The sequence below is a fragment of the Nocardia sp. CA-145437 genome (assembly GCF_050956485.1).
In the GTDB taxonomy this organism is placed as follows: Bacteria; Actinomycetota; Actinomycetes; order Mycobacteriales; family Mycobacteriaceae; genus Nocardia.
In genome coordinates, this window is sequence record NZ_CP191204.1 from 1,035,100 (window position 1) to 1,150,442 (window position 115,343).

97 protein-coding genes and 1 riboswitch (2 of these 98 only partly in view) are annotated in these 115,343 nt (G+C 69.7%); of the genes, 59 read left to right on the plus strand and 38 right to left on the minus strand.

Annotation, left to right across the window (positions count from 1 at the left end):
- Positions 1–2,019: the 3' portion of a type VII secretion protein EccCa gene (gene eccCa, locus ACQPYY_RS04520; RefSeq protein WP_433592851.1), read on the plus strand. The gene continues 2,004 nt to the left of window position 1, outside the view; only the last 2,019 of its 4,023 coding nucleotides appear in the window; its start codon lies beyond the left edge, outside the window; the stop codon is at positions 2,017–2,019.
- A 1-nt stretch (position 2,020) separates the two neighbouring features.
- Here eccCa (ACQPYY_RS04520) and ACQPYY_RS04525 read toward each other — a convergent pair whose 3' ends face one another.
- Together ACQPYY_RS04525 and ACQPYY_RS04530 are read right to left on the minus strand one after the other, a co-directional pair.
- On the minus strand, positions 2,021–2,704 hold the full coding sequence (locus ACQPYY_RS04525; RefSeq protein ID WP_379105212.1) for a GNAT family N-acetyltransferase: 684 nt from the start codon (positions 2,702–2,704) through the stop codon (positions 2,021–2,023).
- Positions 2,701–3,564, minus strand: a complete 864-nt coding sequence (locus ACQPYY_RS04530; protein WP_433592853.1) for a GntR family transcriptional regulator — start codon at positions 3,562–3,564, stop codon at positions 2,701–2,703. Before ACQPYY_RS04530 ends, ACQPYY_RS04525 begins: the two co-directional genes overlap by 4 nt.
- Before the next feature lie 151 nt (positions 3,565–3,715).
- Here ACQPYY_RS04530 and ACQPYY_RS04535 point away from each other — a divergent pair, with 151 nt between their 5' ends.
- From ACQPYY_RS04535 to ACQPYY_RS04545, 3 genes are all read left to right on the plus strand, one after another.
- Positions 3,716–4,222: a DUF4254 domain-containing protein gene (locus ACQPYY_RS04535; RefSeq protein WP_357282322.1), complete on the plus strand. Its 507-nt coding sequence runs from the start codon at positions 3,716–3,718 to the stop codon at positions 4,220–4,222.
- 145 nt (positions 4,223–4,367) lie between these two features.
- The gene (locus ACQPYY_RS04540; protein ID WP_433592854.1) at positions 4,368–5,534 is read left to right on the plus strand and encodes a DUF7373 family lipoprotein; all 1,167 of its coding nucleotides are present in this window, start codon (positions 4,368–4,370) and stop codon (positions 5,532–5,534) included.
- An 8-nt stretch (positions 5,535–5,542) separates the two neighbouring features.
- Positions 5,543–6,808, plus strand: a complete 1,266-nt coding sequence (locus ACQPYY_RS04545; RefSeq protein WP_433592855.1) for a DUF7373 family lipoprotein — start codon at positions 5,543–5,545, stop codon at positions 6,806–6,808.
- A gap of 7 nt (positions 6,809–6,815) precedes the next feature.
- Here the strand turns inward: ACQPYY_RS04545 and ACQPYY_RS04550 are convergent, their stop codons facing one another.
- Both ACQPYY_RS04550 and ACQPYY_RS04555 read right to left on the minus strand, forming a co-directional pair.
- Complete coding sequence (locus ACQPYY_RS04550) at positions 6,816–8,633, minus strand: serine/threonine-protein kinase (protein WP_433592856.1); 1,818 nt, start codon at positions 8,631–8,633, stop codon at positions 6,816–6,818.
- A gap of 245 nt (positions 8,634–8,878) precedes the next feature.
- Positions 8,879–10,336: an AAA family ATPase gene (locus tag ACQPYY_RS04555; RefSeq protein ID WP_433594566.1), complete on the minus strand. Its 1,458-nt coding sequence runs from the start codon at positions 10,334–10,336 to the stop codon at positions 8,879–8,881.
- A gap of 2,722 nt (positions 10,337–13,058) precedes the next feature.
- Here ACQPYY_RS04555 and infA point away from each other — a divergent pair.
- From infA to ACQPYY_RS04620, 13 genes are all read left to right on the plus strand, one after another.
- Entirely contained in the window at positions 13,059–13,280 is a 222-nt protein-coding gene (gene infA / locus ACQPYY_RS04560; RefSeq protein ID WP_040804562.1) for a translation initiation factor IF-1, read from the plus strand.
- Positions 13,281–13,402: 122 nt separating this feature from the next.
- Positions 13,403–13,516 carry a 50S ribosomal protein L36 gene (gene rpmJ, locus ACQPYY_RS04565; RefSeq protein ID WP_033085975.1) on the plus strand — a complete coding sequence of 38 codons (114 nt, stop codon included), beginning with the start codon at positions 13,403–13,405 and terminating at the stop codon, positions 13,514–13,516.
- 180 nt (positions 13,517–13,696) lie between these two features.
- Entirely contained in the window at positions 13,697–14,068 is a 372-nt protein-coding gene (gene rpsM / locus ACQPYY_RS04570; protein WP_326309472.1) for a 30S ribosomal protein S13, read from the plus strand.
- A gap of 9 nt (positions 14,069–14,077) precedes the next feature.
- Positions 14,078–14,491, plus strand: a complete 414-nt coding sequence (gene rpsK, locus ACQPYY_RS04575; protein ID WP_213557959.1) for a 30S ribosomal protein S11 — start codon at positions 14,078–14,080, stop codon at positions 14,489–14,491.
- Between the two features lie 21 nt (positions 14,492–14,512).
- Positions 14,513–15,118, plus strand: coding sequence for a 30S ribosomal protein S4 (gene rpsD / locus ACQPYY_RS04580; RefSeq protein WP_357088930.1), 606 nt, complete (start codon positions 14,513–14,515; stop codon positions 15,116–15,118).
- 104 nt (positions 15,119–15,222) lie between these two features.
- Positions 15,223–16,281: a DNA-directed RNA polymerase subunit alpha gene (locus ACQPYY_RS04585; protein ID WP_033085978.1), complete on the plus strand. Its 1,059-nt coding sequence runs from the start codon at positions 15,223–15,225 to the stop codon at positions 16,279–16,281.
- Between the two features lie 52 nt (positions 16,282–16,333).
- The gene (gene rplQ, locus ACQPYY_RS04590) at positions 16,334–16,834 is read left to right on the plus strand and encodes a 50S ribosomal protein L17 (protein ID WP_379105226.1); all 501 of its coding nucleotides are present in this window, start codon (positions 16,334–16,336) and stop codon (positions 16,832–16,834) included.
- A gap of 68 nt (positions 16,835–16,902) precedes the next feature.
- Positions 16,903–17,838: a tRNA pseudouridine(38-40) synthase TruA gene (gene truA, locus ACQPYY_RS04595; RefSeq protein ID WP_379105228.1), complete on the plus strand. Its 936-nt coding sequence runs from the start codon at positions 16,903–16,905 to the stop codon at positions 17,836–17,838.
- A gap of 275 nt (positions 17,839–18,113) precedes the next feature.
- A complete protein-coding gene (locus ACQPYY_RS04600; RefSeq protein ID WP_379105230.1) occupies positions 18,114–19,079 on the plus strand; it encodes a helix-turn-helix domain-containing protein in 966 nt (321 codons plus the stop codon).
- Positions 19,080–19,308: 229 nt separating this feature from the next.
- A complete protein-coding gene (locus ACQPYY_RS04605; protein ID WP_433592857.1) occupies positions 19,309–20,289 on the plus strand; it encodes an AraC family transcriptional regulator in 981 nt (326 codons plus the stop codon).
- A gap of 81 nt (positions 20,290–20,370) precedes the next feature.
- Positions 20,371–21,225, plus strand: coding sequence for a nitrilase-related carbon-nitrogen hydrolase (locus tag ACQPYY_RS04610; protein WP_433592858.1), 855 nt, complete (start codon positions 20,371–20,373; stop codon positions 21,223–21,225).
- Positions 21,226–21,326: 101 nt separating this feature from the next.
- Positions 21,327–22,319: an AraC family transcriptional regulator gene (locus ACQPYY_RS04615; RefSeq protein WP_379105236.1), complete on the plus strand. Its 993-nt coding sequence runs from the start codon at positions 21,327–21,329 to the stop codon at positions 22,317–22,319.
- A 79-nt stretch (positions 22,320–22,398) separates the two neighbouring features.
- Positions 22,399–23,406, plus strand: a complete 1,008-nt coding sequence (locus ACQPYY_RS04620) for a nitrilase-related carbon-nitrogen hydrolase (RefSeq protein WP_379105238.1) — start codon at positions 22,399–22,401, stop codon at positions 23,404–23,406.
- Positions 23,407–23,514: 108 nt separating this feature from the next.
- Here the strand turns inward: ACQPYY_RS04620 and ACQPYY_RS04625 are convergent, their stop codons facing one another.
- Positions 23,515–23,868, minus strand: a complete 354-nt coding sequence (locus ACQPYY_RS04625) for a metal-sensitive transcriptional regulator (RefSeq protein ID WP_379105240.1) — start codon at positions 23,866–23,868, stop codon at positions 23,515–23,517.
- Positions 23,869–23,962: 94 nt separating this feature from the next.
- Between ACQPYY_RS04625 and ACQPYY_RS04630 the strand changes: the two genes are divergently transcribed.
- The 3 genes from ACQPYY_RS04630 to ACQPYY_RS04640 all read left to right on the plus strand — a co-directional run bounded on the left by ACQPYY_RS04630 (position 23,963) and on the right by ACQPYY_RS04640 (position 26,812).
- Entirely contained in the window at positions 23,963–24,778 is an 816-nt protein-coding gene (locus tag ACQPYY_RS04630; protein WP_433592859.1) for an S-methyl-5'-thioadenosine phosphorylase, read from the plus strand.
- 188 nt (positions 24,779–24,966) lie between these two features.
- On the plus strand, positions 24,967–26,226 hold the full coding sequence (locus ACQPYY_RS04635; RefSeq protein ID WP_433592860.1) for an NAD-dependent epimerase/dehydratase family protein: 1,260 nt from the start codon (positions 24,967–24,969) through the stop codon (positions 26,224–26,226).
- Positions 26,227–26,248: 22 nt separating this feature from the next.
- Entirely contained in the window at positions 26,249–26,812 is a 564-nt protein-coding gene (locus ACQPYY_RS04640) for an NADPH-dependent FMN reductase (protein WP_379105246.1), read from the plus strand.
- On the opposite strand, the gene eccE is transcribed toward ACQPYY_RS04640, so the two are convergent.
- Positions 26,797–28,470, minus strand: coding sequence for a type VII secretion protein EccE (gene eccE / locus ACQPYY_RS04645; protein WP_433592861.1), 1,674 nt, complete (start codon positions 28,468–28,470; stop codon positions 26,797–26,799). The two genes, ACQPYY_RS04640 and eccE, sit on opposite strands and share 16 nt — an antisense overlap.
- Before the next feature lie 110 nt (positions 28,471–28,580).
- On the opposite strand from eccE, the gene eccB reads away from it, so the two are divergent.
- The gene (eccB, locus tag ACQPYY_RS04650; protein WP_433592862.1) at positions 28,581–30,068 is read left to right on the plus strand and encodes a type VII secretion protein EccB; all 1,488 of its coding nucleotides are present in this window, start codon (positions 28,581–28,583) and stop codon (positions 30,066–30,068) included.
- Positions 30,069–30,070: 2 nt separating this feature from the next.
- Here eccB and mycP read toward each other — a convergent pair whose 3' ends face one another.
- Complete coding sequence (gene mycP / locus ACQPYY_RS04655) at positions 30,071–31,417, minus strand: type VII secretion-associated serine protease mycosin (RefSeq protein ID WP_433592863.1); 1,347 nt, start codon at positions 31,415–31,417, stop codon at positions 30,071–30,073.
- 93 nt (positions 31,418–31,510) lie between these two features.
- On the minus strand, positions 31,511–32,971 hold the full coding sequence (eccD, locus tag ACQPYY_RS04660) for a type VII secretion integral membrane protein EccD (protein ID WP_433592864.1): 1,461 nt from the start codon (positions 32,969–32,971) through the stop codon (positions 31,511–31,513).
- A 69-nt stretch (positions 32,972–33,040) separates the two neighbouring features.
- Between eccD and eccCa (ACQPYY_RS04665) the strand changes: the two genes are divergently transcribed.
- Positions 33,041–37,072 carry a type VII secretion protein EccCa gene (eccCa, locus tag ACQPYY_RS04665; RefSeq protein WP_433592865.1) on the plus strand — a complete coding sequence of 1,344 codons (4,032 nt, stop codon included), beginning with the start codon at positions 33,041–33,043 and terminating at the stop codon, positions 37,070–37,072.
- Positions 37,073–37,140: 68 nt separating this feature from the next.
- Here eccCa (ACQPYY_RS04665) and ACQPYY_RS04670 read toward each other — a convergent pair whose 3' ends face one another.
- The 5 genes from ACQPYY_RS04670 to ACQPYY_RS04690 form a co-directional block, all read right to left on the minus strand.
- Positions 37,141–37,443, minus strand: coding sequence for a WXG100 family type VII secretion target (locus ACQPYY_RS04670; protein WP_379105258.1), 303 nt, complete (start codon positions 37,441–37,443; stop codon positions 37,141–37,143).
- Positions 37,444–37,493: 50 nt separating this feature from the next.
- The gene (locus tag ACQPYY_RS04675; protein ID WP_433592866.1) at positions 37,494–37,823 is read right to left on the minus strand and encodes a WXG100 family type VII secretion target; all 330 of its coding nucleotides are present in this window, start codon (positions 37,821–37,823) and stop codon (positions 37,494–37,496) included.
- Positions 37,824–37,924: 101 nt separating this feature from the next.
- Positions 37,925–39,133, minus strand: coding sequence for a DUF7373 family lipoprotein (locus tag ACQPYY_RS04680; protein WP_433592867.1), 1,209 nt, complete (start codon positions 39,131–39,133; stop codon positions 37,925–37,927).
- A 37-nt stretch (positions 39,134–39,170) separates the two neighbouring features.
- Positions 39,171–40,391, minus strand: a complete 1,221-nt coding sequence (locus ACQPYY_RS04685; RefSeq protein WP_433592868.1) for a DUF7373 family lipoprotein — start codon at positions 40,389–40,391, stop codon at positions 39,171–39,173.
- 37 nt (positions 40,392–40,428) lie between these two features.
- The gene (locus tag ACQPYY_RS04690) at positions 40,429–42,000 is read right to left on the minus strand and encodes a serine/threonine-protein kinase (RefSeq protein WP_433592869.1); all 1,572 of its coding nucleotides are present in this window, start codon (positions 41,998–42,000) and stop codon (positions 40,429–40,431) included.
- Between the two features lie 142 nt (positions 42,001–42,142).
- On the opposite strand from ACQPYY_RS04690, the gene ACQPYY_RS04695 reads away from it, so the two are divergent.
- Positions 42,143–43,492 carry an FHA domain-containing protein gene (locus ACQPYY_RS04695; protein ID WP_433592870.1) on the plus strand — a complete coding sequence of 450 codons (1,350 nt, stop codon included), beginning with the start codon at positions 42,143–42,145 and terminating at the stop codon, positions 43,490–43,492.
- A gap of 21 nt (positions 43,493–43,513) precedes the next feature.
- On the opposite strand, the gene ACQPYY_RS04700 is transcribed toward ACQPYY_RS04695, so the two are convergent.
- Entirely contained in the window at positions 43,514–44,932 is a 1,419-nt protein-coding gene (locus ACQPYY_RS04700; RefSeq protein WP_433594567.1) for a metallopeptidase, read from the minus strand.
- A gap of 169 nt (positions 44,933–45,101) precedes the next feature.
- On the opposite strand from ACQPYY_RS04700, the gene ACQPYY_RS04705 reads away from it, so the two are divergent.
- The 5 genes from ACQPYY_RS04705 (at position 45,102) to glmM (ending at position 53,290) form a co-directional block, all read left to right on the plus strand.
- A complete protein-coding gene (locus tag ACQPYY_RS04705) occupies positions 45,102–47,786 on the plus strand; it encodes an ATP-binding cassette domain-containing protein (RefSeq protein WP_433592871.1) in 2,685 nt (894 codons plus the stop codon).
- A 78-nt stretch (positions 47,787–47,864) separates the two neighbouring features.
- Positions 47,865–50,507 carry a hypothetical protein gene (locus ACQPYY_RS04710; RefSeq protein ID WP_433592872.1) on the plus strand — a complete coding sequence of 881 codons (2,643 nt, stop codon included), beginning with the start codon at positions 47,865–47,867 and terminating at the stop codon, positions 50,505–50,507.
- Positions 50,508–50,731: 224 nt separating this feature from the next.
- Positions 50,732–51,175, plus strand: coding sequence for a 50S ribosomal protein L13 (gene rplM / locus ACQPYY_RS04715; protein ID WP_357088878.1), 444 nt, complete (start codon positions 50,732–50,734; stop codon positions 51,173–51,175).
- A complete protein-coding gene (rpsI, locus tag ACQPYY_RS04720; protein WP_357282280.1) occupies positions 51,172–51,687 on the plus strand; it encodes a 30S ribosomal protein S9 in 516 nt (171 codons plus the stop codon). The genes rplM and rpsI overlap by 4 nt, the downstream gene beginning before the upstream one ends.
- A gap of 226 nt (positions 51,688–51,913) precedes the next feature.
- Positions 51,914–53,290 (plus strand): phosphoglucosamine mutase, encoded by a 1,377-nt coding sequence (gene glmM / locus ACQPYY_RS04725; RefSeq protein ID WP_433592873.1) that lies wholly within the window; start codon positions 51,914–51,916, stop codon positions 53,288–53,290.
- Between the two features lie 69 nt (positions 53,291–53,359).
- Here glmM and ACQPYY_RS04730 read toward each other — a convergent pair whose 3' ends face one another.
- Positions 53,360–55,003 (minus strand): ABC-F family ATP-binding cassette domain-containing protein, encoded by a 1,644-nt coding sequence (locus ACQPYY_RS04730; RefSeq protein WP_433592874.1) that lies wholly within the window; start codon positions 55,001–55,003, stop codon positions 53,360–53,362.
- 116 nt (positions 55,004–55,119) lie between these two features.
- Here ACQPYY_RS04730 and ACQPYY_RS04735 point away from each other — a divergent pair, with 116 nt between their 5' ends.
- The 4 genes from ACQPYY_RS04735 (at position 55,120) to ACQPYY_RS04750 (ending at position 58,206) form a co-directional block, all read left to right on the plus strand.
- The gene (locus ACQPYY_RS04735) at positions 55,120–55,326 is read left to right on the plus strand and encodes a PspC domain-containing protein (protein WP_357088867.1); all 207 of its coding nucleotides are present in this window, start codon (positions 55,120–55,122) and stop codon (positions 55,324–55,326) included.
- Between the two features lie 105 nt (positions 55,327–55,431).
- On the plus strand, positions 55,432–55,743 hold the full coding sequence (locus ACQPYY_RS04740) for a DUF6802 family protein (protein WP_379105280.1): 312 nt from the start codon (positions 55,432–55,434) through the stop codon (positions 55,741–55,743).
- 61 nt (positions 55,744–55,804) lie between these two features.
- Entirely contained in the window at positions 55,805–56,125 is a 321-nt protein-coding gene (locus tag ACQPYY_RS04745; RefSeq protein ID WP_379105282.1) for a hypothetical protein, read from the plus strand.
- The gene (locus ACQPYY_RS04750) at positions 56,122–58,206 is read left to right on the plus strand and encodes a hypothetical protein (protein WP_433592875.1); all 2,085 of its coding nucleotides are present in this window, start codon (positions 56,122–56,124) and stop codon (positions 58,204–58,206) included. The genes ACQPYY_RS04745 and ACQPYY_RS04750 overlap by 4 nt, the downstream gene beginning before the upstream one ends.
- 19 nt (positions 58,207–58,225) lie before the next feature.
- Here the strand turns inward: ACQPYY_RS04750 and ACQPYY_RS04755 are convergent, their stop codons facing one another.
- Entirely contained in the window at positions 58,226–59,089 is an 864-nt protein-coding gene (locus tag ACQPYY_RS04755; protein WP_433592876.1) for a dienelactone hydrolase family protein, read from the minus strand.
- 96 nt (positions 59,090–59,185) lie between these two features.
- On the opposite strand from ACQPYY_RS04755, the gene glmS reads away from it, so the two are divergent.
- Positions 59,186–61,054, plus strand: coding sequence for a glutamine--fructose-6-phosphate transaminase (isomerizing) (gene glmS, locus ACQPYY_RS04760; RefSeq protein WP_379105288.1), 1,869 nt, complete (start codon positions 59,186–59,188; stop codon positions 61,052–61,054).
- 61 nt (positions 61,055–61,115) lie between these two features.
- Here the strand turns inward: glmS and ACQPYY_RS04765 are convergent, their stop codons facing one another.
- On the minus strand, positions 61,116–61,532 hold the full coding sequence (locus ACQPYY_RS04765) for a cupredoxin domain-containing protein (RefSeq protein ID WP_379105290.1): 417 nt from the start codon (positions 61,530–61,532) through the stop codon (positions 61,116–61,118).
- Between the two features lie 124 nt (positions 61,533–61,656).
- Here ACQPYY_RS04765 and ACQPYY_RS04770 point away from each other — a divergent pair, with 124 nt between their 5' ends.
- Positions 61,657–63,273, plus strand: coding sequence for an NAD(P)H-hydrate dehydratase (locus tag ACQPYY_RS04770; RefSeq protein WP_433592877.1), 1,617 nt, complete (start codon positions 61,657–61,659; stop codon positions 63,271–63,273).
- 21 nt (positions 63,274–63,294) lie between these two features.
- On the opposite strand, the gene ACQPYY_RS04775 is transcribed toward ACQPYY_RS04770, so the two are convergent.
- On the minus strand, positions 63,295–64,164 hold the full coding sequence (locus ACQPYY_RS04775) for a LysR substrate-binding domain-containing protein (protein WP_433592878.1): 870 nt from the start codon (positions 64,162–64,164) through the stop codon (positions 63,295–63,297).
- 70 nt (positions 64,165–64,234) lie between these two features.
- Here ACQPYY_RS04775 and dapA point away from each other — a divergent pair, with 70 nt between their 5' ends.
- The 6 genes from dapA (at position 64,235) to tsaD (ending at position 69,094) form a co-directional block, all read left to right on the plus strand.
- Entirely contained in the window at positions 64,235–65,125 is an 891-nt protein-coding gene (dapA, locus tag ACQPYY_RS04780; RefSeq protein WP_433592879.1) for a 4-hydroxy-tetrahydrodipicolinate synthase, read from the plus strand.
- Positions 65,126–65,198: 73 nt separating this feature from the next.
- Positions 65,199–66,335: an alanine racemase gene (gene alr, locus ACQPYY_RS04785; RefSeq protein WP_433592880.1), complete on the plus strand. Its 1,137-nt coding sequence runs from the start codon at positions 65,199–65,201 to the stop codon at positions 66,333–66,335.
- A gap of 11 nt (positions 66,336–66,346) precedes the next feature.
- Positions 66,347–66,778: a tRNA (adenosine(37)-N6)-threonylcarbamoyltransferase complex ATPase subunit type 1 TsaE gene (tsaE, locus tag ACQPYY_RS04790; protein ID WP_379105692.1), complete on the plus strand. Its 432-nt coding sequence runs from the start codon at positions 66,347–66,349 to the stop codon at positions 66,776–66,778.
- Between the two features lie 71 nt (positions 66,779–66,849).
- On the plus strand, positions 66,850–67,560 hold the full coding sequence (gene tsaB, locus ACQPYY_RS04795; RefSeq protein WP_433592881.1) for a tRNA (adenosine(37)-N6)-threonylcarbamoyltransferase complex dimerization subunit type 1 TsaB: 711 nt from the start codon (positions 66,850–66,852) through the stop codon (positions 67,558–67,560).
- On the plus strand, positions 67,557–68,066 hold the full coding sequence (rimI, locus tag ACQPYY_RS04800; protein ID WP_357282260.1) for a ribosomal protein S18-alanine N-acetyltransferase: 510 nt from the start codon (positions 67,557–67,559) through the stop codon (positions 68,064–68,066). Before tsaB ends, rimI begins: the two co-directional genes overlap by 4 nt.
- Entirely contained in the window at positions 68,063–69,094 is a 1,032-nt protein-coding gene (tsaD, locus tag ACQPYY_RS04805; RefSeq protein WP_357282259.1) for a tRNA (adenosine(37)-N6)-threonylcarbamoyltransferase complex transferase subunit TsaD, read from the plus strand. The genes rimI and tsaD overlap by 4 nt, the downstream gene beginning before the upstream one ends.
- Positions 69,095–69,230: 136 nt before the next feature.
- Here tsaD and ACQPYY_RS04810 read toward each other — a convergent pair whose 3' ends face one another.
- On the minus strand, positions 69,231–70,667 hold the full coding sequence (locus ACQPYY_RS04810; RefSeq protein ID WP_433592882.1) for an Hsp70 family protein: 1,437 nt from the start codon (positions 70,665–70,667) through the stop codon (positions 69,231–69,233).
- A gap of 596 nt (positions 70,668–71,263) precedes the next feature.
- On the opposite strand from ACQPYY_RS04810, the gene groES reads away from it, so the two are divergent.
- The gene (gene groES / locus ACQPYY_RS04815; RefSeq protein ID WP_033086015.1) at positions 71,264–71,566 is read left to right on the plus strand and encodes a co-chaperone GroES; all 303 of its coding nucleotides are present in this window, start codon (positions 71,264–71,266) and stop codon (positions 71,564–71,566) included.
- A gap of 140 nt (positions 71,567–71,706) precedes the next feature.
- On the plus strand, positions 71,707–73,314 hold the full coding sequence (groL, locus tag ACQPYY_RS04820) for a chaperonin GroEL (RefSeq protein ID WP_379105306.1): 1,608 nt from the start codon (positions 71,707–71,709) through the stop codon (positions 73,312–73,314).
- Between the two features lie 230 nt (positions 73,315–73,544).
- Here the strand turns inward: groL and ACQPYY_RS04825 are convergent, their stop codons facing one another.
- From ACQPYY_RS04825 to ACQPYY_RS04835, 3 genes are all read right to left on the minus strand, one after another.
- Positions 73,545–73,859: an RskA family anti-sigma factor gene (locus ACQPYY_RS04825; protein WP_433592883.1), complete on the minus strand. Its 315-nt coding sequence runs from the start codon at positions 73,857–73,859 to the stop codon at positions 73,545–73,547.
- Between the two features lies 1 nt (position 73,860).
- A complete protein-coding gene (locus tag ACQPYY_RS04830; RefSeq protein ID WP_357089901.1) occupies positions 73,861–74,436 on the minus strand; it encodes a sigma-70 family RNA polymerase sigma factor in 576 nt (191 codons plus the stop codon).
- A gap of 396 nt (positions 74,437–74,832) precedes the next feature.
- A complete protein-coding gene (locus ACQPYY_RS04835; protein WP_357088823.1) occupies positions 74,833–75,126 on the minus strand; it encodes a WhiB family transcriptional regulator in 294 nt (97 codons plus the stop codon).
- Positions 75,127–75,736: 610 nt separating this feature from the next.
- On the opposite strand from ACQPYY_RS04835, the gene ACQPYY_RS04840 reads away from it, so the two are divergent.
- From ACQPYY_RS04840 to ACQPYY_RS04850, 3 genes are all read left to right on the plus strand, one after another.
- Positions 75,737–76,672 carry a hypothetical protein gene (locus ACQPYY_RS04840; RefSeq protein ID WP_433592884.1) on the plus strand — a complete coding sequence of 312 codons (936 nt, stop codon included), beginning with the start codon at positions 75,737–75,739 and terminating at the stop codon, positions 76,670–76,672.
- 185 nt (positions 76,673–76,857) lie between these two features.
- Positions 76,858–77,439 carry a sigma-70 family RNA polymerase sigma factor gene (locus tag ACQPYY_RS04845; protein ID WP_154786124.1) on the plus strand — a complete coding sequence of 194 codons (582 nt, stop codon included), beginning with the start codon at positions 76,858–76,860 and terminating at the stop codon, positions 77,437–77,439.
- Positions 77,432–78,565 carry an anti-sigma-D factor RsdA gene (locus ACQPYY_RS04850; protein WP_433592885.1) on the plus strand — a complete coding sequence of 378 codons (1,134 nt, stop codon included), beginning with the start codon at positions 77,432–77,434 and terminating at the stop codon, positions 78,563–78,565. The genes ACQPYY_RS04845 and ACQPYY_RS04850 overlap by 8 nt, the downstream gene beginning before the upstream one ends.
- Positions 78,566–78,657: 92 nt before the next feature.
- Here the strand turns inward: ACQPYY_RS04850 and ACQPYY_RS04855 are convergent, their stop codons facing one another.
- A complete protein-coding gene (locus ACQPYY_RS04855; RefSeq protein ID WP_029923780.1) occupies positions 78,658–79,071 on the minus strand; it encodes a DUF5319 domain-containing protein in 414 nt (137 codons plus the stop codon).
- 347 nt (positions 79,072–79,418) lie between these two features.
- Here ACQPYY_RS04855 and guaB point away from each other — a divergent pair, with 347 nt between their 5' ends.
- Both guaB and ACQPYY_RS04865 read left to right on the plus strand, forming a co-directional pair.
- Entirely contained in the window at positions 79,419–80,963 is a 1,545-nt protein-coding gene (guaB, locus tag ACQPYY_RS04860; RefSeq protein WP_379105316.1) for an IMP dehydrogenase, read from the plus strand.
- 166 nt (positions 80,964–81,129) lie between these two features.
- Positions 81,130–82,263, plus strand: coding sequence for a GuaB3 family IMP dehydrogenase-related protein (locus tag ACQPYY_RS04865; protein WP_357098360.1), 1,134 nt, complete (start codon positions 81,130–81,132; stop codon positions 82,261–82,263).
- A gap of 73 nt (positions 82,264–82,336) precedes the next feature.
- Here the strand turns inward: ACQPYY_RS04865 and ACQPYY_RS04870 are convergent, their stop codons facing one another.
- Complete coding sequence (locus ACQPYY_RS04870; protein ID WP_433592886.1) at positions 82,337–83,161, minus strand: alpha/beta fold hydrolase; 825 nt, start codon at positions 83,159–83,161, stop codon at positions 82,337–82,339.
- Positions 83,162–83,588: 427 nt separating this feature from the next.
- Between ACQPYY_RS04870 and guaA the strand changes: the two genes are divergently transcribed.
- On the plus strand, positions 83,589–85,154 hold the full coding sequence (guaA, locus tag ACQPYY_RS04875) for a glutamine-hydrolyzing GMP synthase (protein ID WP_379105320.1): 1,566 nt from the start codon (positions 83,589–83,591) through the stop codon (positions 85,152–85,154).
- 127 nt (positions 85,155–85,281) lie between these two features.
- On the opposite strand, the gene ACQPYY_RS04880 is transcribed toward guaA, so the two are convergent.
- The 4 genes from ACQPYY_RS04880 to ACQPYY_RS04895 all read right to left on the minus strand — a co-directional run bounded on the left by ACQPYY_RS04880 (position 85,282) and on the right by ACQPYY_RS04895 (position 89,335).
- The gene (locus tag ACQPYY_RS04880) at positions 85,282–85,482 is read right to left on the minus strand and encodes a hypothetical protein (RefSeq protein WP_357098351.1); all 201 of its coding nucleotides are present in this window, start codon (positions 85,480–85,482) and stop codon (positions 85,282–85,284) included.
- Positions 85,475–87,136: a PspC domain-containing protein gene (locus ACQPYY_RS04885; RefSeq protein WP_433592887.1), complete on the minus strand. Its 1,662-nt coding sequence runs from the start codon at positions 87,134–87,136 to the stop codon at positions 85,475–85,477. Before ACQPYY_RS04885 ends, ACQPYY_RS04880 begins: the two co-directional genes overlap by 8 nt.
- 116 nt (positions 87,137–87,252) lie before the next feature.
- Positions 87,253–88,470 carry an FAD-dependent monooxygenase gene (locus tag ACQPYY_RS04890; RefSeq protein ID WP_433592888.1) on the minus strand — a complete coding sequence of 406 codons (1,218 nt, stop codon included), beginning with the start codon at positions 88,468–88,470 and terminating at the stop codon, positions 87,253–87,255.
- Between the two features lie 394 nt (positions 88,471–88,864).
- Positions 88,865–89,335 carry a cupin domain-containing protein gene (locus ACQPYY_RS04895; protein ID WP_433592889.1) on the minus strand — a complete coding sequence of 157 codons (471 nt, stop codon included), beginning with the start codon at positions 89,333–89,335 and terminating at the stop codon, positions 88,865–88,867.
- On the opposite strand from ACQPYY_RS04895, the gene ACQPYY_RS04900 reads away from it, so the two are divergent.
- Positions 89,334–89,999, plus strand: coding sequence for a TetR/AcrR family transcriptional regulator (locus ACQPYY_RS04900; protein ID WP_433592890.1), 666 nt, complete (start codon positions 89,334–89,336; stop codon positions 89,997–89,999). The two genes, ACQPYY_RS04895 and ACQPYY_RS04900, sit on opposite strands and share 2 nt — an antisense overlap.
- Positions 90,000–90,013: 14 nt before the next feature.
- Here ACQPYY_RS04900 and ACQPYY_RS04905 read toward each other — a convergent pair whose 3' ends face one another.
- From ACQPYY_RS04905 to ACQPYY_RS04915, 3 genes are all read right to left on the minus strand, one after another.
- Positions 90,014–90,427: a nitroreductase family deazaflavin-dependent oxidoreductase gene (locus tag ACQPYY_RS04905; RefSeq protein WP_433592891.1), complete on the minus strand. Its 414-nt coding sequence runs from the start codon at positions 90,425–90,427 to the stop codon at positions 90,014–90,016.
- Positions 90,428–90,507: 80 nt separating this feature from the next.
- The gene (locus ACQPYY_RS04910; protein ID WP_433592892.1) at positions 90,508–94,623 is read right to left on the minus strand and encodes an AAA family ATPase; all 4,116 of its coding nucleotides are present in this window, start codon (positions 94,621–94,623) and stop codon (positions 90,508–90,510) included.
- A 110-nt stretch (positions 94,624–94,733) separates the two neighbouring features.
- The gene (locus ACQPYY_RS04915; RefSeq protein ID WP_433592893.1) at positions 94,734–95,384 is read right to left on the minus strand and encodes an MspA family porin; all 651 of its coding nucleotides are present in this window, start codon (positions 95,382–95,384) and stop codon (positions 94,734–94,736) included.
- Between the two features lie 310 nt (positions 95,385–95,694).
- On the opposite strand from ACQPYY_RS04915, the gene ACQPYY_RS04920 reads away from it, so the two are divergent.
- Positions 95,695–96,993: an ATP-binding protein gene (locus tag ACQPYY_RS04920; RefSeq protein WP_357282242.1), complete on the plus strand. Its 1,299-nt coding sequence runs from the start codon at positions 95,695–95,697 to the stop codon at positions 96,991–96,993.
- Between the two features lie 95 nt (positions 96,994–97,088).
- Entirely contained in the window at positions 97,089–97,730 is a 642-nt protein-coding gene (locus tag ACQPYY_RS04925) for a response regulator (RefSeq protein WP_213557894.1), read from the plus strand.
- Positions 97,731–97,817: 87 nt separating this feature from the next.
- Here ACQPYY_RS04925 and ACQPYY_RS04930 read toward each other — a convergent pair whose 3' ends face one another.
- Positions 97,818–98,954, minus strand: coding sequence for a serine/threonine-protein kinase (locus ACQPYY_RS04930; RefSeq protein ID WP_379105340.1), 1,137 nt, complete (start codon positions 98,952–98,954; stop codon positions 97,818–97,820).
- Positions 98,955–99,359: 405 nt separating this feature from the next.
- Between ACQPYY_RS04930 and ACQPYY_RS04935 the strand changes: the two genes are divergently transcribed.
- Both ACQPYY_RS04935 and ACQPYY_RS04940 read left to right on the plus strand, forming a co-directional pair.
- Entirely contained in the window at positions 99,360–100,106 is a 747-nt protein-coding gene (locus tag ACQPYY_RS04935) for a hypothetical protein (protein ID WP_433592894.1), read from the plus strand.
- 277 nt (positions 100,107–100,383) lie between these two features.
- Entirely contained in the window at positions 100,384–102,216 is a 1,833-nt protein-coding gene (locus ACQPYY_RS04940) for a DNA polymerase Y family protein (RefSeq protein WP_433592895.1), read from the plus strand.
- 5 nt (positions 102,217–102,221) lie between these two features.
- Here ACQPYY_RS04940 and ACQPYY_RS04945 read toward each other — a convergent pair whose 3' ends face one another.
- Positions 102,222–103,790, minus strand: coding sequence for an ArnT family glycosyltransferase (locus tag ACQPYY_RS04945; RefSeq protein WP_379105346.1), 1,569 nt, complete (start codon positions 103,788–103,790; stop codon positions 102,222–102,224).
- A gap of 240 nt (positions 103,791–104,030) precedes the next feature.
- Here ACQPYY_RS04945 and ACQPYY_RS04950 point away from each other — a divergent pair, with 240 nt between their 5' ends.
- From ACQPYY_RS04950 to ACQPYY_RS04960, 3 genes are read left to right on the plus strand one after another with little or no spacing between them, the layout of a single operon-like run.
- Positions 104,031–104,795 (plus strand): alpha/beta fold hydrolase, encoded by a 765-nt coding sequence (locus ACQPYY_RS04950; protein WP_433592896.1) that lies wholly within the window; start codon positions 104,031–104,033, stop codon positions 104,793–104,795.
- Positions 104,796–104,818: 23 nt separating this feature from the next.
- A complete protein-coding gene (locus ACQPYY_RS04955; RefSeq protein WP_433592897.1) occupies positions 104,819–105,379 on the plus strand; it encodes a YdeI/OmpD-associated family protein in 561 nt (186 codons plus the stop codon).
- 13 nt (positions 105,380–105,392) lie between these two features.
- Positions 105,393–106,388: a sucrase ferredoxin gene (locus ACQPYY_RS04960; protein ID WP_433592898.1), complete on the plus strand. Its 996-nt coding sequence runs from the start codon at positions 105,393–105,395 to the stop codon at positions 106,386–106,388.
- 148 nt (positions 106,389–106,536) lie between these two features.
- Here ACQPYY_RS04960 and ACQPYY_RS04965 read toward each other — a convergent pair whose 3' ends face one another.
- Complete coding sequence (locus ACQPYY_RS04965) at positions 106,537–107,511, minus strand: SDR family NAD(P)-dependent oxidoreductase (RefSeq protein ID WP_433592899.1); 975 nt, start codon at positions 107,509–107,511, stop codon at positions 106,537–106,539.
- Between the two features lie 149 nt (positions 107,512–107,660).
- Here ACQPYY_RS04965 and ACQPYY_RS04970 point away from each other — a divergent pair, with 149 nt between their 5' ends.
- Together ACQPYY_RS04970 and ACQPYY_RS04975 are read left to right on the plus strand one after the other, a co-directional pair.
- Complete coding sequence (locus ACQPYY_RS04970; protein WP_379105356.1) at positions 107,661–111,032, plus strand: error-prone DNA polymerase; 3,372 nt, start codon at positions 107,661–107,663, stop codon at positions 111,030–111,032.
- A gap of 69 nt (positions 111,033–111,101) precedes the next feature.
- Complete coding sequence (locus ACQPYY_RS04975; RefSeq protein WP_379105358.1) at positions 111,102–111,329, plus strand: DUF167 domain-containing protein; 228 nt, start codon at positions 111,102–111,104, stop codon at positions 111,327–111,329.
- Here ACQPYY_RS04975 and ACQPYY_RS04980 read toward each other — a convergent pair whose 3' ends face one another.
- Positions 111,330–111,794 carry a tRNA (cytidine(34)-2'-O)-methyltransferase gene (locus ACQPYY_RS04980; RefSeq protein ID WP_433592900.1) on the minus strand — a complete coding sequence of 155 codons (465 nt, stop codon included), beginning with the start codon at positions 111,792–111,794 and terminating at the stop codon, positions 111,330–111,332.
- A 110-nt stretch (positions 111,795–111,904) separates the two neighbouring features.
- Between ACQPYY_RS04980 and ACQPYY_RS04985 the strand changes: the two genes are divergently transcribed.
- Positions 111,905–112,150 carry a DUF3017 domain-containing protein gene (locus ACQPYY_RS04985; protein WP_357282389.1) on the plus strand — a complete coding sequence of 82 codons (246 nt, stop codon included), beginning with the start codon at positions 111,905–111,907 and terminating at the stop codon, positions 112,148–112,150.
- 115 nt (positions 112,151–112,265) lie between these two features.
- Here the strand turns inward: ACQPYY_RS04985 and ACQPYY_RS04990 are convergent, their stop codons facing one another.
- The 3 genes from ACQPYY_RS04990 to ACQPYY_RS05000 form a co-directional block, all read right to left on the minus strand.
- Complete coding sequence (locus ACQPYY_RS04990; protein ID WP_167659831.1) at positions 112,266–112,427, minus strand: hypothetical protein; 162 nt, start codon at positions 112,425–112,427, stop codon at positions 112,266–112,268.
- Between the two features lie 236 nt (positions 112,428–112,663).
- Positions 112,664–113,827: a homoserine O-acetyltransferase MetX gene (metX, locus tag ACQPYY_RS04995; RefSeq protein WP_433592901.1), complete on the minus strand. Its 1,164-nt coding sequence runs from the start codon at positions 113,825–113,827 to the stop codon at positions 112,664–112,666.
- A complete protein-coding gene (locus tag ACQPYY_RS05000; RefSeq protein WP_379105365.1) occupies positions 113,824–115,173 on the minus strand; it encodes a bifunctional o-acetylhomoserine/o-acetylserine sulfhydrylase in 1,350 nt (449 codons plus the stop codon). Before ACQPYY_RS05000 ends, metX begins: the two co-directional genes overlap by 4 nt.
- A gap of 96 nt (positions 115,174–115,269) precedes the next feature.
- A riboswitch (SAM riboswitch) is annotated at positions 115,270–115,343 on the minus strand (it continues 38 nt past the right edge of the window).

A 115,343-nucleotide genomic window follows, 5' to 3' on the forward strand; every position in this document is an offset into this window, starting at 1 on the left:
TACCATCTGCCCGGTATCCCGGGTTCTGGTTACCTCAAGAGCGACGCCTCGGATCCGTTGCGGTTCAACGCGACCTACGTGTCCGGGCCTTACGTCGCGCCCCGCTCGGCCCGCCAGGCCGCCGACGGCACCACCGTCGTCGAGGCGCCGCCGCGCGAATTCACCGCCGCCATGGTCGAGATCCTCGAGCAGCCCGAACCGGAGAACCCGTTCGATCCGCTCGACCTGCTGCCGCCCCCGCCGCCCTCCGGCGACGAGGGCCTGCCCGACAGCCTGCTGCAGACCGTGGTGAAACGCCTGACCGGGCACGGCCGTCCCGCCCACGAGGTGTGGCTGCCGCCGCTCGAGGAGTCGCCGACCGTGGACATGCTGCTGCCGGATCCGGACTGGCGTTCGCCGGTCAACCGGCACGGGCAGCTGTGGATGCCGATCGGCATCATCGACAAGCCCTACGAGCAGCGCCGCGACGTGCTCACCATCAATCTCGCGGGCGCGCAGGGCAATGTGGCCGTCGTCGGCGGTCCGCAGTCCGGCAAGTCGACCACGCTGCGCACCATCATCATGTCCGCGGCGGCCACCCACACCCCCGAACAGGTGCAGTTCTACTGCCTCGACTTCGGTGGTGGCTCCATGGCCGGCCTGGTCGGGCTGCCGCACGTCGGTTCGGTCGCGGGCAAGCTCGACTCCGACCGGGTCCGGCGCACCATCGCCGAGCTCACCACCCTGCTGCGCGAACGCGAGGAGCGCTTCGCCGGGCTGGGCATCGAATCCATGGCCGAGTTCCGGCGGCGCAAGCACGCCGCGCAGAACGCGCCGCAGTCCGACGACCCGGTGCTGACCGACCGCTTCGGCGACGTGTTCCTGGTCATCGACAACTGGCAGGTCGTCCGCGAGGAATTCGACAGCCTGGAGCCGCTGGTCGGACAGCTTGCGGCACAAGGCCTTTCGTACGGCATCCACGTGATCCTGGGCGCCAACCGGTGGGGCGAGATCCGGGCCTCGGTCAAGGACATGATCGGTACCCGCATCGAACTGCGCCTGGGTGACCCCTCGGACTCCGAGATGGGCCGCCGGGTCGCGGTCAACGTGCCGCTCAACCGGCCCGGCCGCGGTCTCACCGCCGACCAGCTGCACATGCTCATCGCCATGCCGCGCCTGGACTCCGACACCAATGCCCAGAACCTGGCCGAGGGCGTGGCCGCCGCGCGCACCGAGATGCAGGCCATCTGGGGCGAGCGCCGCGCGCCCGAGGTGCGCACCCTGCCCGGCAGCGTGCCCCGCGAGCAGATCCTGGAACTGGCTCGCCGCCACGGGATTCAGCAGGGCCCGACCAAGGTGGTCATCGGCATCGGCGAATCCGAGCTGCAGCCGATCGTGCTGGACTTCGCCGCCGACCCGCACTTCATGGTGTTCTCCGAGGTCGAGTCCGGCAAGACCACGGTGCTGCGCAACATCATTCGCGGCATCGCCGAGAGCTCCGACGCCGATACCGCGCGCGTCATTCTCATCGACTACCGCCGCACCCTGCTCGGAGTCCTGGAGGGCGACCAGCTCGCCGGGTACTCCACGTCCTCGCAGACCTGCGGCGGCATGATCAAGGAAGTCGTCAATTACCTGTCCAAGCGCATCCCGGGCTCCGACATCACCCCGCAGCAGCTGCGTGACCGGGACTGGTGGACCGGACCCGAGATCTACGTGGTGGTCGACGACTACGACATGGTGGTGGCGGGCGGAAATCCGCTGGGCGCGTTGATCGAACTGCTCCCGCAGGCCCGCGACATCGGCCTGCACGTGGTCATCTCCCGCAATATGGGCGGCATCTCCCGCGCCCTCTACGACCAGGTGCTCGGCTCGATGAAGAACCTGTCCGTCCCCGCGCTGCTCATGAGCGGCTCCCGGGACGAGGGCAAGCTCATCGGCGACATCCGCCCCATGCGCCTGCCGCCCGGGCGCGGCATCCTCTGGTCCCGCTCCCGCGGCGACGAGATGATCCAGATCGCCGACCTGCCCGCGCTGTAGCTCAGGTGGTGGCCGCCGAGCCCGGCTCGGCGGTCACGCCCGGGTGCGGGCGGACGAAGGGGTGCTGGGTGAGGGTCCAGGTGGGGGCCGAGACGGGATCGATGGTGAAACGGGTGGTTTCGCCGGCGGCCAGGGTGAGGGTCGGGCGAACCAGGTCGTGAGACCAGGCCGAGGTCGGGCGTTCGAACAGGGCCCGGGACGGGCCGGTCGCCTCGGGGCCCGCGATGCGCGCGAGGCGGAAGCCCGCGCGCCGGTAGTAGGCGTGCAGACCCTGATTGGTGGTCCAGGCGTCCAGGCGGACCCAGCCGCGGTGCTGGCGGCGGGCCAGGAGCGCGGCGTGCGCCAGCAGCGCCTCGCCGACGCGGATTCCGGCGAAGCGGAGATCGACGATCATGTAGTGGATGATCACGGCGTCGGCCAATTCGCCAGGGGACCAGAGGTTCTCGTCGGCGCGGTCGTTGACGGTGATGGTCCCGGCGGGTTCGCCGTCCACCTCCGCTATCCAGGTTTCACCGCGCCGGACCGCGTGGGCCACGGACCGGACGAAGGTCTCGATGGGGAGACCGCGTCCGGCCCGCGTCCACTGGTCACTGCCGCGCGCTGCCAGCCAACTGGTGCGCTGCAACCGGAACCTGGTGATGGTCCCCAGATCCGCGACGCGGGCCCGACGCAGGTGCGGTTTCATGGCGAACCGGGTAGCAGGGAATTACCGAAGGAATGGGAATTACCGGTCGGAAAGGGCGCACCCAGAGTTTTACGAATAATGTCCGTTCCTTCGTCATCGCCCAATTCGTATGCCAATCGGTTGCGGGCCGCAGTGGAACGATGACGGGTCACTCGAGTGACGCGATCATGATTGGCCCCGATGCGTAAATGATCGAGAAGAATGGTGCCTGGACCGATGCCCAATAAAGCCGCTTCCTCGGCCGTGGCGGGGCGGGAAACGACCGTGTCGCGGTGCGCCGTCTCGGCGTAACCGCGGTCGGCGAGGCGCCGCGTCGTCCCCTCGGGGATATCGTGCGGCGCGTCGATTCCGGTGGCCTCGGCCAGATCTCGCGGATAGAAGCTGACCTCCCATGACCACGGTTCGTTGTCCAGATACTGCATGATAGTTCGCGAAACCACCCATTCGTCGCGCGCCACGCCCAGCCAGTGCGCGACCTCCTGACTGGCCGGTTCCATTCTCGCGCTGAACTGTTTGGACGGCTCACGACCGGCGGCGCGCGCGATCTCCGAGAAGATGTCGTGCGCCGCACGCGGCCGATCAGGCCGAATATGGTTGGTCACAACGGATTCCAGGACCTCCTGGCTGCGCACGATGGTGCCCCGGGAAGTCGCGGTATAGACCAAATTCTCGGCAACCAGGAGTTGAATCGCATTGCGAGCCGTCGTAATCGAGACCTGCATCTGATCGGCCAACTCATTGTGACTCGGTAGTCGATCGCCCGGTTCCCACTTGCCGGCGCGGATCTCCTCGCGGAGGAGGTCTGCGATCCGTTGGTATCTCGGACCGTCTGCCATCTCGCTCCTCGGTTGTTGCTTCAAGGGTTGGAAGTCTACTCCGGTAGTTCTACTGCCGTGTAAGGCTTGACAGGAGCATTCTGAGGTTTATTGTAATGAACGTCCTGAATGCGGTGTTGTTATACGTCGAACGCGAGGCAACGTGGCAGGTTCGGAGACATCAAACACGGTCGTTGTGGCATTGCCCGACGTGTCCTGTTCCTATGTGGACTTGGAGGCGCAGCCACTGGCTTCCGGCCTATTGCCGACCTCCGACCTACTCTTGCGCGCTTGTCGCGGTCACCGGGTCATCGGCGGACCCCTGCTGTGGTTCGCCCACGATCTCGCGGTACTGCACGAGCGGCGAGTGGTCGGGCGCGGTGGAGTCGGTCCGGAAACCGATCCGACCTCGATCATCGAAAACAAGCGTCGCCGAATCGAATTGGTCATGGCCATAGACGATTGGATCGTGCGCTCGGTGCCCCAGCATCGCCTGGGTGCGACCCTGCACACCGAAACAGTCGGATCGGTCATCGACCGGCTCGCGGACGCATCAGTGAGAGCGCATCACGCGTTGATGACCCTTGACGCCAATGATGAAATGCTGCACGGCGCTTGGCACCATTTAGCCGAATTGTCGGACGCCTACGACGATCTCGTGCGAGATGTTCTCGCCGGGCGTCGCCGGCTGCCGGCCTGGTAACAGCTGGACCGATGCGCGGTCCGGGCCCGAGGGTGGCCCGGACCGCCATCTTTGCGTTTCCGTTATACGGTTGGCACGATCATTGAGTTCGACCACAAGGGGAGTTGTGGACAAGCTACAAGTTCGTGCGATAGCCGCTGCGCTGGTGGCGATTACGGCACTGGCCACGGGGGGATGCGGGTCCGACCCGGCGCCCGCCTCCGCGACCGTCGACCTGGCCAAGCTCGACACCGGCAGTTATGCCACCAAACCCCAGCAACTGGTCCCCAAGGACCCGGCCCGCATGAGCCGCAATATGGAAGCCATGCGCCTCGCGGACGCTGTGCCGTTGCCGCAGCAGATCGATCCGGCGCTGACCCACAATCTGGGTGGGGTGCACGCCTTCATCGACGTGAAGGCCTTCGGCAGCAGTTCGCCTTTCGCGTCCTTCGACAACGACGCCTTCACCGCGAGCACCCCGGGACTGATCGCCGGATTCGGAACCGCGGCGGCCTCCAACGCCGACACCAAGAACCTCGGGTACACACTGCGGCACTCGGTGATGATCTTCGAGAGCGACGCCGCCGCGACCGCCGCGGCCACCGCGCTGTCGGGCATGCGCTTCGACACCATCACCAATCCGGATCCGTTGCAGTCGACGGTGTATCCGAGCGCGCGCGTGGTGTGGATCCCGCAGTTCCAGGCGCTCTCGTCGTGGTACGCGACCGGCCGGTACGTGATCGGGGATGTGGTCAACCACCACGAGAACGTCGAGCTGAAGATCTCCGATCCGAACGTGATGCTCGCTCTGGCGGACAAGGCGATCGGCGTGACCGTGGAACGGCTGAAGGATTTCCGGCCGACTCCGGTGGACCAGCTCGCCAACCTGCCGCTCGATCCGCAGGGCATCCTCGAGCTGACCCTGATCCGTCCCGACGGTGATCAGACGGCCTTCGCGCTCCAAGGCACCCTGAGCCGGGACGCGGCGTTGCACCGGGAGGACGACCCGAACGAGGGACGCGCGCTGTTCGACAAGTTCGGCGTGGACTACATGGGATTCGGCGCCGGGCGGCTGGTCCGCACCCGTGACGCCGCCGCGGCCGAGGGGTTCGTCGGCGTGGAATCCGTTGGCCGCGTCTGGCATCGGATCGACTCCCCGCAGGGGCTGCCCGACGCTCGCTGCGTCAAGTACCAGGGACCGGTCGCGTTCCAGTTCCCGTACCGCTGCATGGTCGCCTACGGGCGGTACGCGGCCGAGGCGTGGTCGCAGCAGCCGCAGGACGTGTATCAGCGGATCTCGGCGCAGTACGCCATTCTCGCCAACGACAAATAGGGGTAGTCGTGAACAAGATCAATCGGCGTAGGGCCGTATTCGCCGCTACCGCTGTCAGTTTCAGCCTCGTACTCGCCGGGTGCGGGGGCACAGTCTCCGGGTCTCCCGCTGCGGGCGAGATCGACATCCGAAACCTGGCCATCGGCAACTACCCGACCACGCCCCTGGACTTCCGCGCTTCCTACGATCACTCGTCCCGTGACGGCAGCGCCATCGCAGTCGCACGGCTCGGCGATGCCGTGGTGAGCGGCGCGGACGTCGACCCGAGCTTCAGCTACACGGCGCTGTCCCGGCCCGAGACCGGGTTCGTGATCGCGAAGGCCGCCAGGCCGGTGCTCGACGACAATCACCTGATGCTGGCCTATTCGACCACGGTCAGCGACCGCTCCCGCCTCGAAATCCTCTACATCGACCACAGTTCGGGCAATTCGAGTCCCTTCGAAGGTTGGGAGAACGACCCCGCCGCGACGACTTTCAACGTGACGGTGATGCAGTTCCCCGACGAACAGCAGGCGCGGGCGGCCGCCGAGGGCATCGATTCCGCCGACTTCGCCGTCGCGGCCGCCGATAACGTCCCGGTCAGCCTGGACAGGTATCCGGCCGCGAAAGGCCACTGGAGACCCGGGATTCCGACCATGTCGACTACGTTGTCCCGCGGCCGGTACGCGATCAATGTCTCCGTCCGGACCCCCACAGCGGAGATCGACGGGCTGAAAGCACTGGCCACGAAGATCATCGACGCCCAGCTGCCGCTGCTCGACAAGACGCCCCCGCTGACCGCGCGCGAGATCCTCTACCTCGACTACGACCCCGAGGGCATGCTGCGGCGGACCCTGCACCCCGCCGACTATCCGCGCCCCGGACAGGACGAAGCCGTGCGCACGGCGCGTGGCTACCTGCACACCGTCGACAACCAGGGGCCGTGGAAGCCCCTGCTGGACGACAACGGCGTCGACCTGACCGCCACGACCGTCAAGGGCGCGTTGCTGTTCCGCGCCCGCGACGCGAAAGCCGCAGCGAGCCTGTGGACGGGCATCAACGGGCTCATCCAGGGCGCGACCGACGCGCCGCCCGGCGTGCCCGGGGCGACCTGCGCCGAGAACCCCAGCCCCAACCGCACCAGCTTCTCCCAGGCCTGGAACGCCACCGACCGCTACGTCTGCACCCTGCACTACGACCGCTACGTCGCGCGCGTCGCCGGGGCCCAGCTCATGGACGCCCAGCAACGCGCGGCCGCGCAGTACGCGCTGCTCGCCAAGGCGCAATACCTGTAGCGCGCGGCTACTTCGGCAGCTTCGAGACCGCGTCGGCGAGGAGTTTCGCGGCCTTGCCGCACGCGTCCGGAGTGGCCGACTGATCCGACACCTGCAACTTCAGCTGCTCGGCATTGCCCTTGTCCGTCGGGCGCACCAGGTAGGCGATATTGCAGTCGTTCGGGGTGCGGGCGCCGATCACATAGGTGGTGTAGTCGCCGGTCTGCACGGCCTCGTAGGCCCAGTCGCCCTGATCGGGGCGGGACTGGTCGACCAGGTCGACGCGCACCCAGCCATTGGGGCCGACCACCGCGCACCCGTGCGGCGAATGCTGACGGTCGGTGACCTCACCGGTGATGTCGTGAATCGTGCTGTCCTGCAGCAGGGAACACGGGTCCACGCGCAGGACCGACGTCGCGGCGGCCTTACGCTGGGGGACCACCTCGGTCAGCTGCTCGGCCACGGCCGCCAGCGCCTGCTCGGCGGCGGTGCAGGCGGAACCCGGCTGGGCCGCGGGATCCAGCTGCTCGGCCGACATGCGCAACGGGACATCACCGGCCGACTTGGCGACCAGGACCGTGTCGCACGTGTTGTCGGCCGCGCCCGCGCTGAGGACCGTGCCCCAGCTCGCGGTGTGCGTGGTCGGCTTCAACTGGTCCACGCCGATCGCGGCATCGGGAATGTCGAGGGTGTAGTGGACCTTTCGCTGCGACGCGTCGAGCACCGTGGTTGCGCAGCCGCCGGGCTGGGCCTCCGGATCGCCGGTGCGGGTGCCCAACTTGCCGGGCAGCGCCTTGTCCAGGACCGCGCAGGTGTCCAGCAGTCGCAGTTCGGCGGCCGTCAGATCCAGCGACGAATCCGTGCGCGCCTGCGCGTGCCCCTCGGTATCGGAGGCGCGGACCAAGCCGATCACCGTACCGCCCACCACCACGACGCCGGTCACGGCCGCCGCCGCCCAGCCGACGGTGCGGCGGCGGCGATCCGCCAAGCGCGCCAGCTGATCCCGGTAACGGGTCTCCTGCTCACCACTCGACGCCCACCACTCGGCGTCGGTGCGGTGCGCCTCCAGGAAATCCAGCACCGGCTGCGGCCAGGCCGACTCCCCGGGAATGCGCTCCGCCTGCTCCAGCAGCTGCCGCGCCGACGGGCGATGCGCCGGATCGGCCGACAGGCAGGACTCGACCAGCTTGCGCAGGGCATGCGGGACCGCCTGCAGATCCGGTGTCGCCGACATGGATCCGGTCGCGGCCAGCACCAGCAGCATGCCCACGGCGTAGATGTCGACCGCGGAGGTCACCGGCTGGCCCTCGGCCTGCTCGGGCGCCAGATACGCGGGAGCGTCGGCGGTGGCCGAACCGTCCTCGCGGGCGCGCGTGATGCCGAAATCCACCAGGCGCGGGCCCTCGATGGTCAGCAGCACATTGCCGGGCTTCAGATTCCGGTGCACCAGAACCGCGCGGTGCACCTCCAGCAGCGCGGACGCCAGCCCCGTCGCCAGCATGCGCAGTCCCGGCACCGGCAGCGGGCCACAGCCCGCGATCACCGTCGCCAGGTCCGGCGCGGGCAGATACTCGGTGGCCAGCCACGGGCGTTCGGCATCGGCGTCACTGTCCACCACCGGCGTGAACCAGGAACCGGTGAGCTGCTTGCCGGTCTCCAGCTCCCGCTGCAGGCGGGCCCGGAACTCCATGTCCACCGTCTGCGCGCGGTGAATCCGCTTGACCGCCACAAGCTTTCCGGTCGGCGTCCGACCCAGGAGCACCCGGCCCAGCTCACCCGTGCCGACCACCGCGATCATGTGGTGCGGGCCGATCCAGCGCGGATCGTCGGGCAGCAGCGCCTTCATCGGAGATCCGCCGGGTTCGGCGCGAGCGGGCAGGGTGCGGCGGACAGGCCGCGGACATTACGCATCCAGGTGTACTCCGAGTTCTCGGGGTCGGCCGCGAGGAATTCGCCGGACAGGGCGGCAGCGCGATCGAGCCACAAACTAGCACCCGTTCGAAGCCGTGTCATGCGCAGCCACCCGCCCGCGGCCCCGTCACCGCGGGGTCGAACGCCCTGCCGCCGAAGCGCTTCGGAAGCGGTCCCTGGTCAGCCCCGATAGTGCCGGTGGTCGGCGCCGAAATCATCGGCGACCGTGGCCGCCAGCTCCACATAAGCGCGCTTGACGGGCTTGCTCAGGCGATGCAGATCGATCTCGGCGCCCTCACCCAGGTGAGCGTCGTACGGGATGATGTGGACCGCGCGGCAACGCGACAGGAAGTAGTCGCGCAACTGATTGATCCCGACATTCGGGGCGCCCGGGCGGGGCAGGTTGATCACCACCACCGCATTGCGGACCAGATGGTCGTGACCGTGCAGCGACAGCCAATCCAGCGTCGCCGCCGCACTGCGCGCGCCGTCGATCGCCGACGACGAGATCAGCACCAGCGAATGCGCCAGATCCAGGACGCCCGCCATCGCCGAGTGCATCAGGCCGGTACCGCAGTCGGTCAGAATGATGTTGTAGAAGCGCTGCAGGATCCGCGCCACCGCGCGGTACTCCTCCTCGCTGAACGCCTCCGACGCCGCCGGATCCCGCTCACTGGCCAGCACCTCCAAGCGGCTGCTGCCCTGCGAGGTATGCCGGCGCACATCCGAATACCGCTGAATGTGCTCGTCCAGCAACAGATCCCGCACCGTCGACCGGGTCTGCAACGGCACCCGCTGCGACAGCGTCCCGAAGTCCGGATTCGCGTCCACCGCGATCACCCGGTCCCCGCGAATCGACGAGAAGATCGAACCCAGACCCATCGTGGTCGTCGTCTTCCCGACGCCGCCCTTCAACGACAGCACCGCGATCCGATAGTCCCCACGCACCGGCTGCCGGATCCGCGCCACCAACTCCTGCAGGCGGCGCTCCTCCGCCGACATGCCGGGATTGATCGCGCCACCGGACATATGGTGCACAGCCCGCCGCCACCCCGAACCCGGAGCCTTCTTCGCCCGGCGCAACGGAACATCATCGAGCGACGGGGCGGGACCACCGGCAAACCCGGCCGGGCCCCGAGTGCCCTGCGGGGGACCGGCTTGGGCCGGAGCGCCGTACTGACCGGGCGCGCCGAATCCGGGCTGCACAGAACTCATCCCGTACTGCCCGGGCAGGTGGCCACCCGGCTGCGCGTTCATGTCACCCCAGACGGGCGCGTCCGGACCGGGCTGCCCCGGGAAACCGGGACCGGGCTGCCCCGGAACGCCAGGCGCTGCGGACGGGCCGGGCCCACCCGGGTAGCCCTGCTCCGGCCCGGGTGCGGTCCAAGGCATCTGCCCACCCTGCGGGCCATCGGCTCCCGGACCCCACTGCGGCTGCGCGGGAGCGCCGTCGCCCGGCATACCCGTGCCGGGCGGAACCATTCCGTCAGTCCGCGGGCCGTCGAAGCCGGCGGCCGCAGCCTCGGAGATCGCGGCATTCGACCACGGGTTCGCATCAACCCCAACGCCATCGGGACCCTGCGGAGCCGACTGGGACGCGAGCGGCCCCGCCGGGAAACCCCGCGGCGGAGTCGGCATCCCGGAATCGGGCTGCGCCGCGGTGACCGGATGCCGACCACTCAGCCCAGCCGCCGCGGCCTCGGACAGCGGTGCGTTCGCCCAAGGATTCACGTCCGGGTCCTCGGCCTCCGCCGTTTCCGGACCGTCCGCCGAGGGGCGTTGCCCGGGCATCGAGGGGTGGCCGTCCGGTGCCCAGGCTGCCGGTGGCACGACGTTGTGCCCGGCAGGGAACCCCGGAGAGATGCCCGGGATATCGGAATCGTGCGCGGTGGGGTCGGTCGAATGCGGCCCGGCCTCGGTCTGGGGGCCGTTGGCCCATGGATTCAACTGCGGCGGAACGGGTCCGGGTGGGAAGCCGTGGTTCGGCGGCATCGGAGGAACGCCGGAAGTCGAGGCGGGCGGCAGGCTCTGAGCGCCGGGAGTGCCCGGAGCGAGTGGCAGGCCCTGAGCACCGGGGAAGGGACCCGGCGCGGGCGGCATGTGCTGCGCGCCAGGGAACGGTCCCGGCGGCGGTGGCAGCCGTTGACCGGCGTCGCCGGACTGCTGCGGGCCACCCGGGACCTGCGGCAGCGGGCCCGACGCCGGTACGGAAAGACCGGGCGGCGCGGGCGGAATGTCGACGCGCGCATCGGCAGGCGGCGTGCCCTCCACCGCGCGGTGGCGGCCCGGCGTCATCGCCTGATCGAAGTCCGCGTCCGGGTCCGAGGTCTCGCCGGCGCCCAGCTCGGCCAATTCCGCGTCGAGCAGGTCGTGCGCAGCGGCCGTCGTATTCGGTACGGGAGGAACGCCATTGCCGGTGCCCGGGCGATCGGCCGAGGTCGGCTTCGGCGTGCCCGGAGCCGGGACGGGCTCCGGTTCGCTTGCGGCGGTATTCGATTCAGGGGCAGGCGGGAGCGGCCGGCGAGTCGTCGGATCGGCGGGCGCGATGACGCCGGAACCGGTCGCGTCCAGATCGCCCGGAGCCGGCGGCAGCGGCGGCTGCGACATCTTCGTGGTGACCTCGGCCGGATCGGCCGCGAGCGGATCTGCCTCCGGGCCGCCGTCGGACAGCTCACCGGGAGCCGGGGGCAGCGGCGGTCGCGCGGCACGAACCGCGGGATCACTTGCTGCTGAGGCCATTTCGCTCGGAGACGGCGGCAGTGGCATCCGCGTGGTCGGATCCGCCGGGGGACGGGCGGGGGAGGCCGCGTCCGGGTTTCCCGCAGTCGGCGTGCCCGCGAGGGACGCGCCTGCGGGCTGCGCACCGATCGGCGTTGCCGGGGCGGCCGCCGCGGGAGGCGTCGGAGGCGCGGAGAACCGCGGGCCCTGCGGGGGCGTCAGCGGACCCGAAGACGGACCGGGCTGAGCGGGTTCGGGCGCGACGGGCGGTTGAGTGGGGTCGCCGGTGAGTCTCGGCGGCTGGCCGGGAGCCGGGGAACCGTCGAAGCCCTGACCGTCCGGGCTGCCGGGTGTGATGGGCTGGCTGTTCGGTGAAACCGATTCCGCGCCTTGGCTATTCGCGGGTCGCCCGGCGCCCTGACCTGCCCCCTGGGCTGCGCCCTGCCCGTTGGGCGGCTCGGCGAGCGGGGTCTGGCCGACCGGCGGCTGCGTAAATGGCGACTGGCCGGCGGAGTTCGCGGCCTGCGTTCGTTCGGCGGGCGGCTGTGTGAATGGTGCCTGGCCAGTGGTCTGGGGAGACTGCGGTGCCTGGCCGACGGGTGTCGGGCCGTTGGGCTGCGACTGAGGCGTCTGGCCGGCGGGCGGCTGTGTGAAGGGCGATTGGCCAGTGGGCTGGGGAGCGTGCGGTGCTTGGCCGATGGGCGGTCGGCCGTTGGGTTGAGACGACTGCGGCGACTGAGCGGCGGGAGGCTGTGTGAATGGTGCCTGGCTGTTGGGCTGGGGCGGGGTCTGAGCGGCGGGTGGGGGCGTGAAAGGCGCCTGGCCGTTCGGTCCGGATGAGTGGCCGTTGGGAGGCTGATTAGAAGGAGCCTGGCCGTTGGGGTGCTGGGCGGCCGGGTGCTGGCCGATGGGGTGGCGGCCGGAGGGGGAGGTCGGCGGGGTCGGCTGGGCGCCGTTGGGCTGCCCGCCGTTCTGGGGGAGGCTGAAGTGGGTGCCGGGGTCGCGGGTCGGCATCGGGGTGGGCGGAGTCGGCTGCTGGGTGCGCGGCTCGGCGGGACCGGCCGGGGGAGCGGCCGCGGGTCCGGGGGTTCGGGGGAGTGGCGCTGCGGGTTCGGGGGCCGAATCCTTGCGGGGCTTGCGGCGGCCGAAGAGGCGGCGGCCGCCCTTCTCCTCGGGGATGAGGTCGTCCTGGGGGAGGTTCTCGACGGGGGCTTCGTATCCGGTGTCGGTGACGTCGCTCTCGGAGAGCCAGGGCGGGAGCATCGGGAGTCCGTCGTTCTCGCGACTCACATCTACCCCCGGGTGCCTCGATCTATCGTGCAGGACACGGCGTAGTTTAGCGATTCCCGGCGACTGCGTGCCCGGCGTGTACCGGCCGCCCGCGGCCGGGGCATAGCCCGCGTGACCGGGGAGGGGCACGTCACGGCACCCGTATTTGGCCGGATCTGGGGCGACGGGTAAAGTAGGTCGCTGGTGACTTACATAGTGGCTGTGGCATGTCTTCGTGCCGCCTCCAGTGAGTATGTCACCGGGTTGGCCACAGTGCACCAGCAATCCATCGGTGCGCCTGCGAAACTCATGGTCGACCTGCCGTAATGAGCTTGAACCAACCAGGTTCAGCCTAACCGGGATCGCGGAGGATATGGCGAAGAAGGAAGGGGCCATCGAGGTCGAGGGCCGGGTTATCGAGCCGTTGCCCAATGCGATGTTCCGGATCGAGCTGGAGAACGGGCACAAGGTTCTGGCCCACATCAGCGGCAAGATGCGGCAGCACTACATCCGCATCCTGCCCGAGGACCGCGTCGTCGTGGAGCTCTCGCCCTACGACTTGACCCGCGGCCGCATCGTCTACCGCTACAAGTGAGTCGCTCCTCGCGGGAGCGCATCAAGACTTCCGGGACGATATGTCCCGGGTTTCCCCGGTCGAACTGACCGGGGAAAAACTGTGTTCACGGCCAGTGAACACCAACCCAGATTGGATCTGACGTGAAGGTTCAGCCGTCCGTCAAGCCGATCTGCGAGAAGTGCAAGGTGATCCGCCGTCACGGTCGGGTCATGGTGATCTGCGAGAACCTGCGCCACAAGCAGCGTCAGGGCTGATCTCCGCCAAGCACCGAACGCAGTTCGGATTGGCAATAAGAAGCACTCCCAGCGCCAGTCGCCGTCGCCGAGTCCCGTCAGGGGACGGATGGCGGCCTACCCCCGGTACGGAGGCCGGGGCCCCACTTACGAGGGGACGGCCAGGGAGCAGACCTCCGCAAAAGTAAGGAAACGCCAACCATGGCACGTCTGATGGGCGTCGACCTCCCGCGCGAAAAGCGCATGGAGATCGCGCTGACCTACATCTTCGGCATCGGCCGTACCCGCGCCAAGGAGATCCTCGCGGAGACGGGCGTCAGCCCGGACCTGCGGTCGAAGGACCTCAGCGACGACGACCTGACCAAGCTCCGCGACTTCATCGAAGCGCAGGACTTCAAGGTCGAGGGTGACCTGCGCCGCGAGGTGCAGGCCGACATCCGTCGCAAGATCGAGATCGGCTGCTACCAGGGCATCCGCCACCGCCGTGGCCTGCCCGTGCGTGGCCAGCGGACCAAGACCAACGCCCGCACGCGCAAGGGTCCGAAGAAGACCGTCGCCGGCAAGAAGAAGTAGGGATAGCGCATGCCTCCGAAGAGCCGGGCCTCGGGCCCGAAGAAGACTCAGAAAGCGCGTCGCCGGGATAAGAAGAACATCCCGCACGGCCACGCTCACATCAAGAGCACGTTCAACAACACGATCGTGTCCATCACCGACCCCGAGGGCAACGTCATCTCCTGGGCGTCCTCCGGCCACGTCGGTTTCAAGGGCTCGCGTAAGTCGACCCCGTTCGCCGCTCAGCTCGCCGCCGAGAACGCTGCCCGCAAGGCGCAGGAGAACGGTGTCAAGAAGGTCGACGTCTTCGTGAAGGGCCCGGGTTCGGGCCGCGAGACCGCGATCCGTTCCCTCCAGGCCGCCGGCCTGGAGGTCGGCACGATCTCCGATGTCACTCCGCAGCCGCACAACGGCTGCCGTCCGCCCAAGCGGCGTCGCGTCTAGCGGGAAAGGAAGAGTAGAAAAATGGCTCGTTATACCGGCCCTATCACCCGCAAGTCGCGTCGTCTGCGTGTCGACCTCGTCGGAGGCGACCAGGCGTTCGAGCGTCGTCCTTACCCGCCCGGCCAGCACGGCCGCGCGCGGATCAAGGAGTCCGAGTACCTCATGCAGCTGCAGGAGAAGCAGAAGGCTCGCTTCTCGTACGGCGTCATGGAGAAGCAGTTCCGCAAGTACTACGAAGAGGCGAACCGCCAGAAGGGCAAGACCGGCGACAACCTGCTGCGTCTGCTTGAGTCCCGTCTGGACAACGTCGTGTACCGCGCCGGTCTGGCCCGTACCCGTCGTGGCGCCCGCCAGCTGGTCTCGCACGGCCACTTCACCGTCAACGGTGTGAAGGTCGACGTGCCGAGCTTCCAGGTCTCGCAGTACGACATCATCGATGTCAAGGCGAAGTCGCTGGCCATGTACCCCTTCCAGGTGGCGCGTGAGACCGTCGGCGACCGTCCGATCCCGGGCTGGCTGCAGGTCGTTCCCGGCCGTCTGCGGATTCTGGTGCACCAGCTCCCCGAGCGTGCGCAGATCGATGTTCCGCTGCAGGAACAGCTGATCGTCGAGTTCTACTCGAAGTAATAGGTGCGCGTAAGCGTGCCGCTGGTTGTGGCCCTGGGTCCCTCAGGGCCGCAACAGCTCCCACAGAGTGGGCGTCAAATAGTGGGCGTCCGAAGGAGGAAGAAATGCTGATTTCACAGCGACCGACGCTGACCGAAGAGGTCGTGTCCGAGAACCGGTCGCGGTTCACCATCGAACCGCTGGAGCCGGGTTTCGGTTACACCCTCGGCAACTCGCTGCGCCGCACCCTGCTCTCGAGCATCCCGGGTGCCGCGGTCACCAGCATCCGCATCGACGGCGTGCTGCACGAGTTCACCACCGTCCCCGGTGTGAAGGAAGATGTCACCGACATCATCCTGAACCTCAAGGGCCTGGTCGTGTCGTCCGAAGAGGACGAGCCGGTCACCATGTACGTGCGCAAGCAGGGCCCGGGCACCGTCACCGCCGGTGACATCGTCCCCCCGGCGGGCGTGACCGTGCACAACCCGGACATGCACATCGCCACCCTGAACGACAAGGGCAAGCTGGAGATCGAGCTCGTGGTCGAGCGCGGTCGCGGCTACGTCCCGGCCGTGCAGAACAAGGCGTCGGGTGCGGAAATCGGCCGGATTCCGGTGGACTCGATCTACTCGCCGGTTCTCAAGGTGACGTACAAGGTCGAGGCTACCCGTGTCGAGCAGCGCACCGACTTCGACCGGCTCATCCTGGATGTCGAGACCAAGAACTCGATCTCCGCGCGGGATGCGCTGGCGTCGGCGGGCAAGACCCTGGTCGAGCTGTTCGGTCTCGCGCGCGAGCTGAACATCGAGGCCGAGGGCATCGAGATCGGCCCGAGCCCGGCCGAGGCGGACCACATCGCCTCGTTCGGCCTGCCGATCGAGGACCTGGATCTCACCGTTCGGTCGTACAACTGCCTCAAGCGTGAGGGCGTGCACACCGTCGGCGAGCTGGTCGCCCGCACCGAGTCGGACCTGCTGGACATCCGCAACTTCGGTCAGAAGTCCATCGACGAGGTCAAGGTCAAGCTGCACTCGCTCGGCCTGTCCCTCAAGGACTCCCCGGCTTCCTTCGATCCGTCCTCCGTCGTCGGCTACGACGCGGCGAGCGGCACCTGGAGCGACAGCGGCTCGTTCAGCGACACCGACAGCGGCGAGCAGGACTACGCCGAGACCGAACAGCTTTAGGCGGCTCGGGGCCAGCGCCCCGGATCTGCCTTAGACACAGGAGATTCCAACCATGCCCAAGCCCAAGAAGGGTGCCCGCTTCGGCGGGTCGGCGTCGCACCAGAAGGCGATCTTCGCCAACCTGGCGACGGCGCTCTTCGAACACGGTCGTATCACGACCACCGAGGCCAAGGCCAAGGCGCTGCGCCCCTACGCCGAGAAGCTCGTGACCAAGGCGAAGGGCGGCACCCTGGCCGACCGTCGCGAGGTCATGAAGGTGATCCGTAGCAAGGACATCGTCCACGCCCTCTTCGCCGAGATCGGTCCCTCGTTCGAGGGCCGCGACGGTGGCTACACCCGCATCATCAAGACCATCCCCCGCAAGGGTGACAACGCTCCGATGGCGATCATCGAGCTGGTCCGCGAGAAGACCGTGACCAACGAGGCCGATCGTGCCCGTCGTGTCGCCGCTTCGCAGAAGGCCACCGAGGCTCCGGCCGAGGCCAAGGCCGACGAGGCTGCCGAGGCTGAGGCTCCGGCCGCCGAGGCTGCCGAGGACAAGGCTGCGGAGTAATACTCCGGGTCCTTCGGACCAACCGGGGGTTTCCGGGGCTGCCCTGAAACCCCGAAGGTGGACATCCCATGAGTGAGCCCGCCGTCCCCTCCGGGTCGGCGGGCTTTCTCCATGTTAACCAGGAGATCGCTGTGACCGTGGAGGATCCGACGCCCGAACCCATTTCGATTCGGGTACGGCTGGACATCAGTTACGACGGCACCGATTTCACCGGCTGGGCCCGTCAGCCCGGCCTGCGCACCGTGCAGGGCGTGCTGGAGGACGCGCTGTCCAAGGTGCAGCGTGAACCCATCCAGCTCACCGTGGCCGGGCGCACCGACGCCGGGGTGCACGCGGAAGGCCAAGTCGCGCACTTCGATACCCACACCGAGGTGGACGGCCCCAAGCTGGTGCACCGGCTGGCCCGTTTCCTGCCCAAGGACGTACGGGTCAAGCAGGCTCGGATCGCCCCGCCGGACTTCGACGCCCGCTTCTCGGCGATCCGCAGGCACTACGCCTACCGCCTGACCACCGCGCCCTACGGCGCCGAGCCGCTGCAGGCCCGCGGCGTGGTGCCCTGCCGTCCCGGCCCGGATCTCGAGGCCATGCGCGAGGCCTCCCGAAACCTGTTGGGCCTGCACGATTTCGCGGCCTTCTGCCGCCGCCGCGAGGGCGCGACCACGATTCGCGAACTGCAGCGCTTCGACTGGGTCGCGGAGGGCGACCTGCTGACCGCGTATGTCAGTGCGGACGCGTTCTGCTGGTCCATGGTCCGCAGTCTGGTCGGCGGCGTGCTGGCCGTCGGTGAGGGCCGCCGTACGCCCGACTGGATCGCCGGACTGCTGAACGAGCGCGAACGCGCCAGCGCGGTGACCGTGGCCCCGGCCCACGGGCTGTCACTGATCGCCGTCGACTATCCGGCCGACGCGGATCTGGCGGCCCGCAATATCCAGACCCGCGAGGTTCGCACCGTTCCCGGTCCTGCGGGCGGTGCCGGCGACCCTGAGGGCTGCTGCGGGGACTGACCCCCCTTTCCGGCGTGCCGCCCGCCCGGCGCGTCGTTCGAATCCTCCGTCCCCACCCCGCTCTTCCGCACCCGCGACCACGCCTCCGCCGAGGTCGCGGGTGTGATGCCGCGCGCGCGATTGCGGATCGGGCGCGCCGATGAAAGTGCAAGTCCGGGATGAAGATTCGCTGTGCGAGTTGCGGGCAATGCGCCAATTCGGACGGTTGGGTGAAAGTTGGATGTTGTTAAGGGAATTCGGGGATCGGGGTGGGCGCGGGATGCGAGAATCGGGCAATGAGGGGCGGCGTCGAGCCCTCGGTGATGGAGGTTCGCTCCACGCCGGAGGTTTCGCAGCAGGAGACTTTCGAGGAATGGGAGGCCGTGGTCGCGGCCGCCTACGTTCCGCTGGTGGTGACACCGGTGCGGTCGGGGGAATTCCGGGCGCGCATCGTGCAATCGCGATTCGACGGCATCGACGTGTCGATGGTGACCGCCAGCGGGCAGCATCTGAGCCGAATACCGCAACTCATCCACGATCCCGAGGAACCGGTGCTGTTCGCCAGCATCACCACGCACGGCCACGGCTGGCTCGAGCAGGATGGGCGAGTGGGGGAGCTGGCCGACGGCGGACTGACCCTGCACGTCAGTTCCCGGCCCTTCAGTGCGCATTTCGAGCAGTCCTGGGGTGTGGTGGCGGTACAGGTGCCGCTGGCCGAGGTGGTCTGCGCGTCGGGGGTGCCGGCGGACCGGATGCCGACCGCGGTGCGGTTCCCGCCCGAGGGCGCGGCCGGGATCGTGGGCCGCTTCTTCTGCGGCATCGCGCAATTGCAGTACACCGCACCGGAACAGGCCGCGGTGCTGGCCAAACACGGTACGGGCCTACTGGCCTCGGTGGTGCAGCTGGCCGCGGGCGACCTGCCGCGCGACGAGCCCGCGCACGCGCTGGCCAAACAGCGTGCGCTGGCGTTCATTCAGCGGAATTACGCCGATCCGGAGCTGACCATCGATCAGGTGGCGGGCGCGTGTTCGGTGTCGCGGCGCACCCTGTACCGCCTGTTCGAGCAGGGGGGAGACGGGGTGGCGGCCATGTTGCGCCGGATGCGGGTGGAGCGGGCGCTGTCGTTGATCCGCACCGATCCGACGCGGCCGCTGCTGTCGGTGGCGCGGTCGGCGGGCTTCGTGTCCGAGCGGCAGTTCTATCGGGCCTTCAGACGCGAAACCGGTATGACCCCTGGCGAATTCCGGACAAATCATGCCTGATCAGGGGGCGTTTCACAGCTGACCTGAATGGGCAGTGAACTGGCACGGCTGGGCAGTCACAGGGCCGCGTCGGCGCGGCATACTGGGGACGCGCCGCCCGGTCGCCGCCTCGAGCCGCCGGTGACCGGGTCGGCGAGTTCACGGAGCAATCGGGCTGATTGGTCTGTTTTGTCGGATCAGTCAGCTTCATTCCCATTCTCCCGGCGGCCGCTAGTGGAATGATGCACGTGTGGGTATCGCTTCCACGGCCAGCGCCGAAGTCCGTACGACCTCAGAGGTTTCCGCGCGGCAGGCCTTCGAGCAGTGGGAGGCCCTCGTCGCCGATGCCGTGCTGCCCTCGATCGTCGAACCGATCGGCGCCGGGCCCTGGCACGGCAAACTCCGCTACACCCAGTTCGATCGGTCCAGCCTCACACTGATGACCTCGAGCGCCCAGCGGGTGGTGCGCACCAAGCGTCAGCTCGAACAGGCCGCCGGGGACTTCCTGCTGGTGAACATCGTGGTCGATGGCTCGAACTGGACCGATCAGAGCGGCCGGATCACCGAGGGCGGGGCCGGGACCATCGCCTTCTACGACAGTGCCCGCCCGATCGAGAGCCGGACCACCGAGAACGCGGTGTCCACCATCGTGCGCGCGCCCATGGACGCGGTGCTCGACCACGCCGGCCTGGTGCGCGAGGAGTTGCCCATCGCGAAGGCGCTGCCCGCCACCGGGGCCATGGGTGTGGTGGCCGACTTCTTCCGGGGTATGGCCCGGCTCGGCGCGGCGGAGACCGGCCGTGCGGCGGACGTGCTCGAGTCGCAGGTCACCTCGATGCTCTCGTCGGCGTTGCTGCTGGCCAACGGGCACTCCTCGCCCGGGCCCGCCGATTCGGTCTTCACCCGCCAGCAGGTGCTCGCGGTGCTGCGGAAGCGGTACACCGATCCGGACCTGACCGTCGACGAGGTGGCGCACGCCTGCCTGGTCTCGCGGCGCACCCTCTACCGGGTCTGCGAGGAGATCGGCGGCCCGGCCGCGCTGGTGCGGCAGATGCGGGTCGAGCACGCCCGCCGGCTGTTACGAGCCGACCCGACCCGGCCGCTCTCGGCGATTGCCGCGGCGTCCGGTTTCGCCACGGATCGGCACTTTTACCGGGCATTCAGGCAGGAAACCGGCGTGACGCCGGGACAATTCCGGTCGCAATTGGACGCAGGCACGCGCTGTCGGTAGCTCGGCACGGTATGTCGCTGTGACCGGCTGGCGTTCGGCGAAGGGTGATTGCACATCATCCGATCCGTCGAAGGAGCCGAGGTGCCCACGAAGGTGCGAGTCGCGGCTGTCCAAGCTGAGCCGCGATGGCTGGATCTGCCCGCCGGAGTCGGGCAGGCCATCGGGCTGATCGAGGACGCGGCCGCGGGTGGTGCACAGCTGGTGGCCTTCCCGGAGACCTTCCTTCCCGGCTACCCGTGGTGGCTGTGGCTGGAATCGGTGAGCTGGGGCGAGGGCTTCTTCGCGCGCTATCGCACCAATTCGATGACGGTGGGGCGCAACGAGTTCCGGCGCCTCGCCGACGCCGCGCGCCGGCATCGCATCCACGTGCTGCTCGGCTTCAGCGAACGCTGTGGCAGCGCGCTGTACATGTCCCAGTGTCTGATCGACGACCGAGGGGTACTGCTCGGAGTCCGCCGCAAGCCCGAGCTGACGCCTTTGGAGCACCAGATCTTCCGCTCCGGCGAGCCCGGCGAGTCGCAGGTCTTCCGCACCGGCATCGGCCGCATCGCGGTGCAGGGCGGCTCCGAGCAGTTGCATCTGCCCGCGCGGCGGGAGTTGGAGCGCACCGGGGCGCAGATCCACGTGGTGTCCTGGCCGGGCTTCATCGTGGCGCGGGACGTGGACTGGGGCGTGCGGGTGAACAACGCGGCCACGCTCTGGTACGCGGTAGTCGGTCAGCTGAACGTGATCGCGGCGTGCTCGGTGATGGACGTGGCCGGCAGTGAGAGCCGCCGCGGCGCGGAGCCGGCCAAGCAGCTGGTGCCGGGGCCGGGCGGGCACGCGCGGATCTTCGCACCGGGCGGTGAGGAACTGGCGTCGCCTCTGGGCGGGCACGAACAGGGTTTGCTGTATGCCGATCTGGAACTCGATCTGAGCTTCGAGTCCGCCGCCTGATTCGATAACCGGTCCGCACCGGTTACTGGTTCGTACCAGTTCGGCCCATTGGCCGGAATTCGTCCGATCTGACACACTCTCCCCAGTATTCGGCCGTACACGTGGCCGCCATTGTCATCGAGGGATGGGGAGTGGAAGGGTTACCACCGGTCAACCGGATCGAGGTTCGGTCCGGCCAGGAACAGACGTCGACGGAGGCATTCGAGCGCTGGGAGGCGCAGGTGAGTGCCGCCTACGTACCGCTGGCGGTTGAACCTATACCGAGTGGTCGCTTTGTAGGTTATATCGAATCCGCGAGCTACGGCGAGATGGATGTGTCGGTAATCGGATCGACACCGCAAGTCATTCGCCGCACCGGCGGACTCATCGGCCGCAGTGCCGACGAATATCTCCTCGCCAGTATTCCGACCGTCGGCACCGCGCGCTTGTGCCAGGACGATCGCGTCGCCGATGTCGGTCCGGGCGGAATCGTGTTCTACGACAGCACCCGTCCCTACCGCTGGGACGCGCCGGAGCGGTTCGAACAAGTCGTGGTGCAGGTCCCGCTCAGTCGACTACGCGAGCGCTACGGCATCGACAATCTCGAATTGCCCACTGCCACAGTATTTTCGGCAAACACCGCGCCTGGAATCGTGGGCAGTTTCTTTCGCGGGCTGGCCGAATTGCAGCACACCGATCCCGATAGCGCCGCGCTATTGTCCGCGCCCGGAATGGATCTGCTGGCCGCCGCCGCGATCGCCGCGTCCGGCCGCGCGCCGCGTGACCAGTCGGCGGACGCGCTCAATCGGCAACGGGTCCTGAACTACATGCGCGACCACTGCGCCGATCCCGATCTCGGAGTGGATCGAATCGCGGAGGGCTGCAGAATGTCTCGGCGTACGTTGTATCGAGTGTTCGGTGAGTTCGAGGGCGGACCGGGAACGGTGTTGCGCCGCATGCGCATCGAACGCGCTTGCGACCTGTTGAGAAATGCACCACAGTTGCCGCTTTCGGCGGTGGCGAAAGCGGCGGGATTCCTCACGGAGCGTAGCTTCTATCGAAGCTTCCGTTTGGAAATGGGCACAACTCCGGGGGCATTCCGCACCCTGGCATGATCAGTCGGTCATTCGGCACTCGTCGCCATTGTTCGATCGCTATAACTTGGCAAGGCTCCTCTTGCATGAGGGAAAAGCGATGAGGACTACGGTGCGAGTTGCCGCCGTCCAGGCCGAACCCAGCTGGCTGCGGCTCTCCGACGGCGTCGATCAGGTCGTCGAACTGATCCGGGCGGCAGCGGTACAGGGGGCGCGGCTGGTCGCATTCCCGGAGGCGTTTCTCCCGGGTTATCCGTGGTGGCGCTGGATCGATACCAATCAGTGGAATGTCGAATACTCGACCAGATGCCGCGAGAATTCGATGACGCGGGACGGTGCGGAAATGCGCGCGATCACCGCTGCCGCCGCCGCGCACGACATTCATGTCGTACTCGGATTCGGTGAACGCCAGGAGCGGCGAATCTATATGTCGCAGGCCGTGATCGATGATTCCGGGCAGTTGCTGTCGGTCCGCCGCAAAGCCGGTCTGAACAGCGTGGAACGCAAGATATTCGCCTCCGGAACTCCGAATCTGCCCGCGGTGCACCACACGCCGATCGGCAAGTACGGCGCGTTGTCCGGTCAGGAGAACCAGCGGCCACTGCTCACCCGCGCGCTGCGCGCCGACGAGGAGCAGATCCACGTGGCCGCCTGGCCCGGCAGCCCCGACGGCGACGCGGTCGGACCGGAGTCGAGCACCACGCTCAGCCGCATGTACGCGCTCGAGGTCGGCGCGTACGTGATCGCCCCTACCGCCGTGATCGGGGACGCCGCGTTCGGCGGCGTGGGCACCGCGCAGCGCCACAATGGCGGCCCCACCGGATGTGCCCGCATCTACGGCGCCGACGGCGGCGAAGTGGTGGCCCCCCTGGCGGAGGGCGAGGAGGGCATCCTCTACGCCGATCTCGAGATCGCCGTGACGCTCGCCGACAACCAGCCCTGCGACTCCATCCGCACCACCCGGGATCGCAAGGACAACACCCGCAAGGACAGCGCCCCCACGCGCCGCGGCTCCCGCCGCGTCGCCGCGGGCTGGCAGTCGGGCCCCGACCGCTGGGCCCTTCCGACGTCCCTGGGCGCCTACCCCGGCGGCACCGCGGCCTGCTGACACGAGCGGCTGCCGCGGTCTCCGTCAGGCGGACCCGCGGTGTAGCGCGGCGGGTTGCCCACGGAGTCGGCGGCGTGAAGGGGTTTCAGGCGAAGCCCCTGAGAGGTGCTAGCTCCGCACGAGGCGCGCGATGGCGTCGGTGGCTTCCTTGATCTTGGCCTCGGCCTCGGGACCGCCCGCGACGGCCGCGTCGACCACGCAGTGGCTGATGTGATCCTCGAGCAGCCCCATGGCGACCGCCTGGAGCGCCTTGGTCATGGCCGACACCTGGGTGAGGATGTCGATGCAGTACTTTTCCTCCTCGACCATGCGCTGCAAGCCGCGGGCCTGGCCTTCGATGCGGCGCAGGCGCTTGAGGTAGTCGTCCTTGGCGGTGATGTAGCCGTGCGAGGCGGTGTCGTGGCAGGACTCGGCGGTGTCGTGCCCGGCGGCGTCCTGGGTCGCGATCTTGTCGTTGGTCACCTGCGCTGTCCTCACTCCCGGGGGAAATACCCCCCTAGGGTACATGCTTCGCCCTGCTACCACCACTCACGGCCGCGTACGCAAGAATCGGGGCATGAGTTCGGACGCACGGGCAACGCTCGCCATCATCGGAGGCAGCGGCTTCTACGACTTCTTCGGCGATGACGCGACGACGGTCGAGATCGAGACCCCCTACGGCGCGCCCAGCGCGCCCATCACCATCGGTCAGGTGGAGGGACGCTCGGTGGCGTTCCTGCCCCGGCACGGCCGCAAGCACGAGTTCTCGCCGCACACCGTGCCCTACCGCGCCAATATGTGGGCGCTACGCACCCTGGGCGTGCGCCGCATCTTCGGCCCCTGTGCGGTCGGCAGCCTGCGCGCCGACTGGGGTCCGGGCACCATCGCCGTGCCGGATCAGCTGGTGGACCGCACCTCCGGCCGCGCCCAGACCTTCTACGACGCCGGCGGCGTGCACGTGTCCTTCGCCGACCCGTACTGCGACGAACTGCGCGACGCCGCCATCGCCTCGATCGGCGACGACCTGCCCGCGCACGACCACGGCACCATGGTCGTGGTGGAGGGCCCGCGTTTCTCCACCCGCGCCGAGAGCCGCTGGTTCGCCGGGCAGGGCTGGGAGCTGGTCAATATGACCGGGCACCCGGAGGCCGTGCTCGCCCGTGAACTCGAAATGTGCTACTCCGCAATCGCTCTGGTCACCGATCTGGATGCCGGGCTGGAGTCCGGCGAGGGCGTCAGCGCCGCCGACGTGTTCGCCGAGTTCGAGCGCAACCTGGTGCCGTTCAAGGCCATGGTGCGCCGCGCCGTCGCCGCCGTCGAGGGCGACGACACCTGCGACAAGTGCCGCGTGCTGACCGGCACCGGCGTGCAGCTCCCGTTCGAGCTGCCCTGATGCGGTCCCGGCCGTAGCGGCCGGTCACGCGTGATCGCCGCCCGAGCGGCCGGGGTACTTCGTTGTACCCCGTGGTGCGTCATTGCACCTGCTCGGGGCGGCATCCGCGGGTGGCGTTCAGCTGCCCCGCACCGTCTATCCATCGATAGGCCTTCGGGTTACGTTCGGCCATGCCCTACGCTGGATTCATGAAGGCGGGCGGTCGTGACCCCCTGCGTGTCCTGGTGACCGGGGCGGCCGGTTACCTGGGCTCCCATGTCCATCGCGCCCTGCTGGCCGCGGGGCACGAGGTCATCGCCATCGACGCCCTGCTCGAGACCGTGCACGGTCCGAATCCCGTTGTTCCGGAGAATGTCTCGCGCATCGACATCCGTGATCAGGGTGCGCTCGAAACCCTGTTGGCCGAGGTGGACGCGGTCTGTCATCTCGCGACGGCGGTACCGCTGCCGCATGTGCGCGGCGCGATCGAGCCGGTACGCGGGGATCCCTCCAATCCTGCTGCTCCGCAGGATATTCGGCATTCCCGGCGGGTGGCCGGGGACGGGCAGCGTGGGCGCGACGATTCCGGGCATGGGGCCGGGCCGTGTGTGCGTGCCCCGGTCGGCTCGGGGCGGGGCGGCACCGAGCGGCCGGGGACGGAAGGGATGCGTTGGGCCGCGCTCTACGCCGCGCACAATGACGTCGGCACCGCCGTGCTGCTGGCTGCCATGGAACGGGAGGGCGTGCCGCGGCTGGTGCTCGGGTCCTCGGTCGCGGTGTACGGCGAGGGCCGGTATCGAGGATTGCGCAGCGGGCCGTTCTATCCGGGCCTGCGGCGGCGGGGGGATGTGGACCGGGGGCTGTTCGATCATCGTGCACCGCGTTCGGGGGAGGTGCTGACCTGGGAGCCGATGGGGGAGGACGCCCCGCTGCGGCCCCGGAGCGCTTACGCGGCAAGCAAAGTCGCGCAGGAGCATTACGCCTTGGCGTGGGTGGCCAATACCGGGGGCAATGCCGCGGTGCTGCGCTACCACAATCTCTACGGCGACGCGGTGGCCGACGGGCGGCGGGTGCGGTCCGCGGAAACCGGTGTGGTGGCACGGTTCCGGGCCGAACTGGCGGCGGGCCGCCCGCCGCGAGTGTTCGAGGACGGCGGGCAGGTCCGGGATTTCATGCACGTGCGCGACGCGGCGCTGGCGACCGTGGCCGCGGTGGAGCGCCCGATGCCCGGGTTCGTGCCCTTGAATATCGCCTCGGGGCAGCCGCTGACCCTGTGGGAGGTGGCCTCGACCATGGCCAAGGCGGTCGACGGGCCGCCGCCGGTGGTGACCGGGCAGTGCCGGACCACCGATGTCCGGCATGTGGTCGCGCATCCGGAAAGAGCCCGGCACGCCCTGAATTTCACGGCCCCCACCGCGCCCGCCACCGGGCTCGCGGAGTACGCCAAGCGCGGCGCGGGGCGGCGCTGAGCGAGCCCGATAGGCTCTCGGCATGGACACCCCGCTCCGGCTCGAGGTCATCGTCGCCAGCGTGCGGCCCAAGCGGTTCGCGCCGGTCGTCGCGGACTGGTTCCTGCGCCGGGCGCGGGCGGACGCCGCGTTCGACGTGGGGGTCATCGATCTGATGGACACCCCGCTGCCGGTGGATCTCACCGAGACCGACGGGGTGCGAGCGTTCCAGCGGCGGGTCGAGGCCGCGGACGCGTTCGTGGCGGTCACCTCCGAGTACAACCACGGCTATCCGGCGTCGTTGAAGACCGCCTTCGACAGTGTGAAACGCGAATGGCGGGGCAAGCCCATCGGTTTCGTGAGCTACGGCGGGCTGTCCGGCGGTCTGCGCGCGGTGGAGCAGCTGCGGCAGGTGGTCGCCGAGATCCACATGGTCTCGGTGCGCGAGACCGTCAGTTTCCATGAGGCCAAACGCAAATTCGACGCCGAGGGCGAGACCCGGGACGGGGCCGCGCTCGACGCCGCGGATCGTATGCTGCGTCAACTCGCCTGGTGGGCGGCGACTCTGCGCACCGCCCGCGCCACCAATCCCTACCCGGGGAGCTGAGGCGTGACGGCGGCGGCCGCGCGGGGCCGGCCGATGTAGGTGGACTCGCGGGGGATGGAGACCAGGGTCAGCGGAACCTCGGTGACGCCGGTGCGCAGGATGATTCGGTTCCCGGACGCACCCGGCTGATGGACGGACAGGCCGGGAGCGGTGCCGGGCCAGCCGAGCGGGTCACTCGTCAGATAGACGGTGGTCAGGCCCGCGTGCGGGGCGGGCGCGAGGACACCGTCGACCAGGGTGGCCGTGAAATCGGCGTCGGACTGGTGGGTTTCGACGGCGAGGGCGAGGCGTTCCGGATTGCCGATGGCGCTGACCAGCTGCTGCCAGGCCCCGGGGCGGTCGGTGCGGATCAGGACGCGTTCGCCGACGGCGAGGGCGCGGAAGATCAACTGTTGCGCGAGATACAGCTCGCCCGCCACATACACGCTCGAAATGCCCTGGCCCACCAGGCGAATGGCGACGCCGTTGCCGTCGTCGTCGGAGCCGAGCAACTGCCCGCAACCCGCCGAGGGCAGGTGCAGCGTGCCGAGCTCGTCGATCTCGCGGAGCTCGGCGGGCACCGTGTCGTCCAGGCCGGGCACCGCGAACGGCAGGTGGGCGAGCAGGCCCTCGCGGTGGCGGCCGTGCATGGAGATCATGTGCCGCACCGGTAACTCGGGCAGTTCCCGGGCGGTGAGCCGCCAGGCCGCGCCGATGCGCACGGTGTCGGCACTGCGGCCCGGGCGCAGTTTGACGGCCACCGTGGTGCCGCGCGAGGCGGGGACCCAGAGCTGGGCGAGTAGATCGGAGGCCAGCTGCCGGGGATCCACGGCGGCACCGATGTTCACGCTGTTGCCGAGTTCGGCGTAGCGCCAGCGCTGGGTCAGCTGCCCGGGGTCCACGCCGGCGGTGACCTGCAGTGCGGCCTGCCGGATCTCGGGGGCGGTGAGCAGGCGGGCCGCGCAGCCGCCGTCCTCGAGCACCCGCACCACGCGTTCGGTGGCGATGGTGACCGTGCGGCACGCGCCGGGCAGGCCGCCGCCGCGCCGGGCCGCGGCGGCGGGGCAGGTGACGGGGTCGAAGGCGATGGCGAGCCAGACCGTGCGGTGCGCGGTGGCGGGCAGCGGCCCGAGCAGGGATTCGTAGATGGCGCCCGCGGGCGTGCCGGAGCGGCTGCGGAAGCCGTGCGAGACGATGTCGATGCCGGACAGCGGAATGTCGTGCTGGGTCAGGCTTTTCGCGAGTTCGGGCAGCGGCAGCAGGTGGGTGGCGTGCACGGTGGCGCGGCCCAGCCGGGTGAGGCCGCCCTTCGGGGGCAGTACCTCCACGACGGCGACCACGCGGCTGCCGTCGCGGTAGAGGCCGAGTGGGCGGCCGTCGGAGGCGCGGAAGTCGATGGTGTCGGCGGGCGGGTGGCCACGGCGGGCGCGGAAGCGGCAGCGGGTGGCGATCCAGTCCGTGAGGGTGCGGTTGCCGAGTGGTAGCACCAGAACCAGACCGACCACTATGCCGAGGGTGAGCGCACCCCACCAGGCCAGTCCGCACGCCATGGCGACAAGCAGAACGACCAGTCCGGCGAGCTGCGCCCAGACCGGATTCGTGACCGAGATCCGGCCCGGCCGCCCGCCGCGACCGGTCCGCGACGGCCGCCCCGCCGACTCTCCGGATGCGATCGTCATCGTCGATCCCCGGCTCCCCGATGTCGGCCCCGCGCGCTGGCCGAGTGCGAATGAAGGTCCAGGTCACTGTACTGTGTTCGGCGAAAACCCACGACTCACTGGGGATTTGGATGCCTTCGAAACCCACGACCCGATGGCAGGTGAGCGGCTACCGCTTCCTGGTCCGCCGCATGGAGCACGCCCTGGTCCGCCGAGACGTGCGAATGCTCCACGATCCCATGCGATCCCAGTCCCGCGCTTTCCTCGCCGGACTGATTCTCGCGTGCGTCGCACTGGCTGGTTGCGGAGTATTGGCTCTGCTGCGGCCGCAGGACAAGATCGGGTCCAACAAGATCGTCATCGGTAAGGACACCGGCGCGGTCTACGTCGTACTCGACAATGCGGTGCACCCGGCGCTGAACCTGGCCTCGGCCCGGCTGGCCGCGGGCGATGCGGTCAAACCGGCCACCGTCAACGAATCCGAACTGGCGAAGAAGCCGCGCGGCCAGCTGATCGGCATTCCGGGCGCGCCGACCTCGCTCGGGTTCACCGGCGGGGACGGCCGCACCTGGACCGTGTGCGACGCGCTGTCCAACGACGGCAGCCGTACCCTCACCAGTTCGGTGCTGGTCGGCGCATTGACATTGGCGGACAAGGCTTCCGCGCTGGCGTCCGGTCGGGCGTTGCTGGTGCAGGGGCGCGACCACACGTATCTGATCTACGACGGTCAGCGGGCCCGGATCGATCTCGACGATCGTGCCGTGGTCGACGCGCTGGAACTGAGCGGGCAGTCGGCGCGGCCGATCAGTGAGGGGCTGCTCGACGCCATCCCCGAGGTGTTGCCGCTGGTTGCACCGCCGATCGAGAATGCCGGGGCGGCACCGGGTTACGCGCTCGGCGACCACCGGATCGGCGACGTGGTGCAGGTGCGGACCGACAGCAGGTACTACGTGGTGCTGGCCGACGGGTTGCAGCCGGTGTCGGCGCTGACCGCCGACATCATTCGCAATACCTACCGGTCCAGCGCCGCCGACAGCCTTATCGCCCAGGCCGATCGCACCGGAGCGCCGGTGTCCTCGGCGCTGCGGGTGTCGAAGTATCCGGCGCAGGTCCCGACCCTGGTGGACGGCAAGGACCAGCCGGTCGACTGCCTGTCCTGGCGGCCGGTCGGTTCCGCCGATACCTCCGACGGCAGCAAGCACGCCGAATTGTCCGTGCTCACCGGGCATGCCGTCCCGATCCCCGACGACGCGCGACTGGTGCCGCTGGCGCAGGCCGACGGCACCGGGCCGAATGTGGACAGCGTCTATATGAAGCCGGGCGCGGGCGTGTACGTGCGGTCCACCGGGATCGAGCCGGACAGTCAGCGTCACGACAGCCTGTTCTTCGTGTCCGACTACGGGGTTCGCTTCGGCATCCGGGATCTGGATGCCGCCAAGGCCCTCGGGATGGATCCGGCGACGGTGCGGCCCGAGCCCGCGCCGTGGCCGATCCTCGGACTGCTCGCGCCCGGGCCGACCCTGAGCCGGGAGGGTGCGATGGTCGCCCACGACGGCGTCGCCCCCGATCCGAATCCGGCCGAGGAACCGGTGAGAACCCGAGGGCCCGGGGCGAACTGACGTCAGCGGTCGCGGCTGCCGAACCTGCGGCGCAGCGGGAACGACGCGAGGAAGCCCAGAACCAGCAGCAGCGCCACCACTCCGCTGCCGATCAAGGCCACATCGCGTGCCGTGTTGTCCGGCGCCGGAGCGGGTTCGGGTAATGGGAGCTGTTGATCCCGTGCGTCGGCAGGGTGCTTGGGGCGCAGTTCCTTGTGCACCTCGGCGGTCAGCGCTGCGACGGGATCGACCGTGCCGTAACCGATGTACGGATTCCAGCCCTCACCCGGAGCGTGCGCCGTGGCCTCGATGCGCTCGATGACCTTGTCGGCCCGCATCTCCGGGTACCGCGCCCGCACCAGCGCGGCGACACCCGCGACCTGCGGTGCGGCGAAACTCGTTCCGCTATAGGGCAGCACCTGCCCCTGATTGGTGACCTTCGCGGTGGTGAGCCCGGTAGTGCGGGGATCGAGCGAGACGATGTTCTCGCCCGGCGCGGCCACACCCACCCACGGACCCGGGACGGTGAACCGCGACGGCCGGCCGAACGCGTCCACCGAACCCACGGACAGCACATAGGAGTCCCACCAGGCCGGGACCACGTAGGACGTGACGCGATCCCACGGATCCCGGTCCGGGTGCACCGGATCGGGGCCGGGATTGCTCGCCTTGCAGGTGTCGGTATTGCCGGCCGAGGCCACGATGACCACGTCCTTCTGGACCGCCGCGTACTGCACGGCCGCGCCCAGCGCACCCATCTCGGCGCTCGCCGGTTCGGTGGTGGGGCAGGCGACCAGGGAGATATTGATGACGCGTGCGCCCGCGTCGGCCGCCCGTCGCACGGCCGAGGCCAGCGCGGAGATCTTGCCGTAGCCGTCGGGCATGTCGTCGGGTCCCTTGTCCCGGCCCGCGCTCTTGGCCTGGTAGAGCGCGCTGGTCTGCCGGATGGTCATGACGCGGGCTTCCGGGGCGACCCCGGAGAAGCCTCGCCCACCCACCTGGGTGGCGGCGATCAGGCCCGCCACGATGGTGCCGTGGGCATCGCAGTCCTCGGTGCCGTCGCCGCCCGCGGCCACGTAGTCGCCCTCGGGGACGAGTCCGGGCAAGCGGGGGTGCGGGGACACCCCGGTGTCGATGACCGCCACCAATTGGCCCGCGCCACGCGAGAATTGCCATGCGCGGGGCAGATCCAGGGTGCGCTGGGTCGCCGGGACGGTCGGGCCGTCGCCGCCCGCCTGGGTGCTGAGGCAGGGAGAGTTGGCGGGATGCTCGGTCTGGGTCGGCGGGGTGGCCGGGCCGCCCGGTGGCAGCAGGCCCGCGTCGATGGGCGGCGGCCGGTCGGCATGCGCGACGCCCGGCTCCGAGCCCATTCCGAACGACACTCCCAGCGCGAGTGCCGAAGTCGCCGCCGCGAATCGGAAAGTACCGGCGCGCAGCGCTCTACCTCGCACGGCCGACCGCCGTCAGAGTCCACGCACGAGGGCGTAGAAGCCGGTCACCCAGAAGGCCAGCGGGACGACAGCGGCCACGAAGCCGTACTCCAGCAACTCGATCGCGCGGAGTACGGGCGGGGTCGACTGCTGCCGCGGCACCAGGAAGCCGAGCACCAGCGCGGCCGCGAAAAGCGCCAGCGCCACGCCGAAGACGGTGAGCGGTTGCCGCTGGGTGAGGGACGTGCCGATCAGTACGAGCAGCACGATCGCCGCGCCGCCGGCGATGAGGACCACGGCCTGTTCCGCACCCGCGTAGGTGCGGCTGCGGAACATCAGGACCGCCGCGCACACCAGGGCCAGGGCCAGACCGGGCCAGAACGGCCGGATGGCAGCCGGATCCACACTCGCCACCGCCCCGGCCACGACCACGAGGGTGGTGGCCGCGACGAGACCGGCCAGATAGTCGCGTGCCCGTTCGGATTTCGCGCGCAGCGCGTCCAGCGTGGGCAGGGCGCGGTGGTCGTCGGGATCGTCCTCGGTGGGATCGATGGGGGTGCCGGGCGCGGGCACCGGCGGCAGCGGCAGCCGGGAGAGCAGTATGGAAAGCCTTGGGGCCGACGATAATCCGGCCAGTCCGACCGCGGCGAGGCCACCGCCGACGCCGCGCAGCGGTAGGTCGGTGAGGAGGCCGACCAGGGTGGCCGGGATGGTGAAGGCGGCCAGCGTCGCGGCGCCGATGAACAATCCCGGCCCGACTCCCGTCGCTCGCCAGGTCAGCAGGGCCGTGGCCCCGGCCAGCACCGAACCGAGAAGCGCGTTGGCCCAGCCGTAATGGTCCGGGACGTAGAGCAGGCCCGCGGTGAACGCGGTCGGCAGCGCGGAGCCGCCCAGCACCAGCGCGCTCGCGCGGTCGCGGTACATGCGGGCGAGCACGGTGCTCGCGGTGACCAGCAGCAGGGTGACGGCGGTGGCCACGGTGGCGGTGATCCAGGACGGGATGGCGTCGGGGGCGGCCAGCAGGCCGAAGCAGCCGGTCAGCATGATGGCGACCGCCAGGACCGAGCCGGTCAGCCGGGCGGTGCGCGGCGACCAGCCGCGGAAGTGATCGGCGTCGGCGATGGCGACGTTGTACATGATGTCGTCGAAGAGCGGTGCGGGCGCGATGTTCTCGGCGCTCTCCAGCATGAGCAGTTCCCCGTCGCGCACGCCCTGTTCGCCCAGGCTCAGGGAATTGGAGAAGGGCGGCTGCCCGACGCGGGCCAGCGCCCATTCGTGTGGCTCGATCTGTTCGCCGTCGAGGTCGAAGTCGTTGGCGCGGTTGTGCTGATCGACCATGTCGACCACGCTCGGGATGATCAGGGCCACCGGCACATCGACGGGAATGGCCATGTCGACCTGGGTGTGCTTGGCCAGAATGGTGACTCGCGCCAGATCCGGCGCGCGCACGGTGCCGCGGAAGTCCTCGAGGTGATCCGTCCGCGAGTGCGTCACGCCCGCACTGTACGGCATGATGGTTGCCGTCCGTACACTGACCGGCCGAACCTCGGGGGAATTTCCGCGATGAGCACCGTACGGTTCCACCGCCGACCGCGCCGGGAGATGCCGCGTTCGCCCGGCGGCGAAGTCACGCTGCAGCCGCCGCCGGAGATCCCGCGAGCGGTGCCCGCCAACCTTTTCGCGAAGCTGATGCCGGTGGTGATGGGCGTCGGCATGCTCGGCATGGTGGTGCTGCTGTTCACCTCCGGCAGCGGCATCGCGTCCAATCCGATGAGCCTCATGTTCCCGATGATGATGGTGTTCTCCATGGTCGGGATGTATGCGGGCCAGGGCGGCAACGGGCAGAAGGCGGCCGAGGCCGACGAGGACCGCAAGGATTATCTCCGCTATCTCGATCAGGTGCGGCGGGACGTGGAGGTGACGGCCGGGCAGCAGCGGGCGGCCGTCGAATGGAGTCATCCCGAGCCCGGACTGATCTGGATGCTGGCCGGGACCGCTCGGATGTGGGAGCGCCGGCCGGGAGACAAGGACTTCTGTCACGCCCGCATCGGGCTTGGTAGCCAGAGACTTGCTACGAGACTGGTCGCCCCGGAAACAGGGCCCGTCGAAGAGCTCGAACCCATCGCCGCGGTCTCGCTGCGGCGCTTCGTGCGCACCCACTCCACCGTCCCCGACCTGCCGACCGCTCTAGCGGTGAAAGGCTTCGCCGCCGTCCAGCTCACCGGCGACCGCGTCCAGGCCCGCGACATGACCCGGGCCATGCTGCTGCAACTGGCCATGTTCCAAGGCCCCGACCAGGTGCTGATCGCCGTGGTCTGCGGGCCCACGGAGTCTGTGCGGGAATGGGAATGGACCAAATGGCTGCCGCACAGCCAGCATCCCGAATCCCAGGACGGGGTGGGCAGCGGCCGCATGGTGTACGGGTCCATGCGGGAGGCCCACGCCGATCTGAATCCGCTGCTGCACAATCGGGTTCGGTACTCCCGCAACCAGCCCGCAGACCCCGGGCTCACCCAGATCGTGCTGGTGGTCGACGGCGGACTGCTCGAGGCCGAGGAAGATCCGCTGCGCGAGCACGGGTTCGAGGGTGTCACCGTCGTCGACCTGTGTGGATACGCGCCCGGGCTGGCTGCCTCCCGCGGCATCCAGATGGTGCTGGAGAACGGCGAGTGCGCAGGGCGCGGTCCGTCCGGGGCGATGGAACGCTTCGCCGTCATCGACCGCATCACCACGCGCGAGGCCGAACAGGCGGCCCGGCGGCTCGCGCCCTACCGGGCTCCCGCTCCGCGCGCCGCCGAAACCGGCGGCGAAGCGGGCGAGGTGATCTCCGGCTGGGCGCGACTGCTGGGGCTCGGCGACCTCGGAACCTTCACTCCCGAGACCGCGTGGCGGCCGCGCTACGGCCGCGAACGACTGCGGGTGCCGTTCGGCGTCGGGGCCGACGGTCTGCCGGTGGTGCTCGACATCAAGGAGGCGGCCGAGGGTGGCATGGGTCCACACGGGCTGTGCATCGGCGCGACCGGGTCCGGCAAATCGGAATTCCTTCGCACACTGGTGCTCTCGCTCGTCGCCACGCACTCGCCCGATCAGCTCGAGTTCGTGCTGGTGGACTTCAAGGGCGGCGCGACCTTCCTCGGGCTGGAAGGGGTGGCCCACGTCGCGGCCATCATCACCAACCTGGAAGAGGAAGCCGACCTGGTCGACCGCATGCGCGACGCGCTCGCCGGGGAGATGAACCGCCGCCAGGAACTACTGCGCGCCGCCGGGAACTTCGCGAACGTCTCGGAGTACGAGAAGGCCCGGGCCGCGGGAGCCGACCTCGACCCGATGCCCGCGTTGTTCGTGGTGCTCGACGAATTCTCCGAACTGCTCTCGCAGCACCCGGATTTCGCCGAACTGTTCACCATGATCGGCCGCCTCGGCCGCTCGCTGCACGTGCACCTGCTGCTGGCCTCGCAGCGGCTCGAGGAAGGGCGGCTCAAGGGGCTGGAGAGCCACCTGTCCTACCGGATCGGCCTGAAGACGTTCTCCGCCAACGAGTCCCGGCAGGTGCTGGGGGTGCCGGACGCCTACAACCTGCCCGGCAATCCCGGCGGCGGCTACCTGAAGTTCGACGCCGGGGATATTCAGCGGTTCCAGTCCGCCTATGTCTCCGGGCCGTACACCGGTGGCGCGGCGCGGCGCGAGGACGGGACGGTGACCCGCTCCGGCGAGGTCGACGTGGCCGCGCGTCCGTTCAGCGCGGCGCGCGTGGAATTTCGTGCCGCGGACCGAATTCCGCTGCCCGAGCGGCCCGATCCGGTGGCCACACCCGCCGAGACGGACCAGATCTCCGAACTGGCGATGCTGGTGTCCCGGGTGCGCGGGCATGGGCGGCCCGCCCACGAGATCTGGCTGCCGCCGCTCGGCGACGCGCCCACCCTGGATCAGCTGCTGCCGCGGTCCGTTCTCACCGGCGACTGGAATCCGCTGGCGGCCTTGCGGGCCCCGATCGGCATCGTCGACCGGCCCTACGATCAGCGCCGCGATCCCATGGTGGTGGACCTGTCCGGATCGCGCGGCAACGCGGCCGTGGTCGGCGGTCCGCAATCGGGCAAGTCGACGGCGCTGCGGGCGCTGGTGATGGCGATGTCGTTGACGCACACCGCCGAACAGGTCCAGTTCTATCTGCTCGACTTCGGTGGCGGCACCATGGCCGGTTTGGGCGGGCTGCCGCATGTGGGCGCGGTCGCCAGCCGGATGGAGGCGGATCAGGTGCGGCGCACCGTGGCCGAGATGGTGGGCATCGTGCGCCGCCGCGAGGCCGGTTTCCGGCGGCTGGGCGTGGAATCCATGGCCGAGTTCCGGCGGCTGCGCGCCGCCGGGTCCGACGCCGACCGTGCGGCGGGCGTGCGGGAGGATCCGTTCGGCGACGTGTTCCTGGTGATCGACGGGTACGGCGCGTTCCGGCAGGAATTCGAACTGCTCGACCAGACCGTCATGAACCTCGCTGTACAAGGGCTTTCGTACGGTGTGCACATCGTGCTGTCGCTCAACCGCTGGGCCGAGGCGCGGCCCGCGCTCAAGGACCAGATCGGAACGCGCATCGAACTGCGGCTCGGCGATCCGATGGACTCGGATCTCGGGCGCAGGTTCGCGGCGCTGGTACCCATGGGCCGTCCGGGGCGCGGCATGACCGCAGACGGGCTGCACCTGCTGACCGCGCTCCCGAGGGTCGACGGCGACCCGGACCCGAATTCGCTGGGAATCGGTGTGGTGCAGGCTGTTTCGTTGATCGCGCAGCTGACTCCGGGGCGGCCCGCGCCGCCGGTGCGGATGCTGCCCGCGCGGCTGCCACGCGCGGAGTTGCTGCACGCGGCGGCGGACTGGCCCGCGCCGGTGGACGGCTCGCGGCCGTGCCGGCGCTTCCCGCTCGGCATCGACGAGGCGCAGCTGGCCCCGGTGTACCTCGATCTGGCCACGAGCCAGCACTTCGTGATCATCGGCGACTCCGAATGCGGCAAGACCACCGTGCTGCGAACGCTGGTGCAGTCGGTGTGCGCGGCCAACACCACCGATCAGGCACGCATCATCATGGGCGACTACCGGCGCGCCATGCTCGGCGCCGTCCCGCAGGGCTACCTCGCGGGATACGGCACCACCGCACCGCAATTCACCCAGAACATGGCCGACCTGGCCGCCTACCTCACCCAGCGCATGCCCGGGCCCGACGTGACCCCGCAGCAGCTCAGGGATCGCTCCTGGTGGCAGGGCCCGGAACTGTACGTCATCGTCGACGACTACGACCTCGTCGCCAATGCCAGCGGCAACCCCCTGCACGCGCTGGTCGACCACCTCGCCCACTCCCGCGACCTCGGCTTCCATCTGATCCTGGCCCGTCGTTCCGGCGGCGCGGGCCGAGCCATGTACGAGACCACCCTCAACCGCCTCAAGGAACTCAATGCCGCGTCGCTGGTGATGAGCTGCGGCCGCGACGAAGGCGTCCTCTTCGGCAACACCCGTCCCGCCCCCATGCCGCCGGGCCGAGGCACCTACGGCACCCGCTCCGGCGAGGAGCTCATCCAAACCGGCTGGCTGCCATCAGCGGAGCCGTGATGACAGAGCACGGGCCCGGGTGCGGTGCCCGGGCCGGTGCTCTGGAAAGTGCAGTGCGCCTTCGGTTTCTAGAACAGGCCCGCGAGGGCGGTGTCCTTGGCCTGGAGTTCGGCGTTGCCGGTGCGGACCAGGGTGGCCGCGCCATCGAGAGTGGTGTTGAGCTGGAGGACGTGCTGGTTCCACAGGCGCTGGAGGTCGGCGAACGCGTCGTTGGCGTCACCTTTCCAGTTGTTCCGCACGAACTCCTCGACATTGCGGTGGAAGGCCTCGAGCTGGTCGCGGATGGCCTCCGCGCGGCGGATGATCGAATTCGCGCCGTCGGCGACGCCCTCGAAATGGGCGGAGATGATCTGGCCGTCAACTGCTGCCATGGTGAATTCCTTTGCCAGTTGTCGGGAAAGAACGAGGGGTGGCCGAGTGGCTAGACGGCCGGGAGGTCGAGGCTCGAGATCTGGGCGTTGACCTTGGATTCGTAATCCTTGTCGTGCTCTTCGTAGTTCGAGCCGACCTTGATCAGCGTCTCGGCGGTGTGCATGAGCTTGTCGTTGAGCTTGTCGGCCTGGAAGTAGTAGCGCTGCATGAACGCGTTGAACGCGTCGGCCGCGCCGCCCCGCCAATTCGAGCCCGCGACCATGCTGTCCTCGTCGCGCTTCAGATCGGCGATGGAGTGCGTGAGCATGTCGTGGGTCTTCTGGAACTCCTTGGCCTTGGCCTGGATGAGCTCATTACTGGCTTCGAATGCACCGGCCACGGTGCCTCCTTCCGATTCGCGGGCGGACGACCTCGTAGTGATTGGACGCAGGTCGGGCCCCGCCGGTTCCACCTCCGCGCGAGAGGAAGCTCGAACCGCGGCTACCAGGTGCTATTCGCGAACAACGCGTATTGGGCGGCAGCCCGTTGATGGGCGTCGGCGATCTGATCGGAGTCCACCACGGCGGTGTACTGGCGATAGCTGACCGTGCACCGGAAGCGTTTGGCGCGGGTGAGACTGGATGCCGAAGCGTCGGTGGATTGTCCGCATTTCCCGTCCGGGAATCCTGCCGGTGCGTCCGCGACGCCTGAATAGCCGTGTTCGAGAACGGCGGTGGCGAGTTGTTTCGCGGCTTGCGCGTCCCGGGTGCGGAAGAGCATGGACGGACCGTCGTAGTTCGCGCCCGCGATCGAGTATCGATCGATGCCGTCGTCGGTGACGATCCGCTGCCAAAACGCCTGATCGGCGACCCGATGCAGGAAGCCGCGCGGTTCGGCCACGGCCATCGTCTGGAAATCGGGGAGGAAACTCTCCCCGGGATTGAGGGTGCGCCGCAACATGTGATCCGCGTCGAACGGCAGGCGCAGCACGCCCTCCGGGGTCAAGGGCGGCAAGGCATCCAGGAGCGGCAATTGCGCGTCGAGGACCTTCGTGGCTAGCGCGGTCAACTTCGGCAGTTCCGGATCCTTCACACCGACATAGGCGTTGACGACGTAGTTGCCGTGCGCGACCGTCGATCCGATGCTGGCGACCCCGGGCCGCCAATGTGTGTGGGCGTCGGGGTATTTCGGTAGCGCCACCCGTTCGTTGACGTCCGGGGCGACCGCGAAGTCGGTCTCGTCCAATTCCGTGGCGGCCTTGGCGGCGGCCGCCGCGTCACGGAACTGGAGCACGGTGACCGTGGTGAAGGAACTGCCCTCGACGGTCTTGCCGGACTTGTCGGGCTGTTTGTCGGTGTGGCCCACCGAGAGCCCGAACATCATCTTGTTCGCGTCGAGCACCGGCGCGGTGACGTCGGCCAGCACCCGGGTGGCGGTCTCGGTATTGGTCATCGACACCACGCCGGTGCCGAAGGTGAGGGCCGGGTCGATGTCGGCGCCGTTCACCACGTGGCCGGCCAGGCGTTGTGTCGCCAGCTCGATCCCCAGCCGCATGCGCGGGATGTACTCGTAGCGCAGGTCCAGCGGCAGGGTCGAGTACTTGCCGACATCCAGTGTGCGGATGTCGATTTCACCCGGGGTCGCCGTGCCGGTGACGGCCGAACCGCAGCCCGCCACCGCCGCCGCGATGATCGCGAGCAGAGCGGTCATCCGAAATCGTCGCGAGATCATTCCCGTCCTCTCCCGATCACTTTTCCGCATTGACGAACAGGGCATACTGCGCCGAGATCCGTTGCTGGGCATCGAGCAACTGGCTCGCCGCCACCTCACCGGCGAAGCGACCGTGGGTGACGTAGCAGTAGTAGGTGATCGAGAAGCGCTGCGGCCCGGTGTATTTGCGGCACTGCGCATTCGGCAGGTTCACGGGGGAGTCGGCGGGCCGGAAGGTGCGCGAGGTGCCGGAGCGCTCGGCGACGATGGCGGCGGCTCCGGCGGCGTCGCGGGCGCGGAAGACGTAGCCGCCGTTGAACGCCACCCGGTCCACGCCCGCCTGCTCGAACAGTGCGGCGTTGTCGTCGCCGGGGAAGATCTGGAGTCCGCCGTGCCGGTCGTAGACGCCGGGGATGCCGCGCTCGGACTGATCGTCGACGACGGTGCGCAGCGTCCGCCCGAGCACGCCGTCCAGGTCGACGGGCTGCTCGGTCAGCTTGTCCGGCGCGACGGCCGGGAACTTCGCCAGCGCGCCCGGGATGACGTCGATCCCGAGCTGGACGCGCGCCAGCAGGGCGGCCGGATCGCTGACCTTGGTCTCCGCCATCACGTCGTCCCACACGTAGCCGAAGATGACGAATCGGCCGGTGGCGTACCAGGATCGGACGGTGGCGTTGAAATCGTAGGACTTGTCCAGGTAGACGAAGGCGTCCGGATATTTGTCGAGGTGCAGGCGGTCGCTCGGGGCGGCGTCGAAATCGGCTTGGCCCAGGGCCTGCGCGGCCGCCTTCGCCGCGGCGTCGTCGGTGAAGATCAGCACCGTGTTCGCGAATTCGTAGGACAGCCCCGGTGATTTGTCGGAGTTTCCGGTGGTGACGTAGCCGGACAGGAAGCCGGGCGCGGCGGCCCTCAGATCGGAGGCCTTGGCGTTGGTGCGGATCTTCACGGCATTGGAGCCCAGATCGATGAACGGGCGGATCGCGCCGTTCACCGCGGCCGGAGGATATTTGACCACCGGATTGATTTCCGCCGGCAGCGGCAGATAGTTGGCCAGCCGTTCGGCCTGCACGGCGCGGCCGAGTTCCTTGCTCTCGGCCTTGTCGTACTTCTTGGGCTGGGTGATCAGGTTGCCGGTGTCGAGCTTGGCCAGGTCGATGACCGGCTCGGCCGGGGCGGCGGCCCCCGGATCCGAGCCGCAGGCGGCGGTCATCATCACCGTGACGGCGAAGGCCGCGGACATGGCTGCGCGCAGGCGCATGGGTTCCCCTCCCCAGAGCTGACTGACCGGCAAAACCCTACTTGATCCGGTTGTGCAGGACCGGAACCAGTTTGGTGAGCAGGGTCTGACCGGATTCCGGGGTCCAATTGCGGATCGCCGCGACCGCGGACGCGTCGTCGACCGGCACCACGATGGCGCGGGAGCTGGTGATCTCGCTGGGCAGGCCGAGCAGGCCGCCGCCGCCCGCCTTCGCGTCGCTGCGGACCGCGATGATGTACGAGTCGTCGGTCACCTTCAAGGAACCGTAGCCGGAGGAGGGTCGCGGGGAGGTCTCCCCGGCCGCGGGCTGGTACTGGGCGTTGTAGACGAAGCCCAGGCTCTCCAGGTATTTCGCCTGATCACTGCCGGTCAGGTAGATGCTGTATTTGGTGTTGTAGTCGTCGCCGGTCACGTCGACGACGGTGACGGACTTGCCTTGGAACGCGGGATTGTCCTTGCGCGCCTGGTCCACCGAGTTCGGGGCGGTGTTCGCGGCCGGGGCCGCACCGGCGGACGTCGTTGCGGCGGAACCGGTCTCGCTGCCACCGCTGGCGACGATGCCGATGCCCACGGCCACCGCGGCCGCCACCGTCGCCGCACCGACACCCAGGTAGAGCCGGGTCCGGTTGCGCGATGGCCGCACCAGCTCGGTGGGCTCGGCCGCGGAAACCGGTATGCCGCTCTGGGTCTCACCGGCCGGCAGCAAGCCCGGCGGCGCGATCTGGATCGGATAGGTCGGAGAAGTAGTGGTGGACACCGGGTTGTAGCCCGGCACCAGCGCGGCCGTGGCGGCCTCGGTGAACTCGCGGCAGGAATTGAAGCGCTCGGCCGGATTCTTCGCCATCGCCCGCGCGAAGACCTGATCCAGCGCGGCGGGCAGATACGGATCGACATCGGTGGCGCGCGGCGGCGGCTCGTGCAGGTGGCCCATCATGACCAGCGCCGGTTGCGTTGCGGGATACGGGTTCCGGCCGGTCAGCAGCTTGAAGAACGAGCAGCCCAGGCTGTAGATGTCGGCGCGGTGGTCCAGCGGCAACCCGGACAGCTGCTCCGGCGGCGCGTAGGCGATAGTGGCGACGAAACTACCGGTCTGGGTGAGTTCGGTGGTGTCCTCGGTGGACTTGGCGACGCCGAAGTCGGCCAGCAGTGCCCGCTCGTCCTCACCGGCGGCGGTGGAGAGCAGGAAGTTGGCGGGCTTCACGTCCCGGTGCAGCAAGCCGCGCCGGTGCGCGTAGTCCAGGCCGCGGCCGATCTGGGTGACGATGGACAGCGCCCGCAGTGGCGGAATGGCGGCCGGATCGCGCTTGAGCTCGGCCGAGGCGTCGGTGCCCTCGACATACTGCATGGCGATCCACAGCTGCCCGTTCTCCTCGCCGCGATTGTGCACCGCGACGATGTTCGGGTGGTCCAGGCCCGCAACCACATTGGCCTCGCGTTCGAAGCGGCCGCGGAACTCCTCGTTGCTGGTCAACTCGGCGGAGAGCACCTTGAGCGCGTCCATGCGCGGCAACTCGGGATGCTTGCCCAGATACACGGTCCCCATGCCGCCCGAGCCGAGCACGCGAACGATCCGGTATCCGCCGACGATGGTGCCAGGACTCAGTGCCATCGCATCAACTCCTGGATCCTCGCCGGACGCAGCGGCTCCCCCCGCTGCTCTCCGCGACTGTAGCCGGTGCCGGACGGGCACGTAACCTGGTGGCTGTGCTGAAGGATCCCTGTCGCGTGCTTCCCGGGGGCCGGTTCCCGTGATGGATCGGCAGGTCGAGGTCGTCGCGGGCGGCCATGCGCTGAGCCGGGTGGCGGGAGCGGTGATCCTGGTCGCGCATCGGGAGCGGGGTCCGATCACGCCCGAATCGCGGGCCGTGACGGCGGTGCGGGCGCTCGGGGACCTGGTCGCCGACGCCACCGATCTGGTCCCGGACGGGCCGGGGCGGCAGATCGCGCGGCAGGCCACCCGCTGGCTGATGAAGGAGGCCGAGCGGATCTCGCCCGGGCAGCCCATCGAATTCGGCATCCTGTCCACCGCCGACACCGGCGGGCTGGCCATCTTCCTGCACGGATCGGTGACGGCCGTGCTGGCCGGAACCGCGGTCGAGTACTACCGCGGCAGCGACGCCGCCTTCACCGTGGACCGGGTCGCCGCGCCGCCCGCGCGGGCCGCGGCCCTGTTCATCGACGAACCGCGGCAGCGGGCGCCGGAACTGCCCGAGCGCGGAATCGGCTCGCTCGTCGAGGGACTCGCGCCCGCGTCGGGCGCGGTGGTGTGGTTCGAGGGCGAACCGGTGGTGTCACGCACCCCGGCGCGTCCGGTGGGGGCGCGGCACCGGGCCGCGGAACCGCCGCCGCCCACGGCCGCCTTCGACGCCGAACGCGATCCCGAACCCGAACCGCCGCCGGTGGACCCGGACCTGATCCCGACCCGCACCTCCAATCGGATTCCCGCGAACCTGGATCCCGCCCCGGTGGACCCGGTCACCGAGGGCATTCCGGCAGCGCCGGACCTGCACCACGCGCCCACCGAGATGGGCGGCGCGAGCGAGCTGAGCGGCACCAACCCGGCGCCCAAACCCGACCCGGACCTGCAACGACGGCTCGAGGCCACCGCCAAGGCGACCGCGCTCACCGCGAAGGTGCTCGGATTCAAATGCGCGCGGGCGCATCCCAGCGACCCGCGGGCCGCCTTCTGCACCGTGTGCGGCATGCCGGTGGATCAGACCCAGCACGTGTCCGAGGTGATCCGGCCGCCGCTGGGCATGCTGGTGCTCGACGACGGCATGACCTTCATGCTGGCGGCCGACGCCGTGGTGGGCCGCGATCCCGAACTGTCCGAACCGGCCCGCGGGGGCCTGCTGCCACTGCGCATCGACGACAGCTCCGGCGGCATGTCCCGGGCGCACGCCGAGATCCGCTTGGTGAACTGGGATGTCACCATCGTCGACCGCGGCTCCACCAACGGCACCCGGGTGCGCCCGCCCGGCTATCGCGATTGGGTTCGGCTGCAACCGAATCAGCCGTTCACGCTGGTGCCGGGCGCGGAGGTCATGCTCGGCAACCGGGTGCTGCGGTTGGAGCCGGTCGCGCCGCCGCCCTTCGGGTAGGACGCGAGAACTCCCGCGCCCCTAGGTGTATCGGGAGTAGCAGATCTCCTGATTGGCGCCGAGCACGCCCGCGCGGAAGGCGTCCACGCGGGAGAAGCCGCTGGGCACGGTCTTGCCGTCGGTGTCGCTGGCCGCCAGTCCGTCGGTGAGCAGACCGGAGACCGCCTCGTCCAGATCGCCCGCGGACAGCGAGATGCCGCCGGACGCCTTGCGGCTCGGGTCGGCCAGTTTCCCGGAGATCACCCCGGACAGGCAGGCCGCGCGCAGACCGGTCTTCGCACCCTTCAGGGGCAGTCCGGCGGCGTGCTGCACGGCGAGGGTGTAGCGGGAGATGAAGACGATGTAGGCGGTGAAATCGCCGGTCACGTTGGCGGGCAACGCGTCCTGGTCGTCGGCATTGGAGACGCCGCGGTCGTGCAGCGCGGGCACATCGGTGCCGATCCGATTGGTGGCCGGGCAGTAGGTGACCGGCACGGTGTCGGCGCCATTGCGGCAGTTCAGCTTCGCGGTGTCGTAGCCGTACTCGGGTTCCTCGCGCACCGGCATGATGGTCGCCATCGACTTGGCCAGCTCCTGCAGGCTGGACTGGGTCACCTCGGACTGGCCGTGATTGGCGTCGTTGCCGAGAGTCTGCGGCAGATCGCCGCGGCGGCGGTCGATCTCGTTCTGGTCGATGGTCTTACAGCCCTTGGCGCCGTCGGTGAACCCGATCTGCACGGCCGTCACCCGCTCGAACGCGGAACCGTGCACGCTCTGGGGATCATCGGGGTCGGCGTCGCGGAAGGCGACCGTGGCGGCCAGCACCGCGTTCAACCCGTCGGAGGTGTTGATCGTGAAGTGCGGCGCCTTGCCCTCGGCCACATTCCGGATGAACGCGCCCGCGAAGCAATCCGCCTGCTGCTCCTTGACGATCGTCGGGGTGCGGCGGCCGACCAGTTTGGCCATCTCCTGGATGGCGTGCCCGTACTCGTGGGCCAGCACCATGACCACCGACATCTTCCCGAACTCGTCGGCCACCGCGGGCAGCAGCACCCCGCGATCCCAGCCCACCGAACCGTCCAGTCGGCAGTAGGCGGCGTTCACGAGCCGGTAGCTGGTCTCGCCGCAGAACTGCCCGGCCTGCGAGCGCGGCGTCTTGGCGTTCCAGGAGATGAAGTGGTCCACCGGGCTGAAGGCGCCGCCGAACTCGCGCGGAAACTCGCCCTGCCAATAGGTCTGGATGTCGTCGAGCGCGTTGAGCACCAAATTGTCGATACTGCCGCCGTCGGAGTTCTCCGCGGTCAGCGTCGAATCCGGGACCCCGGAGCGGGGGCCGCTGGGACCGCCGGTGGTAGGCAGACCGGCCACCTTGAACGGGTCGTCGTAGATCGATACGGCCCGGCCGTGAACATTTCGTGTACATCCGGACAAGAGCGCGACCGCCACGAGCACCACGCCCAGCGTCACGAATACACGGCGAATTCCCGTGGACCGGCGCGTGCGCACCGCCTCCCCCCGGCGTCTCCCCACGTGTTCTCCCTCGACAACCGATACCGATCGTGTCCCGGAATCGGACGGACGGCCGAGAAGCGCGACGCCGGACTCCGGGGGCTTCAATTATCATCCCACCATGTCTTCACCGGGGGCGCAGCAGATCACCGTGCGTCATGATGGAACCGAACGGGTCTTCGACGCGACTCAGCAGATCACGATGGGCCGGGCGCCGGAGGTGACGCTGTTCGTCGACAGCCCACTGGTCTCCCGCGTGCACGCGATCCTGAGCTACGAGGCCGGATCGTGGATGCTCAGCGACAACGGCAGCACCAACGGCGTTTTCGTGGACGCCCGCCGGCTGACCACGCCGCTGGTGATCAACCGGCCCACCCAGGTGCGGCTCGGCGACGCCATCAGCGGCCCGCTGCTGCACCTGCTGCCGCAGCTCGCGCGCGGCGGCGGTGGCGCGCCGCAACCGCAACCGCAGCAGCGGCCGGCGCCGCAGCAGAACCGGCCGCCGTCCCGGCCGCTGCCCCAGGTGGGACAGCCGCAGCAGGCGCAGCAGCCGTTCGCGCAGCGCCCGCCGGTGCAGCAGCGACCGCAGCAGGCCTGGCAGCCGCCGAACGTGGCTCAGCCCAACCAGAATCAGTGGAATCCGAACCGGCCGGTATCGGGTCCGCAGCATCAGCAGCCGAATCCGGTGCCGCAGCGGCCGACTCCGCCCGTCGGCAACGCGGCCACGCCGAATGTGGTGCGCCCGCCGGTCAACCAGCCGCCGCAGGGCGGCGATCCCATCAACATGACCACCAAGGCGGACACCTCGGCGCTGCCGCCGATCCGTGCGCGGGCCTCCACCGCGGCCATCGCGCGGGCCGACCGGATTCCGCGCAACGGTCTGCACATCGGTCGTACCAGTGACAACGAGATCGTGGTCAACGATCCGATGGCCTCGCGCAAGCACGCGCGGCTGGTGCCCGACCGTGAGGGCCTCGCCATCGAGGACCTCAACTCCGCCAACGGCACCTTCGTCAACGGCCGCCGCGAACAGCGCGCGCTGCTGCGCGAACGCGACATCGTCACCATCGGTAACGTCGACTTCGTCGTGCAGGAAGGCACGCTCGTGCACCGGCAGCGGCCGGTCGCCGAACAGGGCCTGCACGTGCACGGCGTCTCGTTCACCGTCGAGGGCAACAAGCAGCTGCTCGTGGACGTGAACATGCAGGCCGGGCGCGGATCGCTGACCGCGCTCATCGGACCCTCCGGCGCGGGTAAGTCCACGCTGTCGAAACTCATTGCGGGAACCACGCTTCCGTCCGCGGGCGTGGTCACCTTCGAGGGCCGCAACCTGCACGCCGAATACGAGGCGCTGCGCTCCCGCATCGGCATGGTGCCGCAGGACGACGTGCTGCACCGGCAGCTCACCGTCAAGCAGGCGCTCAACTTCGCCGCCCAGCTGCGACTGCCCCCGGACACCAGCAAGGCCGACCGCAAGCAGGTGATCGCCGATGTGCTGAAGGAGCTTTCGCTCACCCAGCACGCCGACACCCGCGTGGACCGGCTCTCCGGCGGTCAGCGCAAGCGCGCCTCGGTGGCCATGGAGCTGCTCACCGGCCCCTCGCTGCTCATCCTCGACGAGCCCACCTCCGGCCTGGACCCGGCGCTGGACCGCCAGGTCATGACCATGCTGCGGGAACTGGCCGACGCCGGGCGCACCGTCATCGTGGTCACCCACTCGGTGGCCTGCCTGGACATGTGCGACCAGGTGCTGCTGCTGGGCCCGGGCGGCAAGACCGCCTTCTGCGGGCATCCGGGCAGCGTCGGGCATTCCATGGGCACCAGCGACTGGGCAGAGATCTTCGGCCGCGTCGCCGCCGATCCGGATGGGGCCTTCGCGAATTTCCGCTCCCGCCAGGCGTTCGCGGAGCCGCCCGCGCCGGTGAAACCGGTGGAACGGGCGAAGGCGCCCAAATCCAGTCCGTTCAAACAGTTCTCGACCCTGGCCCGGCGGCAGTTGCGGCTCATCTTCGCCGACCGCGGCTATCTGGCGTTCCTAGGGATCCTGCCGTTCGTGCTCGGCGGTCTATCACTGGTCGTGCAGGGCAAGAGCGGATTCGAGTCCGTCGGATTCGTGCAGGCGCCCGATGGCAGCTTCGTGCGCGCCAACAACGGTGAGGCGCAACAGCTGCTGGTCGTGCTGATCCTCGGCGCGTGCTTCATGGGCGCCACGCTCACCGTGCGTGACCTGGTCGGCGAGCGGGCCATCTACTACCGCGAACGCGCGGTCGGATTGCGCTCCGGCGCCTATCTGATGTCGAAGGTCGTGGTGTTCAGCCTGGCGGCGCTGGTGCAGTCGGCCGTGATGATCGGCATCGTGCTGGCGGTGAAGAAGCCACCGGCCACGGGCGCGGTGCTCTCGCTCGGCACCGTGGAGCTCTACCTCGACATCGCGTTGACCGCGGTGGCCTGCGTGATCCTGGGCCTGGTGCTGTCCTCGCTGGCCAAATCCAACGAGCAGGTGATGCCGCTGCTGGTGGTGGTCATCATGGCCCAGCTGGTGATGGCGGGCGGCATGATTCCGGTGACCGGTCGCGCCGTACTGGATCAGCTGTCCTGGCTGTTCCCGTCGCGCTGGGGCTATGCCGCCGGAGCGTCCACGGTCAATCTGCCCGAGCTGTCGATCTCGGCCGCGGCGCAGCAGGACAGCTTCTGGAAGCACACGGTCGCCGCGTGGTCGCTGGATGTGGCCATGCTGTGCGTGATCGCGACGCTGCTGACCCTGTTCACCTGGTCGCGCCTGCGTTTGAAGAAGTCTGCGGCGTGACCGGGGACACACTCGCGCAGGGGTGCGAAGAGTGATTCGGTCGCGCGCTCAACGGAGCGAGCAGGCAGACTTATGACTGTGACAGCGCGAGTTGGGGCAGTGCATCTCGGCTGGGACGTGGTGTCGGTGGCCGCCGGTGGCGGCGGTTCACCCATACGCCCGGTCCAGGTCGAGGGCTCGTACACGCCGCCCGCATATCTGCTGGCCGACTCGTCGGGCCGGCTGCACACCGCCGGCGTGGACCGGCGGCCGGATGTCGGCATCGCCATCTCCGATGTGCGCGACATCATCGGGCATCCGCAGATCGTGGTGGCCGGGGCGACCTGGCCCGCCGAACTGGTGTTCCGGGCGCGCATGCACAACCCGCTGGCCTCGGTGATCGAGCACTTGGGGGCGACGCCCGACGTGCTGGCGCTGCCCTTCCCCGACGAATGGCCCGACCCGCAGGTCGACGAATTCGTGCGGCTGGTGGAACAACTCGGTGTACCCGCCGAACCGCTGCCCGAGTCGGTGGCGCTCTCGGGCTACGTGCGCGCCCTCGGCCTGGTGCGCGCGCCCGGCCGCGGACCCGGCGTCGGAGCCGTCGGCGTCTACTCCGATGGCCGCGAATGCCTCGTCGTCGCGGTGCACGGCAATGACGACCAGCCCACCGAATCGGTCAGCGTCGCCATCACCGCCGAGGCGCTGCACGAGGCGCATGCCGCCGACAATGTGGTCATCGAGGTGATGGCCGCGGCCCGTGCCATCAATGCCGACACCTCCACGGTGCTGCTCACCGGCAATGTCTGTTTCAACGACGCCTTGCGACTGGCCTTCCAGAACCACCTCGGCCACCGCTTCCAGGTCGCCGACCACCCGATGCACGCCCTCGTCCTCGGCGCGACCCATCTGCTGGTCGCCGACAGCGAAGGCGACCCGGCCTACGACCGGCCCCAGCCCGGTGCGGGACAGCAGTCGAACAGTTCCGGGCAGCAGCCGGGCGGCGCGGGACAACAGTCGGTCGGCGTCGGACAGCAGGCCGGCGGAGCGGAAGCGCGGCCTGTCGAGCAGGGGCCGCGCCACGTCACCGGTGGCCGCGACGCGGACCAAGCGCTGCAGCGCCAGCCCGAACCGCTGTCCCAGCAGCCGGAACTGATTCCCCGGCACATGGATTCACCGCCGGCGCCCGAATCCGCTCCGCAGCGCTCGGGTTCCGCGCCCCGCACCGGCCCGCAGCCCGCGGTCGACGGTGACCGCGACGGCGGCGATCCGGACGCCCGGACGCGTCGTCCGACGGCGGAGGAGGCCGCCGCGGCGCAGGGACCGCAGGCGGGTGGGCCGGGCCCGCAGCCGGTGGCCGATCCGGCCGCCGAAGGACTCACGCGGCGAATCACCGGGCAGGAGGCCGCATCTCAGGGCGGCCCCACCGGTAACACCGGACCCGGCGGTATCACCCAGCGGGTGACGCCCGAGGAATTGGCCCGGCTGACCGCGCAGGCGGGAGCGGGCGAGAACCGGACCGCCGCCGCGGGGACCGGCCCGAGTATCGATGCGGGCCACAGGGTTGCGCGCGGGTCCGAGGGCCCGGCTACCGGGTCGCAGCCCGTCGTCGGGGGACGAGGGACGCTGCCGCCCGGTCTGGAAGGCGTCGGCGGCCGATTCACGCGGCCGCCGGGCTCACCCGCCGATGACCAGATGACCACGGTCTTCGGTCCGGGTGACCACGGCGGCGCCGGATCGGGTCATGGCTACGGGTCTGCCCCCGAGGGCGGCCAGGGCTCGGGTTCCACGGGTGCGCAACAGGGTTCGGCGGGAAGCTACGGCCCCGGCGGGCAGGGCCCACAGGGCGGTCCGGGCGCTCACGGCGGTTACGGCCAGGGCGGCGGTTTCGGACCGGGTGGCCCGACCACGGGCGGCTATCCGCAGCAGGGCGGAGCGGCGGGTCAATTCGGGCCCGGCACAGGCGGTCCGGGCTCGGCGGGCGGCTACGGCACCGGCTACGGTTCGGCGAACGCTGCAGGTTCGGAGGGTTCGGCGCAGGGCGGTTACGGTCCCGGCGGCGCGCAGCCGGGTCAGGGCGGGCAGTACGGCGGCCAGCAGGGCGCCGCCGGCCAGTACGGCCAGGGCGGATACGGCTCGGGCGGTTACGGCGGCCAAGGTGGCTACGGCGGCGGCGCTTACCCGGCGGGTCCCTATGGGGCCGAGGGGGATACGTCCGGTTCGGGTCGCGGGAGTTTTGCTGGATCCGGCGGAAACGCTCCTGGTCAACCCGGCGCGATGTACGGTGGGTCGATGTCGTCGGGGGTGCGTGGGTCTACTCCGCAAACGCCGGAAGATACCGCTGGGCAGTCGGATTCGGACTCCGGATCCGGCTCCGAGGGTGATCGCAAGCAGCGCAAGGGCAAGCTGTGGAACAAGATGCGCAAGCCGTTCGGCGCGCCCATCATCGTCGGCGCGGCGGCCCTGTCGCTCCTGGGCGCGCACTCGGATCAGCGCCAGGACCCCACGGCCGGATCCCCGGCGCCCGTCGGCGGTGTGACCCGGGCCACCGATATCGAGCTGATCCCGGTCGGTGAGAGCTGCGCGGTGACCCCGTTCGTCTCGGGGCTGCCCGGCTCCGGCGTCGCCACCATCGGCGACCCGCACAAGACGGACTGCGTGCGGTCCGGCATCGACACGCTGCGCTACACGCTGCCCGGCCCGGTGCGCGGGGTCGACCCCGGCCCGCCGTTGCACATCTGACCGCCGGCCGGGGGCATCCCCCGGTGGCGGGGCGCATCGGACCGGTGGTCACGGCTCCCGGGACCGATTCGAGGGTCCGCGGTCCCCGCTGGTATGGTTGCTCGTTGGTGTGCGGTACGGCCGGGTTTCCGGCTGTCACACGAGCCCCGGGTCTCCACCGGCCGCCGGGATTCAGCTCGATCGCGTACTTGGCTGGCAAAACCTACGACAGACAGGGATGCACTGTGCCTACGTACAGCCCCAAGGGCGGTGACGTGACCCGCAAGTGGTACGTCATCGACGCCACTGACGTAGTGCTCGGCCGTCTTTCCGTGCAGGCTGCGAACATCCTGCGTGGCAAGAACAAGCCGACCTACGCCCCGAACGTTGATGGCGGCGACTTCGTCATCATCATCAACGCCGACAAGGTCGCCATCTCCGGCAACAAGCGGCAGGACAAGGTCCTCTACACCCACTCCGGTCACCCGGGTGGTCTGAAGGGCCGTACCGTGGGCCAGATCCTGGACACCCGCCCCGACCGTCTGGTCGAGCGCGCCGTCAAGGGCATGATCCCGAAGAACAAGCTGGGCAACAAGATCATCGGCAAGCTGAAGGTCTACGCGGGCCCGAACCACCCGCACGCCGCCCAGCAGCCCATCCCCTTCGAGATCAAGCAGGTGGCCCAGTGACCGCTCCTGAGGAATTCAACGACGACTACGTCGTCGAGGACACCGCCGTGGAGGTCGTCGAGGAGGGTGACGGTTACGAGGCCGAGGCCGAGTACACCGAGACCTTCTCCGCTCCGGTGATCATCGATCGTCCGGTGCAGACCGTCGGCCGCCGCAAGGAGGCCGTGGTCCGCGTGCGCCTGGTGCCGGGCTCCGGCAACTTCGTGCTGAACGGCCGCACCATCGAGGACTACTTCCCGAACAAGGTGCACCAGCAGCTGGTGAAGTCCCCGCTCGTCACCGTCGAGCGCACCGAGACCTTCGACATCCACGCCCGCCTCGTCGGTGGTGGCCCGTCGGGTCAGGCCGGCGCTCTGCGCCTGGCCATCGCGCGTGCCCTCATCGAGGTCACCCCGGACGACCGTCCCGCCCTCAAGCGTGCCGGCTTCCTGACCCGTGACCCGCGTGCCACCGAGCGTAAGAAGTACGGCCTCAAGAAGGCCCGTAAGGCGCCTCAGTACTCGAAGCGCTGATATTGCGCCGTCAGGCTCTACCGTGCCCGGCCCCCGTGGGGACCGGGCACGGTACGGTCTACACGGCAACCTGTGCGAGAGCAGGCTCCCCACAACGGTTTACAACCGTTGCCACCTCTTTCCTGGACGCACTCCGCCGCGGAACGCGGCGGAGTGCGAGAGTCCCGGAGAGGGCGGGAAGCCTGCTCTCGTGCTGTATCCACCGAACTGCAGGGGTGTTGAGGTAATGGGACGTTTGTTCGGTACCGACGGTGTGCGCGGGCTCGCCAACGGGTCGCTGAGTCCGGAACTGGCGCTACAGGTTTCGGCCGCCGCGGCGCAGGTCCTGAGCCGCGGGAAGAAGCGCGCCGTCGCCGTCGTCGGACGCGATCCCCGCGCCAGCGGCGAGATGCTGGAGGCCGCCGTCACCGCGGGCCTCACCTCCGCGGGCGTGGACGTGCTGTCGGTCGGCGTGCTGCCGACGCCCGCCGTCGCGTACCTGACCGGCGTGTACGACGCGTGCCTGGGCGTCATGATCTCCGCCTCACACAACCCCATGCCGGACAACGGCATCAAGATCTTCGCCGCGGGCGGGCACAAGCTGGACGACGCCGTCGAGGACCGGATCGAGGCGCTGGTCGCGGAGGGTGGTTTCACCCGGCCCACCGGCGCGGCGATCGGCCGCATCCTCGGACGCCCCGGCCTGGGCGGGCACGTCTTCGACGTGAACGACCGGTACAGCCTCGAGGGCACCCACGAACGCTATGTCGAGCACCTGGTCCAGGCCACCGGCCGTGACCTGCGCGGACTCACCGTCGTGGTGGACTGCGCGCACGGCGCGGCCTCCGAGGTCGGGCCGGCCGCCTACCGCGAGGCGGGCGCGACCGTCATCGCCATCAACGCCGACCCCGACGGCCTCAATATCAACGACGGCTGCGGCTCCACGCATCTCGAGCAGGTCCAGGCCGCCGTGCGCGCGCACGGCGCCGACCTCGGCCTCGCCCACGACGGCGACGCCGACCGCTGCCTGGCCGTGGATGCCACCGGCGCGGTCGTGGACGGCGACGCCATCATGGCCGTGCTCGCCGTCGGCATGCGCGACTCCGGCGACCTCGTGGAGAACACGCTGGTCGCCACCGTCATGAGCAACCTCGGCCTGCACATCGCCATGCGCGAGGCCGGAATCACGGTGCGCACCACCGCCGTCGGTGACCGCTACGTGCTCGAGGACCTCCGCAACGGCGGCTACACCCTCGGCGGCGAGCAGTCCGGGCACGTGGTGTTCCCGCGCTACGGCACCACCGGCGATGGTGTGCTCACCGGCCTCAAGCTGATGGCGAGGATGGCCGAGACCGGCAGCAGTCTGGCCGACTTGGCGGGCATCGTGCAGGTCGTCCCGCAGATCCTGGTGAACGTCCCGGTCACGGACAAGGCCGCCGTCGCCACCGCCCCCGCGGTGCTGGAAGCCGTCGCCCAGGCCGAGCAGCTGCTGGGTGACACCGGTCGAATCCTGCTGCGCCCCAGCGGAACCGAACAACTGGTCCGCGTCATGGTCGAGGCCACCGACCCGGACCAGGCGCACCACCTCGCCGACCATCTCGCCAAGCTGGTCGAGGCGGTCTGACTCTTCGCCGAGTGGCACACCCTGGCGGGGATTCGTCCGAATTTCCCTCCAGGGTGTGCCACTCGACGGTCAGTGGGATTCGGTGAGGTGTCCGTTGGACAGGTGCCAGCGGCGAGTTGCGGTGACGGTGTCGAGCATGCGGCGGTCGTGGGTTACCAGGAGGACTGTGCCCTCGAAGGATTCGACGGCCTGTTCCAGCTGTTCGATGGCGGGGAGGTCCAGGTGGTTGGTGGGCTCGTCCAGCACCAGTAGGTTTACGCCGCGGGCTTGTAGCAGCGCCAGCGCGGCGCGGGTGCGCTCACCCGGGGAGAGAGTGTCGTTGGGGCGCAGCACATGCGGGCCGCGGAGACCGAACTTCGCGAGCAGGGTGCGGACATCCGACTCGTTCCAGTCGGGGATCTGCGCGCTGAAAGTGTCCGCGAGGGTGGCGGTTCCGCGGAACAGGCCGCGCGCCTGATCGACCTCGCCGATCGCGACGCCCGAACCGATCGACGCGGAACCGTTGTCCGGCTTCATCTTTCCCAGCAGCAGTGACAGCAGGGTGGATTTGCCCGCGCCGTTCGCGCCGGTCAGCACGATGCGATCGCCCCAATCCACCTGCACCGTCACCGGTCCCAGCGTGAATTCGCCGCGGGACACCGTCGCACCGGACAGCGTGGCCACCACCGCGCCGCTGCGGGGGGCGGCCGCGATGGACATGCGCAGCTCCCACTCCTTGCGCGGCTCCTCCACCACGTCCAGGCGTTCGATGCGCTTGAGCGTCTGCTTGACCTTGGACGCCTGCTTCTCGGTGGACTCCGCGCGGGCTTTGCGGCCCATCTTGTCCGAATCCGCCTTCGACTTGCGGCGGGCATTGCGGACACCGTGTTCCATCCAGTTGCGCTGCATAGTGGCCCGCGCCTCCAGGCCGGCCTTGGTGTCGGCGAACTCGTCGTAGGCCTCGCGGGCGTGGCGGCGCGCGATCGCCCGCTCCTCCAGGTACGAGTCGTAGCCGCCGTCGTACACGCCGACCCGCTGCTGCGCCAGATCCAGCTCGACGATGCGATTCACGGTGCGCGCCAGGAACTCCCGGTCGTGGCTGATCACCATGAGCGGCTCACGCACCCCGGTCACGAACTGCTCGAGCCGGGCCAGGCCGTCCAGATCGAGGTCATTGGTGGGCTCGTCGAGCAGCAGGATGTCGAAGCGGGACAACAGGACCGAGGCCAGACCGGCGCGGGCCGCCTGACCGCCGGAGAGCACGGTCATCGGGGTGGCCAGACCGTGCGGGAGGCTGTCGGTGAGGCCCAGATCGGCGGCCACCTCCTCGGCGCGCTGCTCCAGGTCCGCGCCGCCCAGGGCGAGCCAGCGCTCCAGGGCGGGGGAGTACTCGTCGTCACCGCCGTCGGCGAGGCGTTCGGCGGCGGCGTCCATGGTCTGCTGGGCGGCGGCCACCCCGGTGCGGCGATACAGGAACTCCAGCACCGTCTCGCCCTCGATGCGCTCCGGCTCCTGGGCCAGATAGCCGACGGTGGCGTCCGGCGGGCTCAGCACGATCGCGCCCTCGTGGGCGTCGCCGTCGGCGAGCATGCGCAGCAGGGTCGACTTGCCCGCCCCGTTCACCCCGACCAGGCCGATCACATCGCCGGGGGCGAGGATCAGGTCCAGGTCGGAGAACAGCAGACGCTCGCCGTGTCCGGCGGCCAGGCCGCGCGCATGCAGAGTGGTGCTCACCAGGGCGATTCTGCCGTGTTCAGGGTGGCACCCTGACGTCGGGCCTCGGAAAGTTCAGGGTCGTTATCGGGCGAGGGACCGATGTGCGCGCGGCCGCGGCTCGGCAGAGTGGAGACATGACCACAGAGTTTCCGACCCCGGCCCCGAAGCGACTGACCCGCTCCCAGCACGACAAGTGGATCGCCGGCGTGTGCGGCGGTCTCGCCGAATATGTCGGCTGGAGCCCCGGTCTCGTCCGCTTCCTCTTCATCCTCTCCTGCCTGCTGCCCGGACCGCAGTTCCTGCTCTACATCGCGCTGTGGATCATCATCCCCAAGCGCTGAGTCATCCCCAGGCCGCGAGTTGTCCACAATCGGCATCGAAGGTGGTGCGAGGGGTGATCGCGAGTGCCAGGATGGTGATCACGCCACTGCGGAGGAGTGCACACCATGGTCACATCGGGTGATCTGCCCGGGCTGGATCTGCCGGAACTGGACGCGCATTCGGAACTGGGCGGGCTAGGTGCGGTCGAGTTGTCGCACCCCACACAGGATCTCGACGCGGACGGCCTGGCCGACACCGTGACCACCGGCACCGCACACGCCATGCAGGTGTGGACGGATCTGGATCACGACGGCTACGCCGACCATGTGACCGTGGTGGACAGCGGCGGTGACTACGCCGCCTGGGAATTCCACCACAACTCCGACGGCACCACCGCGTGGGTGCGCACGGACGGCGGACACCTCGGCGGCACCTAGCCAGGGCTGACGGGGGTTTCACGCCACGGGCCATGGTCCGTGGGGATTCGAGGGGGGATCGATGGGTGAATCCGGCGACTTCGGCGTGCGCGTCACCGCGCTGCACACCGCGGCCACCACCCTGCGGGACAACGCCGAGGCGCTGCGGCAGCACGCCCACGCCATCGGCGACCACGCCTTCGGTCTCGGCAATGACGCGGCGGGACGCGACTACTCCGCCCAGGGCGCCGCGATCCATCGTGGATTCGAGCGCGCGGCCGGCTGCCTCCGGCATTGGGCTGCCGCGGCCGCCGCCACCGCCGACGTCTTCGACCGCGCCGCCTCCGAATACGCCCGCCTGGACCACGATCGCGCCACCGCTCTCCACCAGGTCGGCCGATGACCTTCGACCCCACCGGCAAAACCGCCGATCAGATCCTCGACCACGGAGCGCCCGGCCTGTGCTATTGGGAACAGTTCCTGCCCCTGTACGCCAAGGCATTCGGTGAACCAGCCGGTGTGAACCTGACCGAGATCTACGCCCGCTACGACGAACAACGCGGTCTGAACCTCGACGAATTCGACACCGCCCGAGCCGAACTGGACAAGGCGCTCGCGGACGCCGAATCCCGCTTCACCTCCCACCACTCGGTGGCGAACTCCCTTCCGGCGGCCTGGACCGGCGCAACCGGCACCGAGGCCCTCGCCCTCCTGAATTCCCAACTGCGCCAAGCCCGCGACGACCTCGACACCCTCCGCGCCGCCTCCACGGCGATCGCCGCCGCTGCCGACCCGATCCGCGACGCCATCCTCACCAAGGCGGAACGAACCCGAGGCCTGCTCGAGCCCACCCCCGATGGCGAAGCCCACATCACCATCGAGGGCAGGACCCCCGACGCGATCGGCGCCCTCGGGACAGCGGACCCCTGGCTCACCGCCACGTTCCGGCCCGAGGTCGACCGGCAACTGGCCGCCTTCACCGCCACCTGCGCGGCCACCGCCGACACCGTCGAGTCCCACTACCGGACCATCATCACGGCCTTCGAGCAGGTCATCGACCACACTTATCCACAACCGTCCCAAACCCTGCTGCCCCAACCGGAGACGAATTCCGCGGCCCTCCTCGGCAGCAGAGTCGGGGCGCAGCCAGACTCGACCGGGGTGCAGACCAATCCTGCTGGGGCGCAGCCCAGCGTGGCTCCCGCGCCGTCCGAGCCGGATTCCTCGCCGCCGACGGTAGGCCCCGGCCAATGCCCACAAGGCGACCTCGGGGCAGCGCGGTCGCGGGACTGCTGCGGGCCGGGCGATTCGGGCGCGCCCGGACCCGCGCAGGAGGGACCCGGTCGGCCCGTCGTCGGCACCGCGACCGGGCAACCATGTGACCACGCGTGTGCGAAGGGTGTGCCCACCCGTCCGGTCGAGGCCACCGAACCCGCCTCTGTCGGACCGGCTGCCGGCGTGGAGCCTCCGGTCTCCAATACACCCACCCCGGCCGATTCGGGATCCGTCGCCGTGCCGAAACAGGCCCAGCCCCAGGCCGAAGTGTTCGCGCAGGCGCTCGCGGGCCTCATCGGCAAGCTCGAAACCGGTTTGCAGCAGGGCTTATCCGCCGTCCTCGAACAACTCGGCTCCCTGTCCGACCCCGCATCCGATACCCCGGGCGACGGAGAGACGCCTGCCGGGCGGGAGAACTCTGCCTACCCTGACCAGCCGGCCGACCCGAATGCGCACGCCGACTCGTATAAGCCCACGGGTGTGGACAGGCCTGCCGAACCGCCGCCCGGCCCAGGGACATCGAACCTTCCGTCCGGCCATCTCGAATTCGACCTCGCCGGAAAGCATTTCGTAATCGACCGCGAACCAACGGGTGACATGTCCATCTCCGTCACCGACGAATCCGGCCGAACGCAGGTCTGGAGCCTGACCACCGACGACTCCGGCAAACCGGCACTCGCCCCGGACAACACAGTCGGACACCCGTCCATCCCCGCGGCCGGTGACCCCGATCCAGCGACCGCCGCGCCAGACCCGCGCCCACCTGGTAATTCGCCACCGATCGAAGCTGCCACGCCCACAGGTCCACCGTGCGCCGCGGAGGTCCCGACCGGGTTCACTCCCGTTCACGTCCCCTGTGTGGCGCCGCCATCAGCTGAATCGCCCACTCCGGCAGCGCCTTCCGGAGGGCACGAACCGCCCACGTGCATCGGAACTGCCGAGCTGGACGCCGGAAAATCGCCGGACGGCGGCGGCCTGTCCGGGTGCGACGGGCTGGGCGGAGTCGAGCTGGGTGGTTCCACCGTGTGTCCGGCGGCGCCCGAAACCCCGGGGCCGACCGCACCGCTGGGCGGCGGCGAGTCGCAACGGAACGGAGGGATGCCGCCTGATGACCCGTCGGTGCCTGTGTCACCCGCCGATCCGGGCGTGGTGCTCGGAAGTCCCGATGTGCCGCTGGAGATTCCGGAGGCAGGCGTGGAGATCCCTTGACCGTCGCCCCCCAGTCGGGTTACTTGCGGAGGGCCTGGATGAGTTGGAGGACAGGGAGCTTCTGGGGCTGATCCGGCTCGTCCTCGACGGCGTCGGGGTCGACGACCTGCGTGTGGGGGATGAGGGCTTCGGGGTCGGCGAAGGGCTTGTACTTCTTGTCGCCGAGGAGGGTGTAGTTGAGGTAGCCGACCAGGAGGGCGCGGGTGAGGCGTTCGGTCTTGGGCTCGTGCTTGCCCGCGCCGAGGGCGGCGAGGGCGCGGCGGCCTTCGACCATGCCGTTGTGGGTGGCCTTGTCGAGGGAGCGGAGGATCGCTCCTTCGCCCCAGGCGGAGGCCAGGGGGAGGGCGTCGGAGCTTACCGAGTCGATGTCGGCGGCGCCGGCCAGGATGAGGGCGGGGGCGTCGACCTTGGCGGCCAGGGCCTCGGCGGAGGGCGCGGTGGGGGACGGGAAGAGGGCGCCGACGGCGGCCACCTCGCGCTGGGAGGCGGCGATGACGGCCGCACCCGCGCCCATGCCGTGACCCACCAGGGCCAGGCGGTCGGGGCGGACGCTGATATTGCCGGTGCCCAGCCGCACCCCGGCGCAGATGTCGAGGGTGGTGAGCAGGTCGGTGGCCAGGTTCAGATGCGAGGGGATGGGCCCGCGTTCGGTGTCGGGCGCGGCCGCGACATAACCCCAGGAAGCGAGGTGTTCCAGCAGGCGGCGGTAGTTGCCGACCCCGGTCAGCCAGCCGTGCCCGAAGGCCACCGCGGGCAGGTTCAGCCCCTTGCCGGGCGTGTACACCACCCCGGGCAGCCCGGCGATGCCGAGATTCCCGCGCAGCACCTCGTGCGGGCCACGCAGGGTCAGAGTGCTCAGGAGCGATTTCACAGACACCGACACGGAGATGAACTTAGTCGGTCCGGCGGCCGAATGCCTCGAGCGAACCCACGCGGAGACGCACGGAACCCAAAACGGATGCGGCTAGGCTGGTGAGCCATGTGCGGAATCGTGGGGTATGTGGGGTACCGGGACGCGCTCGGCGTGGTGGTCGATGCGTTGCGCCGCATGGAGTATCGGGGTTACGACTCGGCCGGAGTCGCGATTCTGGACGGGTCGGGCGGGCTGGCCGTCGAACGCAAGGCCGGGCGGTTGGCCAACCTGGAGGCCGAGCTCGTCGATCGCGGGCCCGAGCGCTACGCCGGGTCCACCGGCATGGGCCACACCCGCTGGGCCACGCACGGCGCGCCCACCGACCGCAATGCCCACCCGCACCGCGACCGCACCGGCCGGGTCGCGGTGGTGCACAACGGCATCATCGAGAACTTCGCACCGCTGCGCCGCGAACTCGAGGAGGCGGGCGTCGAGCTGGGCAGCGACACCGACACCGAGGTGGCGGTGCACCTGGTGTCGCAGGCCTACGCGGCCGGGGACACCGCCGGTGACTTCGTCGCCTCCGCGCTGAGCGTGGTGCGCCGCCTGGAGGGCGCGTTCACCCTGGTCTTCACCCATGCCGACCACCCGGGCACCATCGTCGCCGCCCGCCGGTCCACCCCGCTGGTGGTCGGGGTCGGGCGGGGCGAGATGTTCATCGCCTCCGACGTCACCGCGTTCATCGAACACACCCGGGAGGCAGTCGAACTCGGCCAGGACCAGGCCGTGGTCATCACCGCCGACAGCTACCGGGTCACCGACTTCGCGGGCACGGCCGACGAGGCGCGGACCCGCCCGTTCACCATCGACTGGGACCTGGCCGCCGCCGAGAAGGGCGGCCACGACTACTTCATGCTCAAGGAGATCGAGGAGCAGCCGACGGGCGTCGCCGACACCCTCATCGGCCACTTCGCGAACGGCCGCATCGTGCTCGACGAACAGCGGCTGCACGACCAGGAGCTGCGCGAGGTCGACAAGGTGTTCGTAGTCGCCTGCGGCAGTTCGTATCACGCGGGCCTGCTCGCCAAGTACGCCATCGAGCACTGGACGCGGCTGCCCGTCGAGGTGGAGCTGGCCAGCGAATTCCGTTACCGCGACCCGGTTCTGGACCGTTCCACGCTGGTGGTCGCCATCTCCCAGTCCGGCGAGACCGCCGACACGCTGGAGGCGGTGCGCCACGCCAAGGAGCAGAAGGCGCGGGTCCTCGCCATCTGCAACACCAACGGCGCGCAGATCCCCCGTGAGGCCGACGCGGTCCTGTACACCCGCACCGGCCCGGAGATCGGGGTGGCGTCGACCAAGGCGTTCCTGGCCCAGATCACCGCCAACTATCTGGTCGGTCTGGCGCTGGCGCAGGCGCGCGGCACCAAGTACCCGGACGAGGTGGCGCGCGAGTTCGCCGAACTGGAGTCCATGCCGAAACTTGTTGCGCAGGTGCTGGAATCGGCCGAGAAGGTGCGTGAGATCGCCCGCCAGTTCGCGCACGTGCCGACGGTGCTGTTCCTGGGCCGCCACGTCGGCTACCCGGTCGCCCTCGAAGGCGCGCTCAAGCTCAAGGAACTGGCGTACATGCACGCCGAGGGGTTCGCCGCGGGCGAGCTCAAGCACGGCCCGATCGCGCTCATCGAGGACGGTCTGCCGGTGTTCGTGGTCATGCCGTCGCCGAAGGGCCGGGCGGTGCTGCACTCCAAGCTGCTCAGCAATATCCGCGAGATCCAGGCCCGCGGCGCGCGCACCATCGTCATCGCCGAGGAGGGCGACGACACGGTGCGGCCGTTCGCCGACTTCCTGATCGAAATCCCTTCGGCCCCAACGCTGTACCAGCCGTTGCTGTCCACCGTCCCGCTGCAGATCTTCGCCGCCGAGGTGGCGCAGGCGCGCGGCTACGACGTGGACAAGCCGCGCAACCTGGCCAAGTCGGTCACCGTCGAGTAGGGACCGCCCGCAGTTGGGGTTTCAGGGGCGAAGCCCCTGAGAGTCCCGAGAGTTGGTTCCCTCACTGGACGGTGACGGTGCCCTTCATGTCCGGGTGCAGCGGGCACAGGTAGCGGTAGGTGCCGGGCGTGGTGAAGGTGTGGCTCCACTCGCCCTTGCGGATGATCGGGCTGTTGATGCCGAGCGCGACATCCCCGATGCCCTGCACCGCGTGCGGGGCCTTGTCGTCGAACTTCCAGGTCACGGTGTCCCCGGCCTTGACGGTGATGTCGGCCGGGGAGAACTTCATGTCCGCGACGTTCACGGTGACCGCGGCGGGCGCGGCCGGACCGGTCGAGGTCGCCGCCGAGGACGCCGGAGCTGCGGCCGTCGAGGTGGCGGCGGGCTTCGAGGTGTCCGAGGAGGAGCAGCCCGCGGCCGCCAGCGCCACGACGGCGACGAGAAGCAGGGCACGCGAGGACGACTGGCGGATCGGCATGTCAGCCAGGCTAGTACCCGCCGATAGCGGACCATTCGCGGGCATCGCCCTGACCTGCACCGCACGGGGCCGCGACCGGCGTAGTCTCCACAACGGCAGGCAGTCCGGATCCGGGAGGCGACCCATGACCGCACCGGCGGTGCTCGACTACTACACGGCCGACGAGGTACGCGCCGCCGAAGCCGAACTCTTCACCCGCGTGCCCGCCGGAATGCCCATGCGACGAGCCGCGTTCGGCCTCGCCCAGGTGGTGGCGCGCGAACTGCGTGAACGCACCGGCGGTGTGGCGGGCCGTGCCGTCACCCTGCTCGTCGGCTCCGGCGACAACGGCGGCGACGCCCTGTGGGCGGGCTCGTTCCTGCGCCGGCGCGGGGTCGCGGTCCGTGCGATCCTGCTCGTCCCCGAGCGCGCCCACGCGGAGGGGCTGGCGGCGCTGCGCGGCGCGGGCGGGGACATCGCCGCCGCTCCCGCTACCGTCCGGGAGCTGCGGGAAGGCTCGGTCGACGACGTCGGGGAAGGGGCGGTCGACGAGGCGGTGCGGCGGCGGGGGCCGGAAGCCGACGCCGCCGCGACCACGCTGCGGCGGCTCGGATTACGTCCGGGCGTTCCCGCCGCGCCCCGCCGCGTGGCCGCCCTGCTGGGCACGCCGGACCTGGTGGTCGACGGCATCGTCGGCATTTCCGGACGCGGCTCCTTGCGTCCGGTGGCGGCCGGACTGGTGGCGGGCGTGCGATGTCCGATCATCGCGGCGGACCTGCCCAGCGGCGTGGATCCCGACACGGGGTCCGTGAACGGTCCGGCGGTTCGCGCGGATGTCACCGTCGCCTTCGGCGCGCTCAAGCCGGTGCACGCGCTGGCCGCGCCGTCCTGCGGGCGAATCGTGCTGGTGCCCATCGGGTTACGGCTGCCGGACGCGAACATGATCGCGCTGGAGCCACGGACGGTTGGAGCGGTCTGGCCGGTGCCCGGGCCCGCCGACGACAAGTACACCCAGGGCGTCACCGGCGTGTGCGCGGGCAGCGCCACCTATCCGGGCGCGGCCGTCCTGTGCGCCGGCGGGGCGATCGCGGCCACGTCGGGCATGGTGCGCTACGCGGGCACCGGCGCTGAACGGGTGCTCGCGCACTTTCCGGAAGTGATTGCCGCGGAATCTATTTCCGCCACCGGACGCGTGCAATCCTGGGTCTTCGGCCCGGGTGGGGGCACCGATTCCGCCGCCCGCGACCGTTTGGCCGAGATCCTCGCCACCGACCTCCCCGTGGTGGTGGACGCCGACGGCCTCACCCTGCTCGCCGCGGATCCCGACCTGATCACCGGACGGACCGCCCCGACGGTACTCACCCCGCACGCTGGTGAATTCGCCCGCCTCACCGGCTCCGAACCGGGACCCGACCGAGTGGCCGCCGTGCGTAAGCTCGCCGAATCCTGGCATGTCACAGTACTTTTGAAGGGTCGAGCCACCGTGGTGGCCAGCCCCGGCCGCCCGGTCCTGGTCAGCGAGGCAGGCGGCAGCTGGGCCGCCACCGCCGGTTCCGGCGATGTCCTGTCCGGCATCATCGGCGCCCTCCTGGCCCGCGGCCTGCATCCCGCCGTCGCCGCCGCCTCCGCCGCCCGAGCCCACGCTCTGGCCGCCAATCTCGCTGCCCACTCCGCCACCACCGCGGGCGCCCCGATCTCCGCTTCCCCCTTGCTCTCCCACGTCCGCGAGGCCATCGGCACGTTGCGGGAACTCGCACTCTGACGGGCCGCCGGGAGAACCACGTCAACCAGTGGTGGCGGCGGTGTGCAGGGCGGTGCGGGCGGCGGCGATGACGGGGTGGTCGCCGGTGCCGCGGCGGTAGGCGAGGTGGGTGCGGCGGCGGGTGGGGAGCGGAGTGAGAGTGACCGCGGCGGGGGCGGAATGGGTGCCGAGGTCCGGGACGAGGGCTACGCCCTGGGCGGCGGCGACCAGGTTGAGGACGGTGCCGAAGTCGTCGGCGTGGTGGCGGATGCGGGGGGTGAAGCCCGCGGCCAGGCAGGCGCGGACGGTCATTTCGTAGCAGAGGGTGCCGGGGGTGCCTGCGATCCAGGGGGAGTCGGAGTGGACGGTGAGTGGGCCGGGGCTGAGGGCGGCGAGGTGGATGGTCTCCTCGAAGAGGGGTTCGGTGTCGAGGCCGGGTTCGGGGGCGAGGGGGACGTAGTCGTATTCCTGGAGCAGGGCGATATCCAGGGTTTCGGCGCGCAGGGCGGCGGGGGCGGCGGCCGGATCCAGTTCGGTGACCAGGAGTTCCAGCAGGGGATGGTCTCGGCTGAGGGAGACCAGGGCGGGGGAGAGGATGTGGTGGACGGCGGTGGGGAAGGCGCCGATACGCAGGGTGCCGGTGAGTTCGGTGCGGGCGGAGGCGAGTTCGGCGGTCGCCTGTTCCAGCACGGCGAGGATGGTTTCGGTGTGCTCGACCAGCCGCAACGCGGCGGGGGTGAGGACGACGCTGCGGCCGGTGCGTTCCAGGAGCGGTAGCCCGGCTTCGCGTTCGAGGGCGGTCAGCTGCTGCGAGACGGCCGAGGGCGTGTAGGTGAGGGCCTCGGCGACCGCGGCGATGGTCTTCCGGTGCGCGAGTTCGCGGAGCAGGCGCAGACGACGGACATCCAGCATCAGTTGATCTTATGCTCGGGGATAGAAACGTGAAATAGACCTGACGTATTCGCTCGACCAGGCTGGTGCCATGACATTCAACGGCCTCTACGTTCCCCTGGTCACGCCCTTCACCGCCGACGACGAACTGGCCGCGGACGCCCTGGAGGCGCTCGCCCACGAGGTCCTCGACGCCGGCGCGGCGGGCCTCGTCGCGCTGGGCACCACCGGCGAACCCACCACCCTCACCCGCGACGAGCAGCGGCGCGTCATCGATGTCTGCGCCCGCGTCTGCGCCGAACGCAACGCCACCCTGATCGTCGGCGCGGGCTCGAACGCCACCCTCGACTCGGCGCGCGCCCTGTCCGCCCTCGACCCGCGCGCCACCGCCGCTCTCGCCGTGGTCCCCTACTACAACCGGCCCTCGGAAGACGGTGTGGTGGAACACTTCCGGGTGATCGCCGCCGCCAGCCCGGTGCCGGTGCTGATCTACCACATCCCCTACCGCACCTCCCGCACCCTGAGCGCCGAAACCCTGTGCCGACTGGCCGAACTGCCGAACGTGGCGGGCTTCAAGTACACGGCCGGCGGGATCGACGAGACCACGGTGGCCTTCCTGGCCCGCGTCCCCGAGCACGTCTCGGTGCTGGCGGGTGACGACCTGTTCGCCGCCCCGCTGCTCGCCCTGGGCGCGACCGGAGCGATTCTCGCGTGCGCCAATGTCGCACCTGCGGCCTACGCCGACCTGGTCGCGGCCTGGCGCACCGGCGCGCTCGATACCGGCCGCGCCCTCGGCAATCGGCTGGCCCCATTGGCCGGCGCCCTGTTCGCCGAACCCAATCCCATTGTGGTGAAAGCGGTTCTGGCCGCCCAGGGCCGCATCCCCACCCCGGACGTGCGGCTGCCGCTGCTTCCAGCGAGCCCCGAAGCCCTCGCCGGAGCCCTGGCCGCCGTGCCCACGGCACTCGCCGCGGCGATCTGAATCCGCCCCGCGACGGCCGCCCCGACTCGGGTGTGACGCGAATCGCCCCTGCCCGGATGGCAGGATCGGAGGTGTGAAGCAGCCCGACCCACAGGTGGAAACCCTCGTCGACCTGGACGCCATCGCCCACAACGTGCGCATTCTGGCCGAGCACGCCGGTGACGCCGCGGTCATGGTCGTGGTGAAGGCCGACGGGTACAACCACGGTGCGGTCGAGGTGGCGCGGGCGGCGCTGGCGGCGGGGGCGCGGGAACTGGGCACCACCACGGTCGCCGAGGCGGTGGCCTTGCGGAGCGCCGGGATCACCGCGCCGATTCTGTGCTGGCTCAACACCTCCGACGCCGACTACGGCAGCGCCATCGCCGCCGATATCGAGATCGGGGTGTCGGCGCTCGCGCAGTTGGAGGCGGTGGCCGCGGCCGCCCACCGGCTGGGCCGCACCGCGACCGTCAGCCTGAAAGTGGATACCGGGCTCAACCGCAACGGGATTCCCGCCGCCGAATACCCGGAGGTCCTGGAGCTGCTGCGCCGGCTGGTCGACGACCGGACCGCCCGGCTGCGCGCGATCTTCTCGCACCTGGCGCTCGCCGATCAGCCCGAGCACCCGGTCAACGACCGGCAGCGGGAACGCTTCCTCGAGTTCATCGCCACCGCCAAGGAGCACGGCCTCGAACCCGAACTCGTGCACATCGCGAATTCCGCTGCCGCACTGACCCGCCCGGACCTCGCCTTCGACATGGTCCGTCCCGGCATCGCCGTCTACGGCCTGTCACCGATTCCGGAACTGTCCGACTTCGGGCTGCGCCCGGCCATGACCTTCCGCGCCCGCGTGCTGCGGGTGAAACGGGTCGCCGCCGGGGAAGGCGTCTCCTACGGCCACGACTGGATCGCCGAACACGACACCACCGTCGCGCTGCTGCCCGCCGGATACGCCGACGGCGTGCCGCGCACCCTCGGCGGGAAGTTCTCGGTGTGGCTGGGCGGCGCGCGACGAACCCAGATCGGGCGGGTGTGCATGGATCAGATCGTGGTGAATCTCGGCGAGAACGAGGCCGGAGTCCAGGCGGGCGACACCGCGGTGCTGTTCGGCGGCGAACCCGGACAGCCGCGCGCCCAGGAATGGGCCGACGCGCTCGGCACCATCAACTACGAGATCGTGTGCAATCCGCGCGGCCGCGTCGTGCGCGACCACATCGGCGGTGACCGGTGAACGACCACCGCATGCTCGCCACCGTCGAGGACACCGAGGCGCTGGGCCGCGAGCTCGCCGAACAGCTGCAGGCCGGGGACCTGGTCATCCTCGACGGCCCGCTGGGCGCGGGCAAGACCGCGCTCACCCGTGGCATCGCCGCCGGGCTGGGCGTCCAAGGACGGGTCAGCTCACCGACTTTCATCATCGCCCGCCAGCACCGCGCCGGCGCGCACCCGGGCGCGGTGGCGCTGGTGCACGTGGACGCCTACCGGCTCGGCGGCGACCTCGACGAACTCGACGCCCTCGACCTCGACACCGATCTCGACCACGCGGTCGTGGTGGTGGAATGGGGTCTCGGCGTGGCCGAACACCTGGCCGACCGCCACCTGCGGATCCAGCTGCGCCGCGAACCCGAGTCCGATGTCCGCACCGCGGAATGGGAGTGGGTCGCCGCCACCTGATCCGGCGCGAGATTCCCGCAGGCAGACACCACGCCGAGTGGGCTGTACCACCCGGTATTGTTGAGGCAATCATGCTGATATTGGCTGTCGACACCGCGACTCCCGCCGTCACAGCGGGACTGGTGGAACTGGAACCGGCGCAACCCGGGTCGAACGCACCGCGCATCACCACGATCACCGCCGAGGTGACCGTGGACGCACGCGCGCACAACGAGGTGCTCACCCCCCAGATCCTGACCTGCCTGGCCGAATCGGGCCGCTCGCGGGCGGATATCGCCGCGGTCGTGGCGGGTATCGGGCCGGGGCCGTTCACCGGACTGCGGGTCGGCATGGCCACCGCCGCGGCCTTCGGCGACGCGCTCGGCATCCCCGTGTACGGGGTGTGCAGCCTCGACGCCATCGCCGCCGACACCGAGAGCTATCTGCGCGAGAGCTCCGACCCGGTCGAACTGCTGGTCGTCACCGACGCCCGCCGTCGCGAGGTGTACTGGGCGCGCTATCGCGCGGTCCCCGGCAGCCTCGTCCTCGAACGCTGCGAGGGCCCCGAGGTGAGCAAGCCCGGCGACCTGGACCAGGCCGCCGCCACCCTGATCGCCGGATCCGCCTCGCACGTCGACTATTTCGACCTGCCCGTGCTGCCGGTCGAGACGCCGTCCCCGGCCGGGCTGGTGCGCTGCGCCGCCGCCGACATCCTGTCCGGCGCCGTTCCCGACCCGCTGGTGCCGCTGTACCTGCGCCGCCCGGACGCCGTCGAGAAGAGTTACGCGCAGGTGGGCCGATGACCATCCGCATCGAACCGATGCGGCCCGCCGACGTCACCCGCTGCGCACAGCTCGAGCAGGTGCTGTTCCCCGAGGACGATCCCTGGCACGAGGTGTCGTTCCTGTCGGAACTGGCCGGACCGCACAACCGCTACATCACCGCCCGCGACGCCGGCGGGGACATGGTGGGCTACGCCGGAATCGCGTTGCTCGGCACCGCCGAACACCCTGAGGCCGAAGTCCACACCATCGGCGTCGACCCGGACCATCACCGGCGCGGCATCGGCACCCTGCTGCTCGAGGCGCTGCTGCTGGAGGCCGGACGCCGCGGCGGACCCGTCTTCCTCGAGGTCCGCACCGACAACGCGCCCGCGATCACGCTCTACGAGAAGCACGGCTTCCACATCATCGGGCTGCGCAAGAACTACTACCAGCCCAGCGGAGCCGACGCGTACACCATGCGGCGACCGGCCATGGCCGGATTCCCGCAGGACGGATTCACCAAGGACGCCGAGGTCTCGTCATGATCGTCATGGGTATCGAAAGCTCCTGCGACGAAACGGGAGTCGGCATCGTGCGGCGGCTGCCCGACGGCAGCTGCGAACTGCTCGCCGACGAGGTCGCCTCCAGCGTCGACCAGCACGCCCGCTTCGGCGGCGTGGTGCCCGAGATCGCCTCGCGCGCACACCTCGAGGCCATCGTGCCCGCCATGCGCCGGGCTCTGGCCACCGCCGGGATCAGCAAGCCCGACGCGCTCGCCGTCACCATCGGCCCCGGCCTCGCCGGTGCCCTGCTGGTCGGCGTGGCGGCGGCGAAAGCCTATGCGGCGGCGTGGGATATCCCGTTCTACGCGCTCAACCATCTGGGCGGGCATGTCGCCGTCGACACCCTCGAGCACGGGCCGATGCCGCCCGCGGTCGCCCTGCTCGTCTCCGGCGGGCACACCCACCTGCTGCAGGTGACCGACCTCGGACAGCCCATCACCGAACTCGGCAGCACCGTCGACGACGCCGCGGGCGAAGCCTTCGACAAGGTGGCGCGGCTGCTCGGCCTAGGCTACCCGGGCGGACCCGTCCTGGATTCCATTGCCACCGACGGTGATCCGAAGGCCATCGCCTTCCCCCGTGGCATGACCGGACCCCGCGACCCCCGCTACGACTTCTCCTTCTCCGGCCTCAAGACGGCCGTCGCCCGCTATGTCGAAGCGGCGCAACGGGAAGGCCGCGACCTGCCCATCCCCGATATCGCCGCCTCCTTCCAGGAGGCCGTCGCGGACGTGCTCACCATGAAGGCGGTGCGCGCGGCGCAGGACGTCGGCGTCGACACCCTCGTGCTGGGCGGCGGCGCCACCGCCAACTCCCGCATCCGGTCGATGGCCGAAGAGCGGTGCACGGCCGCGGGAATCACCCTGCGCGTCCCCAAGCCGCGCCTGTGCACCGACAACGGCGTCATGATCGCCACCCTGGGCGCGCACGTGATCGCGGGCGGCGCACAGCCTTCCGAACTGACCGTGGCCACCGACCCCGGCCTGCCGGTCTCCACCAGCTATCTGTGAGAGTCGGACCACGGTGGTCGGACACGTGGATTCGGGCGTGAATCAGCGCGACAACTGATTTCGTGACGGTTGGGGTAACTCGTCGGATGCGCCCGGGATCGTTGGGCACTCAACCGCTGGCACGGACGCCCAACGGTCAACGGCTCATTGCCGGCCGCTGGAATCGCGGGGAGGCGGCATAGGCGTTGGCGCGCGGCGTCGGCGAGACGTGCGGCTCCGGATCGATCGGCGGCAGCGTGGTGCCCAGCAGGGGGCCCAGCAGGCGCGGCAGATCCGCGGGGAACGGGATCTGAGGTAGATCCGGGTCCGGCCGCAGCGGCGGCTGCGAGGTGATGCTGGGGACCGCGGGAGTGCTGTTCGCCGAACCGGTCTGGGCCGGGGGCACGGCGACGGTGGTGCGGTGGTTCTGGTTCGAGGTCGGGTTGACCGAACCCTGCGCCGGAACGGTGGTCGCCGGCACGGGCGGCGTGGTCGCCGGTTGCTGCGTCGAGGTCGGCGAGTAGTGCGCGGGCTGCGGTTCCTCGATCACGAACTCCTTGACCCCGTACCCGACGATCAGGCCGACCACCACGATCGCCCCGGCGAGGGTGCCCGCCAGCTTGGTGAAGGTGCCGATCGGCGCGTCCGAGCCCAGGCCGATCACCGGGAAGGCGGTCGGCACGGTCGAATCCGCCACCAGCGCCGCGCCTTTCGCGATCGCGGACTCCGGCTCCGGCACGGTGACCACCGGAATGTCGAGCTGGCGTTCCAGCCCCACCACCATGATCGGCACGTTCGCGCCGCCGCCGATCACCGCGACCGCCTCCGGGAACTTCGGGGCCCGCGTGAAGACCCCGCGCGCGAACACCGCCAGATCGTGCAGCAGGTCGGCGACGATCTCCTCGAAATCCACCCGGGTCAGCTTGAGCGGCTGCCCGGCCACATGGTCGATGGTCACCGCCGGGACCACCGACAGGTGCTCCTTGGCGGCGCGGCTGCGATTGAGCAGGATGCCGCGGTTCGGGCGGATGCCGCGACGCGACAGGTGGCAGTCCAGCAGGTGCTGCAGGATCAGTTCGTCGATGGCGTTGCCGCTGATGGTGGTGATGCGCTCGGACCGCAGCACGGTGTCGTCGGCGTGATCGGCGACCGAGACCGTGGTGCCCTTGGCCCCGATGTCGATGACCGCCACCGTGTCCCAGCGGTCCAGCAGGCCGGTGTGCCGCAGGTAGGCGAGGGCCGCGGTGGTCTCCGGAATCAGCTGCACGCCGTGACGCTGCCGCCCGATGGCGGAGCGGATGATCTGGGCCTGCTCGCGGTCGCGGTAGGCGACCGCGATATCGCCGGGCGGGGTGGAGTCGGGCTCGTGGAGGCCGTTGTTCCGGGCGCCCGCGCCGACCGGATGCACGGTGTCGCGGGGGATCTGGGTGGTCATCAACTCGATCGAGGAGGCCACCAGATCGCCGAGGTCGGAGTGCGCGGTATCGGCCGTCACGACCCGGTAGTCGAAGCTCTGGGCGCCGTTGGGCGCGGTGGCGACCGTCGCCGAGCACACCACTTCGCTCCCGGCCGAGATGCCGAGGGATGTTCGCATGTTCACCTCCCTTCGAGCGGATGGTCCTGGTGGAGACGACCATCTCGAACGGACTCCGGACACGCCCAACGGGTAGCGGACGATTCCGGCGAGCTACGGACCGTGGCGGGCTCGCGTCCGATGGGGCATCCGGACCTGCCACTGATCACTTGCGGTCTTGCTCTCTTCTCGAGCCCGTGCGCGGGGTTGCCGCACGGAAAGCGGGGTGAAGCAGATGTGTAACTGTCGACGGCGCGCGTGACCCGACCGATTCGGTCTCGCCGCGTGGCCGCCGTCAATGGTGTCACAATCCGTTATCCGAACGTTACAGATTTTCGGATTTCTTTGGAAGACCTCAGATTCCCGGGCCGTCGGGTCGGCGAGTCGTGTCCGGAAGCTCCATTGGCAGCCCCTTGCCTTGAGCGCTGGCACTCCCGTGTATAGAGTGCTAGGTGGCACTGGTATTTGTGCTCAGGTGCCAGCTGATGACTACTGAGCAGGGGTCCCGGCACCCGCGACGACGGGGCTGATTGCCCAGGGTCACGCACATGACCGAAACCGTGCGTCCGGGGAACAGCCCCGGACGAGAAGAATCCCCTGAAAGTGGAGGGCTCAACGTGGCGAGCGTGAACATCAAGCCGCTCGAGGACAAGATCCTCGTCCAGGCCAACGAGGCCGAAACCACCACCGCCTCCGGTCTGGTCATCCCCGACACGGCGAAGGAGAAGCCCCAGGAGGGCACCGTCATCGCCGTCGGCCCCGGCCGCTGGGACGAGGACGGCGAGAAGCGCATCCCGCTGGACGTCAAGGAAGGCGACGTCGTCATCTACAGCAAGTACGGCGGCACCGAGATCAAGTACAACGGCTCGGAGTACCTGATCCTGTCGGCCCGCGACCTGCTGGCCGTCGTCACCAAGTAAGCGACGCACCAACTCTCGGGGCCCCAGGGGGCTTCCCCTGAACCCCTTTCGAGAGACACCGCCCCGGAGTCGCAGCTGTCGATACAGCAACCGGCCCGGGGCGGAGTGCGTTCGCCCCCGACCTTCACAGGAGTAGGTACATGGCAAAGCAGATCGAGTTCGACGAGAAGGCTCGTCGCGCTATGGAGCGCGGCGTCGACAAGCTCGCCGACGCCGTCAAGGTCACGCTCGGCCCGCGCGGCCGGCACGTGGTGCTGGCCAAGGCCTTCGGTGGCCCGACCGTCACCAACGACGGCGTGACCATCGCCCGCGACATCGACCTCGAGGACCCCTTCGAGAACCTGGGCGCGCAGCTGGTCAAGAGCGTCGCCACCAAGACCAACGATGTCGCCGGCGACGGCACCACCACCGCCACCGTGCTGGCGCAGGCGCTCATCAAGGGCGGCCTGAAGAACATCGCCGCCGGCGCCAACCCGATGACCCTGGGCAAGGGCATGAGCAAGGCCGCCGACGCGGTCGCCGCCGCCCTGCACGCCGCCGCCACCCCGGTGAACGGCGAGAAGGCCATCGCGCAGGTCGCCACCGTGTCCTCGCGGGACGAGGAGATCGGCGCGCTCGTCGCCGAGGCGCTGACCAAGGTCGGCAAGGACGGCGTCGTCACCATCGAGGAGTCCTCGGGTCTGCAGACCGAGGTCGCCATCACCGAGGGCGTGCAGTTCGACAAGGGCTACCTGTCCCCGTACTTCGTCACCGACCCGGAGACCATGCAGGCGGTCTACGAGGACGCGTGGATCCTGCTGAATCGCGAGAAGATCAGCTCGCTGCCTGACCTGCTCCCGCTGCTGGAGAAGATCGCCGAGTCGGGCAAGCCGGTCGTCATCATCGCCGAGGACGTCGACGGCGAGGCGCTGTCCACCCTCGTGGTGAACGCGATCCGCAAGACCCTCAAGGTGGTCGCGGTGAAGGCCCCGTTCTTCGGTGACCGCCGCAAGGCGTTCCTGGACGACCTGGGCATCGTCACCGGCGGCACCGTGGTCAACCCGGACCTGGGCATCACCCTGCGTGAGGCCGGCCTGGACGTGCTGGGCAAGGCCCGCCGCGTCGTGGTCACCAAGGACGAGACCACCATCGTCGAGGGCGCGGGCACGCAGTCCGATATCGACGCCCGGGTCGCGCAGCTGCGCAAGGAGATCGAGAACACCGACTCCGACTGGGACCGCGAGAAGCTGGAAGAGCGTCTGGCCAAGCTGGCCGGCGGCGTCGCCGTCATCAAGGTCGGCGCGGCCACCGAGACCGAGCTCAAGGAGCGCAAGTACCGCGTCGAGGACGCCGTCGCCTCCGCCAAGGCGGCGGTCGCCGAGGGCATCGTCCCCGGCGGCGGCACCGCCCTGGTCCAGGCCGCGGCGACCCTGAACGCCCTGCGCGACACCCTGACCGGTGACGAGGCCGTCGGCGTCGAGGTCGTGCGCCAGGCCCTGCTGGCCCCGCTGTTCTGGATCGCCAGCAACGCCGGTGTCGACGGCGCGGTCGTCGTCTCCAAGGTGACCGAGGGCGAGAACGGCTTCAACGCCGCCACTCTCACCTACGGCGACCTGGTCGCCGAGGGCGTCATCGACCCGGTCAAGGTCACCCGCTCCGCCGTCGAGAACGCCACCTCGGTGGCCCGCATGGTGCTGACCACCGAGTCCGCCATCGTCGACAAGCCCGTCGAGGAAGCGGCCGACGCTCACGCCGGCCACTCCCACTGATCGATCGGTGAACCGAGGCCCCCGGACGGATTCCGTCCGGGGGCCTCGGCGTTTCGGGCTGTGGGGCAGATCGAGGGGCGGCATGAATTCTCATGGCGCGCACGGAGTTACGGGGTCCGAATCGTCCCATTTGGTTCGGGTGTTACCCGGGGTCCCCTACCAGTTGACAGGGTTCGGGCGGGGCGGAATTGGGAGATTGCCCCGGAGAGTGTTCCGGGGCGCGCTCTGGGTCAATCTCTCACGGGGAAGGACGAACGGCCGTTTCCGTGGCGGAGAGCGGTGTGCGAATGGTGAATCGGGGTCGGCGGGGCCGGGTCTGTGGCTATCGCGGCGAGAAGGCGGTCGCGGAGGGCGGGCGGCGGCGGGGTGGCCGGCACGGACGCGGCCAGCGCGAGCGCTTCTCGGGTCTGCTGCACTTCCAGGGTGAAGGCGGCGCGCAGTACGGGGTCGTCGGTATCCAGAAGGTCCGCCACTGCGCGCTGATCTTCGTCGCCGATCGATCCGAGCGCGACAGTGTGCGCGAGATCGATCTGGCTTTCGTTCATCTCACGTCACTCCCAAACTTTTCTTGAGTCGTGTCAGTCCGTCCCGAATACGGGACTTAACGGTAGGTAACCCTACGCCCAGATAGGCCGCCACCTCGGCGTATGTCCGACCGCCGAAGTACGCGAGAGAGATCGCCTCCCGCTGTGTCTCGGTCAGGGTGGCCAGCCCGGCGAGCACCGCCTGCTGTTCCAGCCGCCGCCCGACCTCTTCGGTGACCTCGTCGAACTCGTTGCCGAGGGTGCTGGTGCCGTACGCGACCTCACGCTGGGCGTGGGCCTGTTCGGCACGGACTCGGTCGACCGCGCGGCGATGGGCCAGCGTCATCAACCAGGTGACAGCCGATCCCTTGTTGGGATCGAAATTGGCGGCCGTGCGCCAGATCTGGAGATAGACCTCCTGAGTGGTCTCCTCCGCGTATCCCGGATCGTGGAGCACGCGTAGGACCAGGCCGAACACTCGCGCGCTGGTGCGGTCGTACAGCTCGGCGAAGGCCTGCTGATCGGACTGCCCGCAACGCTCGAGAAGTGCGGCGAGTTCGAGACTTTCGGCTGCGCGCGCCGTCACCGCAGAGTCCACGCTGGGTGCATCCACCCCTCGTCCGTCCCTCGAGCTCTGGAACGAGTCGCCCTCTGCGGCAGGCGGCCGCGTTGTCACAACGCTCCGTTCTGTGTCATCGGCCACGAGGGTAGCGTGCCGCTATGACCTCCTCTCGGGTGGGGGTATTCGGCAAAGCGACTGTGGCACAGCGATTTTCCGATATGACCGAAACGTCGCAATCGTGACATCGAAGACACGCCGTGACGCGCCGGAGGTTGCCGACCCCGCCGGGCGGTGCCGGGTGTTTGCTAGCTATTCGGCGCGCCACCCCGAAAGGATGGGAAGAATCTCGAGCCCGGCCCGCTGTCACATCAGGGACACCGCTGGTGAACACCAGTCCCGCGCGTTTGCCGAGAGTGCCTGCGGGCGCCCGGATTACGCGACGATGCGGCGGCGATTGCGGCGGGCGTGCAGCTCGCGCTCGGTCTCCGACATGCCACCCCAGATGCCGTAGGGCTCACTGACCTTCAGCGCGTGCGAACGGCACTGCAGCAGCACCGGGCAGGCCTTGCAGATTTCCTTGGCCCGCAGCTCGCGCTGGGCCCGTGCCCGGCCGCGCTCGCCGTCCGGGTGGAAGAACACGGCGGAGTCCTGGCCGCGGCAGGATCCGCGCATCTGCCAATCCCATACATCGGCGTTCGGCCCGGGGAGGTGGGTTGGCATCGGCATGGTGAACTCCTCTTGGTGCGAGCTCGTCGGCATTGTCGAGCGGTGCTGGTGGCAAACAGGTGGCCGCATCGCCGTGGCCCGGCGATCGCACTTCATCGGCGCCGCAATTCAGCACGACGCCAACGACGGCGATGACGTACGTTAGGTCGCGAAACGAATTCGAGTCAATAGCTTCATTCGACTCGAGCCGAATACCTGCACATTAGAGAATTAACATCCGCGCTATTTACAAGATGGGGTGCCTGTGGTGATACTGATCGGTTGCCCAGCGTCGTGACCTGGTTGTGATAGCTCATCCGACTGGGTAAAACCGCTGGTAGCACAGGCTTTTTGGACCCGAATCCCGATGCCCCGCGCTATGCAAGGCTCTCGATCAGAGTGATCTCAGCCATTGGACATCCTGCGCTGAGTAGGGTAGAGATGGCCGCCTCGAGGCCGCCGGGTTAATAGCGCGAAACGCTATACGAATTCCTTACGGGCGTGCTGGTCGATAGCGAGGACAGATTTACGGAGCGGAAACACAAAGGCTCTGGTGAATGCTGGCCGATAGCTGGCGACCTATGCTATGGCGGCTGCCCTCACTTGTCCGGCCACTGGTTACAGTGCGACTGTGCCTGTGCTCGAAGTGAACTCCGTACTCGCCGACGCCGCTTTCGGCTCCACGCCCGAGCGTGCTGCCGCCGGGTTGCCCGCCGCGCCCGACGCCGCCGGATCCTGGCTGCGCGCGGTCTCGCTGAGTGGAATCGGGCACTACGCCGCCGCGCGCGCCGAACTCCGCCACGCCCGGCGCGGCACCACCGACCCCGCCCTGCTGTCGCTCACCCACAGCACCGAGGCGTCGTTGCTGCGCCAGCTCGGCTGGCACAACCACGCCGCTGTCGTGGACGGGCGCGCCGCCGCGCTGGCGCTGCCCGCGCTCGCCGCCGCCGCTCCCGCACCCGCGGCGACACTCGCGGATATCCGATCCGCGGAAGCCGTTTGCGACGCGTTGACCGGACTCGCCGCCGATGCCCTGGGCACCCTCCGCCCGGCGCTTGCCGCCCGGCTGCTGAATCGTTGCCGAAATTATCTCGACGTTCACCTGGCCACCGCCGACGCGGCGTGGCGGCCGCGGGTGCGGCTGCACTGGGTGAGTGCCGAGACGGCGCTCTCGGCTCCCGGCTCCAGATTGATCTCCGCCCCCGCCGCCGATCCCGCCGCGGGCGATCGACCGATCCCGGCCGACCCCGCCCTGGCCCACGCCGAGGCCGCGGTCGCGCTCGCGGAAAACTCGCCCTCGCTGCGGCATCGAGTGAAATCCCGGCTACTGCTGGCGGCCGCCAGCGCCGCCGCCGGCGACCTCGATCGATCCCGCGCTCTCGCAGTCGAAGTCGATCGGGCCTGTGCCGAGCATGAGCTGCTCCCGCTGCGCTGGGCCTGCGCCATGCTCCGCTCCGGCATCGAACCCGGTGGTGACGGCGCGGCCGTGGCGGTGGAGTGCGCGCGGTTGCTGGCCGCTCGCGGCGGGCGATTGCGTTCGGCGAGCGAGCTTCTCGGACGTCCCTGAGTAATCCACGAGCCGTCCTCGAGTGATCTCCGGCACTTCCCTGAGACTGCCCCGAGAACGACCCCGTAACGATTGGCACCAGTACGCCAGCCGCTATTGTTGGACCGTTCCGCCCCTCCGCGGAAGCACCGGCTCGCCTTCCCGCCGCCGTGCCACTCTCGTAAACGCCAGGAACAGCTCTGACGATGAACAACACGGGTGAGGAGTTGGATCCCGCTGTCGTCGCTGCCGCAGCGCAGGGCGACCGGGCGGCCCTTTCCCAGGTACTGGTGAGCATCCGCCCCCTCGTGGTGCGGTATTGCCGTGCGCGCATCGGAACGGCCGAACGCGGCCAGCTCTCCGCTGACGACGTCGCGCAGGAGGTCTGTCTGGCCGTCATGACCGCCCTTCCCCGGTATCAGGATCAGGGTCGACCGTTCATGGCGTTCGTCTACGGCATCGCCTCGCACAAGGTCGCGGACGCCCACAGAAATTCCGCCCGTAACAAGGCGGACGCCATGGCCGAAGTACCGGATGTCATATCCACCGACCAGGGACCGGAACAGCGAGCTCTCGAATCCGAAACGAGCCGACAGATGAACGCACTGTTGGCGACATTGCCGGAGAAGCACCGAGAAATCCTGATCCTTCGCCTGGTCATGGGTCTGTCGGCTGAAGAAACCGCAGTCGCCGTGGGCAGTACGGCGGGTGCTATACGAGTCGCCCAGCACCGGGCACTCGCGAAACTCAAGTCTCAAGTGGCGAGGGCAGGTGAAATGTATGGCTAGGGATGGCGAGCGCGGTCGGGGCGACTTCAAGGCGCGACCTGGATCGCAGAACAGCGGTCCCTACGCCGAGGCGTCCGGTGATACCGGGCCGGTCGATATCGCCGCGGTGCGACGCGACGATGCGCTGATCGACGCCATCTCCGGTGACGGTCCCGTGCAGACGGGTACTTCGGAGGAATACCAGCTGGCGGCCCTCTTGGCCGACTGGCGTGCGGAGATCATGGCCGAGCCTTTGCCGGCCGGACCGGACCTGGATGCCATCGTCGCCGCGGTCAATCAGGAGATCGGTGCACGACAGGCCAGAATCGGCGCGGGCAACCGCGGGCGACTACGGCTCGTCCGGCCGATCCTGGGTTCCGCGGCGGCCCTGGCGCTCATCTTCGGTGGCCTGACGGCGTTCTCCTACAATGCGAGTCCCGGTGATCCGCTCTGGCGGATGAAGACCGTCGTGTTCAGCGAGCAGGCCCAGTCCACCGTGGTCTCGCGGGCGGACAGCGACCTGGAGCAGGCCAAGGAGCTCATCGCGCAGGGCAAGGCCGACGAGGCCAAGCCGCTGATGGAGCGGGCCGCGGACAATGCTTCTCAGGTCAACGACTCGGGCAAGAAGGACAGCCTGACCGATCGCTGGCAGCAGCTCTACACCCAGCTGCAGGCGACGGCGCCCAAGGTGGCCGAGTCGCTGGCGGCGGTGGCCCCGGCCACGACCAAGGCCCCGGTCGTGCCGAGCACCACGAATGTGCCGGTGTCGCCGGTCAATCCGCCGACCAAGACGGATGGCAATCCGTCGACCTCGGTCGATTCGTCGGTCCTCGGCGGCACCAATCCGAACCCGAACCCCGCCACCGGCGGTGGCATCTCCACGCAGCCTGTGGTGCCGCCGGCGACCCAGGTGCCGACCGTGCCGCCGGTGGAGACCCAGCCGCAGACGGCGCCGCCGACCGCGGGCAATCCGACGTCGGTCGTGGTGCCGACCGTCAGCAACCCGGAGCCCGGGACCCCGGGCGCCGGGCTGCCGCCCACCCAGCAGCAGCCGCCCACCCAGCAACAGCCGATCACGATTCCGCCGGTGCTACCCTCGTCGCTCGCTGTGCCGACCGGAATCCCCGCGGTGCCGGGAACGCACTAGGCAGTTCCCGATAGCCCTGCGGCCATCGGTGTTTCATCAGTCGAAAACGGAAAGGGCCTGCATCCCAGGGGATGCAGGCCCTTTCCGATGAATCAGACGTCGAATCCGTCGAACCCGTCGCCGTGCAGTGCCTCGTTCATGGAAGCGTCCGCGTAGCCGCGGCAGTAGTCCCAGGTGACGTAGGCCTCGGGCGTCGGGTCGTAGGCGGGTTCGTGCGGTCGCACCGTGCCGTCCACCAGTAGCTGGAGGAGGTTGGCGCGCAACATGTCCCAGTCGTGGTAGTGATCCTGCCGGCAGTCCTCGCAGCTGACCACGAGACCGCGGATGCCGCGGTGGGCCAGCAGTGCCTCATATACCGCGAGGTCGGCGAGATCCTCTTCGACCGCTAGGCGCTCGTGAGGATCCAGCGGTTCCCCCGGCTCGATGGCATCGAGCGCGGCCGACGGGTCGGAGGGGTCTCCGGCGAATGGATCCGGCGGCAAGCCAGGTGGTAGATGGTCACGCACAGTCCCACGGTACGCAGAACCACCCCCTGTGCGCCAGCGCTGAAGGGGATTTGCCTCCACTTCGCTGGTGGTACGGCGGACAGTGATGTAGTGACAGCCGACACGTTAATGCCAGAGTCGACAATTCGCAGCGCCAATGACATCCGCTACAGGTTCGCGGCCCGCCGGGGTAACGCGGGCCGCGAAGAGCCTGGAGCGAAGCGGAGGGCAAATCTGGCACAGCATCGTGGACGGATACCATGGTTGACCAAAGGCCGGGTAGCAATCGCCGGCATTGCCATTCATCTACGCATCCGCCGGGACCCGGCCCGGTGGGTGTTGCCGAGGTCCAGGAGGGGTCGATCCGAATGAGCAGTCCCGTGACGGGCGAACGTAACGCAGGCCGCCCCCATACGGGCGGCGACGATCCCAACAAGATCGCCATGCTCGGCCTCACCTTCGACGATGTGCTGCTGCTTCCCGCGGCCTCCGATCTGATCCCGAGTTCGGTCGACACTTCCAGCAAGCTGACCCGCGACATCTCGCTGCGGACCCCGCTGGTGAGTTCGGCCATGGACACCGTTACCGAGGCGCGTATGGCCATCGCCATGGCGCGGGCGGGCGGTATGGGCGTGCTGCACCGCAATCTGTCGGTGGAGGCGCAGGCCGCGCAGGCCGAGACCGTGAAGCGGTCGGAGGCGGGCATGGTGACCGACCCGGTCACCTGTCGCCCCGACGACAGCCTCGCCGAGGTCGACGCCATGTGCGCCCGTTTCCGCATCTCCGGTCTGCCGGTGGTGGACGAGCGCGGCATGCTGGTCGGCATCATCACCAACCGCGATATGCGGTTCGAGGTGGACCAGGACCGCAAGGTCGCCGAGGTGATGACCCCGGCGCCGCTGATCACCGCCCAGGAGGGCGTGACCGCCGAGGCCGCGCTGGGCCTGCTGCGCCGCCACAAGATCGAGAAGCTGCCGATTGTCGACGGCTCCGGCAAGCTGCGCGGGCTCATCACGGTCAAGGACTTCGTCAAGACCGAGCAGTACCCGAACGCCACCAAGGACCGCGACGGTCGACTGCTGGTCGGCGCGGCCGTCGGTGTCGGCGAGGACGCCTGGTCGCGTGCCATGACGCTGGCCGAGGTCGGCGTGGACGTGCTCATCGTGGACACCGCGCACGGCCACCAGTCGGGCGTGCTGCAGATGGTCTCCAAGATCAAGGCCGAGGTCGGCGACCGCGTGCAGATCGTCGGCGGCAATGTCGCCACGCGCGCGGGCGCGCTGGCGCTCGTCGAAGCCGGCGTGGACGCGGTGAAGGTGGGTGTGGGCCCGGGTTCCATCTGCACCACCCGCGTGGTCGCCGGTGTCGGCGCGCCGCAGATCACCGCGATCCTGGAGGCCACCGCGGCGTGCAAGCCGCACGGTGTGCCGGTCATCGCCGACGGCGGCGTGCAGTACTCCGGTGACATCGCCAAGGCCATCGCGGCCGGCGCCTCCACCGTCATGCTGGGTTCGCTGCTGGCCGGTACCGCCGAGTCGCCGGGCGATCTGATCCTGGTGGGCGGCAAGCAGTTCAAGAGCTATCGCGGCATGGGTTCGCTGGGCGCCATGCAGGGTCGCGGCGAGGCCAAGTCCTACTCCAAGGACCGCTACTTCCAGGACGACGTGCTGTCGGAGAAGAAGCTGGTGCCCGAGGGCATCGAGGGCCGGGTGCCGTTCCGCGGCCCGCTGGACCAGGTGATCCACCAGCTGGTCGGCGGTCTCCGCGCGGCCATGGGTTACACCGGCGCGCAGACCATTCCGGATCTGCAGGCGGCCCAGTTCGTGCAGATCACGGCGGCGGGCCTGAAGGAGTCGCACCCGCACGACATCACCATGACCGTCGAGGCTCCCAACTACACGACACGCGCCTGACCACAAAACAGGTGAACGCCCAAAGGTTCGCGGCGCGCCTCGTTCTGGACTGACGGAGCGGGGGAGCGAAGCGGAGGAGCGGAGGAGGGAAGAACGAGACTTCCAGCGCCGCGAACCCGCCCGGAGCGAAGCGGAGGGCAATCCAACACAGGAGGACTGAACAACGATGCGCGATATGGTCGAGATCGGCATGGGCCGGACGGCTCGGCGCACCTACGAGCTGGACGATATCGACATCGTGCCCTCGCGCCGGACCCGCTCCTCCAAGCAGGTGTCGCTGGCCTGGCAGCTCGACGCGTACCGCTTCGAGATCCCGTTCCTCGCGCATCCCACCGACGCGCTCGTCTCGCCGAAGTTCGCCATCGAACTGGGCAAGGCCGGCGGCCTGGGCGTTATCAATGGTGAGGGCCTGTGGGCCCGGCACGCCGACGTCGACGCCAAGGTGCAGCAGCTGACCGAGGTCGCGGAGAAGGAAGGCACCGAGGCGGCGGTCGCGCTGCTGCAGGAGCTGCACGCCGCGCCGATGAAGGCCGACCTGCTGGCCGCCGCGGTCGCCGAGGTGCGCGCCGCCGGGGTCACCACCGCGGTGCGGGTCAGCCCGCAGAACGCGCGCGCCCTCACCCCCAGCCTGGTGCAGGCCGGGATCGACCTGCTGGTCGTGCACGGCACCATCATCTCCGCCGAGCACGTGGGCGACGGGGAGCCGTTGAACCTCAAGACCTTCATCGCCGAGCTGGATGTGCCGGTGGTCGCGGGCGGCGTATCCGATCACCGCACCGCGCTGCACCTGATGCGCACCGGCGCGGCGGGCGTCATCGTGGGCTACGGCTCGATGCAGGGCTCCACCACCACCGGTGAGGTGCTCGGCATCGGTGTGCCGATGGCCACCGCCATCGCCGACGCCGCCGCCGCGCGTCGCGACTACCTGGACGAGACCGGCGGCCGCTACGTGCACGTCATCGCCGACGGCGAGACCCTGACCTCCGGGCACGTCGCCAAGGCCATCGCGTGCGGCGCGGACGCGGTCATGCTGGGCGTGCCGCTGGCCATGGCCCGCGAGACCCCGGGCAACGGCTGGTACTGGCCCTCGGCCGCCGCGCACCCGTCGGTTCCGCGCGGCGCGGTGCTGCCGTACGCGGTCGACGAGGAGCGGGTCCCGCTGGACCAGGTCCTCAACGGCCCGTCCAACGACCCCTTCGGTTCGCTGAATCTGGTTGGCGGCCTGCGTCGTTCGATGGCCAAGACCGGGTACAGCGACCTCAAGGAATTCCAGAAGGTCGGTTTGAACGTGCGCGGCTAGCGATCAGACCCTGCACTCGCGCCCTTGCGCATTCACTCGAATGCGCAAGGGCGCGAGTCGTATCCGGGGTCGGTCAGCGGCTGCCCGGCCGGGCGCTGAAATCGCGCAGCGGCGGTACCGCGATATCGCGGAGGAACTCCCGGATCGCGGAGTTCACCGCCACCGGGTGGGTCATGTTCACCGTCTGCCGGGCGCCGTCGATCTCCAGATAGTGCGCGCGGGGGAGGCGTTCGGCCAGTTCCCGGGCGTGCGAGCGGGGCACGCCCGAGCGGGTCGGGTGGATGACCAAAGTGGGGCAGGTGATTTCGGGTAGTCGCTCCAGCACCGAGTCGCGGCCCAGCAGCGCGCCCGCGGCGATCTCGGTAGCCGACGGGTCGCGGGCCAGCCAGCGTTTCACCCACACGGCGCGATACCAGTCGTCGTCGCCGATGAGCCAGCGGGCCAGGTATTCGGCGAGCGCGGGGCGGGGGCCGTCCTCGTGCCACTTGTCCAGAAACTTTCGGCCATTGGCGAGTTCGGCGGCGGTGGGCTCGTGCGCCTCACTGCTGAGCAGCACCAGGGCGGCGACCCGGTCGGGGGCCAGCAGCGCGGTGCGCAGCGCGATGAAACCGCCCTGGGAGGTTCCGCCCACCACGGCCCGTTGCGCGCCCAGCTGATCCAGTACGGTCAGCGCGTCCCGGGCGGAGGTCCAGTAGGTGAACGGCAGCCCCTCGTCGCGGGTGCGGCCGTGTCCGCGCGCATCCCAGGTCACGATCCGGAACTCCGGAGTCAACGCCGCCTGTTGCGACGCGAACATCGTTCGGTCCATGAGGAATTCGTGCCCCAGCAGCACAACCGGACCTTCGCCCCCGCTGTCCTCGTAGTGGATCTCGGCATCGATCGCACGGGCGAATGGCACGAGGTAGAGAATAGCCAGCACCGGTGACAAACCGGCGAGCTTTCCTGCCCACCGGCACAGCGGGTGTCGCTCGGCCCGTTCGGTCGGGGAGGAATTACCGTCCAGGCGAGGGCGGAAGTCCCTATCCAGGACAACTCCGACGCGAATACCGTCCCGATGCCACCACTTCCGGGCCGGGCGGGCAACCGCTTCCGAGGCCGCGGCGCACCCTGGCCCGGGGTGGCGGTCCACAGTGAACCCGATCCCCTGGGTGCCGACTGATTTCGTGCCGGTCGGGGTAACTCGTCGGGGACGGCCGAAATCGGTTCGGCACCTGACCGCCGGCACGGGTGTTCGACGGCCACCGGCACGTAGCTGTCCGCCGCGTTCCGGGGAGGCGGGGGAGCGGTCGCCCGGGGAGAGTGTGTCCTATCTCGCTCACTAGACTGTGCGGGTGGCAGAAACCCAGCGACCAGTCCTTGTTGTCGATTTCGGCGCGCAATACGCGCAGCTGATCGCGCGCCGGGTGCGCGAAGCGAGTGTGTATTCCGAGGTGGTGCCGCACACGATCACCGTCGAGGAGATCGCGGAGAAGCAGCCCCTCGCCGTCATCCTCTCCGGCGGACCCAGCAGCGTGTACGCCGAGGGCGCGCCGCAGCTGGACGCGCGGCTGTTCGAACTGGACCTGCCGGTCTTCGGTATCTGCTACGGCTTCCAGGCCATGGCGCAGGCGCTCGGCGGCACGGTGGCGCACACCGGGACTCGCGAGTACGGGCGCACCGAGCTCAGCGTCGACGGCGGCATTCTGCACGGCGGCCTGCCCACCCGGCAGCCGGTGTGGATGAGCCACGGCGACGCCGTCACCGACGCGCCCGCCGGGTTCGAGGTGACCGCGACCTCCGCGGGCGCGCCGGTCGCCGCGTTCGAGGATCGGGCGCGCAAGCTCGCCGGCGTGCAGTACCACCCGGAGGTGCTGCACTCGCCGCACGGCCAGCAGGTGCTGAGCCGGTTCCTGCACGAGATCGCCGGCATCCCGGGCGCGTGGACGCCCGCCAATATCGCCGAGGCGCTCATCGCCCAGGTGCGCGAGCAGGTCGGCGACGGCCACGCCATCTGTGGTCTGTCCGGCGGTGTGGACTCCGCGGTCGCGGCCGCGCTGGTGCAGCGGGCCATCGGTGACCGCCTCACCTGTGTGTTCGTCGATCACGGTCTGCTGCGCGCGGGCGAGCGCGAGCAGGTGCAGCGTGATTTCGTCGCCGCGACCGGGGCCAAGCTGGTCACCGTCGACGCGGTCGACAAGTTCCTGGGTGAGCTGAAGGGCGTCACCGATCCGGAGGAGAAGCGCAAGATCATCGGCCGGGAGTTCATCCGGTCGTTCGAGGACGCGGTCTCCGAGGTGGTCGGCGAGCAGGGCGAGACCAAGGTCGAGTTCCTGGTGCAGGGCACCCTGTACCCGGACGTGGTCGAGTCCGGCGGCGGCGCGGGCACCGCGAACATCAAGTCGCACCACAATGTCGGCGGTCTGCCCGACGATCTGGAGTTCGCGCTCGTCGAGCCGCTGCGGCTGCTGTTCAAGGACGAGGTGCGCGCGGTCGGCCGCGAGCTGGGGCTGCCCGAGGAAATCGTTGCGCGCCAGCCGTTCCCGGGTCCGGGTCTGGCCATCCGCATCATCGGCGAGGTCACCCACGACCGGCTGGAGCTGCTGCGCCAGGCCGACGCCATCGCGCGCGAGGAGCTCACCGCCGCCGGGCTGGACAAGTCGATCTGGCAGTGCCCCGTGGTGTTGCTGGCCGATGTCCGCAGTGTCGGCGTGCAGGGCGACGGCCGCACCTACGGCCACCCGATCGTGCTGCGCCCGGTCTCCTCCGAGGACGCCATGACCGCCGACTGGACCCGCCTGCCCTACGAGGTGCTGGAGCGGATCTCCACCCGCATCACCAACGAGGTGGCCGACGTCAACCGCGTCGTGCTCGACGTGACGTCCAAGCCGCCGGGCACCATCGAATGGGAGTGAGAGCTCCCCGCTGAACGCGAAGGCCCCGCACCTGCGAAAGGTGCGGGGCCTTCGGCCTTCTCGGAAGGGCAGTTCCGGGAAGGAAGGACGCCGCCCCCGGCGAGGGGGTGGGGGCGGCGCGTGCGGTCTACTCCCGGTGTTTCTTCGGGCTGAGTACCAGGATCACGCCCACCACGATGGCGGCGATCACCACGATCCAGCCCAGCGACAGACCGCCGGAGACGGGCCAGAAGTGGGGGCCGATGAAGGCCCACACACTCACGCCCAGGCCCAGCAGGCCGGCCAGCAGTAGTGCGAACGAGGGTCGGCGGTTCTTGTTCTCAGCCACGGTTCACCTCCGCGTTTCCCATCTGCACGTCGACGGTCAGGTTCAGGACGGGGCCCGTCGCCGGGCCCGAGATTCCGCTCGGGCAGTTCGAATCACCCATGCGGACATTGCAGGTCGTGTTGACGCGCAGGTTCGGCGGCAGCATCACGCGGGCGTCGCCCATGCGCACCTTCACCTCGACCGCGCGATCCTCGGTCAGCTTCAGTTGGCTCAGGTCGAGAGTGCCCGAACCCATCGAGATGTGATAGACGGGCAGCAGCTCGGAATCGGTTGCGGCGGACCACTTGTGGTCGCCCATCGCGCCCTCGTCGAACTGGATCGGGCCGATCAGCGAGGCCAGGATCACGAAACCGGCCAGTGGGGCCAGCACCACCATCAGGCCGTAGCCGCGGCGCAGGAACGCGCCCACGATGAGGCCCACGGCGACCACGGCCAATGCGGCGGCGCCGATCCGGCCGGGCGTCATCCACTCCACGCCCGACGCGGCCATGGAACCCGCCGCGGCGGCGGCCAGGATGGCGAGACCGATGGTGACGGGGGTCAGGCGGGACCGCGGGCGGGCCGGGGGAGCCTGGACGACTTGCTGCTGGACCGGCGTGATCGGCTCGGGCAGCTGCCAGGCCAGCGGGGCCACGCCCAGGGGGTCCCAGCCGGGCGGGGTGGGGCCGAAGTCGGGGGAGATGGGGGCGGGGCCGAATCCGGCGCGTGGGCGGTCGACGACCGGCGGAATCCGGTGCAGCGTAGGGGGTTCGACGTCGGCCGGCGGGGCCGAGGGGGTCTCGGGGGCGTCGCCGTCCTCGTCGTCGGTCTTCGGCTTGGTGAGATCGACAGCCGTCGCCGCTGTGTCCGCCGGTTCGTCGGGCTGTTCCGGCGTGCCGGGGCCCGAAGCGGATTCGGACTTCCGCAGGATCACGGTGTCGGACACCGACGATGCGGGCGCGTACCGGGTCTCCAGCACTTCGGTGACCTGCTCGGTGTCCGGAATCTTCTGCGTGACAACAGGTTCCGGCTCCGGTGCGGCGACCGGCGGCTGGTTGGGGTCGGGCTCGTAGTGATCGGGCAGTGTCGTGTACGGCCCGTACGTCTGGAAGGTCACCGCATTGGTGCCCGGATACCCGGTCCAGTACGGGCTCGCGGTGCCCGGATACCCCGTGTTGAACGGATCGGTGACCGCCGGCTGCTCGAAATAGCCTGCGGGCGGCTGCATCTGGCGCTGATACAGCAGCCACCATCCGCCCAGCATGAGCGCGAAGCTGATCACCCCGGACCCGCCGAGTCCCACCCCGACGGGACCCATCGTGCTCACAGCGATCCCCAACGCCACCATGAGCACGATGGTCTTGGACGAGGGCTGCGACGCCTGGCCGCGCCCGAACAGCGACTCCGCCGCCGAGGACTGGTCTCCGGCCTGGTTCAGCAGCAGCCATCCGAGCAGGTAGAGCACGACGCCCGCCCCGCCGAACAACGCCGACACCACGAACGCCACCCGCACCAGCACCGGGTCCACGTTGTAGCGCCGGCCGAAACCGACAGCGACGCCCGCGATCGGCCCGTCCTTGGGAAACCGCACCGGCCGCGTCTGCCACAGATCCTGAATCTGATCGGAGAAGCCGGTACGCCCAGCACCCTTGGACCAGTCGCTCGTTCTCGTCATGGCATCCATCGTGCTGTCAGGCCCTGCTCAGCCGCATCGGGGATCACCCTGAACCCTCACCTGAACTTGGCCCCGACCGGCCATCGTTCGGTGAAGCGTGCAATGTGCTGGGCCGCCTAATTGCTTGCTGATGAGGTGATCGGCGGTTCGGCCGCAGGGCGGGAGTCCGGCAATTCCGCGTAGTCGGGCAGTTCGATTCCGTTGAGCGCCCGGTCGATCAGGTCGAAGTCCCAGTCGGGTTCGGGGCTGGGCTCGGCGTTCGGGTCGGGAATATCGCGACTGCGGGCGTGCAGGCGGCCGATTTCCTGGTTGGCCTCGACGAACGGGCGCATGCGCTGCTCGTAGGCGGCGAATCCGGCTTCGGGGTTCCAGTCGGCGGCGGCCAGCTCTCCGGCCAGGATGTAGGCGCCGACCAGGGCCAGGCCGGTGCCTTGTCCGGAATAGGGGGACGAGCTGAAGGCCGCGTCGCCGAGCAGGCCGACGCGTCCGCTCGACCAGCGGTCCATCACCACCTGGGCGACCTGGTCGAGGTAGAAGTCCGGGGCGTCGTCCAGATGGGCGAGGATGCGTGGGGTCAGCCAGCCCATGCCGTCCATCCGAGCGCGGAGCAGGCGCTTCTGGGCGGCGATGTCGCGGTAGTCGATGTCGAGGTCGGGGGCGACGAAGGAGAACAGGGCCATCGCCTGGGTAGCGTCCCGGATGGGTCGCAGACCCGCCGAGCGCCCGGATGTCTGGTAGTCGATCAGCCAGCCGTCCAGCTCGAACTCGTTGGGCACGGTGTAGAAAGCCAGCGCGTGCCCGAGATGCCGGACGAACCGCTCGTGCGGGCCGAAAACCATGGCGCGCAGCCCCGAATGCAGCCCATCCGCCCCGATCACCAGGTCGAAACGCCGCCGCTCTCCGCCCTCGAGGACCACGTCGACCCCGTTCGCGTCCTGCGTCAGCTCCGCGATCCGGTCCCCGAAGATGTACTCGACCTCGTCACGCGTGTCGTCGTGCAGCACCCGCGACAGATCCCCGCGCAGAATCTCGATCTCCGAGATATACCCGTCCCCGTCATGATCGTCCGCGCGAAACGTCTCCAGCACCTTCCCGTCCACGTCCACCGTGTACGCCCCCGCGGTCTCGGTCCGTGCCGCCCGCACCTCCGCATCCAGCCCCATCCGCCGAATGACCTCCTTGGCCACCCCGCGCGCGTCCACCGCCTGCCCACCGGGCCGCAACCCAGGAGCCCGCTCCACCACGGTCACCTCGGCTCCCCGTCGCCGCAACCAATGCGCCAACGCGGGCCCGGCGATGCTCGCCCCCGCCACCAACACCTTGGTCCCACTCATCGCGCCTCCCTCTCGCCCGCCCGGATCACTGCCCGGATCGTCTGCTTCCGCTCTGACCCACCGCCGTCGGTGCATCCAAAGGTATCGACGACGGACCCACCCGAAACTCATCGGCGCAGCGGCAATCGCACACTCCGTGCGGACGCTCGGCGACGTCGGATCGGCTCGGGCAGTCGATCTGCGCCTGCTGCGCTGGCCGGTTGCGGCCTCCAGGCTGGGGCCGGCGCCCGCCAGATCGAGCTCAACCCCGCCACTCAAAAGTCATGACACCGCACCCGATCTCGTCGCCGAGTGGCACATCCTGGAGGGGTTTTGTCCACTTTCACCTCCATCATGTGCCACTCGGCGTCCGGGATTGGGTGGGGTTTGGGTTGGTGGCTGGATCTGGGCCGTGCTAGGGCACCGTGGGTTCCTCGTATCGGATGTGGTGCTTGGCGGCGATCGGGTTGATCTTGGCGGGGTCGAGGGCGTCCGCGGTGAGCACGGCGGGTCCCGCCTCGAACAGATCCTCCAGGTAGCACTCCCAGCCGCCCGGTGACGAGATCTGGATGAGGCGCGGCGGGGGTGTCGAGGCGCAGCGTAGGGCGTGCGGAATGCCTTGGGGGAGTAGGACGAACATCCCGGCGGTGGCGTGCTCGACGCGGTCGTCGAATTCCACCTCGAGGGTGCCGTCGAGCACGTAGATGGATTCGTCGGCCGCGTCATGGGTGTGGCGGGGGATATCGCGGGCGAGGGTGACTTCCAGGAGCGAGAAGCGGCCTTCGGTATCGGCGGTGGTGGCCTTCACCGCGAACGCGGGCGGCAGCGGGAGGCGGCCGGGGCGGGCCGCGCCGGCTTCGAGCAGCAGAAATCGATTGTGGGACATGGTGGTACCCTTCGACTCAAGAGAAACGGAACCGGAATCCGGATCCGATTCGAGTGTAGGCCGGAAGGGAACCCGAGTGTCAAGCCCATCGTCGCCGTCGCGCAGGCCGCGCGCGGACGCCTCCCGTAATCGCGACCGCATCCTGGAAGCCGCACGTAATCTGTTCGCGGAGAGGGGAAGTCAGGTCCAACTGCCGGAGGTGGCGCGGGCCGCCGGTGTCGGGATCGGCACCGTGTACCGGCACTTCCCGGCCCAGGCCGACCTGATCGAAGCCGCGGCCGCGCAACGTTTCGCCGAGATCGAGGAATACGCGCGCACCCAATGTCTGGACCAGGCCGAGCCCGGCCGGGGGGTGCTCGACTATCTGACCCATGTCGGCGAAATCCTGGCGGCCGACAGTGGATTGTCCGCCGCCATCGAAGCCGCCCGCCAATCACGCGGTAGTGAACCGCGCGGCGCTGCGCTGGAACAGCTCGCCGAGATCATCGGCGCGCTCATCGAATCCGATCGGGCCGCTGGAACAGTGCGCCCCGACTTGACCGTCGCCGATGTCTACATGGTTGTCGGCGCACTGTCCGCCACCATTCGCTCCGGCAGCGGCGACTGGCGCCGGTTGCTGACCCTGTTGTCCGATGGGCTGCGGGTTCAACCGTCGAGCGGCTGATTCGGGCGCAACCTTTACGCGGGTTGGCGGTACACCGCGATGACCGGGATGTGGCGGGTGGTCTTGGCTCGGTAGTCGGCGAAGACGGGCATGAGGTCGATCATGCGGTTGTAGAGGGTGGTGGATTCGGGTTCGGGGAGGAATTCGGCTTTGCCGGTGTAGGTTTCGGTGCCGAGTTCGACGGTGAGCTCCGGGTTGGCGCGGAGGTTGTGGTACCAGGCGGGGTGCTTGTCGGCGCCGCCGTTGGAGGCGATGAGGATGATGCGGTCGGTGTCGGGGACGTAGACCAGGGGGTTGGTGGTGGGGCGGCCGGACTTCGCTCCGGTGGTGGTGATCAGGACCATGTTGGTGCGGCCTTCGAAGGGGCCGCCTACCTCGCCGTTGTTGGCGCGGAACTCCGCGATCACGGATTCGTTGAATGCGTTCATCTCACCTGTCCTGTTCGGGATCTCGTGGACTCCAACCGGTCCGGGGCTCGGCGGTATTCCGCCCGGCAGTTCGGACGATGTCAGTGGGCCGGGCACGGCGGGCGGTAGGGCAGCTGCGGGAGGTGGTGCCGCCAAAGAGATTCGGTCCAGATGTCCGACGTGGTGTCGCAGACTCGGGCTACGGCGTGGGGAAGGTCGGTGTCCCAGAGTTTGATCGGACCGTAGGCCGTCGTGATGGCCACGTGGCGGTTGTCGGGGGAGAAGGTGGCGGTGATGGAGGTGGAGCCGGATTCGGCCAGGGCATCGGTGGGGGCGGGATGGGCCGGGTCGGTGATGTTCCAGAGTCGGGCAGCGCCGTCGATGCCGGTGGTGATCATGGTCCGGGAGTCGGTGGTGAAGCGGATGGAGGCGAGGTTGAGGGTGCGGGCGGGCACCGGGTCGCCGAGCCGGACCGGACGGGTGGGATTGCTGATGTCCCAGTTCTGGAAGGTGTCATTGGCGATCACGACCATGGTGCGGTGATCGGGTGTGACCATGATCTGGTCGCCCGCGACGGCGGGTTGCCGGAGCAGGTCGGCGACCCGGCCGGGGCGCGCGGGGTCGGCGACATTCCAGAGGGTGACGAGGAGTTCGGCCGTGTTGGTGTCGCCGACGATTTCGCTGACGGTGAGGGTGGCGCCGTTGGCGTCGAAGAACGCTCTCGGGTAGGCGGTGTGGGTCGGCAGGCGGTCGCCGACGGGCTTGGGGTGTACCGGATCGCTCATGTCCCAGAGCTGAATCGTGTTGTCCGCGTTGGTCGCGGCCGCCAAGCGCAGGTCGGGGGAGACGGACGGACTGTACTGGGCTCCGGGGAAGGCCGGGTCGCCGAGCACGCGAATGCGGGCGGGGTCGGACAGGTCGAAGACGTGCTGGGTCTCCCGAACATACGAACCGTCCGGCGAGCTGCGGGTCAGCAGGGTATTGCCATCGGCGGACAAGGTGGCGCCGATGAATCCGGGCTCGGTGCGATAGTCGCCGATTCGGCTGGGCTGGTCCGGATTTCGCAGATCCCACACGATGATCCGGCCGTTGTCGGAGAAGGTGACCAGGCGGGTTCCGGTCCGGTCGAAGGCCGCCGCCGCGTCCTGCCCGTCGGGCGCGGTGAGCAGGACTGGCAATGACCAGGTTCGGATCTCGCCCCGCGCGTCGCCGGTGACGAGGGTGCGGCCACCGGGTGCGAAGGCCAGCGTGGTGGGGGCGCCCTTGCACGGAACCGTGAGCTGGGTGTAGCGGCATTTACCGGGATTGCCCGGCAGGGTGGCGCCGTATCGGGTCGGGCGGGCCGGGTCCGTCATGTTCCACAGCGTCGTGCCGTCCGTGCTGGTGGTGGCGAAAATCCGGCCGTCTGACGCGAATTCGAGGGCGCCGACATAGTTCGAGCCGGTACTCACCGTCGAATACCGGTGTGCACGAGCGGGATCCGAGACATCCCACAGTTCCACGGTGGTATCGGAGGCCGCGATGCCGCGGATCCGGGTCACCACGGCGAGGGTGGCCCCGTCGGGGGTGAAGGCGACGAGTCGGCCAGCCGGGATCGGTTCACCGGCCGGAGTCACCGGTGTGGGGTTGGCGGGGTCGGTGATGTTCCACAGGTCGAGCATGGGGGAGACGCCCTCGAGCGAGGCATGAGTGACGGTCAGCCATCGACCGGTGGGGTTGATCCGGAGACTGAGGTGGTCGCTCACGCCGAGCGGGATCTGCCGGGACGAGACCCGGACCGGGGCAGCCGGATCCACGGCATTCCACAGACTGAACTTGGTGGCGGTCAGCACCGCGAGGGTGCGGCCCCCGGGCACGAAGGCGACCTGCACGTAATTGGAATCCGGCGGTTCGGTCACGGTGGACAGCCGCCGTGGCGTCGCGGGTATGGACACGTCCCACAACACGATGTGCCGGGTCTGCCCGTCGGAGGCGCTGGTGGTGGCCAGCAGCGTGCCATCGGAACTGAAGGACGCGCTGTTGTACCCGGTCAACTCCAGCGGCGTGGCATCCGGTTGCCGGGGATCCGAACCGGCCAGCGGAAGCGGTTGCACGGAGAGCGGTTTCGGATGCTGGGGATCGGCGTTGTCCCAGAACCGGAGGGTGTTCGCGGCCGAGGAGATCAGGATCTTGCCGTCGGGCCGGTAGACGATCCTCTCGATGGCGGTCGCATGAGCGGGGGTGACCGTCGCCAACGGGGTGTCCTGCGTCTGGAACAGCCGGGAGCGCACGGCCCGATCGTCCGGCCGCATCCGCCACGCGATCAGGTTCAACTGCGCGGCCAGCGACGGGTCGGACTGCTGGACCCGGTCCGCTTCGGCGAGTACGGCGGCGAAGTCGCGGTCGTCGCGGCGTTGATCGGCCAGCCGAGTCTGGGTATAGGCGCTGAACCCGAAAACCAGGACGGCCACGGCGAACAGGGCCAGCCGGGCCCGGATCCAGGTGGCGCGGCGGCGGGACTTGGTGCGGGCCGTGGTCGCGGCGGTGAGGAATTCGGTGGCCAGCGGACCGGCCGGGGGCGGATCGACGTGCTCGAGGGCGTTCTCCAAGCGCGCGCCCTGATAGAGCAGCGACGAATCGCGTTCCTGCCCGGCCCATTCGGCGGCGTCGGTCTCCAGACGCTGACGGACCAGGTAGCCGACGCGGTCCTCGTCGATCCAGCTGCGCAGCCGGGGCCAGGCGGTGAGGACGATCTCGTGAGTGAGGGTGACGGTCTCGGCATCGAGGGTGATCAGGCGGGTGGCGGCGAGCAATTCCAGTGCTGCGGTCGCGGATTCGGCGTCGGCGGCATGGGCCAGCAGGTCGGTGCGGACGCCGGGGCGGCGGGTGTCGCGAGCGTCGCGGGTGACCGTGACCAGGCCCAGCAGGAGGTCGCGGGCGGCGGCGCGCTGGCCGGGAGACAGTTCGTTCCAGGCGTATTCGGCGGTCTCGGCGACCGAGCCGACGACGCCGCCCGCCTTGCGGTAGCCCGACACCGTGAGGCGACGGCCCTCCCGGTACTGCCAGGTGGCGGCCATGACGTGGGAGAGCAGCGGCAGCGCGCCCGGGTCGTAGGCGCGGCGGTCGTGCTGGCCGCCCGCGCCGCAGAGTTCGGTGATGACCAGCTCTTCGAGGCCGTTCTCCAGGTCCAGGCCGACCGCGCGCGCCGGACCCGAGATGGCCTGGGCCAGCTCCTCGGTGCGCATGGGGCCGAGCAGGAAACTGCGGTGCTCCAGGGCCTCCTGGAGGACGAGATGGTTGAGGCAGTGGGCGTAGAAGTCAGCGCGCAGGGCCAGGACGACGGCGACGGGGTCGTCGGCTCGGGTGGCGCAGGTGTGCAGGAGGGTCAGGAAGGCTTCGCGTTCACGATCATCGGCGCAGGCGGTGAAGAGTTCCTCGGCCTGGTCGATGACAAGCAAGCGGCGTGGACCCTCGGCGCGCGGGGCGAGAGCCGGTGTCACCCGCCGGAGGTCGGGTTCGGTGTGCTCGAGTGCTGCCCGCGGCCCGGCGTGTTCGGCCGCTGCCTGCGGCGCGGTGTCGTCCGGTGCGGCGGTCGGCCGCGAATCCGATTCGGCCCGCGCTGTTTCCACGATCGTTCGCAGCGCGGCCGTTGGCCGCGCACCCGGGGTGAACAGTGCCGTCTCCCACTCGGAGAGCGCGGGGATCAGGCCCGCCGCCAGCAGCGACGACTTGCCCGCACCGGACGCGCCGATCACCACGACCGGACCGTCGGCGGCTCGCACGAGGTCGGTGAGATCCGTGGTGGCGCGGGTGCGGCCGAAGAACAGGTCGCGATTCGCGCCGCCGAAGGCGATCAGACCGGGGTAGGGGCAGGCGGCTTCCGCCTCCTCCTCGGGAGCCCAGGTGGTGGCCTCCTGCCAGAGGCGTTGCCACTCTGTGGGATCCGCCAGCTGCCGGGGCAGTGGCTGACCGGTCTTACGGGCCAGGTCGATGAGGGTGAGCACGACCGGGAGCAGCGATTCGAAGCGAGCCGGGACATTGCGCCCCGCCTTCCAGTCGCTGATGCGCTGCGCGGACGCGCCGCCCGGGCGGTTGCCCTGGGCGGCGCGCATCCGGTTCTCGGCGGCGGTCGCGACCCGGCGCAGCGTCGGATTCCCCGCCACCGCATAGAGTTCGGCGAATCGCCGGGCGAAAAGCGCACGGGGTGACCGGATTCGATCGGTCTCGGACTCGGTCACCACGTGCTGTCCTGCCGTCCGTCCCCCGCGAGCATGACGCCAATGTAACTGCCGCGGAACGGGAATGCCGAAACGGCGACGCGGGGTTCCGCGCCGCCGTTCCGGGCGGATCACAGCGTGATCGGGTCGCCGACGACCCAGTCCGCGGCGTCCGCTCCCGGGGAGGTCGCCTCGATGATGGTGTACGCCTGCACGGTCAGCGGTCCGCCGCAGCCGTCCACCCGCAGCTGGTAGTCGCGGTCGACGATGTAGCCGGTGTCGCCCGCGGGCAGTTGCTTCTCACCGAGTTTGACATCGGTGATCTTGCCGGGCGTGATGCCCAGAGTGACGCCGATGCTGGCGCCGATCTCGGGCACGATGTCGACGCTCGCGGTCGGCGTCACCATCTCCAAGCCCGCCGACACCCCGAGGTCGGCGCGTAGATCGACGCCGGCATTGGCCCCGATGGTGAATTTCACGTCCAGGTCCACCGCGCAGGCGACGAAGTATCCGGTGCGGATCTTGCCGGTCCCGCCGCTGACCTTCCCGTAGGACGTGTTGTCCAGGTAGACCTCCCGACTGGTCGGCATCCCGTTCATCGGCGCGACCGGGTGGGCCGCGTGATCCCGGTGCCCCACCGTGACCGCCAGCCCGTTCGGCGCGACGGTCGTCTTCTCGTGCGGTGCGAGGCCCCCCTCGGCGTGGGCGATGGCCGCGGCCGGCGCGCCGCAGAGCAGGCCCACGGTGGTGACGGCACCGGCGATAGCGGTCTTGGTGATCATGTGAGTCCTCCCCGACTCTCGATGCGGAGCTCGATGCGCCGCTGAGAGAAAAGGTAGGGAGACGGGGTGTGGCAGGGCTGAGAGATTCGCCCGGTCAGGGTGTGAAAACGCAGTTCGGACGCGGGAAGGCGATTATCCGGTCCGGCGGGGAACGATCATCCGCCCGGCACCCCCGACACATCGGGCCGAATCGGATACAGGCCAGGTCAGCGCCCATTTTTCGTCCGGTCCGGACAATTCGGCGGCTCAGGGGTCGAATCGGGGTGTTTCCCGATGCCGGGTGTCGGATACCCGTGCCAGTATCGAAGGCATGTATCCGTCCGCGCCCTTGTACGACCCTGCCCGCGGGGCCGCCACCGTGGCGACCCAGCCCAAGCTGGTGCGGCGCACGGGTGGGCGCGTGGTCGGCGGGGTCGCGGGCGGGCTCTCGGATCACCTGGGGATCGACGTCTTCAAGGTGCGGATGGCGTTCGTGCTGCTGTCCGCGCTCGCCGGGGCCGGGATCGTCGCCTACGGCATGTTGTGGATCTTCACGCCCGCGGGCGCCGACGCGGCCCCGCCGACCGGTTCCGAACGGCGGCAGGCCATCGGTATGGCGCTGCTCGGCATGGCGCTGTCGGTATCGACCGCGTGGTTGTTCAACGGGACGGCCGCGCACGTGGTGGGGCCGATCATCGTGGTGGCGGTCGGCGCGGCGCTGGTGTGGCGCGAATTCGATGCGGACGGACCGAGATCGGTCATCGGGCTGCCCGCCAAACCGTCGGTGGTGACGTGGGCGCGCATCGTCGGCGGGGCCACGCTCATCGTGGTGGGGCTCGGGGTGGTGGTGCTGGGGCGGATCAATCTCAGCTCGCTCGGGTCGGCGCTGCTGGCGGTGGCGGTGACCCTGGTGGGCGCCGGATTGCTGACCGTGCCGCTGTGGCTGCGCATGGTGCGGGCGCTGAATTCCGAACGCGCGGCGCGGATCCGCAATGACGAACGCGAGGAGATCGCCTCGCATCTGCACGATTCGGTGCTGCAGACGCTGGCCCTGATCCAGCGTCAGGCCGACGATCCGCAGGAAGTGGTGCGGCTGGCCCGCAGTCAGGAACGCGAGCTACGCAAGTGGCTGTTCGAGGACGCCGGGCCCGCGCAGTCGAGCCTGGCCGCGGCGCTGCGCACCATCGCGGGCGAGGTGGAGGACCAGCACGGGGTGAAGGTCACCCCGGTCACCGTGGGCGATGTGTCGATGGATCTCGACGACAGCGGAATCGGTTTGCCCAAGGAGCATTTCACCGCGGTACTGGGGGCCAGCCGGGAGGCGCTGGTCAATGCCGCCAAGCATGCGGGGGTGCCGACCATCGACCTGTACGCCGAAGTGGAGCCGCATCAGGTGAGTGTCTTCGTGCGCGACCGCGGCAAGGGCTTCGACCCGGACGCGGTGTCCAAGGACCGTCAAGGCGTGGCCAAGTCCATTCACGCCCGCATCGACCGGCGCGGCGGGCACGTGGAGATCAAGTCGTCGCCCGGCAACGGCACCGAGGTACGAATCTTCATGCCGCGCAAGGACGGCGGCGACGAGCGGCTGGTGGTGCAGACCGACAGTCCGGAAGACGCCGCGCAGCTGTGAGTTCCGGGGCGGCCATGAACATGAGTCGTGGGCGGGCCGCGGGCTGGGGATTGTGGTACCGATGGGGGCAGGGTTCGTCAGGTGAGGAGAACTAGGTGAGCGTCCGGGTCTTTCTGGTCGACGACCATGCGGTGTTCCGGTCCGGGGTGCGGGCGGAGCTGAGCCGCGAATCCGATATGGAGGTGGTCGGCGAGGCGGGCGGCGTCGGCGAGGCCATCGCCGGGATCAAGGCGACCGCGCCGGACGTGGTGCTGCTCGACGTGCACATGCCCGACGGCGGCGGGGTCGCGGTGCTGCAGGGCATCGACGCCGGGCCGGTGTGCCTGGCGCTCAGCGTGTCCGACGCGGCCGAGGACGTGATCGCGGTGATCCGGGCGGGCGCGCGCGGATACGTCACCAAGACCATCTCCGGGCCGGAACTGGCCGACGGCATCCGCCGGGTGTCGGGCGGGGACGCGGTGTTCTCGCCGCGACTGGCCGGGTTCGTGCTGGACTCGTTCACCGGCAAGTCGCAGGTGCCCGAACCGCCGCTGGATCCGGAACTGGATTCGCTGACCCCGCGCGAACTCGAGGTGCTGCGGCTGCTGGCGCGCGGCTACACCTATCGCGAGATCGCCGAAACGCTGTTCATCTCGGTGAAGACGGTGGAGACGCACGCCTCGAACGTGCTGCGCAAGACCCAGCAGTCGAACCGGAACGCCCTGACCAGGTGGGCGCACCGCCGCCGGATCGATTGAGATATCCGGGGTGACAACTGATTTCGTGCGTCGAGGGTAACTCCTCGGGGGACGTCCGAAGTCGGTTCGGCCGTCGCGCGGAGGCGGTTAGAGCGCAATCACGACGACGATGATGATCAGCAGGCCGATGAGCAGGCCGATCGCCACCGCCAGCGGGCCCGCGTTCGGGCCCAGCTTGCTGAAATCGAACTCGAAGCCCTTCGGCTTGGGCTGCGCCGCGACCGGGGCCGCGGGGGTGGTGCGCTGCGGGCGCGGCAGCGGGCTGGAGTTGGGGCTGCGCAGTCCGGCCGCGGAATTGCGGGCCGCCCACGCCGGAATCGTCCCGTCCTCGGTGCGGACCGGCGCGTTCAGGATGTAGGGCGCGGTGCCGGGACCGAAAGCGGCGGTGAGGATCTCGTTGCGGGCCTCGGTCATGGTGGGACGGCGCTGCGGGGCGGGCTCCATCATGTGCAGCAGGACCTCGGTGAGCGGGCCGCTGCGGGCGGGCGGGGTGATCTGAGCCATGGCGGCACGCTCCACGATGACATTGCTGTCCTCGTCGAAACCGTAGGGCGGCTGACCCTCGATGGCGGTGTACAGCGTTGCGCCGAGCGAGAATACGTCGCTGGCGGTGGTGGGGCGGGCGCCGCGGGCGACCTCCGGCGGCAGATAGGCGGGGGTGCCGGTGATGACGTCGCCGATCTCCTCGCTGGTGTCGTTGGCGCCGCTGGAGATGCCGAAGTCGGAGAGCTTGACCATGCCGACCTCGTCGCCGCGGTCGGCGACCAGGATATTGCCGGGCTTGATGTCGCGGTGCACGATGCCCGCGACGTGCGCGGCCGCGAGCGCGTCGGCCACCTGCGCGCCGATCTGCGCCACCTCGATCGGGGACAACTGATCCACCAGCGCAAGGGCTTTGGCGACACTGCGCGAGGGCAGGTACTCCATGACCAGCCAGGGCTCACCGGCCTCGAGCACCACGTCGTAGACGGCGATGGCGTGCTCGTGCGACAGCTTGGCCGCGACCCGGCCCTCGTGCATGATCCGGCTGCGGACCTCGCGCGCCTCGTCCTCGCTCAGGCCCTGCGTGGTGAGGACCTGCTTGATGGCGACATCGCGGTGCAGCAGGCGATCGGTCGCCAGCCAGACGGCACCCATGCCGCCGCCGCCGAGCTTGGATTGCAGACGGTAGCGACCGGCCACCAGATAATCGGGGCCGACAATGGGACGAGCGCGTTCGGTCACGGGTGCAGGGTAGCGGAAAACCATCCTGACTGGCCTGGTTCGAAACCCGGGGTTTGCTGGGTCTTGCGGCGCGGTCTCGCGGATTCCTTTCCAGACCTATACGGACACACCGTGTTTCGCACGCCCTCCGGTCATGGGGGAGCGGTGGGAGATTCTCGGAGGTCCGGGGATCTTCCGGACGAAACGACACGTGACCCGCCCGCACTCCCTTCTGGGCAGCCGGTTGCCGCCGGGCCGGGCGGCGGGCGGGGAGGGGTCGCACAGGTTGTGCGGCCGTGGTGGGGGCCACTGACTCTTGACGCGTCCCGGGACTCGAGTTCTACTGTGCATTGATCGAACATGAGTTCGATTATGTCAGGTAGCTGGATCGGTGCTAGCCCGTCGACTGGGAGAGGTGGTCACTGGATGGGTGCGGCGGCGGAAGCCAGGCGGGAACAGCTGGCGGAGTTGCGGCGGCGAATGGCCGCGGTCCCGGCGCGCGGCGCCGAGGCCACGGCGCGCGTACCGATGGCGCCGGAGCCGCGGCGGGAGCCGTTGCCGGTGCCCGCGGCACTCGAAAACCTTTTGCCCGACGGCGGATTGGCCAAGGGGTCGGTGGTCGTCTACAACGGCGCCGGCTCGCTGATCTCCGGGCTGCTGGCCGCGGTGACGAGCGCCGGCGGGCATGCCGCCGTGGTCGGGCTGCCGCGGCTGGGCCTGCTGGCCGCCGCCGAGATGGGAGCGCGACTGGACCGGCTGGCCGTGGTCTCCGATCCCGGTCCCGATCCCCTCGAAGTTGCCTCGGTATTGCTCGATGGCCTGGACCTGGTGGTTCTCGGGCTGAACGGGCTGGCGGTGCCGATGTCCCGCGCCCGCGTCCTGGCCGCCCGCGCCCGCGGCAAGAACTCCACGCTGATGGTGACCAACGGCTCCTGGTCGGGGCCCGCGCTGCACATCGACACCCGGGTCGCCGGATACAGCGGACTGGGCCGGGGCTGCGGCCGGTTGCGCACCGTCCGCCTCGACGTCTCCGTGCGCGGCCGCTCCGCCCAACCCCGCCTCGGCCACCTGTCCCTCAGCCCCGCCGGCGGCCGCGTCGAATGGGTCTCCACCGCCGACCCCGCCGCCCCGGCCGAGCCGCCGCTGCGCATCGCCCGCCATGCCGCGTCCTGACCGGACCGCGAGGAACTGCCATGTCGCGCCCTGAGGGCCCCGGCTCCCCGCACGGCCGGAGCCCGCTGTGTGGCAAGAACTTCCTGCGTGGCAAGGGTTCGCCGCGTGGCAAGGACTCGTCACGCGGTGAGAGTGTCTCGCGTGGCAAGGGCTCGCCGCGTGGCAAGAGTGTCTCGCGTGGCAAGGACTCGTCACGTGGCAGGAGTGCCTTGCGTGAAAGTGCTCTGCGTGACAAGAGTTCTGGATTACGTGGTCGTGCCGGGAGAGGGGACAGGTCGTGAAGCCGCGGCGGGTGCTGGTGGTGTGGTGCCCGGACTGGCCCGCGGTGGCGGCCGCCGCCGAGGCGGGGACGGAGGCCACCCGGCCGGTGGCGGTGCTCGCGGCCAATCGGGTGATCGCGTGCACTGCCACCGCGCGGGCCGAGGGGATCCGGCGCGGGCTGCGGAAACGGGAGGCGCAGGGCCGATGCCCGGAACTGCTGGTGGCGCAGGACGATCCGGATCGGGACGCGCGGCTGTTCGAGCCCGTGGTGACGGCCGTGGACGCGACGGTGCCCGGCGTCGAGGTGCTGCGGCCGGGCATGCTGGCGCTGTCGGCGCGCGGGGCGGCGCGGTTCTTCGGATCGGAGGAGGCCGCGGCCGAACGACTGGTCGACGCGGTGGCGGCGGTCGGGGTGGAATGCCAGATCGGCATTGCCGACGAGTTGTCCACCGCGGTCTTCGCCGCCCGCCGCGCCACCCTGGTGCCGTCCGGCAAGGGGACGGAATTCCTTGCGCCCATGCCGATCTCGGAGTTGGCGGGGGAACCGGTGCTGGCCGCGCCGCAGCGGGTCGAGCTGGTGGATCTGCTGCACCGGCTGGGGCTGCGGCGGATCGGCGACTTCGCGGCGCTCACGCCCGCCGAGGTGGCGTCGCGGTTCGGGGCGGACGCGATCGTCGCGCACCGATGTGCCCGCGCGCTGCCGGAGCGCCCGCCCGCGGCCCGCCTGCCCGCCGCCGACCTCACCGTGGAACAGCGCTGCGACCCGCCGATCGAACGCGTCGACATGGCGGCCTTCGCGGGCCGCATGCTCGCCGCCGAACTGCACACCAAACTCGCCGCGGCCGCGGTGGCCTGCACCCGCCTGGTGATCCACGCCGAAACCGAGGCGGGCGAGGAGTTCTCACGCATCTGGCGCTGCGCCGAACCCCTCACCCCCGACAGCACCGCCGACCGCATCCGCTGGCAGCTCGACGGCTGGCTCACCCGCCGCGCCCTGGACCGCGCCCGCGCCTACCGTGCCGCGCATCGGGATGACTGTGGCGTGCGTGGCGATGGCCGTGCCGCGCATCGGGATGACTGTGGCGTGCGTGGCGATGGCCGTGCCGCGAACCGGGGCGGTCGTGCCGGGCGCGGAGACGGGCGCGGCACGCAGCGAGACGGACGCACCGTCTATCGGGGCGATCATGGTGCGCGTCGGCCGGGCGGTGCGAAGGCCGATGCGTATGAGCCGGATCCGATCGAGGAGTGGGATTCCGGGGTGGACGCGGCCATCGTGCTGCTGCGGCTGGAACCTGTCGAAGTCGTGTCGGCGGGAGCTCTGCAACTCGGGCTGTGGGGTGGGGTCGGGGAGGGCGAGGAGCGGGCGCGGCGGGCGTTGATCCGGGTGCAGGGGCTGCTGGGCGGGGACGCGGTGCGGATGGGGGTGCTCAGTGGCGGGCGGGGGCCGGAGGAGCGGATCACCATGGTGACGCTCGGGGACGAGCCGGTGCCGGCGAACGATCCGGCGCAGCCGTGGCCGGGACGGTTGCCCGAGCCCGCTCCGGCGCTGGTGCTCACGCATCATCCGGAGGTGCGGCTGGAGGGCGCCGACGGGTCGCCGGTCTGGGTCAGTGATCGTGGCATGTTCACGGCCGATCCGGTCCAGTTGCACTGGGGCAGTAGTTCGTGGCGGCTGTCGGGCTGGGCGGGACCGTGGCCGGTGGACGACCGGTGGTGGACGCACCGGTTCGAGGACGGTTTCGCCGCGCGTGCCCAGGTGCAGCTGGACGCGGAGGACGCCGCACGGCTGCGCGCGCTCCTGCTGATCGGCTACGACAATGTCTGGCACGTGGAGGGGTTGTACGAGTAGCGGTCTCAGATGCCGAGCGGCAGGTGCAGATCCATCATGTCCGGCCAGAGTTCCGGCCAGGGGTGCAGCGGGCCGCGGCAGACCGCGATGGCGATGCCGGTGTTCACGCCGGGGAACCCGTTGGGGTTGTCGAGGTGGTCGAGGACCTGGACATTGCCGAACTGGCGGCGCAGGGTGGGTTCGGTGCTGTCGAGGCCGACGTAGAGCACCGCGCCGATGTCGCTGGGCGGCGGGCCGAAGTAGCCGAAGCCGCGGTTGGGGCTGTAGACGGGCGGCAGGCCGTAGTCGCGGCCGAAGTTCTGGAGGGCGGCGGCCTGCCAATAGTTCTGGGCGACGATCGCTGTGGGTCGCTCGGATTCGGGCAGCTGCCGGTAGGCGTCGGCGACCTTGGCGGTCAGCTCGGACCAGCCCGAGTAGCCGTAGATGCTGGTCCGCATGGCGAAGTCGGCCTGGGTGCGGATGGCGGTGTGCACCCGCGACGGCGGCTGCGGCAGGGCGGCCACCAGCGCCGCGATGATCACCAGCGACAACCCGATGACCGGCAGCGCGACCACCCGCAGCACCCGGTTGCCGCGCTCGCCGCGGTAGTAGGGCAGCGCGACCGCGCCGATGCCGAACAGCACCGGCAGGAATCCGGCGGTGTAGTACGGCCGCCCGTGCCCGAACAGCACCACGGCCACCAGCAGGCCGGAGGAGACGAGCATGAACATGTAGGGCCGCAGCCAGCGTTCCCGGGCCAGGCTCCAGAACGCCCAGCCCGCGAGCAGGCCGCCGAGCAGTCCGGCCAGTCCGATCATCTGCGGCAGGCAGGCCAGCGGTCCGCCGCCGGCGGCGTCCTGTTCGGCGCCGATCACCTTGCTCATGGCCAGCGCGGGCCAGCCGTGCTGGTTCTGCCACCACAGGCCGGGCAGGGCGGAGGCGGCGAAGATGCTCGCGCCGATCCAGAGTCCGCGCCGCCACAGCAGTTCCCGCGGTCCGGCGACGATGATGCCCGCGGCCAGGGTGAGCAGGATGGTGGGGATGAACCACTTGACCTGGAGGTCGACGGCGGCGACCACGCCGACCGCGATGAGCAGCCGGTCGTCGCGGGTGCGGATCCAGCGGATGAGCAGCCAGATGATGGCGGCCTGCAGGGTGGCGTCGAAGGAGAAGGTGCTCAGCTGCACGGCCTGGGTGGCGGCGAGCGGGGAGATGCCGTAGGCGGCGGCCGCGATCAGTTGGGCGGTCCGGGAGCCGCCGAGCTCGTAGGCGACCGCGGCGCTGATCACGACGGCGGCGGCGGTCATCAGGACCGCGGGTAATCGGAGCATCGGCGCGGAGCCGGGGGCGACGGCGTCGGCCAGGTGGGCGACCAGTGGGATCAGGACGCCTTGGTCGGCGTAGGTGAGACTGCGGTGGGCTCCGGCGGCGATGAAATACAGTTCGTCACCGAAGAAGTCGTAGCGCAGTGTCGGGACGGCGAGAAAGGTCCCGCAGAGCGCGGCTAGTAGGAGGACCCAGGCGGTAGCGAAGGTCGGCCGCGGCGGGCTCGGTTCATCGAGTTCGACCGCGGGGGCGGCAGCATTGAGAACCATATTTCCCCGACAAACAAGTATTGCTAAATCGGGGATCACGCTACCGTCAGGGCTGACCGATTACCGAAAAATGTGAAAGTGATCTATTTCACAGGCCAAAACGCTTGGTATCACGCCTGGACCTGCGCAGTTCCGCATTCATTCGTCAAGTGAATGAATAGGCAACCGTATCTGTATTCGATATGGCGGAGCGCACAAATTGCGGCGGCGACCACCCAGCGATCCGTACTCTGGACAATCGTGGAGTCAACGGTCACCCGGGTCGAGTTCGATGACGTGTCGATCGCCTATCGCGATTCCGGCGCCACGGGCGGACATCTCTACAGCGACACGCCGGTGGTCCTCGTGCACGGCATGGGCGGCGACGGGCACACCTGGGATCGGTTCGCGACCCAGCTGGTGCGCCGCGGCCGCCGGGTGATCATTCCGGACCTGCGCGGGCACGGGCGCAGCGCGCACACCGCGTCCTACCGGTTCGAGGAATTCGGCGCCGACATCCTCGCGCTGTGCGACCGGATCGGCCTCGACGCCGTCGACCTGGTCGGGCATTCGCTCGGCGGCTACGCCATCTCCTGGGTGGCCATGCAACGCCCGGAACTGGTCCGGCGCCTGGTGATCGAGGAACAGCCGCTGCCGCTGCGCTCCGGCGACGAACAGGTGAGCTTCACCCGCAGGCTGCCGTCGATCCCCGAACTGTGGCACGCCACCACCAGCCTGCTGCGGCACCCGCGCGCGGTGCTGGCCTTCGACCGATCCATGACCGGCGACGCGCTCGAACAGTTCCGCAAGCCCTACCCGGAATGGTGGGACGGGCTGTCCGACATCACCGCGCCCACCCTGTTCCTGCGCGGCGGCCCCGGCGGCATGGTCGACCCCGACAAGCTCGAACAGTTACGCACCAGCCTCGCCGACTGCACCGTCCGCGCCTTCGACTGCGGGCACAGCATCCACCGCGACCGCTACCCCGCCTTCGAGGCCCAAGTGCTCCCCTTCCTGGGGCACTAGCTGCCGGTATCTAGAGTTGAACGGTGTCCGCATCCGAGCGACCCACGCTGTGGTTTCCCGACGAGTCCGCGTTCCGGGACTGGCTGTCGGCCAATCACGCGGCGGTGGACGGCATTTGGCTGAAGTTCGCGAAGAAGGGCTCGGCCTACGCCTCGCTCGACCATGACGGCGCGCTGCGACAGGCCCTGTGCTTCGGCTGGATCGACGGGCAGGCCAGGAAACTCGACGACGATTTCCTCGTCATGGGATTCACCCCGCGCCGCCCGCGCAGCCAGTGGTCGCAGCGCGATGTGGGGTTGGCGGGCGAACTGATCGAGGCCGGGATCGTGCATCCGGCCGGGCAGGCCGAGATCGATCGGGCCAAGGCGGACGGGCGCTGGGACAACGCCGTCGGACACGACCTGCCGGAGGATTTCCTGGACGAGCTGGCCCGGCATCCGGAGGCGGCCGTGTTCTTCGAGACCCTGCCCATGCAGTCGCGCCTCTCGGTCGGCTACCACCTGGGCAGCGCGGTGCGGCCGGAGGCCCGGCAGCGGCGGCTGGAGCAGGTGATCGCGAAACTGATCGACGGGAAGCCACTGTGACCGAGGGACGGCTGTGACGGGGTTCGAAGGATTGTCGTGTTCGGCCGCGGCACTGGAGGTTCCCCTACCCGGGAGCGCGACCCGCATCACCGGCTGGCTGTGTGTCGAGCAGCCCGGGGCGTGGGGACGCGACGTGATCGGCGACCAGGTGCTCGGGCCCGACATCACCCCCGAACTGGCCGCGCGCACCAAGGCGGCGCACGTGCGGCCCACCCTGATCCGGCGGGCGGGGCGGCGGGAATTCACCGGCGTCCGAACGGTTCTGCTCGCCAGTTCGCGGCCCGAGGGGTCGTGGTGCGAGCGGCTCGAGATCACCGACCCGCGGGAACTGCTGGACATCGATCTGCGTCTGGTCGACGGGCCCGCGCCGGGAATCGGTGCGGCCGTGACGGATCCGCTGGTGCTGGTCTGCGCGCACGGTAAGCGCGACCAGTGTTGCGCCCTGCTGGGCCGTCCCATCGCCGCGAGCCTGTCCGCCGCCCACCCCGAGCGGGTGTGGGAGTGCTCCCACACCGGCGGTCACCGTTTCGCCCCGGCGGTCATCGTGCTGCCCACGGGTCTCACTTACGGCCGCCTGGACGAGGATTCGGCGCACGCCATGCTCGCCGCCGCCGACAAGGGCGAGGTCTCGCTCACCGGCCTACGCGGCCGCAGCTGCTACGGCCCGGTCGAGCAGGTGGCGGAAATAGCGGTCCGCCGGCGCATCGCCGACGCTACGTTCACCCGGGTCACCTCGACCGGCGACAGCACCGGTCGGACCGTCGGGTCCGGCGATGTCGACCCGACGGCCGGTATCGACGACCTCGTCGTCGAGGCCGCCCCGGCCGATGCCGGAAGCCCGACCGATCCGGCCACGTTCGCGGGTGCGGCGATGGTGACGCATCGGGACGGCCGCCGCTGGCTGGTCACCGCCCGCACCGCCGCCTACTCGCCGCGGCAGGCCAGTTGCGGCGCGGCCCCCAAACCCGCCACCGCGGTGGTGCTGGACCGTCTCCGGCAACTCGCCTGAGCGGCAAGAATTCCCGCCAGGGTATTGCGCTGTGAGTGCAATTGTTTCGGCGGTGTCGAATTACTTCCCGTAGCGATCGATCCGGCCGGAATAGCGGCCGCCGGGGGTGCGAACTATTGCCGCGAGCCGAAATTCGGCCCCCGGCCGATTACCAGTGCGTTCCAGGGACCAGGCGGGCGGCGCGGCGCAGGGCGGTGCCGGTGGCGCGGACGGCCGGGGGCACGGTGCGGCGATGGCGTTGCGGGACGACGATTTCCACGTCGGCGGTCTCCGGCTCGGACACGGTCTCGCCCTTGGCGGCGGGGGAGTCCGGGATGGCTCGGTAGTACCGGTGCAGGACCCGCTCCTTGATGCCGGGGGCCACCAGGTTGCCGTATTCGGCGAGGGTGCCGAGCGGGACGTCGATGCGGCGGGGCCGTTCGGTGAGGGCCCGGACGATGAGGGCGGCGGCCCATTCCGGGGACTGGGTGCCGGTGCCCTGGTCGCCGCTGGGGGTGATCATGGGGGTGCGGACCAGCGGCATGTGGATGGTGGTGAAAGTGATGTTGCTGGAGCGCATCTCGGCGGCGGTCACCTCGGCGAACTTGTCGAGGGCGGCCTTGCTGGCCAGGTAGGCGGCGAAACGCGGGGTGGCGACCTGCACGCCGGCGCTGGAGATGTTGACGATGTGGCCGTCCTTGCGTTCGCGCATGCCGGGCAGCAGGCCCAGGGTCATGCGGACCGCGCCGAAGTAGTTGACGGCCATGGTGCGTTCGAAGTCGTGCATGCGGTCGGTGGAGCGGTGCACGGCCCGGCGGATGGAGCGGCCCGCGTTGTTGACCAGCATGTCGACGTGGCCGTGGGCGGCGAGCACGGTCTCGATCGTCCGATCCACCGAATCCTGGTCGGTGACGTCGCACGGGTAGCCGAAGGCGGCGCCGCCCGCGGCGGTGATCTCGTCCACCACGGTGGACAGTTCGTCGGCGCGGCGGGCCAGCAGGATGACCAGTGCGCCCTTCTGTGCGGCGGTCAGCGCGGCCGCGCGTCCGATGCCCGAGGAGGCGCCGGTGATCACGACGCGCTTGCCGGTCAGATCGCGGCGGGCGCGCCGACGGGCCAGGTAACCGGTGTCTTGGTCGGCCATTTCTGCTCCCTTGCAGGTGGAATTGCCTCGAACTTACTCCAAAGTAAGTTACTGCGCCACGATGGATTGGCGAGCCGCCGTAGAGACCGATCGGTTTCGAATGTATGTTCGATACTCGAGACCGGTCGGATTGTGGAGGAGGTGGGCCGATGGGTTGGGGCAACGGCCCGCCGACGTGGGCGGAGATGGAACGGGTGCTGTCCGGGCGACCCGACCCCGCGCGCAAACAGGTCGAGGGCGACGGCGGCGACAGCCCGGCCTGGTCGCGGAAACGCGAGAAGTACGAGGCCGGGGACATCGAGCGGACCGCCCGGTCCACGGTGCCCTACGCCGAACTGCACACCCACTCCGCCTACAGCTTCCTCGACGGGGCCAGCCAGCCCGAGGAACTGGTGGAGGAGGCGGTGCGGCTCGGACTGGAAGCCCTCGCGCTCACCGACCACGACGGGTTCTACGGGGTGGTCCGGTTCGCCGAAGCGGCCCGGGAATGGCGGATGCCGACCATCTTCGGCGCCGAGCTGTCCATCGGCACCGCCGCCCGCGCCGGAGCGCATCTCGCGCCGCGCGGACGCGGCCCGGCCGCCCGGCGACGCGGTCGCGAAAACGACGCGGACGCACTGAATTCCGAACCCCGCACCGGCACCCCCGATCCGGCCGGACCACATCTGCTGGTGCTGGCGCGCGGGCAGGAAGGCTACCGGCGGTTGTCGCGGGAGATGGCCGCCGCGCACATGGCGGCGGGGGAGAAGGGCATCCTGCGCTACGACCTGGACCGGCTCACCGAGGCCGCGGGCGGGCACTGGCACATCCTCACCGGCTGCCGGAAAGGCACTGTGCGACAGGCCCTGCGGCAGGGCGACGCGGCAGCCGAAGCGGCACTGCGCGAACTGATCGACCGCTTCGGCCGCGACCACGTGAGCGTGGAACTCACCCACCACGGCATCCCCGAGGACGACGAGCGCAATGCCCGGCTGCTCGCCCTCGCCGACCGGGCCGGGCTGCCCGTGATCGCCACCACCGGAGCGCATTTCGCGGCCCCGCCACACCGCCGCCGGGCCATGGCGCTGGCCGCCGTGCGAGCCCGCTCCAGCCTCGACGACATGGCGGGCTGGCTGGCCCCCACCGGCGGCGCGCACCTGCGCTCCGGCGACGAGATGGCGCGACTCTTCGCGGCCTGCCCGCAGGCCGTGCCCAATGCCGTTGCGCTGGGCCGGGACTGCGCGTTCGACCTGCGGCTGATCGCGCCGCAACTGCCGCCCTTCGACGTGCCCGACGGGCACGACGAGAACTCGTGGCTGCGGGAGCTCACCTTCGCGGGCGCGGCCCGCCGCTACGGCCCACGCGCCGGGAACGCGGCCGCCTACCGGCAGCTCGACCACGAGCTGAACGTCATCGCCACCCTGAACTTCCCGGGCTACTTCCTGGTCGTGCACGACATCGTCAGCTTCTGCCGCGACAACGACATCCTGTGTCAGGGCCGGGGTTCGGCGGCGAATTCGGCGGTCTGCTACGCCATCGGCATCACCAATGTGGATCCGGTCGCCAACCAGCTGCTGTTCGAACGGTTCCTGTCGCCGGAGCGGGACGGGCCGCCCGACATCGACGTCGACATCGAATCGGATCGGCGCGAGGAGGCCATTCAGCACGTCTACGCCAAATACGGGCGCGAGTACGCGGCGCAGGTGGCCAATGTGATCACCTATCGCGGGCGCTCCGCGGTGCGCGATGCCGCCCGCGCGCTGGGCTTCTCGACCGGGCAGCAGGACGCCTGGAGCAAACAGGTGAGCCGCTGGAGCGGGGTCGCGGGGGAACAGCACACCGACATCCCGGACGACGTGCTCGCGCTGGCCGGGGAATTGGAGGGGCTGCCCCGGCATCTGGGCATCCACTCCGGCGGCATGGTGATCTGCGATCGGCCCATCGCCGACGTGTGCCCGACCGAATGGGCGCGCATGGCGAATCGCAGTGTCCTGCAATGGGACAAGGACGACTGCGCGTCCGCCGGGCTGGTCAAGTTCGATCTGCTCGGACTCGGCATGCTGTCGGCGCTGCACTACATGATCGACCTGGTGGCCGAGCACAAGGGCCAGACCGTCGAACTGCACCGGCTGGACCTGGGCGAGGACGCCGTCTACGACATGCTGTGCCGCGCCGACTCGGTCGGCGTGTTCCAGGTGGAGTCGCGCGCCCAGATGGCGACCCTGCCGCGATTGCGGCCGCGCACCTTCTACGACCTGGTGGTGGAGGTGGCGCTGATCCGGCCCGGGCCGATCCAGGGCGGATCGGTGCACCCCTACATTCGCCGCCGCAACGGGCGGGAGAAACCCGACTACGACCATCCGTCGCTGAAGAACGCGCTGGAACGCACCCTCGGCGTGCCGCTGTTCCAGGAACAGCTCATGCAGATGGCCGTGGACGTCGCCGGATTCACCCCCGCCGAAGCCGATGAGCTGCGCCGCGCCATGGGATCCAAACGGTCCACGCAGAAGATGGAGCGGCTGCGGGCCCGCTTCTATCAGGGCATGCGCGACCTGCACGGCATCACCGGGGAAGTGGCGGACCGCATCTACGAGAAGGTGTACGCCTTCGCGAATTTCGGGTTCCCGGAAAGCCATTCGCAGAGCTTCGCCTCGCTGGTGTTCTATTCGGCGTGGTTCAAACTGCATCACCCGGCGGCCTTCTGCGCCGGGCTGCTGCGCGCTCAGCCGATGGGGTTCTATTCGCCGCAGTCGCTGGTCGCCGACGCGCGGCGGCACGGGGTGACGGTGCACGGGCCCGACATCAACCACAGCCTGGCCGAGGCGACCCTGGAGGCGAAGGGGATGGCGATCCGGCTGGGGCTGGCCGCGGTCCGGCACATCGGGACCGAATTGGCCGAGCAGATCGTGGCCGCCCGCGAGCTCGGGCCCTACACCTCGTTCCTGGATCTCACCGGACGCGTGGAACTGACCGTGCCGCAAGCCGAGTCGCTGGCCACGGCGGGCGCGCTGGACAGTCTCGGCGGCACCCGCCGCGAGGCGCTGTGGGCGGCGGGCGCGGCGGCGGGGGAACGATCCGACCGGCTGCCCGGCACCGGCGCGGCCACCGCGGCCCCCGCCCTGCCCGGCATGAGCGCGCTGGAACTGGCCGCCGCCGACGTGTGGGCCACCGGCGTCTCACCCGGCAGCTACCCGACCGAATTCCTGCGCGAGCGGCTCGACGCGCTCGGCGTCGTCCCCGCCGACCGGCTCCTCGACATTCGTGACGGGACCCGGGTGCTGGTCGGCGGCGCGGTCACCCACCGGCAGCGCCCGGCCACCGCGGGCGGCGTCACCTTCCTCAACCTGGAGGACGAGACCGGCATGGTGAACGTGGTCTGCTCGGTCGGCCTGTGGGCCCGCTACCGCCGCCTGGCCACCACCGCCCCCGCCCTGCTCATCCGCGGACGGGTGCAGAACGCGGAGGGCGCGGTCACCATCGTCGCCGACCATCTGCAACGCATGGACCTGCGCATCGAGGGCCGCTCCCGCGACTTCCGCTGAGCCGCCCCGGCACCGCGGCAGTCGCGGCGCTACGGGAGAATCGTGGCAGGAGCGGGGAAGGAGAGCGGCGTGACAGTGGTCCGGGCGACCATCAAACCCGGCAGCAAGAAGGGCCCGCTCGTCGAGATCCTCGACGACGGCGCGCTGCAGCTGTACGTCCGGGCCCCGGCGGTGGAGGGCAAGGCGAACAAGGCCGCCATCGAACTGCTGGCGGCCCACTTCGGCGTCCCCAAGTCCGCGGTCCGCCTCACCGCCGGCGCGACCTCCCGCTTCAAACGCTTCGAGGTCGACGACTAGTCAGACCGCGCCCGGGAATCCCATCTGCCGCCAGGCCTCGTACACCGCGACCGCGGCGGCGTTGGAGAGGTTCATGGAACGGCGGCCGGGCAGCATGGGGATGCGGAGCTGGTCGGTGACGCGCGGATCGGCGAGCACCTCCTCGGGGAGGCCGGTGGGTTCGGGGCCGAAGAGCAGGACATCGCCGTCGCGGTAGGTGATCTCGGTGTTGCGGGTGGTCGCGGCGGCGGTGAAGGCGAAGACCCGTTCGGGGGCGATGACCTCCCAGGCGGCGGCGAGACTCTCGTGCACGGTGACGATGGCCAGGTCGTGGTAGTCCAACCCGGCCCGGCGTAGCTTCGGCTCGGATAGGTCGAAGCCGAGCGGTTCGATCAGGTGCAGTGCGCAGCCGGTGCCGGCGGCCAGTCGAATGGCGTTGCCGGTATTGGGCGGGATGCGGGGTTCGAAGAACACGAGATGGAACACGGGATCCAGCATTGCAGAGCGGCGGTTAAGCTCGTGCGGTGAGTCCAGCCCATGCCGCACCCCAGAGTCGCAGCAGTCGTGCGGGGGAGTTCGCCCGCGAGAATCTGCCCATGCTGCTGGTGGGCGCGGTGCTGGTGGTGGCCGTGGTCTTCCTGGCCTGGGATCGCTGGCGGCGCGGAACGTTCTTCTTCGGCGGCGCGACGCTGCTCGCCGCGGCGCTGCGGCTGGCACTGCCCACTGATCGGGTGGGTCTGCTCGCGGTGCGCAGCAAGGGTTTCGATGTCGTCTGGCTGACGGTGCTGGGTGTCGCGATCATCGTGCTGGCGGCGACCATCAGCAGTCTCGGCGTCACGTAGCCGGAGCCGTGGGGCCTCGCGGGTCGCGGGGCCGGGGCCGCGACCGGAGTCGCGGCGCTGGAAAGATGAGCGAGTTGTTCTGCCGCCGGGGTGAACCGGCGGCGCTGGGGGATAGCTAGACCGAGGTTATGCGGCGGCCGAGTTCGCGCCGCAGCACTTCCTGGTCCGGGAGTCTGTGCAGGACACGGAGTATGGCCGGGCGGAGTTCACGCTGCTCGTCCTCGGAGAGCAGATCGACGAGATCGCGGAGATCCATGTCATCGAATGCGGCGGTCATGGCGAATACATTACGGCTGATATGCCCGCTGCACACGTATTCCGGAACACCGGTTACGGAGGCGTCATGCGCGCGAAACCGAAAGCGCTTCAGGACAATTCACTGGAAACAGGCACGATACGTCGCGTAACGCGCCGTCGGCTGTGGCAGCGGCCGGGCAGCGGACATACGGCATTCGGGCAGCGGCGACACCGGCACAGTGGCAGCGGTGGCGCCGCCGTTCGGGCAGCGCTGGTTCAGTGACCCGACACGCGCTGGGCGCGGGCCAGTTCCATGGTCTCCAGCATGAGTTTGCCGACCGCCTCGGTCTCGGTCAGGAACCCGTCGTGCCCGTCCTTGGAGTGGATGACCTCGAGCCCCTTGGAACCGGGCAGCAGATCGGCCAGCTCCTGCTGGGTGCGCAGCGGGTAGAGCCGGTCCGAGTCCACCCCGCCGATCACGCACGGCACCGGCGTCGAGGCCAGCGCCGCCGCGACGCCGCCGCGGCCGCGACCCACGTCGTAGCGGTTCATGGCCTCGGTGAGCAGCACGTAGGTGGCCGGATCGAAACGCGCGATCAGCTTGTCCGCCTGGTACTCCAGGTAGCTCTGCACCGCGTAGCGGCCGCCCGCGCGCGGATCCTCGTCGCCCTGGCCGTGGTTCTCGAAACGATGGTCGAGCTCGCCCTCGGTGCGGTAGGTCAGGTGCGCGATGCGGCGGGCGATGCCCATGCCGGTCATGGGCGCGCGCCCGGTGCCGTGGTAGTCGCCGCCCTGCCAGTCCGGATCGGCCTTGATGGCGGCGATCTGGGTGGTCTGGGTGCCGATCTGGTCGGCGGTGGCGCGCGCGCCGACCGCCAGCACCAGGGCCGCGCCGACCCGTTCGGGCCGGCCGATCATCCACTCCAGCACCCGCATCCCGCCCATGGAGCCGCCGATCACGGCGGCCAGGCGGTCGATGCCGAGCAGGTCGAACAGCTTGGCCTCGGCGGTCACCTGGTCGCGGATGGACAGCGCGGGGAACCGTGTGCCCCACGGCTTCCCGTCCGGGGCCAGCGAGGACGGGCCGGTGCTGCCCTTGCAGCCGCCGAGCACGTTGGTGGCGATGACGCACCATTCGCGGGTGTCCACGGGCGCGCCGGGGCCGACGATGCCGTCCCACCAGCCGGCCTGGTTGTGGTGCACGTCGGCGGGGCCGACCACGTGCGAGTCGCCGGTCAGCGCGTGCTCCACGAGCACCACGTTGTCCGCGTTCGCCGATAGTTCGCCCCACCGCTGGACGGCCAGCGTGGCGTCGGGGATCACGGCCCCGCCCTCGAGTTCCACGTCGCCGATGGCGATGCTCCCGAGCGTCCCGTCGGGCGGCGGCAGCAACAGCTCCGCCGCGTGCCGGGACGTTCGCGATTCGATGTTCACGGTCAACTTGCCGCCGCCGTCAGTCCGGCGCGCAGATCCGCCAGGATGTCGCCGATGCCCTCGATGCCCACGGCCAACCGCACCAGACCAGGCGTGACACCGGAAGCCAGCTGCTCGGCGGGGGTCAGCTGGGAATGCGTGGTGGATGCCGGGTGGATGACGAGCGAGCGCACATCCCCGATGTTAGCGACATGGCTATGGAGCACCAGCGCCTCCACGAACTTCTTGCCCGCGTCGACGCCGCCGGCCAGCTCGAAGGACACGATGGCGCCCACGCCCTTCGGTGCCAGCTGTTTGCCCCGCTCGAACCAGGGCGAGGCGGGAAGTCCGGCGTAGTAGACCTTCTCGACGCCGGGCTGCCCGGCGAGGAACTCGGCCACCGCCTGCGCGTTGGCCACATGCCGCTCGATGCGCAGGCTCAGCGTCTCGAGGCCCTGCGCGATGAGGAACGCGTTGAACGGCGACACCGCCGCGCCCAGGTCGCGCAGCAGCTGCACGCGGGCCTTGAGCGCGAAGGCCGGAGCGCCGAGGTCGGCGAAGACCGCGCCGTGGTAGCTCGGGTCGGGGGTGGTGAAGCCGGGGAAGCGGGATTCGCCCGCCTCGTTCTTCACCGTCCAGTCGAAGGAGCCGCCGTCGACGATCACGCCCGCGACCGCGGAACCGTGCCCGCCCAGGTACTTGGTGGCCGAGTGCACCACGATGTCCGCGCCCAGCCGCAGCGGCTGGATCAGGTACGGGGTGGCGACGGTGTTGTCCACGATGAGCGGCACCCCGGCGGCGTGCGCGACCTCGGCGATGCCCGGAATGTCGAGGACCGAGCTGCTCGGGTTGGCGACGGTCTCGCCGTAGAACGCCTTGGTGTTGGGGCGCACCGCCGCGCGCCACTGCTCGAGGTCGTCCGGGTCCTCGACGAAGCTGACCTGGATGCCCAGCTTGGGCAGCGAGTAGTGCAGCAGGTTGTAGGTGCCGCCGTACAGGTGCGGGCTGGCCACGATGTGGTCCCCGGCCTCGGCGAGATTCAGGATCGCGTAGGTCTCCGCGGCCTGCCCGGAGGCCAGCAGCAGTGCGGCCACACCGCCCTCGAGGGCGGCGATGCGCTGTTCCACCGCGTCCTGGGTGGGGTTCATGATGCGGGTGTAGATATTGCCCGGCTCGGCGAGTCCGAACAGCGCGGCGGCGTGGTCGGTGTCGCGGAACGCGTAGGACGTGGTCTGGTAGATGGGCAGGGCGCGGGCTCCGGTGGCGGAATCGGGAGCCTGGCCGGCGTGAATCTGCTTGGTCTCGAAGGACCAGTTGGCCGGATCCAGGGTGCCGTCAGCGGGGACGGCCGCGGGCGCGGTCGAGTCACTCATGTGTTCTGCTCCAAAAACAAGGTCGCCGAATGGCGGAAGTTTGACGTTATCGAGAAGCGAATGGGCTTCGACAACAACACATTTCGGTAGACCTCCTAGTTGCGCTTGCGTTCGGCCCTCGAACGCCCGGTCTGCACCCGGAGCACCCCACCGCAGCTGGAGGGTTGCCG

Excerpts from the sequence above, each read along its gene's own strand:
- ACQPYY_RS04750 (WP_433592875.1), top strand. The coding sequence starts at position 56,122 with ATGACCTTCGACCCCACCGGCAAAACCGCCGATCAGATCCTCGACCAC.
- ACQPYY_RS04900 (WP_433592890.1), top strand. The coding sequence starts at position 89,334 with ATGGTGGTACCCTTCGACTCAAGAGAAACGGAACCGGAATCCGGATCC.
- glmS (WP_379105288.1), top strand. The coding sequence starts at position 59,186 with ATGTGCGGAATCGTGGGGTATGTGGGGTACCGGGACGCGCTCGGCGTG.
- ACQPYY_RS04705 (WP_433592871.1), top strand. The coding sequence starts at position 45,102 with ATGTCTTCACCGGGGGCGCAGCAGATCACCGTGCGTCATGATGGAACC.
- ACQPYY_RS04945 (WP_379105346.1), bottom strand. The coding sequence starts at position 103,790 with ATGGTTCTCAATGCTGCCGCCCCCGCGGTCGAACTCGATGAACCGAGC.
- ACQPYY_RS04735 (WP_357088867.1), top strand. The coding sequence starts at position 55,120 with ATGACCACAGAGTTTCCGACCCCGGCCCCGAAGCGACTGACCCGCTCC.
- ACQPYY_RS04670 (WP_379105258.1), bottom strand. The coding sequence starts at position 37,443 with ATGGCAGCAGTTGACGGCCAGATCATCTCCGCCCATTTCGAGGGCGTC.
- ACQPYY_RS04905 (WP_433592891.1), bottom strand. The coding sequence starts at position 90,427 with ATGAACGCATTCAACGAATCCGTGATCGCGGAGTTCCGCGCCAACAAC.
- glmM (WP_433592873.1), top strand. The coding sequence starts at position 51,914 with ATGGGACGTTTGTTCGGTACCGACGGTGTGCGCGGGCTCGCCAACGGG.
- guaB (WP_379105316.1), top strand. The coding sequence starts at position 79,419 with ATGAGCAGTCCCGTGACGGGCGAACGTAACGCAGGCCGCCCCCATACG.
- ACQPYY_RS04885 (WP_433592887.1), bottom strand. The coding sequence starts at position 87,136 with ATGACGAGAACGAGCGACTGGTCCAAGGGTGCTGGGCGTACCGGCTTC.
- dapA (WP_433592879.1), top strand. The coding sequence starts at position 64,235 with ATGACATTCAACGGCCTCTACGTTCCCCTGGTCACGCCCTTCACCGCC.
- ACQPYY_RS04850 (WP_433592885.1), top strand. The coding sequence starts at position 77,432 with ATGGCTAGGGATGGCGAGCGCGGTCGGGGCGACTTCAAGGCGCGACCT.
- ACQPYY_RS04695 (WP_433592870.1), top strand. The coding sequence starts at position 42,143 with ATGGATCGGCAGGTCGAGGTCGTCGCGGGCGGCCATGCGCTGAGCCGG.
- ACQPYY_RS04970 (WP_379105356.1), top strand. The coding sequence starts at position 107,661 with ATGGGTTGGGGCAACGGCCCGCCGACGTGGGCGGAGATGGAACGGGTG.
- ACQPYY_RS04555 (WP_433594566.1), bottom strand. The coding sequence starts at position 10,336 with ATGCCGACTCCGCCGCGGGGTTTCCCGGCGGGGCCGCTCGCGTCCCAG.
- eccE (WP_433592861.1), bottom strand. The coding sequence starts at position 28,470 with ATGACGATCGCATCCGGAGAGTCGGCGGGGCGGCCGTCGCGGACCGGT.
- tsaE (WP_379105692.1), top strand. The coding sequence starts at position 66,347 with ATGCTCGCCACCGTCGAGGACACCGAGGCGCTGGGCCGCGAGCTCGCC.
- ACQPYY_RS04770 (WP_433592877.1), top strand. The coding sequence starts at position 61,657 with ATGACCGCACCGGCGGTGCTCGACTACTACACGGCCGACGAGGTACGC.
- ACQPYY_RS04810 (WP_433592882.1), bottom strand. The coding sequence starts at position 70,667 with ATGCGAACATCCCTCGGCATCTCGGCCGGGAGCGAAGTGGTGTGCTCG.
- truA (WP_379105228.1), top strand. The coding sequence starts at position 16,903 with ATGAGTGAGCCCGCCGTCCCCTCCGGGTCGGCGGGCTTTCTCCATGTT.
- ACQPYY_RS04550 (WP_433592856.1), bottom strand. The coding sequence starts at position 8,633 with ATGAAGGCGCTGCTGCCCGACGATCCGCGCTGGATCGGCCCGCACCAC.
- ACQPYY_RS04765 (WP_379105290.1), bottom strand. The coding sequence starts at position 61,532 with ATGCCGATCCGCCAGTCGTCCTCGCGTGCCCTGCTTCTCGTCGCCGTC.
- ACQPYY_RS04635 (WP_433592860.1), top strand. The coding sequence starts at position 24,967 with ATGAAGGCGGGCGGTCGTGACCCCCTGCGTGTCCTGGTGACCGGGGCG.
- rplQ (WP_379105226.1), top strand. The coding sequence starts at position 16,334 with ATGCCCAAGCCCAAGAAGGGTGCCCGCTTCGGCGGGTCGGCGTCGCAC.
- ACQPYY_RS04775 (WP_433592878.1), bottom strand. The coding sequence starts at position 64,164 with ATGCTGGATGTCCGTCGTCTGCGCCTGCTCCGCGAACTCGCGCACCGG.
- rpsD (WP_357088930.1), top strand. The coding sequence starts at position 14,513 with ATGGCTCGTTATACCGGCCCTATCACCCGCAAGTCGCGTCGTCTGCGT.
- ACQPYY_RS04895 (WP_433592889.1), bottom strand. The coding sequence starts at position 89,335 with ATGTCCCACAATCGATTTCTGCTGCTCGAAGCCGGCGCGGCCCGCCCC.
- rimI (WP_357282260.1), top strand. The coding sequence starts at position 67,557 with ATGACCATCCGCATCGAACCGATGCGGCCCGCCGACGTCACCCGCTGC.
- ACQPYY_RS04990 (WP_167659831.1), bottom strand. The coding sequence starts at position 112,427 with ATGACCGCCGCATTCGATGACATGGATCTCCGCGATCTCGTCGATCTG.
- rpsM (WP_326309472.1), top strand. The coding sequence starts at position 13,697 with ATGGCACGTCTGATGGGCGTCGACCTCCCGCGCGAAAAGCGCATGGAG.
- ACQPYY_RS04600 (WP_379105230.1), top strand. The coding sequence starts at position 18,114 with ATGAGGGGCGGCGTCGAGCCCTCGGTGATGGAGGTTCGCTCCACGCCG.
- ACQPYY_RS04690 (WP_433592869.1), bottom strand. The coding sequence starts at position 42,000 with ATGGCACTGAGTCCTGGCACCATCGTCGGCGGATACCGGATCGTTCGC.
- ACQPYY_RS04740 (WP_379105280.1), top strand. The coding sequence starts at position 55,432 with ATGGTCACATCGGGTGATCTGCCCGGGCTGGATCTGCCGGAACTGGAC.
- ACQPYY_RS05000 (WP_379105365.1), bottom strand. The coding sequence starts at position 115,173 with ATGAGTGACTCGACCGCGCCCGCGGCCGTCCCCGCTGACGGCACCCTG.
- ACQPYY_RS04935 (WP_433592894.1), top strand. The coding sequence starts at position 99,360 with ATGGGTGCGGCGGCGGAAGCCAGGCGGGAACAGCTGGCGGAGTTGCGG.
- ACQPYY_RS04865 (WP_357098360.1), top strand. The coding sequence starts at position 81,130 with ATGCGCGATATGGTCGAGATCGGCATGGGCCGGACGGCTCGGCGCACC.
- ACQPYY_RS04525 (WP_379105212.1), bottom strand. The coding sequence starts at position 2,704 with ATGAAACCGCACCTGCGTCGGGCCCGCGTCGCGGATCTGGGGACCATC.
- eccCa (WP_433592865.1), top strand. The coding sequence starts at position 33,041 with ATGAGCACCGTACGGTTCCACCGCCGACCGCGCCGGGAGATGCCGCGT.
- ACQPYY_RS04985 (WP_357282389.1), top strand. The coding sequence starts at position 111,905 with ATGCTGCTGGTGGGCGCGGTGCTGGTGGTGGCCGTGGTCTTCCTGGCC.
- ACQPYY_RS04630 (WP_433592859.1), top strand. The coding sequence starts at position 23,963 with ATGAGTTCGGACGCACGGGCAACGCTCGCCATCATCGGAGGCAGCGGC.
- groL (WP_379105306.1), top strand. The coding sequence starts at position 71,707 with ATGGCAAAGCAGATCGAGTTCGACGAGAAGGCTCGTCGCGCTATGGAG.
- ACQPYY_RS04965 (WP_433592899.1), bottom strand. The coding sequence starts at position 107,511 with ATGGCCGACCAAGACACCGGTTACCTGGCCCGTCGGCGCGCCCGCCGC.
- ACQPYY_RS04825 (WP_433592883.1), bottom strand. The coding sequence starts at position 73,859 with ATGAACGAAAGCCAGATCGATCTCGCGCACACTGTCGCGCTCGGATCG.
- ACQPYY_RS04890 (WP_433592888.1), bottom strand. The coding sequence starts at position 88,470 with ATGAGTGGGACCAAGGTGTTGGTGGCGGGGGCGAGCATCGCCGGGCCC.
- tsaB (WP_433592881.1), top strand. The coding sequence starts at position 66,850 with ATGCTGATATTGGCTGTCGACACCGCGACTCCCGCCGTCACAGCGGGA.
- eccB (WP_433592862.1), top strand. The coding sequence starts at position 28,581 with ATGCCTTCGAAACCCACGACCCGATGGCAGGTGAGCGGCTACCGCTTC.
- ACQPYY_RS04845 (WP_154786124.1), top strand. The coding sequence starts at position 76,858 with ATGAACAACACGGGTGAGGAGTTGGATCCCGCTGTCGTCGCTGCCGCA.
- ACQPYY_RS04685 (WP_433592868.1), bottom strand. The coding sequence starts at position 40,391 with ATGCGCCTGCGCGCAGCCATGTCCGCGGCCTTCGCCGTCACGGTGATG.
- ACQPYY_RS04585 (WP_033085978.1), top strand. The coding sequence starts at position 15,223 with ATGCTGATTTCACAGCGACCGACGCTGACCGAAGAGGTCGTGTCCGAG.
- mycP (WP_433592863.1), bottom strand. The coding sequence starts at position 31,417 with ATGGGCTCGGAGCCGGGCGTCGCGCATGCCGACCGGCCGCCGCCCATC.
- ACQPYY_RS04745 (WP_379105282.1), top strand. The coding sequence starts at position 55,805 with ATGGGTGAATCCGGCGACTTCGGCGTGCGCGTCACCGCGCTGCACACC.
- ACQPYY_RS04920 (WP_357282242.1), top strand. The coding sequence starts at position 95,695 with ATGTATCCGTCCGCGCCCTTGTACGACCCTGCCCGCGGGGCCGCCACC.
- ACQPYY_RS04835 (WP_357088823.1), bottom strand. The coding sequence starts at position 75,126 with ATGCCGATGCCAACCCACCTCCCCGGGCCGAACGCCGATGTATGGGAT.
- rpsK (WP_213557959.1), top strand. The coding sequence starts at position 14,078 with ATGCCTCCGAAGAGCCGGGCCTCGGGCCCGAAGAAGACTCAGAAAGCG.
- ACQPYY_RS04680 (WP_433592867.1), bottom strand. The coding sequence starts at position 39,133 with ATGACCGCTCTGCTCGCGATCATCGCGGCGGCGGTGGCGGGCTGCGGT.
- ACQPYY_RS04915 (WP_433592893.1), bottom strand. The coding sequence starts at position 95,384 with ATGATCACCAAGACCGCTATCGCCGGTGCCGTCACCACCGTGGGCCTG.
- infA (WP_040804562.1), top strand. The coding sequence starts at position 13,059 with ATGGCGAAGAAGGAAGGGGCCATCGAGGTCGAGGGCCGGGTTATCGAG.
- tsaD (WP_357282259.1), top strand. The coding sequence starts at position 68,063 with ATGATCGTCATGGGTATCGAAAGCTCCTGCGACGAAACGGGAGTCGGC.
- ACQPYY_RS04640 (WP_379105246.1), top strand. The coding sequence starts at position 26,249 with ATGGACACCCCGCTCCGGCTCGAGGTCATCGTCGCCAGCGTGCGGCCC.
- ACQPYY_RS04620 (WP_379105238.1), top strand. The coding sequence starts at position 22,399 with ATGAGGACTACGGTGCGAGTTGCCGCCGTCCAGGCCGAACCCAGCTGG.